This window comes from Mycobacterium sp. NTMscope_Eco_3, from assembly GCF_976985685.1.
The window spans coordinates 3,494,575-3,602,351 of the sequence record NZ_CDRJYZ010000001.1; the positions used below are offsets into that span (position 1 = coordinate 3,494,575).

The window sequence follows — 107,777 nt, forward strand, 5'->3', positions numbered from 1 at the left end:
CGAGTTCGGACAGCGCGGAGATCTGCTCTCTCAGCTGCGTGATCAGCTCGTCGGCGGCGGCGCGCGTGGCCAGCATCAGGCTGGTGTCCAGGACGTCCTGGCTGGTGAGTCCGCGGTGGATCCACGGCGCGACGGCGGGCTCGGCGCGTTGGCGCAGCAGCGTCACCAGGGGAATGACCGGGTTGCCGCCGTCCTCGGCGGTAACGGCGAGTGTCGCACAATCGTTGTGCGTGACCAGGTTCCACAGGTCCGCGGCGGCGCAGTCGGCGGGCGCCAGACCGGCGCCCGCGAGGGCGCTCAGCCACGCGGATTCCACGGCGACCATCGAGCCCAGCAGGGCCTCGTCGGTCATGTGCTCGCCGGCTCGATGGTCCCCGGGCCACAGCAGGTTGGTCATCGCGTGTCCGCCCGGTACTCCAGGAACACCGTCTCGGCCGGGCCCTGCAGGTGGATGTCGAAACGGTATGTGGCGCCGTCGTTTTCGGCGGCGCAGAGCAACGTGGCCAGGCGCTCGGCGGAGACGGCCGCGAGCAGCGGATCGGCGTCCGGGTCGGCGCCGGGTAGGTAGGCGCGGGTGAACAGCCGGTTCAGCAGCCCGCGCGCGAACACGGTGAGCGCGAAGAACGGCGGCCGCCCGTCGATCACCGAACCGGGGGTCAGGGTGGTGAACGCGTAACGTCCGGCGCCGTCGGTCGCGCACCGGCCCCAGCCGGTGAACGACACCGGTGCCCCATGGTCGCGGTGCAGCGAACCGGACTGCCGCGCAATGCGTCCCGCGCTGTCGGGCTGCCAGAGTTCGACCAACGCGTCGGGGACCACGGCGCCGCCGCCGTCGTACACCGTGCCGTGCAGCCGGATGGCCTGCGGATGGGCGTGGTCGACCAGCTCGCTGTCACCGGGGTACGGCAATCCCAGGTCGAGGAACGGACCGACCGTTTGCCCTGGCGTGCACGCTGTTTCAGTCATGCGCACCCGCGGTGGGGGTGGGCGCGCCGCCGGCCAGGACGATGTCCCACCGGTACCCGGTCGCGTACTCGGGCTCGGTGAGGTCGTGGTCGTAGCGGGCGATCAGTCGTTGCCGTGCGGCCGGATCGAGGATCGACTGGAAGATCGGATCCAGCTCGAACATGGGGTCGCCGGGAAAGTACATCTGGGTGACCAGGCGCTGGGTGAAAGCGGTTCCGAAGACGGAGAAGTGGATGTGCGCCGGGCGCCAGGCGTTGTGGTGGTTGCGCCACGGGTACGGGCCGGGCTTGATGGTCAGGAACCGATACGAGCCGTCCGGCCCGGTCAGGCAGCGGCCCGCGCCGGTGAAGTTCGGGTCGAGCGGGGCCGGGTGCTGGTCACGCTGGTGGCGGTAGCGCCCGCCGGCATTGGCTTGCCAGATCTCGACCAGCTGACCCGCCACCGGCAGGCCGCCGTCGTCGAGGACGCGTCCGCTCACCACGACGCGCTCCCCGAGCGGCTCCCCCGGATGCCCGGCCGTCAGGTCCGCGTCGAGCGGGTCGACGTCCTGAGGGCCGAAGCACGGCGCCCAAAGCTCCACCCCTTCGGGATCGACGGCGACCAGGGGTTGCTTCGGATGGCGCAGCGTCGTGCTGCGGTACGGCGGGTAGTCGAGCCGCGGCTGCCCGTGCGACCCCCCGGCGGCGCCCGGGTATTGCGCTGCGATGCGGGCGATCTCCGCCGTGATGTCGGCCTGAGAAGCGACACACCCGGCGTCCATGAGCCGTGACGCTACTCTCGATGGTCCCCTACAGGGTGCGGATCAACGCCGCGCGGCCCTTGGTCCGCAGGCGGTGCACGGCGGAGCCGCGGTATTGCTCGATGGTGGCGGCCATCTTGTTGCCCAACTCCTCGAGCTCCGCATCGGTGATCTTCACCTGCGGAGGAGCCGGGATCATGTCCCGTTCCTCTTCGTCCGCGTGCGCCTCCAGGACCGTCTTGAATGAATTCCACTCGTCCTCATAGCCCGGGGCGCTCTGCGGCGTCTTGAGCAGCACGGAGAGCTGGTCGACCACCTGGCGGTGTTCGGCGTGCGCGACGGCGATCAGCTTGGTGGCCGCGCGCAGCGCCGGGTAGTACAGGTCGTCCTCGATCCGGAAGTGGATGTCGAGCTCGATCAGCATGTCGTCGAAAAGGGCATGGCGCTCTTCGGAATTCAGCGGCGCCTCGCTGACCTTGCGGCCGAGACCCTTGAGCACGATGTGGTGTTCCTTGAGAACCTCGTAGGCGTTCAATTGGCTCCTCCTTTAGCGATTCCGACCGCGCCGCCGGGAGCGGGCTGCTGCTCGCCGCGGACTTCGACCACTCCGTCGACCAACCTGGCCTCGTAGCACGGCAGCGGCGCTGCCGCCGGACCGCGCACCACGTCGCCCGACTCGGCCGCGAACCATGAGCCGTGCCAGGGGCATACCAACCGGCCACGGTCCATCCAGCCGTCGGCCATCGGGGCGGCCAGGTGGGGACAGAATTCTCCGTACGCCGCGACTTCACCGGGCTTGGTCTGACAGACCACCAGGCCCACCCCGTCGACCTCGACGCGCACCGGCTTGCCGTTCAACGAGCTCGCGGGCAGGACCGGCGTCCAGGTGGAGGTGCGCAGCCGCGGACCAGACTGGTCGATGCCGATGCCGGAGTCGAAGACCAGCGCCCCGCCGAGGTAGCTGCCGGCGACGGTGATGCCGTAGCCCAGCGCGGTGAGCAGGATGCCTCGCCCGTGGCGCCCCTTGCGCCGGTCCCACCACGACTGCATGTACAGCGCGGTGGCGGCCACGTTCAACAGGCCGTGCACCGCGCCGACCCGGCGGTCCTCCTCGTGGGTGTGCTGCCAGTCGGTGACGCCGGTGACGGCCGAGCCCAGGCTCGCCAGGATGCCGACCCCGAGGGCGCGGGAGGCGAATCGCGAGGCGTCGACGACCTCGGAGGCGGGCTGGCCCGGCAGCACGCTGAGCGCGTCCAGCGCCACCGTCGTGCCGAGCGCGCCACTGGTCAGCGACGCCAGCGGCGGGTGCACCGGGTGCCCGAGCCACACTCCGTTGAGCGCGTTGGTGACGGTGTTGCGGGCGCCGCCCAGCCCGTTGTAGGCGAAGCTGAGCAGGTGTTCGAACCGATAGCTCGGTCGATCCATCCACTCCTGGCGCCCGATAACGGCCAGAACCTTCGATCCAACCCGCTGCAATCGACCCCCTCGTGGCCGACCCACCATGGCGCCCCGCCTTTCCTCAAATCAGTGAAAAACAACGGTTAATAACCGCAAAACCGAACGATTACCCGGAGTTTACTCCGCGCTCACATACGTCGAACGGCTGCCGTGACCCACCGTAGCCGGGGGTTTCCGGCTTGTAATTGTGTGCAACCTGTGAATCGGCCCCAAGGATTCTGGTGGCCACCCGCCGACCCGATCGCCCCGGCGATTGACCGGCGTCGAAGACTGCGGGATTCTACTGAGCGGAGAGTATTTCTTGAGAACAGAGGATCTTGATGAGGGACCACAGCGACGAATTGGTCGGGGTCTTCGACAACGTGCGCCGCGGGATGATCCCCGCGCACATCTACAACGACAAAGAACTGTTCGCGCTGGAGAAGGAACGGCTGTTCGGCCGGGCGTGGACGTTCGTGGGACACGAGTCCGAAATCCCGCACGACGGCGACTACGTGGTGCGCCGGGTCCTCGACGACTCGTTCATCATCACGCGCGATTCGGACGGCACCGTGCGGGCCCTGTTCAATATGTGCCTGCACCGCGGAATGCAGGTCTGTCGCGCGGAGATGGGAAACGCCTCCAACTTCCGCTGCCCCTACCACGGCTGGACCTACCGCAACAACGGCCGCCTCACCGGGCTGCCGTTCCACCGGGAGGCCTACGGTGGTGACGAGGGGTTCGCCAAGGACCAAGCCCTGTTGCCCGCACCGAATTTCGCGAGCTACAACGGCCTGCTGTTCATCAGCCTCGACGCGTTCGCCGAACCGCTGGAAGACTTCCTGGGCGACTTCAGGTTCTACCTGGACTACTACACCAAACAAAGCGCCGGCGGCGTCGAGGTGCGGGGGCCACAGCGCTGGCGGATCAAGGCGAACTGGAAGATCGGCGCGGAGAACTTCGCCGGCGACATGTACCACACCCCGCACACCCACGCGTCGATCGTCGACATCGGCCTGTTCCGCGAGCCGAAAGCCCAGAAGCGCAAGGACGGCGCCACCTATTGGGCGCACCGCGGCGGAGGAACCACCTACAAATTGCCGCCCGGCAGCTTCGAGGAGCGGATGCGCTACGTCGGCTACCCCACCGAGATGATCGACCGGATCAAAGACGTGTGGACACCGCAACAGCAGCGGGTCGTCGGCGAGGACGGGTTCATGATCTCGGCCGCGACCTGCTTTCCGAACCTCAGCTTCGTACACAACTGGCCCAAGGTGCGCGATCGCGATGACGAGGTGCTGCCGTTCATCTCCATCCGGTTATGGCAGCCCATCAGCGAGAACGAGACCGAAGTGTGTTCGTGGTTCGCCGTGGACTCCGCCGCTCCCCCGCAGTACAAACAGGATTCGTACAAGGCGTACCTGATGTGCTTCGGGTCGACGGGCATGTTCGAGCAGGACGATGTGGAGAACTGGGTCTCGCTGACCACCACCGCGGGTGGCTCGATGGCGCGGCGGCTGCTGCTGAACAGCCGGATGGGCCTGCTCGCCGACGACCGCCCCGTCGTCGAGGCGTTGCCGCCCAGCGCCTTTCACGGCCCCGGACGCGCGCAGGTCGGCTACAACGAACACAACCAGCGCGCGTGGGTGACCATGTGGGCCGACTACCTGCAGAAGGCCGGCGCATGAGAAAACCGTTGCCCTTCAACGACCCTCGGCACCTCGAGGCGCACCAGTTCCTGGTGGACGAGGCGTACCTGCTCGACGCCCAGCGGTATGAGGCGTGGCTGGACACGCTGACCGACGACGTCCGCTACACCATGCCGGTGCGGGTCACGACCGCGCGCGGCGCCGGGTTCGACACCAGCCCCGGCATGGCGCACTTCGACGAGGACAAGTACTCGCTGAGCCAGCGGGTCGCGCGGATGGGCACCGAGCACGTGTGGGCCGAGGACCCGCCGTCACGGCTGCGGCACTTCATCACCAACGTGCGCACTTTCGCGTGCGACGACCCCGACGACCTCGTCGTCGAATCGGCCGAGTTGTTGTTTCGCAGCCGCGGCGACGTCAACGACGGCGCCCTGCTGTCCTGCGGGCGCGAGGACGTGCTGCGCCGGTGTGGCGATCGCTGGAAGCTGGCGCGCCGCACCATCCTCGCCGACGAGTCGGTACTACGGATGCAGAACCTGGCGGTGTTCCTATGAGCGACGAACCCATCACGATCGCCAACGAGTTCACCGAGGTCGTGGTGCGCCGGGTCGACACCCGCAACGGGTCACGCCTGCAGATCAGCGCCCCCAGATCCGGGCAGTCGATCACCCTCGACGCGCTCGAGGTGGAGGCCTTGACCTGGCAGAATCCCCGTACGCTGGCTGCCATGGTCGGCAATTCCTACGCGCCGTTGCTACCCGACGACCCCGAGGAGCGCGATGACGGGCTGGCTTGAGGGCAAGCGCGCCCTGGTCGTCGGCGCCGGTTCGGGGATCGGCCGCGCCGTGGTGGACGCGTTCCGCGACGAGGGCGCGAAAGTCGCCGCGCTGGAACGTGATCGGGAAAAGTGCGCGGCGCTGCGCGCGCAGCTGCCCGACGTGCCGGTGGTCGAGGGCGACGCCACCACGTACGAGGCCAACGAACGGGCTGTCACCGCCGCGGTGGATGCCTTCGGCGGCCTGGACACGCTGGTCAACTGCGTCGGAATCTTCGACTTCTACAAGGGCATCGGCGACATCGAGCCCGACGACCTGCCCGGCGCGTTCGACGAAATGTTTCGCACCAACGTGCTGAGCCATGCGCAGTCGGTCAAGGCGGCGATCCCGGCGCTGCAACGGGCCGGCGGTTCGGGCGGGTCCTCGATCGTGCTGACCGAGTCCGCCTCGTCGTTCTATCCGGGGCGCGGCGGCGCGCTCTACGTCTCCTCGAAATTCGCGGTGCGCGGGTTGGTCTCGGCGCTGGCCCACGAGCTGGCGCCGCGGATCCGGGTCAACGGGGTGGCGCCCGGCGGCACACTGAACACCGACCTGCGCGGCCTCGCCAGCCTGGGGCTGGGCGACACCCGCCTGGACGACAGCCCCGGCCGGGCCCGCGAGGTGGCGGCGCGCACTCCCCTGCACGTCGCGCTCACCGGCGAAGACCACGCGTCCAGCTTTGTGTTCCTGGCGTCCGACCGTTCCCGCGGGATCACCGGCGAAACCGTGCGCCCCGACGGCGGATTCGGGCTGGGCGCGCCGCGATGACGGACCTGGACCAGCAGCGCGCCGCGATAGCGCAGGCCTGCCGCGTCGCGGCCGCCCGCGGCCTGGTCGACGGCATCCTCGGCCACCTGAGCCTGCGGGTCGACGACGACCGCCTGCTGGTGCGCTGCCGCAGCGACACCGACACCGGCGTGGCGTTCACCCGGCCCGGCGACATCCGGCTCGTCCGATTCGACGGGACCGCTGGCGCCCCAGGCGAACTCGACGGGTACCGGGTGCCCAACGAACTGCCCATCCACGTCGAAACGATGCTGGCCCATCCGGAGCACGCGGCCGTCGCGCACCTGCACCCGCCGGCGGTGGTCGCCGCCGACCTGGCTGGTATCACGATCCGGCCGATCTACGGCGCCTTCGACATTCCCGGCGCCTGGCTGGCGCGCGGGGGTGTCCCCGTCTACGAACGCGCCGTGCTGATCCGGGATTCGCGCCTGGGCAAGGAAATGGTGGCGGCCATGCGCGGTGCGCCCGTGGTGATCTGCCGCGGGCACGGCATCACCAGCGCCGCCGCCACGGTGCCGCAGGCGGTGCTGCAGGCGATCAGCGTCGACGCGCTGGCCCGGATGTCGTTGCGGGTGCGCGCGGCCGGCGGCACGCTGCGCGACATCGACGACGCGGACTGGGACGACCTGCCGGATCTGGGGCCCGCGTTCACCGCCGAGGCGGCCTGGCGCCACGAAGTGGCGCGGCTCGCGGATCACTAGCCGAGCTGCTCGCCAATCTCCTTGGCGGCGTTGACAAGTGCGGCGGCCACCGCGGGGTATCGGGAGGCGTCCAGCCGGTTTTGTGGTGCGGCGGCGTTGAGCGCGAGCCGCAGGCCGGGCGCCCGCGTCGGGATGGGCACGGCGACCGACGCGACGCCCTCCTCGCTTTCTTCCCGGTTGGTGGCGTAGCCGCGTTCGCGGATACCGGACAGCTCGGCTTCCAGCTCGGCACGGCTGCCGATGGAATGGGGGGTGATGCGCTCGAGCCGCTCGCGCGGCAGCAGCGCACGCAATTCCGGTGCCGACAACTGCGCCAGCATCACCTTGCCCGTCGAGGTGCAGTGCGCGGGCATGGCGCGGCCCAGCCGCGACGCCACCCGCACCGCAGCCGGCCCCTCGACGGCGGCGACGAAGCGGACGCTGGCGCCGTCCAGCATTCCGACGTGCACCGTTTCGCGCAGCTGTTCGCTGAGGCCGCGCATGATGGGTGCGGCGGATCGCGCGATGTCGATGCGTCCGAAGATCGCGAACGCCACCCCGGTCAACGACGGCCCGGGCAGGTACGCCTTGGACACCGGGTCCTGCCGGACGAACCCGCGGTAGGCCAGCATCGCCAGCAGGCGGTGCGCCGTCGATGACGCCACGCCGAGATAGCGGGTGGCCTCGCTCAACCGGATCTGGGGTTGTTCGCCCAACAGCAAGAGCAGCTTGAGCGCGTTGTCGACCGACTCGATCGGATACTGCGGCGCAAGCGAATCGGCGGGCGCCGCCGCGGCGGCGGCATCCCCCGCGGCGCGCTCACGCTTTTTCTGCATGGCATGACGGTACCCCCGGCGGGGTGGGGATTGCCGCACTCGCAGCGGTCGCAACGCCAAGCCCGGAGTCACGGCTGCCCGTCGGGCACACAGAAAGTCGGCCGATTGCCCCCGCCCATCAGCCCAGGGTCACCGAATCCCCCGCCGCCTGTCGGGAGACCCATCATTCAGCCCTGAGGGCGAGTTGCCCTGGTGTCCAACCAGATCCCGGCGGGAGCGCAGGGCAAGCCCACATCTTCCAGGGTCAGAATGCCGGCGGGGGCCGCGGCGACGTTGAGGGCCGCGTTGACCGCCGGCATCGCGGTCATGGTGTCCCATTCGTGGTTGCCCCAGTGCTCCGGTGGGATGAAGCGGATGCGGGTCCGCACCTCAGGCTCACCCTTGATCACGACCTGGTAGTGGTCGTCGTCAAACTCCCAGTCTCCGTTGAGTTTCTTCGTGAGATACCAGGCGACACGCGACTCGAAGACGGTCTTGCCCCTCACCTTGGCGTTCCAGCCACCACGGATTGCGGCGATGGTGTCCTTCTTCATGCAGAACCACCCGAGATCGGCTTCCTCCGAGGCAGTCTGGTGGTCGATGACGAACTCCATGTCATCGACCTCGAATCCCAGTGCAACCGCCATGCGCTGAACGGACTCGGCGAAAGTGGTGAACCCGAACTTCGCCAGACCGATCACTTCGGGTGTCGCCTCGGGGAGCCCGAAACCCAACGCTTGCCACGTTTCAGCCGACTCGTAGACCGAGACGTCTGCCGATTCGATGATCGATACCTTCTGGACGTCGCGGCAGACGGCGGTCATCGCCGTCACCATCGTGTTGATCCAGCCCGGATTGACACCGGTGATGTAGAGCGAACTGTCCCCGCGCTCGCATGCCGCGGCCAGCTTGTCCTTTGTTTCGCCCTGGATCCCGCCGATGTTGAGGAACAGGTTCGTGCTGATGACGTCGAGCCCGCTTTCGAGCAGGCGGACGGCGTGGTCGAGGTCGGCCATGAACGGTGTGTAGAGGACGGTGTCGGCGCCCAAGGCGATCAGGGCGTCGATGTCGGTGGTGGCAAGGACGCCGGTCTGGGGTCTGCCGCATAACGGTCCGGCGTCGATGCCCGCCTTGTCCTCCGAATACGCGTACACCCCAACCAGTTCGAGTCGAGGGTCGTCGAGAATCCCTCGCATGCTGAGCTTTCCGACCTTGCCGGTGGTCCACTGGATGACGCGCAGCTTGTTCATGGGTTCCTTCGGATAGCACGGACGCCCGTCGCCTGATCGGGCCTCCAAGTAGGGGTGTCCTCTCGGCAACGGAGCGGGCGCGTCGTCGGGGGCGACGATCGCCCGAGAATGCATTCACGCGCAGCGAGAATGTCATTCTCATTCGGGAGAGTAGGGCATCCACGGCTGGATTTCAAGGTTCGGCGCCATTGCTCTCGGCTTCGTGAGCGCCGCCGCTGACGCCGGCCCGCGATTGCAGGGTCTGCGCGCCCCAAGCGGATTGAAACGCACACCTTGTGCCGCGGATTGCGGGCCGGTCAGGCATCCTTGACGCATGAATGTGGAGCCCCTGCTGCACTCGATTCCGCCGCTCGCGGTCTACCTGGTGGTCGGCGGTGTGGTCGGGGTCGAGAGCCTGGGCATTCCGCTGCCCGGCGAGATCATCTTGGTGACCGCGGCGCTGATGTCGTCGCATCATGAGCTGGCCGTCAATCCGATCGGAGTCGGCGTCGCCGCCGTGATCGGCGCGGTGGTCGGAGATTCGATCGGGTACGCGATCGGGCGCCGGTTCGGCATGCCACTGTTCGCCCGGCTCGGCCGGCGGTTCCCGAAACATTTCGGCCCCGGACACGTCGCGTTTGCCGAGAGGCTGTTCAACCGGTGGGGCGTCCGGGCGGTCTTCCTGGGCCGGTTCATCGCGCTGTTGCGGATCTTGGCCGGGCCGCTGGCGGGCGCCCTGAAAATGCACTACCCGCGGTTCCTGGCGGCCAACGTCTCGGGCGCGATCTGCTGGGCGGGCGGCACGACCGCACTGGTGTACTTCGCCGGGATCGCGGCCGAACGCTGGCTGGAGCGGTTCTCGTGGATCGGGCTGGTGGTCGCCGTGGTGGCCGGGCTCACCGCGGCAATCCTGTTGCGCGAGCGCACATCACGGGCGATCGCGGAACTGGAGGCCGAGCATCACCACAAGGCCGGCGCCACGGAAACCACCACAGCGCCCGGCACGGTCTGACTAAACGGCCTCGCCGGTGTCCGCCACCAGAGGCGGCCGGTGTTCGTCGATCAGGGCGCGGGCCATCCTGCGGGCGCGTTTCGCCGCGTCGAGGTCCCCGACGGCGGCGAGGATGATGGCGCCCTTCATCAGGATGTGCCACGACGAGGCGAAGTCCTCGATGTCGGTCAACCCCGCCGCGATCGCGCGGCGGCGCACGATGTCGCGGACGTGGTCGATGTGGGTGATGCAGGCCCGTCCGGCGGGATGGTCCGGTCCGACTTCGAGCAGCACGTTGATGAACGAGCAGCCTTCGTATCCGTCGCGGAGCTGGAACCAGTCGTGCATGACGTCGAAGATCGCCAGCAACTGTTCCTCGGGGGTGGTGCCCCGCTGCCGCGACTGCTCCTCGATCAAACCGTGCGTCCAGAGCTCCTCGCGGCGCTCCAGCACGGCCAACACCAGGTCGGTCTTGGTGGCGAAATGGCGGTATAACGTCGCCTTGGCGACGCTGGCCCGCGCGATCACCTCGTCGGTGCCCACAGCGCGGACGCCGCGGCGGCTGAACAGCTCATACGCCGCGGTCAGCACGCGTTCACGCGCCGACGGCGCGGGCGTCCCGACATCGGAAGTGGTCATACGGGCCTTACCGTACTCTTAGCCCCGGACCCGTAGACAGACCTCCCTGTCTCGTTATACAAATGAGATTCGCATCCGCGAACAGTCGGTCTTCAGACAATAGGACGGGCATCCTCGCGGCGTCTCGGACGCCGGTCGATTAGGGGGTCCACCATGAACTCAGCTATTGCGGAACAATTGCCCACCACTCACCTCATGCTGAGCACCAAGCTGGTCTATGAGCTGGGCGATCCCCACAGCACGCTGCGCGCAACCGCCGATCGCAGCGGGCCTGCGGTGCTGATCTACGCGGGCGGTGAGATCGACGCGTGCAACGAGCACACCTGGCGTCATCTGGTCAGCGAGGCGGCCGGCGTCGTCACCGCGCCCGGCCCGTTCGTCGTCGACGTCACCGGGCTCGAGTTCATGGGCTGCTGCGCGTTCTCGGTGCTCGCCGAAGAGGCGAAACGTTGCCAGCAGCGCGGCATCGACCTGCGGCTGGTGAGCTGCGAGCCGATCGTGGCTCGGATCATCGACGCGTGCGGGCTCAGCGGCGTGCTGCCCATCTACCCCACCGTCGACTCCGCGTTGTCCGCGGCCGCACGCTGGTAACCACACGGCGCTGCTCGGCCGTAATCGGCTGAATGAGCGGCCATCCCACCGTCGGTGCCGAGGAGGAATTCCTCCTTGTCGACCCGCGAACCGGTGAGCCGTCCCCGCGCAACGCCGCCGTGGCGGCGGAGGCTGAGCGGCGCGGCGTCACGCTGCAGCTGGAACTGAGCAGCTGCCAGGTGGAAACCACCTCCGACGTGGCGGCGACCGCCGCCGAACTCGGTGAGCAGCTGCGCCGACTGCGGCGCACCGCGGCGCAGGCCGCGCAGGCCGTCGGCCTTCAACTGCTCGCCTGCGGGCTTCCGCCGGCCACCCCGCACGAGTTTCCGGTCACCGACACCCCGCGCTACCGCCGCATCGGCGACGAGTTCGGGATGGTCGCCCACGAGCAGGGCATCTGCGGATGCCACGTGCACGTGCAGGTGCCCGACCGTGCCGCGGCCATCCATGTCAGCAATTGGTTGCGGCCGTGGCTTCCGTCATTGCTTGCGCTGTCGGCCAATTCGCGCGTGTACCGCAGCGCCGACAGCGGTTACGCGAGCTGGCGCAGCGTGCTGTGGCGGCGCTGGCCCGCCGCCGGAGCGCCGCCGTTTTTCACCTCGCCCGACGAATACGACGACGCGGTGCGCATGCTGGTCGACACCGGGGTGATCCTCGACAAGGACATGATCTATTGGGACGTGCGCCCTTCGGCGGAGTTCCCGACGGTGGAGGTGCGCGTGGCCGACGTGCCCGCCACGGTCGATGAGACCGTGCTACTTGCAACCCTGATCAGGGCCGCCGTGATGACGGCGCTCGACTCGCCCGACGACGCCCGGCGGCTGCCGCCCGGCGCGCTGCGTGCGGCGTATTGGAAGGCCGCCCACGACGGATTGTCCGGGCACGCACTCGATCTGATCCACGGCCGCGGGGCGGTGCCGGCGCGTGAGCAGCTGGGAGTGCTGGTGCAACGGGTGCGCCCGGCGCTCGAGTCGCTGGGCGAATACGAGCACGTCGTCCACGAACTCGACCGCGTCGCGACACGGGGCAACGGGGCGATGCGGCAACTGCGGGCATGGCGCCGACGCGGCGAGGTGAGCGACGTCATCGCCGAGGCGGCCGCGGCCACGCTGAGTTGAATAACGTTGCCGCACAACCGCTCTCGTCAAGCCACCGCCAGCAGGCGATACAACCCGATCAGGCCCACGACCACGATGATGGCGCGCAGCGCGTTGCCCGAGAGCCGGCGCCCGTAGCGCGCCCCGAGCAGGCCACCGACCAGCGAGCCCGCCGCGATCAGCCCGGCGGCCGGCCAGCTGATCCGGTCGAATGCCACCGTCGTATAGGCAACCGCCGCAACCACATTCACCACCAGGGCCAGGAGGTTTTTGGCGGCGTTCATCCGCTGCACCGATTCCGGCAGCAACGCCCCCATCAGCCCGACCAGCAAAATGCCCTGGGCGGCGGTGAAATAGCCGCCGTAGACGCCGACGGCGAAGGTGCCCAACACGAGCGTCGCCATCCGCCCCGGCGGGACATGGTCGGGTGAACGCCCCGCCTCCGCGGCGCGCCGGGCGGTCCACGCCTGGATCCGCGGCCCGATCACCACCAGCGCCAGCGCCAGCACCAGCAGCACCGGCACGATCTCGGCGAACACCTTCTCGGGCAGATGCAACAGCAGATAGGCGCCCAGCGTCGCGCCGGCCAGCGAAGCCGGGAGCTGCCAACGCAACCGATCCCGTTGCCCGCGCAACTCGGCGCGATAGCCCCAAGTAGCCGATACGCTGCCGGCGACCAGGCCCGTCGCGTTCGACATGGTGGCCGTCACCGGCGGGAAGCCGAGCGCGACCAGCGTGGGGAAAGTGATCAGGGTGCCGGAGCCGACCAGCGCGTTGATCGCCCCGGCCGCCAGCCCGGCCAGGCATATGAGGATCATCTGAAATGGCGACACCGAAGAAAAACCTTAGCGTGCCGCCGATTTCGTCCCGACGGCGACCACTCGACCCGGTCAGGCGGGTGGAGCCTCGTCGCCGCGCTCGACCCCGGTGCGCAGCTTGACCGACGCCGAATACGCCAGCGTCCGAAAGTGCAGGACCGGATCGTCGGAGGGTTCGATGCCGTCGGTCACGCGCATCGGGTCGAACACCACGATGTCGTCGCCGTGCTCGCGCTCGGTGTCCGGACCGGTGATCTCCAGCGAGCCGACGGTGACGATCTGGGTGCTCTGCCAGGCCGACGACGGGTCCACCGTGGAGTCGGTGGGCCCGGCGATCTGCACCCGGAAATCGAACCGCACCGGCCCGCCCTCCAACCGCGTCGCCAGCTCGTCGGTGAGGAAGTCCGGATCCTTGCCCTGGGCGTCCGAGGCCGACAGGTACTCCTCGGACGCCGTCGGAACCAGGTGGTAGCGAACGAATCTGGCGCTGCCGTCGCCGGCGACCCAGCGAAACGCGTGCAGGCCGTGGTATTCGGTGGTGGCGTAGCTGGCGGGGATCCGGTTGGCCTCCCGCAGTATCGGCAACGCGCCGAGGAGGCCCGGATGGGTGAGCAGGTGTTTGGCCATGCGCAGCGGCGTCGTCAGGCCGGGCCGCATCGCCTTGAGCAGATCGATGAAGCCCTCCGGCGTGCTGGAGACGAAGAGCCGGGCGGTCTGCGTCGAGACGTCGGTGGTGGAGCCGTCGGGCAGGGTGAACTTCACCGCCATCCCACGCACGCCGGGCCGGCCGTCGCGCTGCTTGGGGTTGCCCGATCCGTTGGAGAAGCGGACCAGCGCCGGGACCGGTGAGCCATCGAGATGCCTTGCGCGCGAGAGCATCACCGCATCGTGGGCCGCGGTGAACGTGCCGCGATACAGGGTTCCCTTCGCGTGCAGCGCGCGGCAGCCGGGCCGAGCGCCGCCGGCACCCCGGATCGCCTCGATCGCTTGGTCAGGGGTTAATCCACCGCTCATGTACGAATCTTAGTGGCATTTGAATCGCAGTGGTATCAGGTGGGAAAGCCGAAGAGTTCGACGACACCGTGATCGCGACCGGCCGTGTAGCCGCCGTCGACGGCGATCGCCTGTCCGCTGACGAACGAGGCGTCGGGAGACAGCAGGAAGGCGGCCATGGCCGCGATCTCTTCGGGCTGCCCCAGCCGCTGCAGCGCGTGCTCCTTGGTGATCGAGGCGAGCGGGCCCTCCATCCCGGGAATGCTGAAAACGCTGTGCGCCATCGGTGTTTCGATGAAGCCGGGACAGATGACGTTCGCCCGGATGCCGCTCGGACCGTAGTCGAGGGCGATGTTCTTGGTGAGTAGCACGACGCCGCCCTTGGCCGCGTTGTAGGAGCTGCCGCCCGCGGTGCCTTCCAGGCCCTCGACGCTGGCGACGGTCACGATCGAGCCCCGCTCACCGTCGGCGCGGGGTTGCTCGATCATCCTGGCCAGGGCCGCCTTGGCGACGAGGAAGGTGCCGGTGAGGTTGATCCCGATCACCCGCTCCCATTCGGCGCGGTCCAGCAGGTGCACCGGGCCGCCCCCGGCGACGCCCGCGGCGTGGAAGAGGCCGTCGAGGCGGCCCGGCACGGCGGCCAGCGTCGCGGCGATCGCAGCTTCGTCGGTCACGTCGGCGGGCACGAACGTGAACCGCGGGCCCAGGTCGTCCGGCGGTGCGGCCAGGTCGGCGCCGACGACGGTGCCGCCCTCGGCCAATAACCGTCGCGCGGTGGCCAGCCCGATTCCGGAGGCGGCGCCGGTCACGACGAAGGTGCGGGAGCGGGCGCGTTCGGGGTTCACCATGTCGGATCTCCTCGGGTGGCGGGTCGGGCGGCCCCGTCATGGTGACACACCGGCCCGGGATCAGTTCGCGGATACCGGATTTGCGATAGCCGCGCTGGACCGACTCATAGCGAACCCATCTTGGACATCGGCCCTGGCGGCGGAGGACGATAGGACCGAGCTCGAATCCCGCGCCGCCCACAGAGTGAGGAACGACGATGTCATCGACTCCGCCGCAGTCGTCCCCCGCTGTCCCCGCCTCGACACCCCCGGCCGGTCGGCGGTTCGGGGCGCTGAGCGCGGCCGTGGCCGCGGTGGTCATCGTGGCCGGCACCCACGCGACGACCGGGGTAGCGCTGACTTCCGGCGACGCGATCGCCATCGCGCAGGGCGTCGCGGTCACCCCCGCACCCGGCTGGACGCTGGGAAACCGCGGCCCGAACTGGGTGGCGCTGAACAACGCCGACACCAGCGCGCAGATGCGGATCACCGTCAAGCAAGCCGGCGGCGCCGACGCCGCCGCGGTTCTGCAATCCGACATCGACCAGTACGTGCGCGGCGCGTCGGCCATCTTGACCGGTGTGAATCGCTTGACCGCGCCCGACGTCAAGCCGCTGCAGGGACCCAACTTTCAGCAGCAAGCGTCCGTCAACTACACGGCCAGCGTGGTGAACCCGCAGGGCACGATTCCGGTGATCGGCACGTTCACCGAGCTGCTCAACCCTTCGACCGGGCGCTCGGCATTCGTCGACTTCCGGCAAGGCAGCAGCGCCACCACCCAAGACGCGGGCGACGGCGGAATGATGATCGACTCCATGGAATGAGGCCCCGCCGTCCGGTGCGGCGCACCGATCCCGTATTACCGAGTGGGACAAACCGAACGCGGAGGGGTTCATGCCACAAGCGGACACGGCGGAGACGCTCGCCGGGATCGTCGAAGGACACGCGCAGCGGCGGCCCGAGGCGATCGCGATTCGCTTCGGTGAACGCCAGTGGTCCTGGGCCGACTGGAGCGCGCGGATCCGTCGCGCGGCGGGGGCGCTGCGCGCCGCTGGGATCGAGCGGGGCCAGTGCGTGGCGTTCCTGGACAAGAACCATCCCGCCTGCCTCGAGGTGCTGATCGCCGGCGCCTCGATCGGCGTGGTCACCACCGTCGTCAACTGGCGGGTGATCGGCGACGAGCTCGTCCACGTGCTGGCCGACAGCGGGGCCCGCGTGCTGCTGGTCGGCGCCGAGCTGCGGGCCGCCGCCGAGGCGGCCGCCGAGCGGGTACCCGGGCTGGAACGGATCATCGAGGTCGGCGACGAATACGAATCGTTGCTCGCCGCGGCGTCACCGGCCGAGCCCGACGCGGGCCTCGACCCGCACGAGACCGCGTTGGTGATCTACAGCTCGGGCACCACCGGAAGGCCGAAAGGCGTGCTGCTTAGCCAGCGCGCGCTGGTGAATCACGCGGCGAACCTGGCGCCGGCGTTTCCGTTCGCCGACGGGGACGCGAACCTGGTCGCCATGCCGTTGTTCCACGTGGGCGGGATCGGCTACGCCCTGTTCGGGATCCGTTCGGGGGCACCGACTTTCCTGACCCGCGAGCCCGACGCCGCGACGCTGATCGGTGCGGTGCGCGCCGGCGCCACCCACGCGTTCTTCGTCCCGCCGGTGATCGCCCGGTTCCTGCACGCGGGTGAGGCGGCGACCGCCGCCATCGCCGGCCTGCGTTACATCGTCTACGGGGCGGCGCCGATGCCGCTGCCGTTGCTGCATCGGGCGCTGTCGACATGGCCGGACACGAAATTCGTGCAGGTGTACGGGCAGACCGAGCTGTGCGGCGCGGTGACCGCCCTGTTGGACGCCGACCACCGCGATTCGACGCGGCCCGAATTGCAACTCTCGGCCGGAAAGGCGGTGCTGGGCTGTGAGATTCGCATCGTCGATCCCGAGACGGGCGCGTCGTTGCCGCCCGGGGAGCCCGGCGAGGTGTGGGTGCGCAGCAACCAGAACATGACCGGGTACCTCAACCGCCCGGAGGCGACGGCCGAGACGATCACCGCCGACGACTGGGTGCGCACCGGCGACGTCGGGCGCCTCGACGCCGACGACTACGTCTACATCGAAGACCGGTTGAAGGACATGATCATCACCGGCGGCGAGAACGTGTACGGCCCCGAGGTGGAAAGCGTGCTCATCGAGCATCCCGCCGTGGCCGACGCGGCGGTGATCGGGGTGCCCGACGATTTCTGGGGAGAATCGGTCAAGGCGATCGTGGTGGCCGACGGCGAGATCGATCCCGCCGACATCATCGAATTCTGTCGACAGCATCTGGCGGGCTTCAAATGCCCACGCACCGTGGATTTGGTGTCGGAGCTCCCCCGCAATGCGAGCGGGAAAATCCTGAAAACCCAGCTCCGGGAACCGTTTTGGCGAGACCGGTCCCGCGGAATATGAGCGTGGGCGGCTACAGACGTCCCTCGACGCGCAGTTCCGGATGCACCCAGTCGGGCGAGCGGCGTTCCTTGAACGAGCGGAAGCCCTCGATGGCCTCGGCGTCGGACAGGCTGGAGGTCATGCCAATGCGGTCATACAGGCCCAGGTAGCTGTCGATGCTGGATTTGATGACGCCGCGGGCGCGCGGCGCGGTCCGACAGCATTGCGCCAGTAGGTCTTTCGCCGTGTCCAGCAGGCCCTCGTGCGGCACCACCCGGGTGACCAGGCCCCAGTCGAGGGCTTCGACCGCGGTCAGCACCCGTCCGGTGAACATGAGGTCGCGGGTGCGCACCGGCCCGATGACGCGGGTGAGCATCTGGCTGTAGTAGGTGTCGGCGTAGCCGCGGAACAACTCGGGCACCCGGAAGGTCGCCCGATCGCTCACCACCGACAAGTCGCTGCATAGCGCGATCTGGAATCCGCCGCCCTGGCACAGGCCGTTGACGGCGGAGACGATGGGCTTGGCGGAGGTGCGCACCGCGTCGAACGGGGTCACGTCCATGCCCAGCGCGGAGCCGAAGGTGATCCAGTTGTCCTCGCCTCCGCCGCCGCCCATGTCCCCGCCGGGCGCGAAGACGTCGCCGGTTCCGGTGAGCACCAGCCCGGCCAGATCCGGGTCCTCGTTGAGACGTCCCACGGCATAACGGATTCCGAAGTACATCGCGGGGCTCAGGGCGTTGCGCGCGTCGGGACGGTCGATGGTGCACACCGCGATCGGCCCCTGACGCTCGAAGCGCAGATAGGGCGTGCCCAGCCAGTCTCCCTCGGGGGGACGGGGGGTGCTCGGCGGTGTCGAAGGATTCTGCGCCACGGGGCTCCTCTCGGGTCGACGCCGCTACTGTAGCTCTTACAGTATCCGCGGGGTCGCGCGCCACCCCGATGACGGGTTCAGGGCCGGCCGCGGCTCCCCGCCGGCGAGTGATTGCTCGCGTGCTGGCGTTCGAGCTCGCGCAGGCGGCGCGCTTCCCTGGTCAGCCAGGCCAGCCCCGCCCCGGCCGCCAGCAACGACACCACGGCCGCAACGATTCCCGCGTCAACCCGACCGTCAGCGAAGCACGCCAGACAGATTGCGAACGCCACAACTCCGGCCCCCACGAGAAGCAAACCCGGGGCTTTGGCGGGATTTTCAGGGCTTGGCCAACCCGTGGACGGCTGGACCGTTGATGATCGAGCGGATCTCGAGCCGTGTCTCCCATGATCCCTTCCTCTGTGGCTGTGTGGGCAGTCATCTACAGCAGTACCCGTTGCACGGGCGGGTAATAGTCGCGCAGCGGTTCGGATCGGGCGCGCTATTGGTTTATGGACGCGGGCTTTTCGCGAAGCCGTTCTCGTTATCGCATGATCTGCGCGAGCTTTCGCCATCGCCGATGCCGGTGGCGAAACATGAGCCGGATGAAGGCGCGGGTCAGCAGCCCATGCAGGCCGTCGTCGGTTTCGATCTCGTCGGTGTAGCGGCAGCTGTGCTCGTCGATGGGTTCGAACGTCAGGCGGTGGTTCCACGTGCGGACCGGTCCCCCGTGTTCGTTGGTGTAGATCTCGGTCGGGTCGAGGCGCTTGATGGTGAGGTGGTGGGTCCAGGCCGGGATCACTCCGAACCACCAGAACCGCGCCGATCCCTGGGTGCCGACCTCGATGCGCTCGGGGACATCGAGGCGGTAGATCCGCAGCACCGGGCTCAGCACATGGCGCATCAGCTCGGGCTTGCGCGCCAACGCGGACGCGGTCTCAGCCGGGATCGGCAGCTCAGTAGTTAGGGTTACCTTACTCACGCGGTTCATGGTGGCCCACTGGGCGTGATCCGGCAAGGGCAGCGGGGTCTCGGGGCGTCTGGACGCGACTTCATCTCGCCGAGCGGTTAACCCGACACGGCGCACGAAGTGCGCCGCCATTAGCCCCGGGAAACGCCGGATGAGGCCAGGGCGCTACAGCGCGAAAAGGCGAGGGAGATGGGGGTGGGTCAGCAGCCCAACTGGTCATTGACCTGTATCGATGTGTGGTCCCGGCTGGGATCGAACCAGCGACCTTCCGCGTGTGAAGCGGACGCTCTCCCACTGAGCCACGGGACCGGCGCCGAGATGGCGAACGACGTCGAAGACTAGCACGTGCAGACCCTGACACTACGGCCGCATCGGCATGCCAGGAGCGACGCGATAGCCTAGACACGGCTCGTACCAAGAAATTTGTATGTGCCCGCTCACGTGGACTATCGTCGTGCTTCGCACCGGGCGACGATCTCGTCCGAGGCGCGCGGATGTAGCGCAGTTGGTAGCGCATCACCTTGCCAAGGTGAGGGTCGCGGGTTCGAATCCCGTCATCCGCTCGAAGGTGCAAGTGGCGTGGACCCCAACGGTGGAGTGGCCGAGTGGTGAGGCAACGGCCTGCAAAGCCGTGCACACGGGTTCGATTCCCGTCTCCACCTCCAGATTTTGGTTCCCCGGCGCGATTAGCTCAGCGGGAGAGCGCTTCCCTGACACGGAAGAGGTCACTGGTTCAATCCCAGTATCGCGCACCAGAGTTTATGCAGGTAAACAGCACTTTTGTGATAGAGGCTGTTCAACTGCAACCAATACGCAACCAATGAGCAATGCCGCTGCTGTTCAGGGCACCGTTGTTTCGTGATGCCACCTGTCTGCTACGCGTGGCACCCTGGCATTTGCAAGGCGTGTGGCATGCTTTCGACTCAACAGGAACGACTTGGGAAGTTCAAGCCACCTGGCCTTCATGGAACGGGATCGCTCCGGTGACGAAGGGAGGGCAGTCCCGTGGCGACATACCGCGTGGATGTAGAGCCAGCCCTTCTTGATTGGGCCATCGAGCGATCCCGGATCGACCGGGACGAGTTGTACTCGAAAAGGGCGCTCCGCGACTTGCCTCTCTGGCAACGCCGCGAAAAGAAGCCTACTTACAACGAGTTACAGACGTTCGCGCGAGCAACCCATACACCGTTCGGGATGCTTTTCTTAAGTACGCCGCCAGTCGAGAAAGTACCAATCCCCGACTTCCGGACTATCGCCGACGCCGAAGTCACGACGCCAAGCCCCGACTTGCTGGAAACCATCTATATGTGCGAGCAGAGGCAAGAATGGTACAGGAAATACGCCGCGAGAAATGATTACGACCCGCTCGACTTTGTAGGCAGCGCCACAATCAACGACCCGATCGCGGTAACCGCCGATAAGATCCGCCGCAGACTGGGTTTTACAAGCGATGACCGGGCTCGCGATCGGACTTGGTCCGAAGCCCTTCGCCGCTTGATAGATAGCGCAGAAGATATCGGCATCCTCGTGATGATCAGCGGGATCGTAGGCAACAACACTCGTCGCGTCCTTGATCCAAATGAGTTCCGGGGCTTCGCTCTTTCCGACCCGCTAGCACCGTTGATTTTCATAAACGGCGCCGACACCAAAGCTGCACAGATATTTACCTTGATCCATGAAGTCGCCCACATCTGGCTCGGTCAAAGCGCCCTCACTGACGCTCGTCTCGATACACCCACTGCCGGCCGCGCTGCTAGCAATCAAGTTGAGCAATGGTGCAATCGCGTCGCTGCGGAGGTCCTCGTCCCTTTAGCAAGCTTCCGACCGGTGTGGCCGTATGACTCCGACGAGTTAGATCGCCTGGCTCGAATCCACAAGGTGAGCACCCTCGTCGTCTTGAGGCGTATATACGATGCGGGCCATCTCAAATGGGCGGACTTCCGGCAGCGATACGAAGCTGAACTCGGCCGCGTGATGGGCATCTTAGCTGGGAGGCAAGCAGAATCGGGCGGAGGAAATTACTACTACACGCAACCCTTGCGCATAAGCCAGCGGTTCGCGCACGCCGTCATCAGCGACGCCGTCGCAGGAAACACCCTCTATAACGACGCATACCGGCTCATCGGTACTCGCAAGCATCAAACGTTCGTTCAACTAGGCGAGCAAGTCGGAGCCATCTAGCATGTATGTCCTCGACACCGACGTGTTCATCGACGCCAAGAACCGGCACTATGGCTTTGACTTCGTCCCCGGATTTTGGGATTGGCTCGTCGACCAGCATGCCGCCGGGGTGCTGTGCAGCATTGCCGACGTCAAGAGCGAAATTGACAAAGGCAATGACGAACTCACCCGTTGGGCGAGAAACCACAGTAACCTCTTCATTCCACTGGACGCGGCCACGCAACCGAGCTTGCAGTTGCTATCGAACTGGGCCCAATCCGGCTCATTCACCCCTGGGGCGATCGCCGATTTTCTTAGCAAAGCGGACTATTCCCTCATCGCTTTCGCCCACGCACACTCCCACGTGGTCGTGACTCAGGAGGGCTCAGATCCCAACTCCAAGAAGAGGATCTTCATCCCCGACGGCTGCACCGCGCTAGGCGTAAGGTGCATGAATCCATTCCAGATGCTCCGCGCGGAGGGTGCGAGGTTCATCCAAGCGCCCTGATCGCATTGTCACGGACTAGGTGCCACGCCAAACTGGCTAGCCGGGATCACCTTCTCGCACAACCAGAGCAGCCCCGTCTAATCAACAACAGCGGACACCCCTCGGACGCATTGGCCGAAAAGCCTGGCGACGCAGATGGTTTCACCGAGGGCGCGCATCCGAACCGACCTCAGCCCAACTGATCAGCCGGTATCGGCTCGGGCAGAGTGTTCTGTTTCGTCGTCATGTCCCGGCACTCGCCGTAGATGCTGATCGATCCACCGGACTTCTGGACCGGCGAGTAGGGATCGAACACCGCCGTGACGCCTTGCTTGCTCACGGCCGAGGCATGGGTGTGGAAGTCCCCCGGGCCTCCCCAGCCGTGCTGTTTGAGCACCCCGATCATCTGCTGAATCTCGGCTCGGGATGCCTCCAGGGTGGGCGCGTGGTCGTACTTGAGTTCCACGCGGCCCCGAAAAGGCGCCACGGCTTGGTCATTACAGGAATCTCGGGTGAAGTTGGCGGATACGCCCTTGAGGCTCAGGGTTGTCGCGATTTCCCGCGCCGCATCGACCACCTGCGCCCGAGATTGTTCCGGAGTCATTGGATTAGGCACCCCTTCGCTCACATTCCTTACGGCGCTGCATGATTGAAGCGCGATCATCAGCACGCCCGCTGCGATGTAGACAACAACCGAACGGCACATGGCGGCGCCGATCCGCTCGAAGGTGATCGTCGAAACTTTCAATGGTAATGACCTCCGGTAGGGCGCCGAAGCGATTCTGGGTCGAATTCATCAGGCAGCCAGTAGGTGCCGCGATGCTGTGCGGTCATGCTGTCGTGGGCCAATGCGTCACCGTGGCCCGATGCTATGTCACCGATGCTGAACAACGATTCATTACCGGGGGTGAAGTAGGAACTGTGGTCCTTCAGCGGAGACGTGAGCCCGGGGGCCTCGGCCTTGAACCGCGTCGAACCGAACCCTTCGACGGCGGGGTCGGAACCGAGTCCGATGGTGACCCCCGTTCCCGGCAGATGCCCCTGGATGCCACCCAAGTGCGTGATCGGGTCCGTCGATGCGGCGCCCACGTAAACGTGTCCGCCTTCGGGCAGGTGGAAGTCGCCGGCGCTGTGCGCGAGGTCGGTTCCCGGGCAGCCGACGAGCACGATGTCGTTGGCATGCATTCCGGAGCCGGCTGCGGCGTCGGCCACGGTGGTCGACCCATAGGAATGGCCCATCACGGTCACGTGAGAGGGCGCGCCGCCATGAGTCACCGCGAGAGCGTTGACATCCCCGGCGAGTAGACCACCCCCATTTCTCGCGAGCGTCGTCTGCCCGATCTGGGGGTCGATCGCGCTGTCGGGGGCGTGGTAGCCCATCCACACCAACACCGAATTGGACTTGTTCGGGTCGGCCCGCTGGGTCTCGTTGTAGACGTTGAGCCCGTCGCGGTGCGTCAGGTAGCCGTCCCGGACGCTGCTGCCGGTCCCGGGCACCAGCACCGTGGTGTTGTCGGCGGTGTCGGGGTTGCCGATGGCAATGGCTTCCCTGCCCCGGCCCTCGAACGCTTCGGGGTCATACGTTTGCAAGAAGACGGGGTTCTTGCCGCCGTCGGAATCCGTACTGAGCCCGGCTTTGGTCTTCACGGCGTTGCTGTAGCGCGTGATGGCCGACGGGGCGAGGCCGTACTGCTCCGGGTGTTGGGTCACCTGGTCCACCGACACATGATGCTGTGCGGCGGCGTTCTCGACGCGGGCAATGTCGTCGTTCATCACCGCCTGGTTGACCGTGTCGCGAGAGATGGTGTCGATGCCGTTGAGGTTGCCCAGCTCGGGCGGATGCTGAGCGAGCAACTGGTCTTTTTGCTGCTGGCTCAGGGAATCCCACCACCGCTTGACGTCTTCGGGCTTGGTACTGGGCGGCGGGATGGCGAACTCTTCGGGGCCTGCCTGGGCGTCGGCCGGCGCAAGGGGTTTGGGGTCGTAGCCGTCGGCGCGCAGGGTGGTCAGTGAGTTCTGCAGCGTGCCCGAATAACCGTTTCGTATCCCCTGCAATTGGCCGAGGGCGCTTCGGGTGTCATCGGCCGCGTCGGCTCTGGCGTCGTTAATCAACGACTGCAGCGCACTTCGGGCATTCGCGTCCAGGTTCGGATCTTGCAGGTCGTGCGCGGCCGCCCCGATGATGTTGTCGAGCTGCTGCAGTTGGGCCTCCAACGCGGCGATGTCGCTGGCGCCCGCCTTCTGCGCCTCGGCCAGGGCGGCGGCGATGTTCTCCAGGTCGACCGCGATCTTGGGAAGTTGCAGCGATTGCGCGCCAAGCGATTTGACGGTGCGCTGCACCTCGGCTGAGCCGTTGATCGGGTGGTCGCCGTTCTGGTGATTCCAGGCGGCGTCGAAGCGGTCGCGGGCTGGCTGGAAGGCATGGTCGGCCTCCTGGGTGCATCGGCCCGCTTGGTGGAAGGCACCCGCCAGTTGAGAAATCTGAAATGGGCTGCCGGCCTGCAAACTCCGGTTGATCTCCCAAGGATCGCCGCCGGCCTGGGCGATCAAGTCGGCAACGTTTAGCCAGACCAGCTGCATCGCACCGCCCGCAAATCCGCTACTTGTTCTCTCCGAGAGCTATGACGCTACCTTCCGTTGGCGGTAGTTCAAGCCAGTCACGTCGACCGCGCGATCGACTGTTGTTCCCTTCGAAGAGGACTGGCCTGGCGGACGGTTGGGTTCGGCAAAAGTCAGCCGCCGGAATGGCTCGGCATGGGCATCGGGGGCATCGACGGCTTGCCCGGCCCCGGCGGCATTTTCATGTCTTTCATCATCGCGGCGCAGCAATCCATCTGCTGGGCCGCCGGCGGGTCGGCTTTCATCATTGAGGGACAGCAGCCCGGGCGTGAGAAGAGCAGATAGAGAACGGCGACGATGACGACGATGCCGACCGCGGTGCCGGTGATGGCCAGGATTGGGTAGAGCCAGCGAGTCCACGTCGGTCTGGTCGGAGTGCTAGCGGTGTCGGTCATGACGGCCTCCCTTCCATGCGATGGTCCGTATTATCCGCCAAACCGCAAGCCAGCTACGTCGGCAAACGGCCACCCGGCGCCAAGGCCTGGCGTTACGATCTGCGCACGGAGCTACAGATTCGAGGTGGCCATGCATCGCACCCGACGTTTCGTCACCACATTCATCGCGGCCATCGCGCCGATGATCGCCGTCGCCACATTCGCCGCGTCACCACCCGCCGCGGCCGACCCGATTTGCGGGACGGCGGGCACGCCGCCCTGCGCGGGGCCGAGTCCGTTGACGCCTGAACAGCAGTGCGCGTTCATCGCGTGGCGATCGATGATGCCGTGCAACTGGCTCGGGATGCAGGTGCCCGCCGGCACGCCGGGAAGTTGGGATAACCCGCCGGCGCCGCCGCCGGAGCCGTGATCCCCGCTTACCAACCCCAGTCGTCGTCATCCAGGACGTCCACGGTGAGACCGCTGTCGGCGGGAGCCGTGGTCCCGTAGGTAAAGGTGAGCAGGGTGCGGTCATCGCCCAGGGGTTCCGTCGCGACGACGGTGGCGTGCCCGACCTTCATGCGGATCCTGTCCCCGGGCTTCAGCTCGTCAACGCGTTTGAGGGGCACGCTCAACCCATCAGCACCGGTGCAACCGATAATCCCGCAGATACCGTGGTCATCATCGCCATCCTTTCACGGCTGGCAATGACCCCGGCGGCCACGAAAGCTTCACGGAGACAATAACCACGGGCGGCAATCAGACGCGTTGCACCGCAACGGAATACCGCCATCGCGCCGGAGCCGGGCGCCCGGACCTGATGAAGCTATTCAGTTCTCCACAAGATCGGGGATCGGCTCGGCGTCGGTCAGCCAGTGCCGTCCGACGCGGCGGGCCGCCTCCCACTTGGGGATGCTCACCGCATCGTCCTGGCCGAGGTCCTCAGGGGTCGGGCCGATGCGCTCGGCCAGCGAGGCCAGCGCCCCCAGATCGAAGTTGTACAGCTCGGCCGCCGCCAGTCCCAGCATCTGGCGGGTCTCCTCGACGGGGATGTCCCAGAAGGAGCGGCGCAGCCATTCGCGGGTGTGCGGCCAGGTCCCCTCCGGATGGGGAAAGTCGTTGCCCCACAGGAGGTTCGATACGCCGATCTCGTAGCGGCGCGCCAACTCCCGGCGCTCGGTGGTAGTGGCCCCGATGAAGCAGTTCCGGTCGAAGTAGGCCGACGGCGGCATCGTCAAGTCGCCCTCCATCAGATGGCTCATCTTCTTGGCCGAGTGCTCACGCAGATACCGCGTGTCCATCAGCCACAGCAGGTCGTTGGCCCAGAACGCCCCGCACTCGGTGACACCCCAGCGCAGCCCGGGGAAGCGCTCGAACACGCCCGACCACAGCGCGAACCACAACGGCCGGGCGCCCCACCAGCGCACCTCGGTCACATAGATGCCCAGGTGGCCCCCGTACTCCTCCTGCGGGGCGGGACCGGAGTGGGTGTGGATCGGCATCTGCAGGTCCTGGCAGGCGGCCCAGACCTTGTCGTAGCGACGATCGTGGTACGGCGGGTAGCCGACCCAGCGCGCCGGGATCAGGATCCCGCCGCGCAGTCCGGACTCCGCCGCGCGGGTGATCTCGGCTACCGCCGCGTCGACGTCCGCCAGTATCGGCACGACGGCCACCCCGGCGCGGCGTTCGGGGCTGTGGCTGCACAATTCGGCCAACCAGCGGTTGTGGGCCCGCGCCCCGGCCATGGCCCGCCCCGGGTCGAGGTCGCCCGACTGGCCCAGCCCGGCGCCGAACGGGGCCCCGGCCACCCCGGTGACGGCGTCGGCGTCGGGGAAGATGACCTCGCCGACCACCCCGTCGCCGTCGAGTTCCTTGTCGCGCAGGCCGACATCCCATCCCCCGGCGATGCCGTCGCCATGCTCGGAGAACCACTCCTGGGCGAACTCCTCGTCGATGAATCCGCCCGCCTGCGCAGCGGCGGTCTTCTCAGCCAGGTAGGCCTCGAAGTCCTCGCGGTACTCGGGGTCGACGTATTCGCGGTACCGCTCGGTCGGGAGTTCGGCGTGGGTGTCCGCGGAGATGATGATGTAGGGGTTCACGGATGGTCCTTCCTTACCAAGCACGGATGGGGTCGGGTTCGAAGACGGTGCTGCGCGCGTCGGCAGGTATGGCGGCCAGCGGCTCGGCGACCTCGGCCACGGTCGGGCCGATCCGGTCGACAAGCGGCGCCAGGGTTTCGAGGTCGAACCCGTACACGCCGGCCGCGTTGCCGCCAACCATGGCGGCCACCTCGTCGGTCGGGACGTCGCTGAAGGTGTGGCGCAACGCTTCCCGCGTGTAGGGGGCGGTCCCCTCGTAGTGGGGGTAGTCGCTTCCCCACATGATTCGGTCGACGCCGATGCCGTGCCGCTCGGCGCACTCGACGGGACGCATGAAGCTGGCGCCGACGTAACACTGGCGGGCCCAGTACTCGCTGGGCCGCAGCCGCAGCGAGCCGGCGGTGGGCCCGGCGAAGCGGGCGATCGCCGAATTCTCCCGCCCGTAGCGGGCCGCGGCCACGTCGAGCGAGTCGAGCGTCGCAGGGATCCACCCGGCGCCCTGCTCGGTGAAGACGACGACGAGGTCCGGGTGGCGGTCCAGCGCGCCACTGAAGATCAAGTGCCACAACGCCCGATGCGCCCACCAGTGCGTCTCGTACACCCACACCGCGAACGAGCTACCCCACCCGTCCGTCGGGCTCGGCCCGGCGCTGCCGCCGTGGTGGTTGACCACCAGGCCCGCCTCCGCGCACGCCGCCCACAGCGGCTCCCAGTGCTCGGCGTAGAGCGCGGGAAGGCCGGTGCCCGGGGCGATCCCGGGCAGCAGCACACCGCCGCGCAGCCCCAGCTTGGCGATCTGCGCGATCTCGGCGATGGCCTCGTCGAGATCCGGAAGCAGGATCTGGCCCACCCCGGCGCGCCGCTCGGGCGACAGGGAGCAGAAGTCGGCCAGCCAGCGATTGTGCGCCCGCAGGCCGGCCCAGCGCAGCTCGAGTTCCCGGGCGGTCTCCGGCGGAGGGGCGGCCAGGCTCGCCTGAGGAAAGAACGGCGGCACGGTGTTGGGGTAGATGACTTCCCCCGCAATGCCTTCGGTATCCAGATCGGCGTTGCGCCGATCGCTGTTCCAGTTGCGTTCGGCCTCGGGCTCGGTGAGATCCCCGAACGGGTTGACGTATGTCTTTGCCCAGCCGTCGAATTCGTCCCGGTACTGCGGGTCGAGGTACTCGCGGTAGGCGAGCAGATCGGCGCCGGCGTGGCAGTCGGCCGAAATGACGGTGTAGCGGTCCATGCGCTACGCCCGCGCCGGCTCGGGCCTGGGGACAGGAGACCCGGCTACGCCGTTAGAGGGATCGTCGTAGCGCTGGTGCACGTAGGGCAGCAGCCACTCCTGCGGCACCCGGGCCGCGATCCGGCCCACCTGGACGGTGCGCCGCCGACACCAGGTGATCGACCTGATCTGGCGAACGACGATGTCGGCCACCGGATCCAGCGGCGACTCCCCCAACTCGACGGTGCCGTCGATGGTCTCCAGCAGCTCGTAGTGCCGGTGGTACTCGCCGTAGACCAGGTGGGGGTCGGTGATGCCGCCGCCGTCGGGGGCGCGCAGGAACTTGAAGTAGAACTCGGTGTTCACCTGGTCGGGCGGCAACTCCGCCGGGCCGGTGATCTGTCCGTTCACCGTGATGAGCTGACAGCCCAGCCGGTCGACGGCGGCGGTGACGCGATCGCCGTCGCGCTCCACCTCGATGTGGGCCAATTTCTTTGGCTCACCGAACGTTTCGCGGCCGCCGGTGACCGACTGCTCGGTGGACTGGGGCATGAAGAGCGGATAGTCACCCTCGACGTCGCCGTGCCGGGCGGTCACCGAAAACACCGCCGACCCGAACGGCGCCATGCCCTCGATCCGGACCCGTTGCAGCTGGATGCGCACCAGCGGTTCGGCCGCCGGCTCCAGCGGCCGGGGCAGCACGGCCGCGACGATCTCCGGATCGGTGAGGTAGGTGACGGTGACCGCCTCGGTGGCGATCGGCGCCTTGGTGGCATCGATCTCGTGGTCGACCTGCGCCTCGGGCGGGCGAGGACCGTAGCGAACGACGTTGGTGCTCAACGGTTTCTCCTTCCGTTTTCTTCAGTCCTTGCCGGCGCTTCGGCCGAGGACGTCGACCAGGTAGTCGGGGGCTCCACGAGCGAGGATCGATGCCGCCTTGCTGCTCACCACCTGATCGGCCGGGGTGGGCGGGCCCATCATCCAGAAGCGGTCCGCGCGAATGCCGTCCACCACCTGGTCGGCGACCGTCTCGAGCGGGGTGAATTCGACGTGGGCGCCGGCGGATTCGAAGCGGGCCACGACCTTGTCCAGCGTCTGCTCGGGCGTGCGACGTTCCTGGGTGGCGGCGTAGCGCTGCGGGCGGTGCCGCCACGATTCCCAGATGCCGGTGTTCAAGAAGCCGCCGGGGAAAAGGACGTGCGCCCGAACCCGCGTCCCGGTCATCTCCAGGTGGGTGTAGAGGCTCTCGGTCAGGCAGAGCACCGCCGCCTTGGTCATCGGGTAGACCGCGGTGGCCGGTCCGCCCATGGCGCCCCGGGCGATCGGCGCGAACCCGCCGTTGCCCGAGCAGGTGTTGACCACGTGCCCTTCGCCCTGCTCGAGCAGGATGGGCACGAAGGCCTTGATGCCGTGGATGACGCCGAGCACGTTGACGTCGATCCCCCAGCGCCAGTCGGCCAGGTCGTGCTCCCACATGTACCCCTCGGAGACCCCGCCGGTGCCCGCGTTGTTGCACACCACGTGCACCGCGCCGAAGCGGGTCAGCGCCTCCTTGGCCAGCGACTCGACCGAGGAATAGTCGGTGACGTCGGTGAGAACCCCGGCCGCCTCGACGCCCTCGTCCGCGAGCGCCCGCGTCGCCTCCTCGAGGGGTTCGGCGAGGACGTCGGCCAGCACCACCTTCATGCCCTCGTGGCCGAATCGGCGGCCCATGGCCCGGCCGATGCCCCCGGCCCCGCCGGTCACGACCGCCACCTTGCCCCGCAGGTCTTCCATTGTGGCCATGGTCACATGGTCGCTTATATCACCGCAAGCAGTCGCAATATGCGACCATTGCGCCCATGGCCCCGCGCCCTTCCCCCCAGACCGAACGGGTCGTGAACCTGTTCGAGCAGCTGGCGGGCGACGGGAGCCGGGGAATGACATTGGCCGAGGTGTCGCGCCACTTGAGCGTGCACAAGGCCAGCTGCCACTCGATGCTGTCGGAGCTGCTCCGGGCCGGCTGGTTGCTGCGCGACCCGGTGCGCAAGACCTATCACCTCGGTCCGGCGCTGGTGCGTCTCGGCCGCGAGGCCGCGGGGCGCTACCCGGCCCTGGTGTTGGCCCGTTCCGCGATGGCCGAGCTGTCGGCCGCGACGGGCGCGCACTGCGTGGCCTTCTCGGTGAGCGAGGACTACTCGACCGTCGTCGATCAGGTCCGAAGCCGTCACGGCGGCGGTCACCCGATGCCCATCGGCACCCAGTTCCCCCACCGCCCGCCGTATGGGGCGTCGACTGTCGCGTGGGCCGGTCCCGAGGTTCGGGAACGCTGGCTGGCCGCCCTGCCCGACGACGTGCGCGACCGCTACCGCGAGGCCATCACCACCGCCCGGGCGCGTGGCTACGCCGTCGGCCTGCACCTCCTACCCGATCTGCGCCTGCAGGAACTGGCGCTGATCGTGCGCAGCGCCGAGGTGCGCTCCACCCGGCTGAGCCGGCTGGCACAGGAATTGACCGACGAGTTGATCCACCAGGAGGAGTGGTTCCCGATCGATCTCGACCCGGACCGCACCTACGAGGTGAGCCACATCGACTCCCCGATCCTGGGACCCGGGTCGCGCATCGCGTTGATGCTCAGCCTGGTCCCCAGCGCCGAGCCGATGAGCGGCGCGGCGGTCACCGGCCTGGGGGCGCAGCTCTCGTCGGCGACCCGCCGGCTGAGCGCCGCGTTGAGCGACGAATCCGCTTAGCGCCGCTGCGGAGCCAGCCGCTTGAGGGCCAGGCCCCCTTCGAAGGGTCGGTAGCCGAAAGCGGCCGGGGCGCGATATCCCGTGTCCTCGAGGGGGGTCTGCACCTCGGCGACGGTGGGCCCGATCTTGCTGGCGACCGGCACCAGGGCATCGAGGTCGAAGCGGTACAGGCGAGCGGCGTTGCCGCCCAGTATCTTTCGGCAAACGTCCTGCGGCCTGTCGTGCAGGGCCCAACGAATGGCCAACGTCGAGTGGGGCGCAAAGCCTTCCTCGTGGGGATAGTCACTGCCCCACATGATGTGATCGGGGCCCATGAAGTCGATCATCGCGCCGTCGTACGGCATCAGCTCGGTGGCCAAATAGCAGTTCCGCTGGACGTATTCGCTCGGCGTCAGGGTGAGCTCGTCGACCGACGATCCGCCGAACATCCCGTACGTGCGGTTGCCGGCGTCCGACTTCATGGTGGGCACCATGGCGTCGAGGACGGCGAGCTGCCCGGGCACCCAGAGCGTGCCCTGTTCGGTCGGCACGAATCGCAGCGTCGGGTGGCGCTCGAACACTCCGGCCAGAATCAGGTGACCGAGCGTCCGCTGGGCCCACAGCGCCATCTCGGTGATCAACACCGCGTTGGAGGCCGGTTGGTCCATCGGCATCTCCGGGCTGCCGGCGCCCGCGTGCTGCACCACCGTGAGGTCGAGTTCCGCGCACAGCGCCCAGAGCGGTTCATAGCGGGTGTGGAAAAGCGGGGCCACCTGCGAATCGCCGGGCGAGACCGGCGGAATGAGCACGCCGCCAAAGCATTCCTGCTCCGCACCCCAGCGGATCTCCTCCAGCGCCAAATCGACATCGTTGGGGAAGATTTGGATCAGCCCGCGGCGCCGGGCGGGCGCCAGCGAACAGAAATCGACCTGCCACCGGTTGTGGGCCTGCACGCCGGCCCAACGCTTCTCGAAGTCCTCGCGCGTGCGAGGCAGGCTGATGGTGATGTTCGGGGTCGTCGGGAAGAACGGCGGAACGGTGTTGGGCAGCAGCACCTCGGCGGCCACGCCGTCGGCGTCCATCTCGGCGATCCGAAGCTCGTGGTCCCAGTTCCGGTTGGCGGTCGCGACGATCAGATCGTCGAACGGGCTGGCGTAGGCCTTGGCCCACGCATCGAACTCCGCGTGCAGACTGGCCGGCAGATACGGTTTGTAGTCGTAAAGATCCGCCCCGGCGTGAGTGTCCGTCGAAATGACGACGTAGCGATCCAGCGTGTCCCAGCTTGTAGCCATCGCACCTCCAAAGGTACGTCGAGTATAGGAGAAACGGGTCGGCTCGCGAAGGGCCAACGAAAGTCCGGGCCGTGACCGGAGCAAGATGTCACCCGTGAGTTGGACGAGGTACGACGGCAGGGCGCTCGCGGACATCAGCCTGCACGGCGAAGCGCTGCACGCTGAGCTGGAAGACTATATCCGCGTTGACAATCCGCATCTGACGGACGTTCGACTCGAGCGGGCCACTGCGAGCGAGCCGTCCGACGCCGAACCTCAGAAGCGCTGGTATGACGTCACCTACCTGGCCGAAGACCCGGAGGGCAACCCGTAGCCGCGCGACGCAGCGGTCCATTTTCCCGCGCGGACGCCGACCTCGGCGCTAAATTCCTGTCCTGAGCGTTGCGAAGGAGCCGGCCGGTGCGGTCAATCATTGCCGTCGTCGTCGCGATCGGTTGCGCGCTCGTCGCGGCGCCGACGGCCGCGGCCGACGATGACTTCGTCGCCCTGGCGGTCTCCGTCGGGAGCGGACGCGCCGCCGGCTGGGGCACCGGGGGCAGTCAGGACCAGGCCAACCAGATCGCATTGGCCCACTGCACCGCCGAGGCCGGCGACGTGTGCGAAGTCGTGGCCGGCACGCGCAACGGCTGCGCATCGGTGGCGTTCGACCGTTCCGGCCGGTTCCAGGGCGGATCCGGCCCGGACACAACGGCATCCAATGCGGACGCCCTGGCCAAGCTGGGCGCGCCCAACGGACGGATCAAAGCCTCCCATTGCTCGTCATGAAAACCGTGGCGACGCCTACGCGCGATCGCGCGGTGGACACCGCGATTTCGGCTATCGTTCACTTAAGTCGTCCTTGACTTGTCGCCGATTGGCCCGCGCGTAGAGGGGAGGCCATGGCTCATCTGAAGGCCGGTGCTGCGAAGTGGGCGGCCGCCTGCGCGATCGTCCTGTCCACGGGCGCGCTGGCCTGCGCGGCACCGGCGGCGGCGGACGATGATGCCGATGATGCGTTCCTCGCCGGCCTCGACAAGGGCGGGATCACGATGTTCGACGACGACGATGCGATCGCAACGGCCCATGCGGTGTGCACCAGCATCGAAACGAACCCGAACGTATCCATGCTGGCGATCAAACTGACGAAGCAAACGCCCATGTCGGCGAAGCAATCCGGCTACTTCATCGGTCTTTCGGTGGCCAGCTACTGCCCGGAACACAGAGACGACGTCGATCCTTCGATGACGTGGTTGATACCACCACCGCTGATGTGAGAGCGGGTCACGCGCTCAGCCCTGCGCCGCGGTCAGCCAGAACACCGCGCGTTCAATGCCGGGCACGATCTCGGTAACGTCGATCTCCCCTTGGGCGAATCGCGTGAGAAACCCGAACACGACGCCGGGCAGGATGAGCTCGAGGTCTTTGGCGAACCCCGGATCCGCTTGGGCCAGAATGGCTTTGGCGACCGGGACGACGGCGTCGACACCGCGCTGGATGAGGCGTTTCCCCCCGGGCCCCGATCGCGCCTGGAAGTAGGAGCGCAGCATCAACGGGTGCTGTTCCCACGGCTCGAAGATGGTCCTCATCACGTGCATCAGGTCCACATAGATCGAATCGCCGGGCAGATCGTCGATCAGCGAAGGCAATCCCGCGTAGCGGTTGGCGTCCATCCAGCCTTCCAGCGCGGCGACGATGAGTTCGTCGCGCGTCGGATACCGCTTGTAGATGGTCGCCAACGAAACGCGGGCCCGTCGCGCCACCTCGCGGAGCTGAACGGCCTCATAACCCTCGGTGTCGAGCATCTCGACCACGATGTCCAGGATCGGATCGACGCGCGGCCCCGACGCGCTGTCCACGGTCTCCACTCGGGGCCCTGTCGCCTTCACAGTAACCATGTTACTGTGCGCACGGGAGTAACGGCGTTACTCCGGCCTGATCTGGGCCGATGACCAAGGAAAGAGGAAACGCGCCGTGGGTTCGTTAGATGGCAAAGTCGCCTTCATCACCGGGGTGGCGCGCGGCCAGGGCCGCAGCCACGCGGTACGGCTCGCCCGCGAGGGCGCCAACATCATCGGGATCGACATCTGCGCCGACATCCCCGCCAACGGATATCCGATGGCCTCCCGCGAGGAACTGGACCAGACCGTCGCCCTCGTCGAAGAGGGCGGCGGAAAGATGCTGGGCACGGTGGCCGATGTGCGCGACTTCGAGCAGGTCAAGACCGCGATGGATAGCGGCGTCGAGCACTTCGGCCGCCTCGACATCGTGTTGGCCAACGCCGGGATCGCGCCATTGGCGTTCCGCGAGTTGAGCATTGAGGAGGAGCTGGCGCAGTGGCGCGCGGTCGTCGGCGTCAACCTCGACGGGGCCTATCACACCGCGTGGGCGGCCGTTCCGCATCTGTTGACCGGTAATCGCGGCGGGGTGATCATCTTCACCAGCTCGACCGCCGGCATCAAGGGCTTCGGCGGACTGCAAGGCGGCGGCCTGGGCTACGCGGCGTCCAAACACGGCATCGTCGGGTTGATGCGCACCATGGCCAATGCGCTTGCGCCGCTGAATATTCGGGTGAACACCGTGCACCCGACCGCCGTCAACACGATGATGGCGACCAACGACGACATGACCGATTTCCTGGAGAAGAATCCCGGCGCCGGCCCCCACCTGCAGAACCCGATGCCCGTCGGCATGCTGGAACCCGAGGACATCAGCGCCGCCATCGCCTACCTGGTCTCCGATGACGCCAAGTACGTGACCGGCGTGACCTTCCCCGTCGACGCCGGCTTCTGCAACAAGGTCTGATACCCATGGCAACGAACAATCCACCGGGCCGCGTCGCGGGCAAACGGGTCCTGATCACCGGGGCGGCGCGCGGCATGGGACGCTCGCACGCGGTGCGGCTGGCCGAAGAGGGCGCCGACTGCATCCTCGTCGACATCTGCTCCACCCCAGAGGGTTTGGAATACCCGCTGGCCACCGAGGACGATCTGAACGAGACCGCGAAACTGGTCGAGAAACACGGCCGACGGGCGCTCACCGCGGTCGTCGACGTGCGTGACGAGGCCGCGTTGAAGGCGGCGGTCGACGCGGCCGTCGACGAACTCGGCGGGCTCGACGGCGCCGTCGCCAACGCCGGCGTGCTGACCGTCGGCACCTGGGACACCACCACCGCCGAGCAGTGGCGGCTGGTCGTCGACGTCAACCTCATCGGCGCCTGGAACACCTGCGCGGCGGCGCTCCCCCACCTCGTCGAACGGGGCGGCGGAAGCCTGGTCAACATCAGCTCCTCGGCCGGCATCAAGGGGACCCCGCTGCACGTGCCCTACACGGCGTCCAAGCACGGCATCGTGGGGATGACGCTCGCACTCGCCAACGAGCTTGCCGCCCAGAACATTCGGGTCAACACCGTGCACCCCACCGGGGTGGCCACCGGGATGGCGCCCCCGACGATGCACACGCTGATCGCCGAGCAGCGGCCCGACCTGGTGCCCATCTTTCTCAACGCGTTGCCCGCGACGCTGATCGAGGCGACCGATGTGAGCAACGCGGTGCTCTACCTCCTCTCCGATGAATCCCGTTATGTCACAGGACTCGAGCTGAAAGTGGACGCCGGTGTCACCATCAGGTAGTGCTTTGACGGACGACGGTGCGCGACACGAGCGAGGGGTGCGCACCTTCGCCGAGGTGATGACGTTCAACCCGCCCGACGGTCAGGGCCCTTTCACGGCAGGGCTGGTCGACTTCGTGTTCGGCGAGGTGTGGTCGCGGCCGGGGCTCAGCCGCCGCGATCGACGGTTCGTGACGCTGGCCTGCGTCGCGGCCGCGGACGCGCAGGCCCCGCTCGAGCAGCACGTCTATGCGGCTTTGAACAGCGGCGACCTCACGATCACCGAAATGCGGGAAACGGTCCTGCATTTCGCCGTCTACGCGGGCTGGCCGAAGGCGTCGCGGTTCAACATCGCCGTGGATCAGCAGTGGGCGAAGATCGCCGAGGCGCGCGGAGAGACGCCTCCCCCGCCGGAGCCGTTGCTGCCGCTGGTCACCGCCAGTGATCCCGAGCAGCGGCTGCAGGGCGGCGAAGAATCGTTCAAGGAGATCAACTGCCTGCCGTTCGCGCCGATGCGCGACAACCCCTACTCGGGCGCGGGCATCCTGAACTTCGTCTTCGGCGAGATGTGGCTGCGACCCGGCTTGGGCATGAAGGAACGCCGCCTCATCACGGTTGCCTGCGTCGCCTTCCAGGACGCCGAAATCCCGATCATGTCGCACGTGTACGCGGCGCTGAAGAGCGGCGACGTCTCGTTCGGGGAGATGGACGAACTGGCGCTGCAATTCGCGGCGTACTACGGCTGCGCCAAGGCGGATTACCTCAACCAGGTGATCGCGCAACAGAAGCAGCGGGTGGCGGCCGAAAACCAGGCCGATCCCGCGCCCGTCGGCTGACACGACAACGGAGGACACTGCCATGACGGCAACCGCGTCGTCGCCGACGCTCTCGGGTGCGTTACTCATTGGCGGAGAACGCATTACCGCGGCATCCGGTGGAACCTACCGCCACGTCTACCCGGGCACCGGCCTGCCCAACGCGTCCATACCCATGGCCGGCCACAGCGAGGTCGACAGAGCCGTCGACAGCGCATGGGACGCGCACCGGGAATGGATGTCCTACCCCGTCGATCGCCGCCGCGATCTGTTGTTCGCGCTGGCCGATGCGGTGCGCGACCACTTCGCCGAGCTGAGCGAGCTCAACGTGCACGACTACGGCGTCCCGATCGCGGTTGCCGGCAACTCCGTACTGACGGAGCGGTTCCTGCGCTACTACGCCGGATACGTCGACAAGTCGCATGGCGCAAGCACTCCCGTCGCCGGTGCGTTCGACGTCAACATCGTCGGACGCGAACCCTACGGCGTCGTCGGCGTCCTCACCCCGTGGAACGGGCCGCTGGTGGTCGTCGGCGCGGCCGTGGCGCCCGCGCTGGCGGCGGGAAACGCCGTCATCCTCAAACCGTCGGAAGTTGCGTCGTTGGCGCCCTTGCGTTTTGGCGAACTCTGCCTCGAGGCGGGCCTGCCGCCGGGATTGGTGAACGTGCTGCCGGCCGGTCCGGACGGCGGCGACGCGCTGGTTCGTCACCCGAGGGTCGGCAAGATCCACTTCACCGGTGGCCAGGCGACCGCGCAGAAAGTACTGCAGGCCGCATCGCACAACCTCACACCCGTGACGGCCGAATTGGGCGGCAAATCGGCGTATCTCGTGTTCGCCGACGCCGACCTCGACATGGCCGCCGTCATCGCGGCCCACCAGGGGCCCATCACCCAGGCCGGCCAAAGTTGCGCCTGCGCCTCCCGGATCCTCGTCGAAGCGTCGGTGTACCCCACGTTCGTGGAGAAACTCGTGGCGACCGTGCAGGCCGCGAAGGTCGGGGATCCGCTGCAGCCCGACGTCATGCTCGGGCCCGTCATCAGCGAGGCGGCCGCCGAGCGCATCCTCGGCGTCATCGACCAAGCGGTCAGTGAGAAGGCCGGTGACCTGATCACCGGCGGTCGCCGCCTGGGCGGTGACCTCGCGTCCGGCTATTTCATCGAGCCGACGATCTTCACCAACGTGGACAACCGCTCGGCGCTGGCGCAGACCGAGACATTCGGGCCGGTGGCGTCGGTGATGCCGTTCCACGACGAGGACGAGGCGGTCAGGATCGCCAACGATTCCCGCTACGGCCTCAACGCCTTCGTGGCCACCTCCAACCTGGAACGCGCACACCGGGTTGCGCGCCGGCTGGAAGCGGGGTCGGTGTGGGTGAACAGGCACAGCGACATCGCGCCCCAAGGCCCCTACGGCGGATACAAGCAAAGCGGGTTCGGCCGCACCGGCGGCGTCGAAGGCCTCTACGACTTTTTGCAGGTGAAGAACATCCGCATCGGCATGGGCTGACGGACGAAGCTGCGAAAGACCGTGTACATCAGGTATTTCCGCTAGAGGCGTACAGTCGCGTTCATGAATTTGGTCGAGTGGCTGCGGACCCCCCGCTACTTGCGGACACGCTTCATGATGGAAACGCGGCCCCTGAACAGCCTCGAGATGGAGATCGTGTTCCTCGAGGTCTCCGCCCGCGACGCGCTGGTGCGCCTGCCCGTGGCGTTCATGCTCCTGCCGAAGACCGTCCGCCCGTGGCGCGATCGCCCGGCCAACCCGGAGCAGGACAACTAGGGCGTTGGCGCCCACGCGATTACGTGGGGCCCGGCCTGATGGCCACGGGCGCCGACCGGAGCCCCCGCCCTTCCTGCGCCGATAATGGCTTGGGAGTTGCCGCCGCATCGGGCATGCTGACGGTATGCATGTGATCAACGGGGTCCGTGACCCGGCGGCAGGCTTTCCCCTCGACACCGTGGCGGACGACGCCGGCGAGCGCCGGCAGGCCAACCGTGCGGTTGCCGTCAGCGCCATCGGGCTGGCGCTGACCGGGCTGGTGGAATTGGTCATCGCGCTGCTGTCCGGTTCGGTGGCACTGCTCGGCGACGCGCTGCACAACCTGTCCGACGTGTCCACCAGCGCCCTGGTGTTCGTGGGCTTCCGCGCCTCGCGCAAGGTGCCCACCGAGCGGTACTCCTATGGCTACGAACGCGCCGAAGACCTCGCCGGCATCGGGGTGGCCCTGGTGATCTGGGGCAGCGCCGTGGTCGCCGGTTTCGAGAGCATCACCAAGTTGCTGCGCCACGGCGGCACCGGTTACGTGGGCTGGGGCATCGCCGCGGCCGCCGTCGGCGTCGTCGGCAATCAGCTGGTGGCCCGCTACAAACTGGTGGTGGGCAAGCGAATTCGGTCGGCGACCATGGTCGCCGACGCCAAGCATTCCTGGCTGGACGCGTTGTCGTCGGCCGGGGCGGTGCTGGGGCTGATCGGGGTGGCACTCGGCTGGGGCTGGGCCGACGCGGTCGCCGGAATCGTCGTCACCGGATTCATCTGCCACGTCGGCTGGGAGGTCACCGCCGACATCGCGCATCGCCTGCTCGACGGCGTCGACCCCGACATCATCACCACCGCCGAGGCCCTCGCCGCCTCGGTACCCGGCGTGACGCACGCGCACGCCCGCGCCCGGTGGACCGGGCGGACCCTGCGCGTGGAGGTGGAAGGGTTCCTGAACGCCGACACGTCGCTGGCCGCATCCGATCAGATCGGTCGCAGCGTCGCCGCCGCCCTGGCGCCACGGATCCCGGAGATGCAGAGCTTCACCTGGACGGCGCGCGCGGCCTGATCCGGCCTGAAGTCACCGGCGGCGGAACCGCTCCCGCAGCTGTGGGTCGTTCTCCCACCACAGCCCCGACGGTGCGGCGCCGTCGCTCACGGCGCCGTCGGCCTCGTCCAACTCGGCATCGACCGCCACCGCGTGCGCCGTCTCGTCGCGGGACAGCGCACGCATCAGCAGCAGCACGAACGGCCAGCCGACCAGATCCCCGACGATCCACAGCACGCCGGCGCCGATCGTCTGGTCCAGGCGCGGATCCGGCCCCCAGGAACGTTGCAGCCCCGCGTAATACGCCGCGCCGATCAGCGGCCCCTGCCAGATGACCAATCCCAGGACGCCGTCACCGAGCGCCTCGGCGACGGTGATCAGCAACGAGATCGACTGCGGGTACCTGCGGGGTACGGGATCTTCCTGCAGCCGGGCATAGAAGTAGCCAAAGCCGAACACTATCAACAGGATTCGCGTTGGCGCGCCGATCCATTCGGTCCGCAGCGCCGCGGTATACCAGGGCGTCAGATACAGCAGCCAGGGCGCGGCGAGCATCGCCACCGATGTGGTCGCCGGATGCGCCACCCAGCGGGCCAACCGGGACGCCAGCAGCCGGTCGATGCGATCACGCCCGGCCGGCCCGACGGCGTCGCGCAGGACGGTGACCGGCTTGGCCTGGGCGAAGAAGAAGGGCACGACGTAGAGCAGCAGCAGGACCTGCAGCGCGCGCACCCAGAACAGGATGTAGGCGTAGGCGCCGATCGCGCTGATCGCGGCCAGCAGCCACACCAGCGCGCCCACGGCGAAGCACGCGGCGTGCGCGGCACCGAGGGGGTGTTCGGCGTTGCGCGTGCGCCGGTAGCACCAGGCGTATCCGGCCCCGAGCGCCGCGATGACGGCCGCGGAGACGAGGTCGAGATGCCAGGTCTGAACCGCCGCGTCCCATGTCAGCGGTCCAGGATCGACGCGCACGGGCACCAGCCTAGGGCGGCCCCGCCCGGCTCAGTTGCCGCTTGCGCCTTCGGGCTTCGGGCCGCGGTCCTCGCCGGTGATGTACTTCGGGCAGTAGTGGGCGGCCGAGAGGAAGGTGAACTTGGCCGCGCTGGCGCCCTGGAAGGCCGGGTTCTGGTTGCGCAGGTCCGTCACGATCTTCGCGTCCGACTGCCCGTCGTCGAGCAGCTCACACACCGACTTGCCGATGGTGATCGCATTGCCGGCGTCCTGGTAGGTGATGCCGGCGTCGCGCAGGTCCTTGAGGAAATCCTGATCGTTGTCGACGTCCGCGCGGGCCGGGGCGGCCAGGCCGATCACGGCGGCGGCACTGCAAAGCCCAAGAAAAAGCCCGAGGAGAAATCGCATAACGCCTAGATTCTTTCAAACCCGGCGGCAATTGGCATCTCGGCGCCGCTACGGGGTGTTCGTGGTTGAGGTGATCGTGTTGGGGCAGTACGAGTGGGCCGCGATGGCCGCGAACTGGTTGGCCTTGTCCTCGTTCAGCGCGGAGTTCTTGGACAGCAACGTCTTGACCACGTCGGGCATCTGCGTGCCCTGGCCGACCGTGTCGCACACCCATTTGCCCGCCCCGACGGCCTTGTCCGGGTCGGAGAAGGTGATGCCGGCCGCGTGCAGCGATGCGATGAACGCGTCGTCGGTGCCATCGGCGTGCGCCGCTGCGGCCAGACCGATCGTGACGGCGAGGCCGGACAGGGCGAGCAGGAGCTTCATGGCTCACGAATTCTCCCAGAGGCGTCGCCGTCGCGCATCAACTTTCTGGCGTCAACCCTTGGTTGACAGCCGTAGGCGCGTCAACCTACCGTTGACGATATGTCCGAACCGATCCGCATCGCCTATCCGATCCGCCTCGACGAGCTGATCACCGCGATCAAGACCACACACCCCGACGTGCTGGATCAACTGGCCGACGCCGTGCTGGCCGCCGAACACCTGGGCGAGGTCGCCGACCACCTGATCGGCCACTTCGTGGACCAGGCTCGCCGCTCGGGAGCGTCCTGGACCGACATCGGCAAGAGCATGGGCGTCACCAAACAGGCCGCCCAGAAGCGATTCGTGCCGCGGGCCGAGCCCGCCACCCTGGTTCCCGAGCAGGGCTTCTCGCGTTTCACCCCGCGGGCGCGCAGCGCGGTCGTGGCGGCCCAGAACGCCGCGCACGAAGCGGGCCACGGCGAGATCACCCCCGACCATCTGCTGATCGGGGTGCTCGCCGACGCGGCCGCCCTGGCAACGGTGCTGCTGCGCCTGCAGGACGTCGACACCGAGGCGCTACGCGACGCCGCGGCCGCGTCGATCGCCGCGCTGCGCGTGGAAGACCAACCGCCCGAACTCATCCCGTTCAGCGGGCCGGCGCGCAAGGCGCTCGAATTGACCGTGCGCGAGGCGCTTCGGCTCGGCCACAACTACGTCGGCACCGAGCACCAGCTGCTGGCGCTGCTCGAGCTGGAGGCCGGCTCTTCCTCGCAGGGACCGCTGCACCGATGCGGCGTCGACAAGGACCGGGTCGAGGCGGATCTGATCGCGGCGCTGGAATCGCTCGCCGGCGGGAAAACCGTTGCCCCGGACGCCGACGGCGACGGCTGACGGGCGGGGGCCGACCCCTCCCTTCGGCGCTGCCGCGTGTGCGATCATGCGAGGGTCCCCAACGGTGCCAAGGAGGCAAGACATGGCGAAGATGCGCCGCTGGCTGGTATCGGTGTCCGCCTTGTTGGTTGCCGCGGCGAGCGTCACCGCCGTCGTGTCGGTCCCCCGCGCGTGGGCCGGTGACGCGCCGATCGGCCACATCGGGGACACGCTGCGCGTGGACACCGGCACGTTCGTCGCGGACGTGACGGTGAGCGGCGTCGCGCCCTGCGACCCACCGCCCGGATTCGGCTACACGCGCGAAGGCACCTACAAGGGCTTCCCCGGCAGCACCGCCGAGCGCGCCGACGTGACCATTCGCGCGATCCGAGTGCCCAATCCGTACGTCATGGCGACCATCTTCAGTTTCAACGGGGTGACCCCCAACGCCGACGCCTACAAGCCGCGCGCCTCGGATGCGCCCGACGCGCTGGACAACGTAATCGTCAACGCGCCGAACGGAGCGATCGTGCGCGGCGGCGTGTATTGGGACGCCTACCGCGACCCCGTCTCCACCGTCGTCCTGCTGGACAAGAAGACGGGCTATCACCTCGCCCAGTGGAATCTTTGATCCGAACCGTCCAGGTCTCCGCGGCAGGCTCTGCCGACGCCGTAGAGCTGGCGAGCGTTGCGGCACAAACCTTTCCGCTGGCATGCCCGCCCGGGGCGGCCCAGGAGAATATCGCGGCGTTCGTGGACGCGAACCTGTCGGCCGAGCGCTTCGCGGACTACCTCGCCGATCCGCACCGCGCGGTCCTCGCCGCGGCGCGCGACGGCCGAATCATCGGCTACGCCATGCTGATTCGCGACTCCGGCGCCGACGCCGCCGAGTTGTCCAAGATCTACGTGCTGCCCGAATATCACGGCGGCGGGGTGTCGACGGCGCTGATGGAGCGCGCGCTGGCCACCGCCGGCGAGTGGGGCGCGCGCCGCGTGTGGCTGGGGGTCAATCGGGCAAACCAACGCGCGCAACGCTTTTACGCCAAGAGCGGCTTCCGGATCAGCGGCACCAGGACCTTTCAACTCGGCGCCGACCTCGAGCACGACTATGTCATGGTTCGCGAGCTGGGTTAGCCGCCGCAGTCAACGCCAAAAGCCGGGAAGTGGCCCGTAGGTACTTCTTTCGGTATCCACCGGCCAGCATCTCCTCGCTGAAGATGGTGTCCAGCTTGGTGCCCGAAGCCACCACGGGAATGCCGGCGTCATAGAGCCGGTCGGTCAGCGACACCAGCCGCAGCGCGACGTTCTGGTCGTCGATCCCGTGCACGCCGGTCAGAAACACCGCGCGCACGCCCTCGATCAACGTCAGGTACCGCGACGGGTGCATGGTGGCCAGGTGAGCGCACAGCGCGTCGAAGTCGTCGAGCGTCGCCCCGTCGACCTGCACCGCGCGCGCCGCCACCTGTTCGTCGGACAGCGGCTGTGGGGCCGGCGGCAGGCCGCGGTGCCGGTAGTCGGGCCCCTCGATCCGCACGGTGGTAAAAATGCTTGCCAGCGTGTTGATCTCGCGCAGGAAATCCTGCGCCGCGAAACGGCCCTCGCCCAGCTGCTCGGGCAAGGTGTTTGAGGTGGCGGCCACCGACACCCCGCGCTCGACCAGCGACGAGAGCAGGCGCGCGATCAGCGTGGTGTTGCCCGGGTCGTCGAGCTCGAACTCGTCGATGCACACCGCCGTGTAGGTGGCCAGCAGGTCGACGCATTCGACGAAGCCGAACACCCCGGCGAGCTGGGTGAGCTCGCCGAAGGTCGCGAACGCCTTGGGGGGCGGGCCATCCGGCGCGCCACCGGGCGCCCCACCCGGTCCCTGCCCGGGCAGCGCGTAGTAGGCCGACGCCAACAGGTGCGTCTTGCCCACCCCGAACCCGCCGTCCAGGTACAGCCCGACGCCGGGCAGAACCTCCCGTCGTCCCAACAGTTTTCGCCGGCCCGCGCGGCGCTGCGTGGCCTGCCGGCAGAAGTCCTGACACGCCAGGACCGCGGCGGCCTGCGTCGGCTCGGCCGGATCGGGCTGGTACGTCGCAAAGCTCACGTCGGCGAACGTCGGGGGCGGCCTCAATTGGGCGATCAGCCGCTCCGGCGACACGGTCGGATGCCGGTCCACCAGGCGCGCGACGCCGGACGAAGCGCCCGCGGAGGTGGACCCGTGCATGCAGGAACTGTAGCGGCGTGCTGCAATCAGACACATGCCCGAGACGCCGCTGTCGCTGCTGGGCTCGATGCGCGAACTCGACGACGGCGAACTCCCCCGGCTTTACGGCTATCCCGAGCGCAACGCGACCTGGGTGCGGGCGAACTTCATCACCAGCGTCGACGGCGGAGCCACATCCGGCGGCAGCAGCGGGGCCATGGGCGGGCCGGGCGACCGGTTCGTCTTCAACCTGCTGCGTGAGCTCGCCGACGTCATCGTGGTGGGCGCGGGCACCGTGCGGATCGAGGGTTATTCCGGGGCGCAGCTGAGCGCCGCCCAGCGTCAGCGCCGGCAGGGCCGTGGGCAAAGCGAAGTCCCGCCGCTGGCGATCGTGACCAAATCCGGCCACCTCAACCGGGACATGGCCGTGTTCACCCGTACCGAGGTGCCGCCCCTGGTGCTCACCTGCACCGCGGCGGCCGCCCAGACGCGGCGGCTGCTCAGCGGCCTGTGCGAGGTCCTCGACTGCTCCGGCGGCGACCCCGAGAAGGTCGACGAGGCCACCCTGCTGGCGACCCTCGGCGCGCGCGGGCTGCGCCGCATTCTCACCGAGGGCGGGCCGATGCTGCTGGGCACGCTGATCGAGCGCGACATGCTCGACGAGCTGTGCTTGACGATCGCGCCCTACCTCGTCGGAGGTCAGGCGCGACGCATCGCGGCCGGCCCGGGCCAGCTGCTCACCGGGATGCGTTGTGCCCACGTCCTGACCGACGACGCCGGCTACCTTTACACCCGCTACGTCAAGGCCTAGCTACTGTGGTCGGCATGAGTCGGCCGTACACGTGCGCCACGATCCTGGTTGCGGTGACCGCGCTGCTGGCCGGCTGCGTCCCGGGCCTGGCCGCCAACCCGCGCTTCGCCACCAATTCCGGTGCGCGGCCGCAGGGAGCGGCCACGTCGAAGCCGGCGCCCACCGGCCCGCCCCCGATCGCCGCACCCAAAAACGACCTGGCGTGGCACGACTGCACCTCGCGGGTGTTCGCCGACGCGGCCGTTCCGCCCGCGGCGGGTGTGCAGCTGGACTGCGCGAACTACGACTCCGACCTGGACCCGGTCAACGGCGGGGGCGGCAGCCTGAGCATCGGCGTGGTGCGCGCCCGCTCCGACAAGACGCCCCACGATGCCGGGCCGCTGGTTCTGACCACCGGCTCGGATCTGCCGTCGTCGGCGCAATTGCCGATCTGGCTGTCCCGGGCCGGCGCCGACGTGCTGGCCGCCCACCCGATCGTCGCCGTCGACCGTCGCGGCATCGGCATGTCGAGCCCCATCGACTGCCGGGACAAGTTCGACCGCCAGGAGATGCGGGACCAGTCGCAGTTCCAGACCGGCGACGACCCGGTGGCCAACCTGTCCGAGGTCGCCAACACCGCGACCACCAACTGCACCGACGCGATCGCGCCGGGCGCCTCCGCGTACGACGACGCGCACGCAGCCTCCGACATCGAGCGGTTGCGCAGCACGTGGGACGTGCCTGCCCTGGCGCTGATCGGCGTCGGCAACGGCGCACAGGTGGCGCTGGCCTACGCCGGATCGCGGCCGGACAAGGTCGCCCGCCTGATCCTCGACTCGCCGGTTGCGTTGGGCACCAACGCCGAAGCCGCCGCCGAGCAACAGGTCAAGGGGCGGCAGGCCGCGCTCGACGCCTTCGCCGCCCAGTGCATCGCCGTGAACTGCGCGCTGGGTCCGGACCCCAAGGGCGCGGTCAGCGCTCTGCTGGCCGACGCCCGCGCCGGCAAGGGCCCCGGCGGTGCGTCGGTGGCGCAGGTCGCCAACGCCATCACCGTCGCGCTGGGCTTTCCCTCCGGCGGGCGCGTCAACGCCACCACCAACCTGGCCAACGCGCTGGCGGCCGCGCGCTCCGGCGACACCAACGGGCTGAACAACCTGATCAACCACGCCAACACCGTGCAGGACTCCGACGGTCAGTTCGTCAACGTCTGCAGTGACGCCGTCAACCGCCCGACCCCGGACCGGGTGCGCGAACTGTTCGTCGCCTGGGGCAAGCTCTATCCCCAATTCGGCACCGTCGCCGCGCTCAACATGGTCAAGTGCGTGCATTGGCCCACCGGTTCCCCGCCGCCCTCACCGAAGAGCCTGAAGGTCGACGTGCTGCTGCTCGGCGTGCAGAACGACCCGATCGTGGGAACCGACGGGGTCGCGGCGACCGCGGCCAGCATCATCAACGCCAACTCGGCCAGCAAGCGGGTGATGTGGCAGGGCATCGGGCACGGCGCCAGCATCTATTCCGGCTGCGCGGTTCCCCCGCTGATGGGCTACCTCAGCAGCGGCAAATTGCCCAACACCGACACCTACTGCCCGGCCTGATGCTGCCTTCAGCGGCGCCGGCGCGCCGGTGTACGGTGCGCTGGTGACGGCAGCTGAATCGACCCGAACCGGCTCGCGTGAGCGGCTCCTGGCCGCCTTTCGTCCCCGCACCGGCGCGCCGAGCGTGGCGAACATATTGCGGTCCGCGCTGTGGCCGATCGCGATCTTCTCGGTGCTGCACCGCAGCATCGTCATCACCACCAACGGCAACATCACCGACGACTTCAAACCCGTCTACCGGGCGGTGCTGAACTTCCGGCGCGGCTGGGACATCTACAACGAGCACTTCGACTACGTCGATCCGCACTACCTGTACCCGCCCGGCGGCACGCTGTTGATGGCACCGTTCGGATACCTGCCCGAGTATCCGTCGCGCTACCTGTTCATCCTGATCAACACCCTGGCGATCCTGGCCGCCTGGTACCTGCTGCTGCGGATGTTCAACTACACGCTGTCCTCGGTCGCCGCGCCCGCGTTGCTGCTGGCCATGTTCTGCACCGAGACGGTGACCAACACGCTGGTGTTCACCAACATCAACGGCTGCGTCCTGCTCGCCGAGATGCTGTTTTTGCGCTGGCTGCTCGACGGGCGGGTCAGCCGGCAGTGGTGGGCCGGCGTGGCGATCGGCCTGACGCTGACGCTCAAACCGGTGCTCTTGCCGTTGCTGTTGCTGCCCGTGCTGAACCGCCAGTGGCGGACGCTGGTGCCCGCCTTGGTGATTCCCGTCGTCGTCAACGCGGCCGCGTGGCCGTTGGTCAGTGATCCGATGGACTTCGTCACCCGCACGGTGCCCTACTTCCTGGGCACCCGCGACTATTTCAACAGCTCGATCGAGGGCAACGGCGTGTACTTCGGCCTGCCCACCTGGCTGATCGTGTTCCTGCGAATCCTGTTCACGCTGCTCGCGATTGGGGCCCTGTGGCTGCTGTATCGCCACTACCGCACCCGGGACCCGCGGTTCTGGTTGACCAACTCGGCGGGTGTGCTGCTGCTGTGGTCGTTCCTGGTGTCGTCGCTGGCCCAGGGCTACTACTCGATGATGCTGTTCCCGTTCCTGATGACGGTCGTGCTGCCCAACTCGCTGATCCGCAACTGGCCTGCGTGGCTGGGGATCTACGGCTTCATGACCCTTGACCGCTGGCTGCTGTTCAACTGGATGCGGTGGGGCCGGGCGCTGGAGTACCTCAAGATCACCTACGGCTGGTCGCTGCTGTTGATCGTCACGTTCACCGTGCTGTACTTCCGGTATCTGGACGCCAAGGCGGAGAACCGGCTCGACGACGGGATCGATCCGGCGTGGCTGATGACCGAGCGGCAGCGCGCTACCGTGGATGCATGACCTCCCCCGACGTATCGCGTCCGAAGCTGCAGCTGACCGACGACGAGTGGCGCCAGAAGCTCACCCCGGAAGAGTTCCACGTGCTGCGTCAAGCCGGCACGGAGCGTCCCTTCACCGGTGAATACACCGACACCAAGACCGAGGGCGTGTACCAGTGCCGCGCCTGCGGGGCCGAATTGTTCCGCAGCACAGAGAAATTCGAGTCGCATTGCGGCTGGCCGTCGTTCTTCGACCCGGCGAAATCCGATGCGGTGATCCTGCGGCCCGACCATTCCCTGGGGACGACGCGCACCGAGGTGCTGTGCGCGAACTGCCACAGCCACCTGGGCCACGTGTTCGCCGGTGAGGGCTACCCGACGCCGACGGATCAGCGGTACTGCATCAACTCGGTCTGCCTGCGGCTGGTGCCGGCCGAGTAGCTCGTCGCGGTTCCCTCCTCGCCAGGTGCCGCGACACTTAAACGGTTGCGAAGACGCGCCGCACAGCCTCGCAGCCCTTTAAGTTTCGTCGGATCCCACCGACGCGTCGTTACGTCTTTGAGGTTGTGGACGACGTATTCGTGGGCAGCGAGGCAGTGCGACTCGGCCTCGTGAGCGCCTACCAGCTGCGAACGGACTTCCGCGCGATCTATCCGGACATCTATCTGTCGAACGCGGTGACACCGTCGCTGAGGACGCGTTCGACTGGGACGTTTCTATGGTCGCGGCGGCGCGGCGTGCTGGCCGGACTCGCCGCGGCAGCGCTGCACGGGTCGCGGTGGATCGACGACGATGAGCCCATCGAGTTGATCTGGCGCAACCCGCATCCGCCGTGCGGTGTGATCACCCGAAATCAGCGCATCCAGCCCGACGAAGTCACCCGGGTCAGCGGTTTGCCGGTGACCACTCTTGCCAGGACCGCGTTCGACCTTGCCCGGCTGCGTCCCATCGGCGAGGCGCTGGCGCGGATCGACGCGTTGATGCGTGCCACGCCGTTCTCGCTCGAGGAGGTGCTGCTGCTGGCCAAGCGATACCGCGGTGCGCGCGGCTTGCGTCGGCTGAGGTTAGCCTTGCCGCTGGTCGACCCGGGCGCGGCGTCGCCCAAGGAGACGTGGTTGCGCCTACTTCTGATCGACGCCGGCCTGCCCGTCCCGACCACGCAGATACCGGTGCAGGACAACTGGCGACTGATCGCGTTGCTCGACATGGGCTGGGAGGAGTACAAGGTGGCCGCCGAGTACGACGGCGACACCATCGCACGAACCGCAAGCAGTACGCACGTGATCAGAGTCGGCTACGAAAGCTAGAAGAATTGGGGTGGATTGTCATCCGGGTGATCGCCGACGACAAGCCGGGCGACGTTGTGGGCCGCGTGCGCCGTGCACTCATCCGCCGCGGATACCGCGACACTTAACCAGTTGCGCCGACACGCCGAAAAATATCGCAGCGGTACAAGTTTCGCGGTATGGACGGGGGCGTGGCGCGGGGCGGGGGCTTCGCGGTACGGGCGGGGGCGTGGCGCCCGAGGCACTCAATCGACCCGCGTGGCGTGCACTTCCCAGAACGGCGCGTACACCCGGCTGCCGTCGAGCCAGGGCTCCATGGCGCGGAATCGTTCCAGGAGCTTCTCCGCCTCCTGCGCCATGTCGGGATTGCGCGCGGCCATCAGTTCGATGGACTCGACGCTGATGTTGACCTGGTAGGTGGTCGGGCCAAGGTAGGTGATCTCCCAGCCGGCGTCCGGCAGCACATCGCGAAAGTCGTTCTCCGACAAAGACCGCAGCATCTTGAAGCCGTTGACGTTGTGTTCGCCGAACTCGAACATGTACAGCCGTGCGCCCGGCCTGGTCGCGCGCCGCAGTGCCTCCACGTAGGACCGTCGCAGCTCGGGCTCGGTGCTGAAGGTGTGGTAGAACGCGCAGTCGACCACCGTGTCGAAGTGGCCATCGAACCCGTCCAGCTTGGTGGCGTCGGCCAACTCGAAATTCACTGATACGCCGGCCTTTTCGGCGTTCTCCCGGGCGCGCTCGATGGCGCCGGCCGAGCCGTCGATGCCGGTCGCCGAATAGCCCTTCGAGGCGTAGTAGATGGCGTGGTGGCCGGGACCGGTGCCCGGGTCGAGCACCTCACCCTTGATCGCGCCCACCGCCACGAGCTGCTGGACCACCGGTTGGGGGCCGCCGATGTCCCACGGAGTGGCGGTGGGCAGGCCGTGCGACGTCCGGTCGTCGCGGTACATCTGCTCGAAACGGGCGGGGTCGGTCGGATCGAACGGCGCTGTCATGGCAGGGCTTTCACCAACTGCTCGACGGGCACCCGAGGGCCGGTGAAAAACGGCGTCTCCTCGCGGGTGTGCCGGCGGGCGTCGGTGGCGCGCAGCTCACGCATCAAGTCGACGATGCGGTGCAGTTCGGGAGCCTCGAAGGCCAGGATCCACTCGTAGTCGCCGAGCGCGAACGCCGGGACCGTGTTGGCGCGGACGTCCTTGTATTCGCGGGCGGCCATGCCGTGCTCGGCGAGCATGCGGCGGCGTTCCTCGTCGGGCAGCAGATACCACTCATAGGACCGCACAAAGGGATACACGCAGATGTAGTTGCCGGGCTCCTCGCCGGCCAGGAACGCCGGGATGTGGCTCTTGTTGAACTCGGCCGGCCGGTGCAGGGCGACGCTGCTCCACACGGGCGAGCTGGCCCGTCCCAGCGCGGTGGTGCGGCGGAAATCGGCGTACGTGGCCTGCAGCGCCTCGACGCGTTCGGCGTGCGTCCAGATCATGAAGTCCGCGTCGGCCCGCATGCCCGCCACGTCGTAGAGGCCGCGCACCACGACCCCGCGCTCCTCCTGTTGCTTGAGGAACGTCGACGCCTCGTCAATCACGTCGTCGCGCTGCTCACCCAGTTCACCCGGCTCGACGGAGAAGACCGAGAACATCAGGTAGCGAATTTGGGAGTTGAGGGAGTCGTAGTCGAGCTTGGCCATGAAACCTATCGTGCCACCTGTCCATCTCGGCCTTCGATGGCCTTGATCACACGCTCGGCCGCGCGGCCGGCCGCACCGACGCAGGCCGGCACGCCGATGCCGTCGAGGTAGCTGCCTGCCGCCGCCAGCGTCGGCGGCAGGCCCGCGCGCACCTCGGCGACTAGGTCGGCATGACCCGGCCCGTACTGCGGCATGGCGTCGATCCAGCGCTGCACCCGGACGTCGACGGGGTCGACGGTCAGCCCGAAGACGGTGGCCAGGTCGCCCAGCGCCCAGGCCAGCAGCTCGTCGTCGGCGGCGCTGGCCGCGACGTGGTCGCCGAACCGCCCGAACGACAGCCGCAGCAGCTGCACGTCGGCGCGGGCGCCCCATTTTCTGGACGACAGCGTGATGGCCTTCGCCCGCAACCGCTCACCGGTGGCCGCCAGCACGCCCGAACACTCGGGGAAGGCGGTGGCACCCGGCACCGCCAGCGCCAGCACCACCGACGATGCGTTGGCGATGCGCCCGGCGGCGGCGACGCTGCGCGGGGCGATGTCGGCGAGCAGGCGGCACGCCTCGTGCGCGGGCACGGCGAGGATGACCGCATCGGCAGCCCAGCGGGCGCCCGTGTCGTCGAACACCGCCCAGCCCGTGCCGGCGCGCTCGAGGCGCGACACCGCGGCGCGCACCCAGCGCGGCCGGGCACGCGCGGCGAGCTCCTCGACCAGCACCCGGTACCCGCCGTCGAGCGCCCCGAACACCGGCCCGCCGGTGGCCGGCGGCACGGCCTGCGCGACGGCCTCGGTCAGGCTGGCGGCGCCGCGGTCCAGGGCCGCGGCCACGGTGGGGGCGGCCGCGCGCAGGCCGATGGTGGCCGCCGAGCCCGCGTAGACCCCGCTCAGCAGCGGATCCACCGACCGCGAAACCACCTGCTCGCCGAACCGGTCGCCCACCAGGTCGGCCACCGCGGGATCGTCGCCGGCGTGCCACTCCAGCGGGCGGGAGGGTTCGGCGTCGATGCGGGCGACGGTCGTCTCGTCGACCAATCCCGCCACCGACGCCGACGACGACGGGATGCCCACGACCGTGCCCGTCGGCAACGGACGCAGCTGCTGCCCGCTGTAGATCAGCGGGCGGACGCCGGTCGAAACAAGTTGGTGCCCGGTCAAATTCAGTTCGCCCAGCAGCGCCGGCAGCTCCGGTCGTCGCAGCACGAACGCCTCGGCGCCCAGGTCCATCGGCACCCCGCCGACCCGCTCGGTGCGCAGGATCCCGCCGAGCCTCTCCCCCGGGTCGAACAGCGTGATCGCCGCGTCGGCGCCGAGGGCCATGCGCAGCCGGTAGGCCGCCGTCAGCCCCGAGATCCCGCCCCCCACAACGCAATACGAGCCCCGGCCGATTGTCCGGCTCCTCCTCTGGCCGTCCCGGCCCGCATCGTCGCCGGACGACGTCATAGCGAATGGACCAGCGACACCAGGTCGGTCAACAGTGCGGGGTCGGTCTCGGGCAGCACGCCGTGGCCGAGGTTGAACACGTGACCGGCGGCGCCGGCGTCGATCGCGCGCCTACCGTCATCGACGACGGTGCGCGCCGCGCGTTCGACCACCGGCCAGCCCGCCAGCAGGACCACCGGATCGAGGTTGCCCTGCAACGCCGTGCCGGGTTCCACCCGGGCCGCCGCGTCGGCGAGCGAGGTTCGCCAATCCACGCCCACCACGGACGCGCCGACCGCCGACATCGCGCCCAGCAGTTCGGCCGTGCCGACGCCGAAATGCGTCATCGGCACGCCGTAACCGGCCAGGGCGGCGAAGATCCGGGCGCTGTGCGGCTGCACATAGGTGCGGTAGTTCGCCAGCGACAGCGTCCCGGCCCACGAGTCGAACACCTGGATCGCGTCCACCCCGGCGTCCAGTTGCACCCGCAGGAAACCGACGGTGATGTCGGTCAGCTTCTCCATCAACGCATGCCAGCTGTCGGGCTCGGCCAGCATCATCGCCTTGGTGCGCGCATGGTGACGGCTGGGCCCACCCTCGATCAGGTAGGACGCCAGGGTGAACGGCGCGCCCGCGAAACCGATCAGCGGAACGTCGCCCAGCGCGGACACCAGCAACGACACCGCATCCGAAATCGGCTGAACCCGTTGCCGCTCAAGGGGTTTGATCGCGGCCACGTCGGCGGCGGTGCGCACCGGCGACTCGATCACCGGCCCGACCCCGGCGACGATGTCCAGGTCGATGCCGGCGCCGAGCAGCGGGACCACGATGTCGGAGAACAAGATCGCCGCGTCGACGTCGTGGCGGCGCACCGGCTGCAGGGTGATCTCGCAGACTAGCTCGGCGTCGAAACACGCCGACAGCATGTCGTGCTGGGCCCGCAGCGCCCGGTATTCGGGCAGCGACCGGCCGGCCTGCCGCATGAACCACACCGGGACCCGGCGGGGTTTGCGGCCGCCCGCGGCGGCCAGATACGGCGACTCGGGAAGGTCGCGACGGGTGTGCAACGGCCTGTTCATCGGCCTCAATGCTGCCATGACCACAAAACGCCGAACGCCGCTGCGTACTATCGCGACCGCGACCGTTTGAACGTCAGGAGCCCGGATGCCAGTCAGCCAGCCCCCAGTGAACTACGACGAGTTCCCCAGCCTGCGCTGCGAGCTCGGCGAGAACGGCGTGCTGACGCTGGTGCTCGACTCCCCGGGGCTCAATTCGGTCGGGCCGCAGATGCACCGCGACCTCGCCGACATCTGGCCGGTGATCGATCGCGACCCGGCCGTGCGCGTCGTCCTGGTCCGCGGCGAGGGCAAGGCCTTTTCCTCCGGCGGCAGCTTCGACCTGATCGCCGAGACCATCGGCGAGTACGAGGGCCGGATCCGCATCATGCGCGAAGCCCGCGACCTGGTGCACAACATGATCAACTGCGACACCCCCGTGGTGTCGGCGATCCGGGGACCGGCGGTGGGTGCGGGCCTGGTCGTGGCGCTGCTGGCCGACATCTCGGTGGCGGGCCGGACCGCGAAGCTCATCGACGGGCACACCAAGCTCGGCGTGGCGGCCGGCGACCACGCCGCGATCTGCTGGCCGCTGCTGGTCGGCATGGCCAAGGCCAAGTACTACCTGCTGACCTGCGAAACCCTGCTCGGCGAGGAGGCCGAGCGGATCGGCCTGGTCTCCACCTGCGTCGACGACGACGACGTCCTGTCCACCGCCACCCGGATCGCCGAGAACCTGGCGCAGGGCGCGCAGAACGCCATCCAGTGGACCAAGCGCAGCCTCAACCACTGGTACCGCATGATGGGACCCACCTTCGAAACCTCGGTCGGCCTGGAATTTCTCAGCTTCAGCGGCCCCGACGTGCAAGAAGGCCTGGCCGCCCACCGCGAGAAGCGCCCCGCCCGGTTCACCGGCGGATCTGCCTCCTGAGCAGGACATATACGTTTGGTGGAGGGCTGGTAACGGCTTGATCGCGGCGGGTTTGAAACCCGGCGCGCCTGTCGCGGCGTGTCGGGCGATAGGTCTACCGTCGATCCCTGTGACCCGTGCCGTGACAACGCAGAACGGTCGGGATGAACAGGAGCGACGGCAAGTGACCTCATCCGAACCGGCCCCCTTCCGCGAGGCGGTGGCGGCCATGAACGCCGTCGTCGTGCGGCCGGAGATCGAGCTGGGTCCGATCCGGCCGCCCCAACGCCTGGCACCCCACAGCTACGCGCTGGGCGCCGAGGTCAAACATCCCGACCGCGAGATCATCCCCGAACGGTCCGACGGCGACGCCTTCGGACGGCTCATCCTGCTGTACGACCCCGAAGGGGCCGACGCGTGGGACGGCACCATCCGCATGGTCGCCTACATCCAGGCCGACCTGGACCCCAGCGAGGCCGTCGACCCGCTGCTGCCCGAAGTAGCGTGGAGCTGGCTGGTCGAGGCACTGGAGTCACGGATGGAACACGTCGTCGCGCTGGGCGGCACCGTCACCGCCACCACCTCGGTGCGTTACGGCGACATCTCGGGGCCGCCGCGCGCCCACCAGCTCGAGCTGCGGGCGTCCTGGACCGCGACGTCACCCGCCGTCGGCGCGCACGTCGAGTCGTTCTGCGAGGTGCTGGAACACGCCGCGGGCCTGCCGCCCGCCGGAGTCACCGACCTGAGCTCGCGGTCACGCGCCTAGCATGGGCGAGCCGTCGCCCGACGGGCCGGGCAGCGACGCGCCCGGCAGCACCGAACCCGCGCCCACCCCGCTGCCGCATCCGGCCGAAGGCGTCCCACCCATCTCGGTCAGCGTGTACGAGATCGAGGCCGCGGCACAGCGGCTGGCCGGCGGGCGGGGGCCGTTCGCGGTGGACGCCGAACGGGCATCGGGTTTCCGCTACTCCAACCGGGCCTACCTGATCCAGATCCGCCGGGCCGGCTCCGGCACCGTGCTGATCGACCCGGTGAGCCACGGCCGCGACCCGCTCGAGGCCCTGCGGCCGGTGGCCGAGGTGCTGGGCACCGACGAATGGATCCTGCACTCCGCCGATCAGGACCTGCCCTGTTTGGCGGAGGTGGGCATGCGACCGCCGACGCTGTATGACACCGAGCTCGCCGGGCGGCTGGCCGGGTTCGAACGCGTGAACCTGGCCACCATGGTCGAGCGGCTGCTGGGTTTCGGGCTGGCCAAGGGCCACGGCGCGGCCGACTGGTCCAAGCGGCCCCTGCCCGCCGACTGGCTCAACTACGCCGCCCTGGACGTGGAACTGCTCATCGAGCTGCGCGCGGCGATCGCGGACGTCCTCGCCGGGCAAGGCAAAAGCGATTGGGCCGCACAGGAATTCGACTACCTGCGGGACGTGGGCTCGAAAGAGCCGGGCGCCGCCGCGCGACGGGACCGGTGGCGACGAACGTCGGGGATCCATCGGGTGCGGGATCAGCGCGGGCTGGCCGCGGTGCGTGAACTGTGGCTGACGCGCGACCGGATCGCGCAGCGCCGCGACATCGCCCCGCGCCGCATCCTTCCCGACTCGGCCATCATCGATGCCGCGCTGGCCAACCCGACGACGGTCGAGGAACTGGTCGCGCTGCCCGTGTTCGGCGGGCGCAATCAACGCCGCAGCGCCGCGACGTGGCTGGCGGCGCTGGACGCCGCGCGCGAGAACAAGAATCCGCCCGCGGACGCCGAACCGCCGAACGGCCCGCCGCCGCCGGCGCGGTGGAGCCGGCGCAAACCGGAGGCTGCCGCGCGGCTGGAGGCCGCGCGGGCGGGGCTGTCGGAGGTGTCGGAGCGGGTGCACGTCCCCACCGAGAACCTGGTCTCACCGGACCTGGTGCGACGGCTGTGCTGGGACTGGGAGGCCGCGCCGGATCCCTTCGAGGCCGTCGAGGCGTTTCTGCGGGCCGGGCAGGCCCGGCCGTGGCAGCGGGAGTTGGTGGATCCGGTGCTGGCCCGGGCGCTGCAGCCGCCGGAGGACGCCGACTAGTCGAGGTGCTCGCGGATTTCGGCCTCGGCGTCGCTGCTGGCCAGCGCGGCGACCCAACCGGTGATGCGGCGTGCCACGTCCTGATCCGTCAGCGCCAGGTCGGCGAGTAGCTCGCCCCGCGAAGCGTGCTCGTAGAACCGCTGCGGCAAGCCGACATCGCGGCACGGCACGTCGATCTCGGCGCGGCGCAGGGCGGCCGACACCGCCGAACCCACACCGCCGTTGACGCCGTTGTCCTCGCAGGTGACGACCAGTTTGTGCCGCCCCGCCAGGTCGACGAGCGTGTCCGACACCGGCAGCACCCAGCGCGGATCGACGACCGTGACGCCGATCCCCTGGTTGTGCAGCCGCTTGGCCACGGCCAGCGCCATCCGCGCGAACGCGCCGACACCCACCAGCAGCACGTCGTGGTTGCACCCACTGGCCGGAACCGCGAGCACGTCGACACCCGAGAGCCCCGACCCGACGCGTTCGATCGCCGGGATGTCCTCGCCCACATCACCTTTGGGGAAGCGCAGCGCCGTCGGCCCGTCGTCGACCTCGAGCGCCTCGCCGAGCTCCTCGCGCAACCGGGTGGCGTCGCGGGGCGCGGCCGCCCGCATGCCCGGCACGATGCCCAGCATCGACAGGTCCCACATCCCGTTGTGGCTGGCGCCGTCCGAGCCGGTGATCCCGGCCCGGTCGAGCACCATGGTGACGGGCAGCCGGTGCAGCGCCACGTCCATCATGATCTGGTCGAAGGCCCGGTTGAGGAAGGTCGAATAGATGGCCACCACCGGGTGCATCCCGCCCATTGCCAGGCCGGCCGCCGACGTCATCGCGTGCTGCTCGGCGATGCCGACGTCGAACAGGCGGTCCGGGAACTGCTGCCCGAACGGCGTCAGCCCGGTGGGTCCGGGCATGGCCGCGGTGATGGCCACGATGTCGCGGCGCTTGCGGGCGTAGCCGATCAGCGCGTCGGAGAAGGTCGCCGTCCACCCGGGGCCCGCGATGCTGGTCGCCTGGCCGGTCAGGGGATCGATCACCCCGCAGGAATGCATCTGCTCGGCTTCGTCGTCCTCGGCGGGCGCATAGCCCATCCCCTTGCGGGTCACCACGTGCACGATCACCGGGCGCCCGAAACCACGGGCGTGGCGCAGCGCGGCCTCCACCGCGCGCTCGTCGTGGCCGTCGACGGGGCCCACGTACTTCAGGCCCAGGTCGGTGAACAGCAGCTGCGGCGACAACGAGTCCTTGATGCCGGCCTTGACGCTGTGCATGACGCGGTAGGCGAGCCTGCCGACCAGCGGCAGCGCCCGCAGCGCGTCGCGGCCCCGTTCCAGGGCCTGCTCGTAGACCGGTTGCAGCCGCAGCGTGGCGAGATGGTCGGCCACACCGCCGATCGTCGGGGCGTAGCTGCGGCCGTTGTCGTTGACCACGATGATCACCGGGCGCCCGGACGCGGCGATGTTGTTCAGCGCCTCCCAGCACATGCCGCCGGTGAGCGCCCCGTCTCCGACCACCGCGACCACGTGCCGATTGCGGTGCCCGCTCAGCTCGAAGGCCTTGGCCAGGCCGTCGGCGTAGGACAGCGCGGCGCTGGCGTGGCTGGACTCCACCCAGTCGTGTTCGCTCTCGGCGCGCGACGGATACCCGGACAGCCCGCCCTTTTTGCGCAGGGTCTCGAACTCGTGGGAACGCCCCGTCAGCATCTTGTGGACGTAGGCCTGATGGCCGGTGTCGAAGATGATCGGATCGTGGGGCGAGTCGAACACCCGGTGCAGCGCGAGCGTCAGTTCGACCACGCCCAGATTGGGCCCGAGGTGTCCCCCGGTGGCAGCGACCTTGTGAATCAGGAACTCGCGAATCTCGGCGGCCAATTCGCGGAGCTGATGCGTAGAAAGGTGCTGCAGATCAGCGGGCCCGCGGATCTGTTCCAGCATCCCGTCAGTCTACGCAGCCGACGACGCAGGTTTGGTAGCGTCAATGCGCGGTGAGCCGGGAAGCCTGGTCGGCACGTCTTCTTCCGACCCAGGAGTACGCCATGACCGCACCACACAATCCCAGCGGACGTATCGTCGCAGTGTGCGCGCGGAGCAGATCGCCGAGGACTTCCCCGTCGTCAGCATTGACGCGGACGCGCTGGACGCCGCCCGGATGCTGGCCGAGCACCGGCTGCCCGGGCTGTTGGTCACCGACGGCTCGGGGCGCCCCTACGCGGTGCTGCCCGCCTCCCAGGTCGTCCGCTTCATCGTGCCCCGTTATGTGCAGGACGATCCGTCGCTGGCCGGCGTGCTCAACGAATCGACCGCCGATCGCTGCGCGGAAAAGTTGAGCGGCAAGACGGTGCGCGACGTGCTGCCCGACCATCTGGTCGACGTGCCCCCCGCCAACGCCGACGACACCATCATCGAAGTGGCCGCGCTCATGGCGCGGCTGCGCAGCCCGCTCGTCGCGGTGGTCAAAGAGGGCCGGCTGGTCGGGGTGATCACGGCGTCGCGGGTGCTCGCCGCCGCGCTGAAACCCTGATGCCACAGGCACATCGATGAGCTTCATCGCGATCCTGGTCTTCGTGGTCGCCTATGCCCTGATCGCCAGCGATCGCGTCAACAAGACGTTCGTGGCCCTGGCCGGCGCCGCGATCGTGGTCACCCTGCCGATCATTCACTCCGACGACATCTTCTACTCGCGCGGAACCGGAATCGATTGGGACGTCATCTTTTTGCTGCTGGGCATGATGATCATCGTCAGCGTGCTGCGGCAGACCGGCGTGTTCGAGTACGTGGCGATCTGGTCGGCCAAACGCGCCCGTGGTTCCCCGCTGCGCGTCATGATCCTGTTGGTCCTCGTGACCGCGATCGCGTCGGCCCTGCTCGACAACGTCACCACCGTGCTGCTCGTCGCCCCGGTCACGCTGCTGGTGTGCGAACGTCTGGCGATCAATGCGGCACCCTTCCTGATGGCCGAGGTGTTCGCCTCGAACGTCGGGGGCGCGGCGACCCTGGTGGGTGACCCGCCCAACATCATCATCGCCAGCAAGGCCGGCCTGACGTTCAACGACTTCCTGATCCATCTGGCGCCGATCGTGGTCATCGTCATCGCCGTCCTGATTGCGTTGTTGCCGCGCCTATTTCCCGGGGAATTCGACGTGGATCCCGAGCGGGTCGCCGATGTGATGTCGCTGGAGGAAAAGGAGGCCATCCGCGACCCCCGGTTGCTCATCACGTGCGGCGTCGTTTTGCTGGCGGTGTTCACCGCGTTCATCGCCCACTCGCCGCTGCACATGGAGCCCTCGGTGGTGGCGTTGTTGGGCGCCGGGATCCTGGTCGTGGCGTCCCGGCTCAAGCCGTCCGACTACCTGTCCAGCGTGGAGTGGGACACGCTGCTGTTCTTCGCCGGCCTGTTCATCATGGTCGGCGTCCGACTACCTGTCCAGCGTGGAGTGGGACACGCTGCTGTTCTTGCCTGTTCATCATGGTGAAGACGGGTGTCGTCAAACAGCTTGCCCACGTGGCGATCACGGCCACCGGCGGGAACACGTTGACCGCGACGATGATCATCCTGGTCGCGTCGGTCGTCATCAGCGGGGTCGTCGACAACGTTCCGTACGCGGCGACGATGGCGCCGGTGGTGGCCGACCTGGTGCCCGCCCTGAGCGATCACGCCAACCCCGGCGTCTTGTGGTGGTCGCTGGCGCTGGGTACGGACTTCGGCGGCAACCTGACCGCCATCGGCGCCAGCGCCAACATCGTCCTACTCGGAATCGCCCGCCGCGCCGACAATCCCATTTCCTTTTGGGAATTCACCCGCAAGGGCGCGGTCGTCACCGCGGTCTCCGTCGCGATGTCCGCGCTGTACCTGTGGCTGCGGTATTTCGTGATGGGCTGACGGCCTTAGTGTTTGGCGCGGAAGCGGACGAACAACGGCCAGGCAAGCGCCAGGTTGTACACGACGCCGCCGACAAGGTAGGGCCACCAGGCGCCATAGTCGCTGGCGACCCAGAACGCCTTGGCGGCCCAATAGGCCGGCAGCACCCCGAAGGCGAGGTTCCAGTTGGAGTCGATGAACCATGGCAGGCAGGGCAGCCCGGCAATCAGCATGCCCAGCGCGCGAACCATGGCCAAACCCTGGATCTTGTTGTTCGCCATGGCCAGTATCAGCAACAGGGTCACGACCGCCGACAGTCCCGCCAGTATTCCGATCGGGATCAGCGACGGCACCAGGCCCGGCATGAGTATCCCGCTGAGCGACATGGTCGCCACGACGTAGGTGGTGGTCACCACCATGACCGTGGCTGCGCGATAGGCAAAGAAGGCCGACAGCGGCACCGGCGTCACCCGTAGCGCGGTCAGCGTGCCGGCGTCGAGCTCGTCCAGAACCAGGAACGCGGCGATCGCGGCGGTGATGATGATGCTGGTCAGCAGCAGGAACGCGGTGAGGACCAGCGGGTAGTAGGGAACCAGATCGAACCCGTAGCGGTCGGCCAACATCTCGGTGATGCGCGGCGTGAGAAGCGCAACGCCGGTGGTCCATATGACTGGGGCGACCACGATCATCCACAGCAGTGGATCGCGGTAGGTTCCGCGAATGTCGTTGCGGCCGAACGCGACCAACGCCCGCGTGCTGACGAGGCCTGACATCGCCATCAGACCGCACCCGACCTTTCGATGACGTAGCGATCGAACATCGCGTTGGCCGCCCTGCCCAACCCCGCCAGGCACGCGACCGGATACAGGGCCGCGTACACGACTTGCCACGGCGCCAGACTCACCTGACCGAACGCGGCCCCCAACAGCAACAGGGGGCCCTGCGTGGGGATGAGGTAGAGCACCGGATTCGGCCAGAGGCCGGAGTAGTACACGACCGGCGGCACCAGCATGATCGCCAGTGGGACGGTCGCCGCCAGGAACCAGTCGGTCACGGAGGAAAACGGCAGCGAGGTCACGAAACCCACCAGCAGCATCAACAGCGTCCCGAGCACAACGCCGAGCACCAGCGGCGCGGGATGATAGTCGAACCCATGCACAATGCTTGCCACAGTCATCGCCACGAACAGTGAAATACCGAGCAGCACAGTCAGTTTGGCGGCCAGGTATTCGGAGAACCGCAGCGGCGTGGAAACGATCGCGCCGATCGTGCGTTCCTGCTTCTCGAAGAACACCGTGCCCCCGATGAAGAAGAACCCGATGATCGCAATGTCACCCACCAGCACATACGGCTCCGCGACCGGGCGCAGGCCCGGCGGCATCGGCAACAGCACGGCCAGCCAGATCAGACCCGAGAAGACACCCGCATGCAGGAACTTCTGCCGCACTTGCAGCGTCAGCTCGAGTCGCAGCGCGCTCGCCAACCTGGTCATCCCAGCCGCCTTCCGGTCGTCTCGACGAACACATCGTCGAGGCTGGCCTCCCTGCTGTGGATGGTCTCGACGTGGTGGTCGCGCAGCGCCGCATGAAACGCCGGATCGTCGGCCAGGCCGTCCATTCCGAACTCTGCGGTCACCAGACGCCCGTCGTCGCCCCGGTACTCCACGCGCACCAGCCGCCGGCTGCGGGCGATTTTGAGCTCGGCGGGCGTGTCCATCGCGACGATCGCCCCGTCGACGACAAAGGCCACGCGGTCGCACAGCTCGTCGGCGGTCGCCATGTCATGGGTGGTGAGAAAAACCGTGCGGCCGCGTGCCTTCAGGTCCAGGATCATGTTCTTGACCTTGCGGGCGTTCACCGGGTCCAGCCCGGAAGTGGGCTCATCGAGGAAGAGCAGTTCGGGGTCGTTGATCAGCGACCTGGCGAACGTCAGCCGCATCTGCATTCCCTTGGAGTACTTGCCGACTCGTGTGTGGGCGTCGTCGGCCAGGTCCACCGCGTCCAGCAGTTGCATTGGATCCAGCGTCGCGCCCGCGTACAACGATCCGAAGAATTGCAGATTCTCCAGCCCGGTCAGCTTCTGGTAGTGGTTGGGCAGTTCGAACGAGACACCGATGCGCTCGTAGTAATCGGAACCCCAGGCCAGTGGGTCCCTGCCCCAGATCGCGGCCTCCCCGCCGTGGCCGCGGAGCAGGCCGATGAGAAGTTTCTGCGTCGTCGACTTCCCGGCGCCGCTGGGGCCCAGAAAACCGAAGATCTCACCGCGGCTGACGGTGAAGTCCATGCCCCGCACGGCGGGTTCTGGCGCCTTTGGGTAGGTGAACGTAAGGCCACTGACGCGGATCACGTCGGCCGTGGTGCCTGGCAATGTGGTTGTCGCCCCGAGGTTTTGCATGACGCGCTTGTCCCCTTCCGGGTCAGCGCGGTGCGTCGGCCGGCTGCCGGCACCGCGTGCATACGGATACCTTGTTCCGACCAGACTTCCCGGAGCGCCGCAGCACACTATACTGAACTTTCAGAAATTACAGAATACCCAACGCACGAGAGGGGCGCACGTGGCCGAACGTGCTGATCAACGCGATGCGGCCGAACAGCTCGCACTCGTCCTCGTCGATCACGGGCTGCAACGCATGACCGCCCGGGTGCTGGCCACGTTGCTGTTCACCGAGCGCGCCAGCATGACGATGGGCGAGTTGGCCGAGCGGCTACAGGCCAGCTCGGGCGCGATCTCGGGTGCACTCAAGATGCTCACCTCCGTGGGTCTGGCCGAGCGGGCGCCCGCCCCCGGCAGCAGACGGGATCACTACCGGCTGCGCGACGACGCGTGGGCGACCCTTTTCACCAACCAGAACGTCGTGATATCGGCGATGCAGGCCGCCGCTGAGGCCGGGATTGCGGCGACAGGCTCGGATAGCGTTGCCGGGCAACGGCTCACGCGGATGCGCGACTTCTACGCGTTCATGCTCGACGAGATCCCGGCGATGCTCGAGCGCTGGCAGCAGCGCGGCTAGCGCGTCAGCAGCGCGACGCATTCGGTGTGATGGGTCAACGGGAAGGCGTCGAACACCTTGATCTTCTCGACGGCATAGCCGTGGCCGAGGTAGATCCCGATATCGCGCGCGAAAGATGCTGCCTCGCAACCGATGTGCACGATGCGCGGGACACCGGCCGCGGCCAGCAGATCGATGATCTCGCGCCCGGCGCCCGCCCGCGGCGGATCCAGGACCGCCACATCTGCTTTTGAGGCGCTCCCCCGTTGCGCCGCCAGCGCGCGCCGCACCGAGTCGGTGACGACCTGCACCTGGGTGAGATCGGCCAGCGCGGCCCGGGCGGCCCGCGTCGACGCGCGCGAGGTGTCCACGCTGAGCACCCGACCCGAGGGCCCCACGGCCTCGCCCAGGACGGCGGCGAAAACGCCTGCGCCACCGTATAGATCCCAGGCGCTCATGCCGGTACCGGCGGCCGCCCAGTCGGCGACCAGACCGCTGTAGGTCGCCGCGGCGTCGCGGTGCGCCTGCCAAAAGGCGGTCACCGGCACGTGCCAGGTGCGCCCCGCCACCCGCTGCACCGCCTCGTAGCGGCCCTGCGTCACCTTGGTCGCGGTGCGTCTGCCCTGCCGCAGGGTGCGCACCACATGGCGCGCCCCGTCGTCGTCGACGGCCACGTGCAGCTGGGCGCCCGCCGGCCACTCGGTCTCGGTGATCCCGTCGAGCATGCCGCCTGGCAGCTGCGCACAGCGCAGGTCGGTCACCAAATCGTCGCTGTGATAACGGTGAAAGCCCGGCCGACGGTCGGCCCCCACATCGAGGCGGACGCGGGTGCGCCACCCCGTGGGTCCCGACGGCAGCGGCTCGGCCTCGCCGCTCCAGCGATGGCCGCCGAGGCGCTCCAGCTGGTTGGCCACGACTTCGGCCTTGAGCGCGCGCGCCACCTCGGGGACGGCGAACGCCAGGTCGCAGCAGCCGGCACCGTCGACCCCGGCGATCGGGCACAGCGACGCCGTACGGCCCTCGGCCGGCTCGAGGACCTCGATAACCTCTGCGTGCCAATACGATCCACGATCCGCCGTCACCCGGGCGCGCAGCCGCTCACCGGGCAGCGCGTACCGGACGAACACCACCCGGCCTTCGTGATGCGCCACGCAGCTGCCGCCGTTGGCCGGGGCACCCGTGGTCAACGTCAGCTCCCCCACCGGGGGCGGCACGCCGCGCGGTGCGCGGGTCGATTCGCGGGTCAATCGAAAATACCCCGACGAGCGTCGCCCGGCGCCACATGCGGCTGCAACGTCTTGCGCCGTTCCGACGAACTCAGTTGCCACGGAACCGAAGTCACCATGACGCCGGGCATGAACAGCAGCCGGCCCTTGAGCCGCAGCGCGCTCTGGTTGTGCAGCACCTGCTCCCACCAGTGCCCCACCACATACTCCGGGATGAACACCGTGACCACGGTGCGCGGCGACTCCTCCCTGGCCCGCTTGACGTATTCCAGTACGGGACGGGTGATTTCGCGATAGGGCGATGCGATGACCTTGAGCGGAACGCTGATATCGCTTTCCTCCCACTTGTGCACCAGCTCGCGGGTTTCGGCGTCGTCGACGCTGACCGTCACGGCCTCGAGAACGTCGGGCCGGGTGGCCCGCGCGTAGGCCAGCGCACGCATCGTCGGCAGGTGCAACTTCGACACCAGCACCACGGCGTGATTGCGGCTGGGCAACACCACGTCCTCCCCGCCTTCGGCCTGCTTGGCCAGTTCGCGGTTCACGGTGTTGTAGTGCCGGTGAATCATCTTCATCATTCCGAACAGCAGGCTCATCGCGAACAGGGCGATCCAGGCCCCGGCGACGAACTTGGTGACCAGGACCACCAGCAAAACCGCACCGGTGGAAAGCAATCCGACGGTATTGACCACCCGTGAGCGCATCATCCTGCGCCGCGCCCCCGGATCGGTCTCGGTGCGCAGCAACCGGGTCCAGTGCCGCACCATGCCGACCTGGCTCAGCGTGAACGAAATGAACACGCCGACGATGTAGAGCTGAATCAGCGCCGTGACCTCGCCGCGGAACGCCACGATCGCCAGCACCGCCACCCCGGACAGGAACAGGATCCCGTTGGAGAACGCCAACCGGTCTCCGCGGGTGTGCAATTGGCGCGGAAGGTAGCTGTGCTGCGCCAGGATCGAACCCAGCACCGGAAACCCGTTGAACGCGGTGTTGGCCGCCAGCACCAGGATGAGGGCGGTCACCGTGGCGATCAGCAGGAACCCGAGATGAAAGCCGCCGAACACCGCTTGCGCCAGTTGGGTGACCAGGGTCTTTTGGTAGTAGCCCTTCGGGGTCCCACTCAGTTGCGTCGCGGGATCCTCGACGAGCTGAACCCCGATCTTCTGAGCCAGCACGATGATGCCCATCAGCAGGGTCACCGCGATGACGCCCAACATCAGCAGGGTCGTGGCCGCGTTGCGCGACTTGGGTTTCTGAAACGCCGGCACCCCGTTGCTGATCGCCTCGACACCCGTGAGCGCCGCGCACCCCGAGGAAAACGACCGCGCCACCAAGAACGCCAACGCGAAACCGACGACCTGGCCGTGTTCGGCGTGCATCTGGAAACCGGCGGACTCCGCCCGCAACGGATCACCCAGCACGAAGATCCGGAACAGGCCCCAGCCGATCATGACGAGGACACCGATGATGAACGCGTAGGTCGGGATGGCGAACGCCACCCCGGATTCGCGCACCCCACGCAGGTTCAGCGCCATCACCAGCAAAATGGAGGCCACGCAGAAGAACACCTTGTGTTCGGCCACGATCGGGATGGCCGAGCCGATGTTCGCCATCGCCGATGCCGTCGAAACGGCCACGGTCAGAACGTAATCCACCATCAGGGCGCTGGCCACGACGAGGCCCGCGGTCTCGCCGAGGTTGGTGGTGACCACCTCGTAGTCGCCGCCACCGGACGGGTAGGCGTGGACGTTCTGCCGGTAGCTGGCGACCACCACCAACATGACCGCGGCCACCGCGAGCCCGATCCACGGCGTCAGCGCGTATGCCGACACCCCCGCCACCGAGAGCATGAGGAAGACCTCCTCGGGCGCATACGCCACCGAGGACAGCGCGTCGGAGGCGAACACCGGCAAGGCGATCCGCTTGGGCAGCAGCGTGTGGCTGAGCCGGTCGCTGCGAAACGGCCGGCCGATAAGCAACCGACGAGTGGCGGTTGAAAGTTTGGACACGAGAGCCAAGAGTAAGCCCAGACGGGTTTGACGGTAGCGTTCGTGGACGAGAATGTTCGCCGACCGAAACGGCTTGCCCACGTGCGTTGCCGACGAAGGGCGCAGGACGCGGCCGAGAGGACCACAAGTGCGAGTAGTAGTGATGGGTTGCGGCCGGGTCGGCTCTTCGGTCGCCGACGGGTTGTCCCGCATCGGTCACGACGTGGCGGTCATCGACCGCGACAGCACGGCCTTCAACCGGCTCAGCCCCGAATACGCCGGCGAGCGGGTGCTGGGGCAGGGATTCGACCGAGATGTACTGCTGAGGGCGGGTATCGAAGAGGCGGACGCGTTCGCCGCGGTGTCCTCCGGGGACAACTCCAACATCATCTCCGCGCGGCTGGCGCGCGAGACGTTCGGCGTCAAGCGGGTCGTGGCCCGTATCTATGACGCCAAGCGCGCGGAGGTCTACGAGCGCCTGGGCATTCCCACCATCGCGACCGTGCCCTGGACCACCGACCGCCTGCTCAATGCGCTGCTGCGGGAGACCGAGACGGCCAAGTGGCGCGATCCGACCGGCACGGTCGCCGTCTCCGAGGTGGTCCTGCACGAGGACTGGATCGGCCATCGGGTCACCGATCTCGAGCAGGCCACCGGCGCCCGGGTCGCCTTCCTGATCCGCTTCGGCGCCGGCGTGCTGCCCGAGCCGAAATCGGTGATCCAGGCCGGCGACCAGGTCTATGTCGCGGCGATATCCGGCCGCGCCGCCGAGGCGGTGGCCATCGCCGCGCTACCGCCGAGCGAGGACCTGTGATGATTTCGAGCGACTGGCTTTGAGGAGACGGCGCATATGAAGGTAGCGGTTGCCGGCGCCGGCGCGGTCGGCCGCTCGGTCACACGGGAACTCATCGGCAACGGCCACGATGTGACGCTGATCGAGCGGAACCCCGACCACGTCGACGTCGACGCCATTCCGGCCGCGCACTGGCGCCTGGGCGACGCGTGCGAGTTAAGCCTGCTGGAATCGGTGCGCATGCAGGAGTTCGACGTGGTGGTGGCCGCCACCGGCGATGACAAGGCCAACGTCGTGCTAAGCCTGTTGGCCAAAACCGAATTCGCGGTGCCCCGGGTGGTGGCCCGGGTCAACGACCCGCGCAACGAGTGGCTGTTCACCGACGCCTGGGGCGTCGACGTCGCGGTGTCGACGCCGCGCATGCTGGCGTCGCTCATCGAGGAGGCCGTCGCCGTCGGCGATCTGGTGCGGCTGATGGAATTCCGCAAGGGGCAGGCCAACCTCGTCGAGATCACCCTGCCCGATGACACGCCGTGGGGCGGCAAGCCGGTGCGCAAACTGCAGCTGCCGCGCGACACCTCGCTGGTGACGATCCTGCGCGGCCCGCGGGTGATCGTGCCCGAGGAGGACGAGCCGCTGGAAGGCGGCGATGAGCTGCTGTTCGTCGCCGTCGCCGAGGCCGAAGAGGACCTGCAGAAGCTGCTGTTGGGCTAATCGCCCACGGTGCGGGGTTCCAGCTCGACCCCGGCGCTCTCTGCGATGGCCCGCTGCGCCGACTTGATCGCGGCGTAGGTCGCCAGCGCGGCCAGCACGGTCAGCGGCCAGCCCATCCCGATCCGCGCGGCCGCCAGCCACCCGGTCCGGTCGGCGTCGTAGAGCAGCCCCTGGACCACGAAGCGGGCGGCGAACACCAGCACCCAGCCCAGCGAGGCGACGTCGAACGCCAGGACGGCCCGGGGAACGCTGCGCCAGCCGTCCCCGCGCCCGGCGGCCCAGCTCCACACGTACCCCACCAGCGGCCGGCGGATCAGCACCGACGCCGCGACCACCACCGCCCACACCAACGACATCCAGATGCCCAGCAGGAAATAACCCTTGGACTCCCCCAGCACGTAGGCGATCAGCGCGCACAGCGCCACGCCGAAGAACCCGGAGAACGCCGGTTGCGGGGAATCCCGCCGAATCAGCCGCCAGAGCAAGACCAGCGCGGCGACCCCCAGGGCGGCCGCGATGGCCGGGACCAGGCCCGACACGCTCGAGACGATGACGAAGACGATGACGGGAAGAGACGAGTAGATGACGCCGCTGACCCCACCCGCCTGCGCCAGCAGGCGCTCGGGGTTGATGCGGCTAGTGGTTTGTTCCGATGAGCCCGGTTCCCGGGGGGACGGGGTTGCCCCGCCCAAGCCTTCTGGGACGGTCACCGCTGAATTTCGTAGTGCGGGTTGTAGATCGCTTTGGTTCCGTTCTCGAGCTTGCCGAGTCGGCCCCGCACCCGCAGGGTGCGGCCCGAGTCGATGCCGGGGATGCGGCGCTGGCCCAGCCACACGAGCGTGACGGTGTCGCTGCCGTCGAACAATTCGGCGCGCACCCCGCCGGCGCAGGCCCTGCCGTTGCATTCCACGCTGCGCAGCGTGCCGACCATCGTGACCTCCTGGCCACGCTCGCAATCGATAGCCCGTTGCGCGCCGGTGCTGGCGACTTCGTCGGACAGTTCCTCAGAGTCGCGTTGCTCCGGATCCTCCGTCAGCCGACGGGTCAGCCGGCGCAGATACCCTTGGGCCCCCATGGCCACTCCTGACGATAAAAGCTTCGATGCTTCCTCTATGCCAACGGACACCGTAGACCTCTTGGTTCCCCAGCGCCAACCGACTCAAACGTGATGTTGGACCGCAGGTAAACGCCGTGCACTATCGAGGGGTGGTGGTCGATCTGGGCGGTGTCACGACGGTGTTATTGCCGGGAACCGGCTCCGACGACGACTACGTTCACCGGGCGTTTTCCCGCCCGCTAGCCCAGGTCGGCGCGGTGCTGGTGGCCCCGCCGCCGCGCCCCGACCGGCTGATCGACGGCTACCTGGCGGCGCTGGACGCCGCGGCGCGCGAAGGACCGATCGCCGTCGGCGGCGTGTCGATCGGCGCGGCCGTGGCGGCGGCCTGGGCGCTGGCCCATCCGGACCGGGCGGTCGCGGTGCTGGCCGCGCTGCCGGCGTGGGCGGGGGCGCCCGGCGAGGCGCCGGCCGCCCTCACGGCGCGGTATTCGGCCTCCCAGTTGCGAGCCGACGGCCTGGCGGCGACGACGACCCGGATGCGGGCCTCCAGCCCGCCGTGGCTGGCCGACGAGCTGGCCCGCTCGTGGGGCGCGCAGTGGCCGCACCTGCCGGACGCCATGGAGGAAGCCGCCGCCTACGTCGCGCCGAGTTGCGACGAGCTGGCCGGACTGGCCGCGCCGCTGGCGGTGGCGGCCGCGGTCGACGATCCGATTCACCCGTTGCAGGCCGGTGTCGACTGGGTCGCCGCGGCGCCGCGCGCGGCGCTGCGCACGGTGACGCTGGATCAGATCGGGTCGGATCCCGCCGCCCTGGGCGCGGCCTGCCTTCAGGCGCTGGACGAGCTGGGCTAGCCGCTCGCCTTCGCGTCAGCCGCCGGTGGTGGTGCGCAGCTGTTGCATGGCCGAGCCGTCGGCGCTGCGGCGCGCGGCCGGCTCGTCGGCAGGGGTCTGTTGCTCCTCGCCTTGCTGTGCGGCAGCCTGTTGCGCCGCGGCGGCTTCGCGCAGCTGTTGCGCCATCGGCTCGGGCAGCTGCACGGCCAGCGGCGTGCGCACCGGAAGCGGTGTGTCGCCGCGGCGAACCACGGTGTCCGCCAACGCCGCTCGCGCCTCCTGTTCGAGCGCCTCCATCGTCTCGTGGGCGCCGTTGATGACGCAGCGGATCATCCAGCGGTATCCGTCGACCCCGATGAAGCGCACCACGCCGGTGGCGGTTCCGACCACCTCGCGCCCCCACGGCCCGTCCTTGATGCTGACCTGGGCCGAGTCATTGCGCAGCGACTCGGCGAGCTCGCCGGCGACTTCACGCCACAGCCCGCCCGTCTTGGGCGCCGCGTAGGCGGCGATGGTGAAACGACCGTTGGGCGTGACGACCCAGACCGCGCTCGGGACACCGGTTTCGGTCAGCTCGACCTGCAGCTGCCCGGCCTCGGGCATGGGGATCAGCACCGAGCCCAGGTCGAGCCGGGCCAGCTCGGCGACGGCGGGGTCGTCGAAGTCCTCGATGTCGAACGGGCCCTCGAGTTCCTCGGCGGCGGGCTCGTCGGCGCCCGGCGTCACGGCCCCGTCCGCCTGCGCGGCCGGGGCGCTGTCGTCCTTGCGCGAGCGTTTACCGAATGCAGCCATCAGCGCCGCTCCTCCTCATCGCTTCGCCGTGCCCGTCGCCGGCCCATCACAAACTCGCATGTCCGCCGGAGGAACCGTGACCACCGTCGCCACGGGACGTCTCGGCCAGCCCGGCCTCGTCGAACGACGACACCTCGACCAGCTCCACCAACTCGACCCGCTGCACCAACAGTTGGGCGATGCGGTCGCCGCGATGGACCACGATCGGCTCGGCCGGATCGAGGTTGATCAACGCGACCTTGATCTCGCCGCGGTAGCCGGCGTCGATGGTACCGGGACTGTTGACGATCGAAAGCCCAACGCGCGCAGCCAATCCCGACCGAGGATGCACCAGGCCGACCATTCCGAACGGGATGGCGACCGCGACACCCGTGCGCACCAGGGCGCGCCGCCCGGGCTCGAGTTTGACGTCTTCGGCGCTGTAGAGATCGATCCCCGCGTCGCCCTCGTGGGCGCGGGCGGGCAGCGGAAGCTCCGGGTCAAGGCGGACGATGGCCAGACTGGTCGACACGGGGCCACAGACTACCCTTGACTGCGTGTCCGATACGCGCGTCGCGCCGCACAACGTGCGGTATCGCGAACGATTGTGGGTTCCGTGGTGGTGGTGGCCACCGGCCTTCGCGCTGGCCGGCATCATCGCGTTCGAGTTCAACATGGGCGTCACCCGCCAGTCCTCCTGGTGGCCGTACGCCACGCTGTTCGCGGTCGCGGCCGGGGCGCTGTTATGGCTGGGCCGCATCGAGATCCGGGTCACCGCCAACCCGTCCGTGCCGGGGGAAGTGGAACTGTGGGCGGGCCATGCGCACCTGCCGGTCACCGCGATCGCCCGCTCCGCACAGGTAGCCCCCTCGGCCAAATCCGCCGCGTTGGGGCGCCAACTCGACCCGGCGGCCTACGTCCTGCACAGGGCGTGGGTGGCACCGATGATCCTGGTCGTCCTCGACGACCCGGACGACCCGACTCCGTACTGGCTGGTGAGTTGCCGTCACCCGGAGCGGGTGCTGTCGGCCCTGACAAGGTAGGCGCAGCTATCAGGCTGCGCAGTCGGTACAGATCATCACGCCGTTTTTCTCGCTGGCGAGCCGACTGCGGTGTTGCACCAGAAAGCAACTCGAGCAGGTGAACTCGTCAGCCTGCTTCGGAACGACACGGACCGAAAGCTCTTCACCGGACAGGTCGGCGCCGGGCAGTTCGAAATTCTCAGCGGATTCAGATTCGTCGACATCGACGACGGCCGAAGCCGCCTCGTTCCGACGCGCTTTGAGCTCCTCCAGCGAGTCCTCCGAAACGTCGTCCGTCTCGGTACGCCGTGGAGCGTCATAATCGGTAGGCATATCTATTCCCCTGCCCTATTGCCTCTGCTCGTCTCTGCATGCCCTCGAAAATCTCAAGCATCGCTTTGTACCAGCGTCGAACGCATCCACCAAATGATTCGTGCCCGTATCGCGGCCCATTAAGGTGTGATTTGCGTCACACACCTATTTTCACCCTTGCGCTCGCTTCTGAACAGTGGGTTTAGAGTGCAGCTGTGGTCACACAAATCACCGAGGGTACAGCCTTTGACAAGCATGGTCGGCCCTTCCGGCGCCGCAACCCCAAGCCCGCGATCGTCGTGGTGATTTTCCTCGCAGTGGCCACCGGCGTGATCTGGACCGTGGCGCTGACGCGGCCCGCCAAGGTGCACGAGGCGGTGGTGTGCAACCTCCCGCCGAAGTCGACCGGGTCGGCGTCGGCCCAGCTCGGCGAGCAGGTGTCGCGCAGCGCCATGATGGACGTCGCGCCCGCCAAACTCGCCGACACCAAGGTCCGCGTCCTCAACGCCAGCGGCCGGGGCGGGCAGGCCGGCGACGTCGCCGGGGCGATGAAAGACCTCGGCTTCGCGCAGCCGACCGCCGCCAACGACCCGCTCTACGCGGGCACCCGGCTCGACTGCCAAGGCCAAATCCGTTTCGGCACCGCCGGACAGGCCACCGCCGCGGCGGTGTGGCTGGTCGCGCCGTGCACCGAACTGTTCAACGACAGCCGCGCCGACGACTCCGTCGACCTCGCCTTGGGAACCGACTTCAGCGCGTTGGCCCACAACGACGACATCGACGCCGTGCTCGCCACCCTGCGGCCCGGCGCCAGCGAGCCGTCAGATCCCACGCTGCTGGCCAAGATTCACGCCAGCAGCTGCTGAGGCGGTCAATCCAAAATCGGATCCAGGCCGTTGAACCGCTCCAGCACGGCCAGCAGCTCGTCGGCGATCCCGGGAGCGGCCGCCAGCACCAGTCCCGCCCCGGTGGCGTCGTGCGCCGGCAGCACCACGCGGGCCCCCGCCTCGGCGGCGATCAGCGCGCCCGCGGCGCGGTCCCACACCTTCAGGCCGTGCTCGTAGTAGGCGTCCAGCCGGCCCGAGGCCACCATGCACAGATCCAGCGCCGCCGAGCCGATGCGACGGACATCGCGGACCACCGGCAGCATGCGCGCCAACAGCGCCGCCTGCGCCGCGCGGCGCTGCCGCGAATAGCCGAAACCGGTGCCCAGCAACGCCATCGACACGTCCTCGACCGCCGAGCACTGCAATGGCTGGGTCCCCTGGCCGTCGGTGACGTGCGCACCGAGGCCGATCGCCGCCGAGTACACCCGGTCGCCGACGACGTCGGCGACCGCCCCGGCCACCGACTCGCCGTTGACCTGCGCGCCGACCGACACCGCGTAGGCGGGAACGCCGTAAACGAAGTTCACCGTGCCGTCGATGGGATCGAGCACCCAGGTCACCGATCCGGCCGGCGCGCCCGCCGGGTCGGTCGGCCCGCCGCCCTCCTCGCCGAGAATGGGGTCCCCAGGCCGTAATTCGGCCAACCGGTCGCGTAACAGCCGCTCGGTCTCGGTGTCGACCACCGTCACCGGATCGGTCGGGGTGCTCTTGGCCCGCACCGCGCCGCTGTCCGGGGCCGTCACGCCGGCCGGCTCGGCGCCGAACACCTCGGCGCGCCGACGCCGCACGAACGCGGCGGCCTCCACGGCCAGGGTTTCGGCCACGGAACGCAGCCGCACGAGCTCGTCATCGGATTGGATCACCGCTCTATCGCATCACAGTCGCCACGGCCGCGCAGACGCCGCAGGCCCCAGCGTCGCGGCGTTAAGGTGAGCGGACAGCCCAGTCACGCCGAGGAGATTCGATGACCACCACCGACTCGACCACGGACACGCCCGGCGCCGCAGCGGCCGACGGCACGCATGAACGCCGCGGCTTCGGCATCGACGTCGGTGGCAGCGGCATCAAAGGCGGCATCGTCGACATGGACACCGGGTTGTTGATCGGCGAGCGGGTCAAACTGCTGACCCCGCAACCCGCCACGCCGGCGGCGGTCGCCAAGACCATCGCCGCGGTCGTCAACGAATTCGGATGGACCGGGCCCCTCGGCGTGACCTATCCCGGGGTCGTCACGCACGGCGTCGCGCAGACCGCGGCCAACGTGGACAAGTCCTGGATCGGCGCCAACGCCCGCGACATCATCAGCGCCGAGCTGGACGGCCAGGACGTCACGGTGCTCAACGACGCCGACGCGGCCGGGCTGGCCGAGGAGCACTACGGGGCGGGCAGAAACCAGACGGGCCTGGTGATTCTGCTGACCTTCGGCACCGGCATCGGCTCGGCGGTCATCCACAACGGCACGCTGATCCCCAACACCGAGTTCGGGCACCTCGAGGTCGGCGGCAAGGAAGCCGAGAAACGAGCCGCGTCCTCGGTGAAGGAAAAGAAGGGCTGGTCCTACGAAAAATGGACCAAACACGTGACCGAGGTGCTGGTGAGCATCGAGAACGCGATGTGGCCGGACCTGTTCATCGCCGGGGGCGGCATCAGCCGCAAGGCCGACAAGTGGCTGCCACTGCTCGAGAACCGCACCCCGGTGGTGCCCGCGGCCCTGCTCAACACCGCCGGGATCGTCGGCGCGGCGATGGCCGCCACCTCGGACGTGACCCACTGAATTTCGCCCAGCAGAGCTGTAGTACCGCGCACTGTCGTTACAATGGTGCTCGGCGAACGCCCAACCGATAGCGTGCGACTACTCACGCTGATACCAACGCCGACATCGACATAGCAGACACTTTCGGTTAACCATGCCCAATACCCACCGAAGGTGAGCCCAAACGAAGGGGTGTAAGTGGCAGCGACCAAGGCAAGCCCGGCAACCGATGGGCCGGTGAAACGCACCGCCACGAAGTCTCCGCCGTCCCCCGCCAAGCGTCCGGCGGCCAAGGCCGCCAACGGCTCCGCGCCCGCCAAACGGGCCGCCAAGACAGCCTCTCGGTCCACCAAATCCGAAACCGCCGAGCCCGCCAAAAAGACCCGCGCCAAGGGAGCCGAGCCCAAGGGGCGCGGCACCAAAGCGGCCAAGGGCGGGCCGGCGGATCCCGACGCCCTCGATTCCGACGGCGCCGTCGAGGATCTCGACAACGAACCCGACCTCGAGGGTGAGCCCGGTGAGGAGCTCGACATCGACAGCGACCTATCCCTCGACGACCTCGAGGAGGACGTGGCGCCCGAAGCCGAAGTCGAATCCGCCGACTCCGATGAGAGCGACGACGAGGAGGCGCCCGCCCCCGTGGCGGCCGCCGAACCCGCCGCCGACGAGGACGACGAGATCGCCGAGCCCACCGAAAAGGACAAGGCCTCCGGCGATTTCGTCTGGGACGAGGACGAATCCGAGGCGCTGCGCCAGGCCCGTAAGGACGCCGAGCTCACCGCCTCCGCCGACTCGGTTCGCGCGTACCTCAAGCAGATCGGTAAGGTCGCGCTGCTCAACGCCGAGGAAGAGGTCGAGCTGGCCAAGCGCATCGAGGCCGGCCTGTATGCCACGCAGCTGATGACCGAGATGACCGAGCGCGGTGACAAACTGCCCGCCGCCCAGCGCCGCGACATGCAGTGGATCTGCCGCGACGGCGACCGCGCCAAAAACCATCTGCTCGAGGCCAACCTGCGGCTGGTGGTGTCGCTGGCCAAGCGTTACACGGGCCGCGGCATGGCGTTCCTCGACCTCATCCAGGAAGGCAACCTGGGTCTGATCCGCGCGGTCGAGAAGTTCGACTACACCAAGGGCTACAAGTTCTCCACGTACGCCACGTGGTGGATCCGTCAGGCCATCACCCGGGCCATGGCCGACCAGGCCCGCACCATCCGCATCCCGGTGCACATGGTCGAGGTGATCAACAAGCTGGGCCGCATCCAGCGAGAGCTGCTGCAGGATCTGGGCCGCGAGCCCACGCCCGAAGAGCTCGCCAAGGAAATGGACATCACGCCCGAAAAGGTGCTCGAGATCCAGCAATACGCGCGCGAGCCGATCTCGCTGGACCAGACCATCGGCGACGAGGGCGACAGCCAGCTGGGCGATTTCATCGAGGACAGCGAGGCCGTGGTGGCCGTCGACGCCGTGTCGTTCACGCTGCTGCAAGACCAGTTGCAGTCGGTGCTCGAGACGCTCTCCGAGCGCGAGGCCGGCGTGGTACGCCTGCGCTTCGGGCTCACCGACGGCCAGCCCCGCACCCTGGACGAGATCGGGCAGGTGTACGGGGTGACCCGCGAGCGCATCCGCCAGATCGAGTCCAAGACCATGTCGAAGCTGCGCCACCCCAGCCGCTCGCAGGTGTTGCGCGACTACCTCGACTAGCCGGGTCGGCCGTTCGCGAGAACGGTTGGTGCACAAGCTGTTCGCGGCGCGCTGAACGCGTGCCGGCCAAAGACCCGCTGCGGCGGTGAAATTCGGCTGCGCCGACGGCGCCGCCGTCGTAGCGTGAGGCGCATGTCGTCACGCCGCAAAGTGGTCCTCTCCGAATCCGCCTTCGAATCGGTGGTCGGTTACTCGCGCGCGGTGCGGGTCGGCCCGCACGTGTCGGTGGCCGGAACCACCGGCGACGGGCCCGCCGGAGACATCGCCGCCCAGGCGCGAGATGCCTTGCGCCGCATCGAAATTGCGCTGCAGCAAGCGGGCGCGGCGCTCAGCGACGTGGTGCGCACGCGCATCTACGTCACCGACATCTCGCGCTGGCGGGAGGTGGGGGCCGTACACGAGCAGGTGTTCGGCGCGATACGCCCCGCCGCCACCATGGTCGAGGTCTCGGCGCTGATCGCGCCCGAGTTGCTGGTGGAAATCGAGGCCGACGCCTACGTCGACCCGGCGGCGACCGGAGGGAAGGTGCCGTCGGCCCCGGGAGGATAAGGGGTGACCCGGGTCACCGCGACCACCGGCAAGGAGCCGTACAGGTGCGGGAACAACATCGACTCCGGATCGGTTGCCACTCCGGGCTCCCAGCGCACCGGCGCGTCGAGCCGGGCCGGATCGATGTGCAACAGCACCAGGTCGCGACGTCCCCGGTAGAGCCGGTTGGCGGGCAGGTGGACCTGACCGGGCGTCGACAGATGGATGAAGGCGGCCCCGCCGGCGGGGCCGATGGCGCCGTCACGGCGGGCCTGCGCCCACTGCTCGGTCCCGCACAGATGCACCAACAGGTCAGGAGCGAGGGTCACGACGTCACCCTAGAGAACCGTCGAAACCAAACTGACCAGGCCGTGAGAAACGACACACCCGATAACGATCGGGGAACAAGGCGAAAACGCCATACGTCTGAGAAAGTGAATGTACGAGAACGGAGAAGCCATGAATGCAACTCTGACGAGTCCCGAACTGACACGGGCCGACCGCTGCGACCGCTGCGGTGCCGCGGCTCGTGTACGCGCCAAGCTGCCTTCCGGCCTCGAGCTTCTCTTCTGCCAGCACCACGCCAACGAGCATGAGGCCAAGCTGACCGAGCTGGACGCCGTGCTGGAGGTCAGCGGAAGCTAGTCGCGCCCGAACTCGCCCGTCGCCAATGTGGGCAGCGCGCGCGATCTTCGGTAATGCTGGACGGGTATGAGCGATCAGGTCGCAAAACCATCGCGCCACCACATCTGGCGAATCACCCTGAGGGCTCTTTCCAAGAGTTGGGACGACTCGATCTTTTCCGAGTCGGCTCAGGCGGGTTTTTGGTCGGCGTTGTCCCTGCCGCCGCTGCTGCTTGGGATGCTGGGCACCATGGCCTACGTGGCGCCGCTGTTCGGGCCGGACATGCTGCCCAACATCCTGCGGCAGCTGATTTCGACCGCGCACAGCGTGTTCTCCCCCAGCGTGGTCAACGAGATCATCGAGCCGACCGTCCACGACATCGCCAACAACGCCCGCGGTGAGGTGGTGTCGTTGGGTTTCATCATCTCGCTGTGGGCGGGGTCATCGGCCATCTCGGCGTTCGTCGACTCCGTCGTCGAGGCGCACGACCAGACGCCGTTGCGCCATCCGGTGCGGCAGCGCTTCTTCGCGCTGTTCCTCTACGTCGTGATGCTGGTGGTCGTGGTGGCGACGGCGCCGCTGGTGGTGGTGGGCCCGCGCAAGGTGGAAGAACACATCCCGCTCGGCCTGTCCAACGTGCTGCGCTACGGCTACTACCCGGCGCTGATCATCGGCCTGACGCTCGGGGTGATGATCCTCTACCGGGTCGCGCTGCCGGAACCGCTGCCGTCACACCGGCTGATCCTCGGCGCGATGCTGGCGACCACGGTGTTCGTCACCGCCACCCTGGGCCTGCGGTTCTACCTGAGATGGATCACCAGCACCGGCTACACCTACGGCGCGCTGTCCACCCCGATCGCTTTCCTGCTGTTCGCCTTCTTCGGCGGCTTCGCGATCATGCTCGGCGCCGAGCTCAATGCCGCCGTCCAGGAAGAGTTCCCCGCGCCCACCACGCACGCCCACCGGGTGCGCACCTGGTTGTTCTCCCGTTCGCCCGCCCTGAAGCGGACGGTGGAGACGCTGGCCAGCCCGATCGCGAATCCCGCAACGCAACAACGCGATACCGCGCCGGCGAAGCCGCCCGGGTGATCAGCCCTTCTTGAGCCGGTCGTAAATCTGCTTGCACTCCGGGCAGACCGGCGAGCCCGGCTTGGCCGCCTTGGTGACGGGGAACACCTCGCCGCACAACGCCACGACGTGGTTGCCCATCACCGCGCTCTCGGCGATCTTGTCCTTCTTGACGTAGTGAAAATACTTGGGTGTGTCGCTGTCGGTCCCGTCGTCGACGCGTTCGTCGGTATCGGTGCGCTCGATCGTCTGGGTCTGCATACCTGACATTCTTGCACTGCCCGGCGCGCCGCGAGCTGCCCCGAAACCGGCCAAGCCGGAATCCGCCAGGTGTGGGACAGTGGAGAAATGAAGCACGGCTCCGAATCGGGGTTCGACGGCAGCTTCGATGACTTCGACGGCAACAAGGGCCGCCCAGTGCTCATCACCGCCGCCGAGCCCTCCTATGAGGAGCAACACCGCGCGCGGGTGCGTAAATACCTGACCCTGATGGCTTTCCGGATTCCGGCGCTCATCCTCGCCGCGCTCGCCTACGGCGCCTGGCACAACGGTTTGATCTCGCTGGCGATCGTGGCGGTGTCCATCCCCCTGCCGTGGATGGCCGTGCTGATCGCCAACGACCGGCCGCCGCGCCGCCCCGACGAGCCTCGCCGGTTCGACAATGCCCGCCGGCGCACCCCCCTGTTCCCCCGCGCCGAACGCCCCGCGCTCGAGGCTCCGCTACACCCCCAACCGGGGTGGCCCCCCGACCCGCGGCGCGGAACCGACCGCGGCTAGCGGTCGTTGCGTGTCAGGTGCGTCGTCGCGCACTTCTCAGGACATTCTCAGGTCTGCGGCACATTTGTGCACGTCAAGACGTGTGAGATGGGGAACCGCTGGGAACTCTGAAACCTGATCGGTCGTTGAACTCGATGACAGTACAAGCCGAACGGGAGGTCGCTATGGCGAACGCCAGCACGAGCAGATTTGACGGCGATCTGGATGCTCAGAGTCCCGCGGCGGATCTAGTGCGTGTGTATCTGAACGGAATCGGTAAGACGGCGTTGCTGAATGCGGCGGGGGAAGTCGAACTCGCGAAGCGCATCGAAGCCGGGCTCTATGCCGAGCACCTGCTCGAAACGCGTAAGCGCCTCGGGGAGAACCGTAAACGCGATCTAGAGGCCGTGGTGCGCGATGGTAAGGCGGCGCGCCGTCATCTGCTGGAAGCGAACCTGCGCCTGGTGGTGTCGCTGGCCAAGCGGTACACGGGCCGCGGCATGCCGCTGCTGGACCTGATCCAGGAGGGCAACCTCGGATTGATCCGCGCGATGGAAAAGTTCGACTACACAAAGGGATTCAAGTTCTCGACCTACGCCACCTGGTGGATCCGTCAGGCCATCACCCGCGGCATGGCCGACCAGAGCCGCACCATCCGGCTGCCCGTCCACCTGGTGGAGCAGGTCAACAAGCTGGCGCGCATCAAGCGCGAGATGCACCAGAACCTGGGCCGCGAGGCCACCGATGAGGAACTGGCCGCCGAATCCGGCATCCCGGTCGACAAGATCAACGACCTGCTCGAGCACAGCCGCGACCCGGTGAGCCTGGACATGCCGGTCGGCTCCGAGGAAGAAGCCCCGCTGGGCGACTTCATCGAGGACGCCGAGGCGATGTCGGCCGAGAACGCGGTGATCGCCGAGTTGCTGCACACCGACATCCGCAGCGTGCTGGCCACGCTCGACGAGCGCGAGCACCAGGTGATCCGGTTGCGGTTCGGCCTCGACGACGGCCAGCCGCGCACGTTGGACCAGATCGGCAAGCTGTTCGGGCTGTCCCGCGAGCGGGTCCGCCAAATCGAGCGGGACGTAATGTCCAAACTCCGCAACGGGGAGCGCGCCGACAGGCTACGGTCATACGCGAGCTGACAACTCACTCAAGCTAGGTAGCAGCCGGTATGCCCGCCGCGTCAGCGGCGGGCATACTGCTTGCCTGGGAGGCGTTACACCCATTCACGCAGCTGGCCAAGTAGACTCAGCGTCGATGGAAGGTGCTGAATGAACGACCTGGTTGACACCACCGAGATGTACCTGCGGACCATCTACGACCTCGAAGAAGAGGGCGTGACGCCGCTACGTGCCCGAATCGCCGAACGCCTCGATCAGAGCGGGCCGACTGTCAGCCAAACCGTGTCCCGCATGGAGCGCGACGGGTTGCTCCACGTGGCCGGTGACCGCCACCTCGAGCTCACCGACAAGGGCCGGGCGCTGGCCGTGGCCGTCATGCGCAAGCACCGCCTCGCCGAGCGATTGCTGGTCGACGTCATCGGGGTGCCCTGGGAAGAAGTGCACGCCGAGGCGTGCCGCTGGGAGCACGTGATGAGCGAGGAGGTCGAGCGGCGATTGGTCAAGGTGCTCAACCACCCGACCACGTCGCCCTTCGGCAACCCGATCCCCGGGCTTCTGGACCTGGGTGTGGGCCCCGAGTCCGGCGCCGAGGAGTCCATCCTCGTCCGGCTGACCGAGTTGCCCCCCGGCTCCCCGGTGGCCGTCGTGGTCCGGCAGCTCACCGAACACGTCCAGGGCGACACCGGCCTGATCACCCGCCTCAAGGACGCCGGCGTGGTCCCCAACGCGCGCGTGACCGTCGAGACCGGCCCCGCCGGCGTGACCATCGTCATCCCGGGCCACGAAAACGTCACCCTGCCGCACGAGATGGCCCACGCGGTCAAGGTCGAAAAGGTCTGACCCGCCCCGTCGCCTCCCGGCTAACCCGCCCTGCGGCCGAACGGCCGCCGCGGCGGTAGCCGCACCCCGAACTGCTTGGCCAGCCGATACCCGGTCAGCGCGAGATCCCGGATGTCCTCGGGCCGCAGACCCGACTGCAACGCGGTGTCCAGCATGCCCGCCATCCGATGCCCGGGCTCACAACGCAGCGCCTCCTGCAGCGACACCCCCGCCAGTGGACCGTCGCCGCGCGCGTACGCGCTGAACGCGAGCAGGACCAGCGCCTCGACCCGCCACGGCACCGGCAGGGTGCGCGAAAGCACCGCCCACAGCGACTCGACGTCGTCGGCGCCCTCGCCGACGGCCAGCGCGTACAGGATGTCGCGGACCTGCGGATCGCTCAGCGCGCAGCCCAGCGCCGCCAGTTCGGCGTCGGACAGCGATTCACCCGAGGCGACCCGGGCGGCGGCCGCCATCGCGCTCTCCACGTCGCCGCGGGTGCAGCGGACCGGGTGCGCGCGATGCGCGGCGCGGCGCCGGGCGGCCTGCCGGCCGACCGCGCCGGCCAACGCGGCGCTGCGCTGCGGATCGTCGGGCGCGATGACCGCCTGCAGGTCGGCGCGCCGCGGGTAGAGCCGCCTGCCCTCCAACACCGCCGCGGCCGCCAGCGGCGACGCCGACGGGTCCTCGACGAGGCCGCTCGATCCGCAGCCCTCGACACAATGCCAGCGCCCGCCCAGGGCGACCCGGTCGACCACGTGGGTGGCCCACAGCTCAATGCCGTGCTGCGACAAGGACTCTGCGAGCGCCTCACACAGCTGCCGGTACTCCTCGTTGCAGCTGGGGCAGTGCGCGCCGTCCGCGTCGACGATCACCGCGATGACGGCCTCGGGCCGGGCCGCGGCGGCGACCTCCGCGAGGTGACCGACCCGGTCGACCAACTCCTCGGAGAGGTCGACCCGCATCACCGACCCGAGCTGTCGATCGTCCAAAGACACTAGAACCAATGAATTTTCGGGAATGAAGCCGAGAACGGCGGGCAGCGCGGCGATGAGTGCGCCGGGGCGGGAAAGCTCGAAGTCGGGTCGGGGATGCGTGGTCATGAGCACCAACGCTGACGGCCGCCACCGTCAGCCGGTGCTCGCGCGCCCCGGCGCGGCGACGGAGCTGTGGATGAACCCGGCACTGTGAGTTGTGCTGCTCTACTGTTTAGCCCATGGGCTCGGCGCAAGAGTACGACATGGTGGTCATCGGTTCGGGGCCCGGCGGGCAGAAGGCCGCCATCGCCTCCGCCAAGCTGGGCAAGTCGGTCGCCGTCGTCGAACGCGGCCAGATGATCGGCGGCGTGTGCGTCCAGACCGGCACCATCCCGTCAAAGACGTTGCGCGAGGCGGTGCTTTACCTCACCGGGATGAGCCAACGCGAACTCTACGGCGCGAGCTACCGGGTGAAAGAGAAGATCACCCCGGCCGATCTGTTGGCCCGCACCCAGCACGTGATCGGCAAGGAAGTGGACGTGGTGCGCAATCAGCTGATGCGCAACCGCATCGACCTGCTGATCGGTCACGGGCGATTCGTCGACCCGCACACCATCGAGGTCGAAGACCCGTCACGGCGCGAAAAGGTAACCATCAGTGGCAAATACATCGTCATCGCCACCGGCACCAGGCCCGCGCGGCCGTCCGGCGTCGAGTTCGACGAAGAGCGCGTGCTCGACTCCGACGGGATCCTCGACCTCAAGACGTTGCCCACCTCGATGGTGGTCGTCGGCGCCGGCGTGATCGGCATCGAGTACGCCTCGATGTTCGCCGCGCTGGGCACCAAGGTCACCGTGGTGGAAAAGCGCGACGACATGCTGGACTTCTGCGACCCCGAGGTGGTCGAGGCGCTGAAGTTCCACCTGCGCGACCTGGCGGTGACGTTCCGGTTCGGTGAGGAGGTGACCGCGGTCGACGTCGGCTCGGCGGGCACCGTCACCACCTTGGCCAGCGGCAAGCAGATTCCCGCTGAGACGGTCATGTACTCGGCCGGCCGGCAGGGACAGACCGACCATCTCGACCTGCACAACGCCGAGCTCGAGGCCGACAACCGCGGCCGGATCTTCGTGGACGACTATTTTCAGACGAAGGTGCCGCACATCTACGCCGTCGGGGACGTGATCGGTTTCCCCGCGCTGGCCGCGACCTCGATGGAGCAGGGGCGGCTCGCCGCCTACCACGCGTTCGGGGAAGCGTGCGACGGCATCACCGAGCTGCAGCCGATCGGCATCTATTCGATCCCCGAGGTCTCCTACGTCGGCGCCACCGAGGTGGAGCTGACCAAGGACGCCATCCCCTACGAGGTCGGGGTGGCCCGGTACCGGGAGCTGGCACGCGGCCAGATCGCCGGGGACTCCTACGGCATGCTCAAGCTGCTGGTGTCCACCGAGGACCTCAAGCTGCTCGGCGTGCACATCTTCGGCACCAGCGCCACCGAGATGGTGCACATCGGCCAAGCGGTGATGGGGTGCGGGGGCACGGTGGACTACCTGGTGGACGCCGTGTTCAACTACCCCACGTTTTCCGAGGCCTACAAGGTGGCCGCGCTCGACGTGATGAACAAGGTGCGCGCGCTCAACCAGTTCCGGCGCTAGCTAGCAGGCGTCCTGCAGGTCGCTGGGGATCGGGTCGCCCGGGCCACCGGCTTCGGCGCGGGCCAGCAGCTCGGCGGTCTGGCCGTCGAACGGCGCCGAGTACGAGATGTCCGCGGCGCACCCACCGCGCTCGAGACCGCCGATCAGGCCGGTGACCGTGGTGCCGCTGACCCAGGGCGCGCCGCTGGTGCCGTCCACCAGACCTTCGCACGCCAGCGCGGGGAATCCGCTGTCGCTGACCGAGGTGCTGCCCTGACATCCGATGGGCGCCCCGCCCACGCCGACCGGATACCCCAGCACGGTCACGCGACTGCCCGGCGGCGGCGTCACGCCCAGCGTCAGCGCCAAACCGGCGCGGGACTCGACGTCGGCGCCGGTGTCGTTGCTGACCCGCGCGATCGCGTAGTCGGCGTGCGGATCCTTGCTGGCGACCCAGCGGGGATCGAGGTAGACCGCGTCGGCCTTCCACACGTCGGTGGGAGCGGGCGCGGCGTCGCCGGCGAAACCGGGAACGAAGGTGATCAGCGACGCTCCGGCCAGGCAATGCGCCGCGGTCATGATCAGGTCCCCGCCCTTCGAATGCACCACCGAACCGGTGCAAACGTGGAGCGGGCCGCCGTCGATGAAGATCGCCCCGATGCGCCGGTCCGGCTCGACCGGGCCCGCAACCGCCTTCTGCTCGGGCTGGCTGAGCCGCTGCACCGGGCCACCGGTTCGCGGCGCCGACACCGGGGCGCCCGACACCTGCTCGATGGGCCGGTGACACGACGTCAGCGACGTCGCCACCCCCACCACCGAGCAGAGCACCAGGATCGGTATGCGCATCGCCTTCATCATGCCCGACGGTGTGGCGGCGAGCCGACTTCCGCGCACTGCGCTGCGCGAAGGCGTTTGCTGACGCACCGGCCGGGCCCCCCGATATGTTCTCACCGGATTACGGCTGAGAATTATCGCGTTCCAGGGTGCGGACGGGGAACCGAGTTCGCTGTTCGATGTGGGTGCCGCCTGATTCGGGGGACAATTGGTAGGGCACCCTGGAGAGACGCCCGAGAGGAGGCGATCGAAGATGGATCACCATCAAGACCCAGGTGATCAGTACCAGCCGGGGCAGCCAGGCATGTACGAACTGGAGCTGCCGGCGCCGCAGTTGTCGACGTCCGACGGCCGCGGCCCCGTACTCGTGCACGCCCTGGAGGGCTTTTCCGACGCCGGTCACGCCATCCGGCTGGCGGCCTCGCACCTCAAGGCGGTGCTGGATACCGAGCTGGTCGCGTCCTTCGCGATCGACGAATTGCTGGACTACCGCTCACGGCGGCCGCTGATGACCTTCAAGACCGATCACTTCACCAACTATGACGATCCGGAGCTGAGCCTCTACGCGTTGCGCGACACCGTCGGCACCCCGTTTCTGTTGCTGGCGGGCATGGAGCCGGATCTCAAGTGGGAGCGCTTCATCACCGCGGTGCGCCTGCTGGCCGAGCGCCTCGGCGTGCGCCAGACCATCGGCCTGGGCACCGTCCCGATGGCGGTTCCGCACACCCGTCCGACCACCATGACCGCGCACTCCAACAACCCGGAGTTGATCGCCAATTTCCAGCCGTGGATCGCGGAGATCCAGGTCCCCGGCAGCGCGTCCAACCTGCTGGAATACCGGATGGGCCAGCATGGCCACGAAGTGGTCGGCTTCACCGTGCACGTCCCGCACTACCTCACGCAGACCGATTACCCGGCCGCCGCGCAGGCCTTGCTCGAGCAGGTCGCCAAGACCGCGTCCCTCGAGCTGCCGCTGACCGCGTTAACCGAAGCGGCGGAGGTGATTCGGGCCAAGATCGACGAGCAGGTCGAAGCGAGCGCAGAGGTCGCTCAGGTGGTGGCCGCGCTGGAGCGCCAGTACGATGCCTTCATCGACGCTCAGGAGAACAGGTCGTTACTATCACGCGACGAGGATCTGCCGAGCGGCGACGAGCTAGGCGCAGAATTCGAGCGATTTCTGGCCCAGCACGCGGAGAAGAAGTTCGACGACGACGACCAGGCCTGACCCCGGGCCCAAACCCCCAGCCACACCGCCCTTAGCCCGGCCCGACAGCAAGGTTGGCCCTATGACCGAGCGGAAGCGCAAGAACACGCTCCGCCCGGTGCGTGAAGTGACCGCACCCAGACTCGAGTTCCGCACCATCCACGGTTACCGCCGCGCATACCGCATCGCGGGCTCCGGGCCGGCGATCCTGCTGATCCACGGCATCGGCGACAACTCCACCACGTGGAATGCCGTGCAGGCCAAGCTCGCCCAGCGCTTCACGGTCATCGCCCCGGACCTGCTGGGCCACGGCCGATCCGACAAGCCGCGCGCGGACTACTCGATCGCCGCATACGCCAACGGGATGCGCGACCTGCTCAGCGTGCTCGACATCGAGCGCGTGACCATCGTCGGTCATTCGCTGGGCGGCGGTGTGGCCATGCAATTCGCCTACCAGTTCCCGCATTTGGTGGAGCGGCTGATCCTGGTGGGTGCCGGCGGCGTGACCAAGGACGTCAACTTCGTCTTGCGGTGGGCGTCGCTGCCGATGGGCAGCGAAGCCATCGCCCTGCTGCGATTGCCCCTGGTGCTGCCGGCGGTTCAGGTCGTGGGCCGCGTCCTGGGCGCCGCGTTCGGCAGCACCGGGCTGGGCCGCGACCTGCCCAACGTGCTGCGGATCCTCGATGACCTGCCGGAACCGACGGCGTCGGCGGCATTCAGCCGGACCCTGCGGGCGGTGGTGGACTGGCGCGGTCAGATCGTCACCATGCTCGACCGATGTTATTTGACCGAAGCCATCCCGGTGCAGATCGTCTGGGGCACCAAGGATGTGGTGGTTCCGGTGCGGCACGCGTGGATGGCCCACGCGGCGATGCCCGGTTCGCGGCTCGAAATCTTCGAGGGCTCCGGCCACTTTCCCTTTCACGACGATCCGGCCCGCTTCATCGATGTCGTCGAGCGCTTCATGGACTCCACCGCCCCCGCCGAATACGACCAGGCCGCCCTGCGCGGGTTGCTGCGCACCGGCGGCGGCGAGCAGGCCGTCACCGGCCCGGCCCGCGCCCGCGTCGCCGTCCTGAACGCCATGGGGTCCGACGAACGCAGCGCCACCTGATTCCACCGTGATCGAGACCGCCGGGTTCGGGGCCGTACAGTCGGGCCATGGGTATCGACGTCACGGTGTTGCGGGTGTTCACCGATGCGGACGGCAATTTCGGCAATCCGCTGGGCGTGGTGGATGCCGGCCAGGTGCGGGTCGCGGACCGGCAGCGGTTGGCCACCCAATTGGGCTACAGCGAAACGGTTTTCGTTGACCTTCCGGCCGCGGGCTCGGCAACCGCGCACGCCACGATCTACACGCCCCGGACGGAGCTCCCGTTCGCCGGGCATCCGACGGTCGGCGCCTCGTGGTGGCTGCGGGAACACGGTTCACCGATCAACACGCTGCAGATACCGGCGGGCATCGTGCAGGTGGGCTACGACGAACTCCACACCCGCATCAGCGCCCGCGCGGAGTGGGCACCCGAGTTCGCGCTGCACGAATTCGGTTCGGCCGACGATGTTCTCGCCGCCGACCCGACGGACTTTCCCGACGACACGGCGCACTACCTGTGGGCCTGGACCGACCGGGCCACCGGGTCGCTGCGGGTGCGCATGTTCGCCGCCAACCTCGGCGTGCCCGAAGACGAGGCCACCGGTTCGGCCGCGATGCGGATCACCGACTACCTGAGCCGAAACCTGCGGATCACCCAGGGCAACGGCTCCGTCATCGAAACCACCTGGAGCGCCGAAGGGTGGGTCGCGGTGGCCGGACGGGTGGTCAATGACGGTGTGCGACAGGTGGGCTGACGATGGGCCGCGGGTGGTGAACGCTCAGCGCTGCCGGCGCAACACCGCGGCGAGGTGGTCCTGCAGCGGCTGGCCGACCGCGCCCATTTGCACCGAGTAGGACAGCTCGTCGCCGTCGATGCGGAAGGAACGGCCAAGTCCCGTCACCTCTTTGGCGGTGGGCGTCAGGCCGACGGCCGTGGTGGCCATCTGCATTTCGATGACGTCGCCGGTGACCGAATAGGTGCCGACCTCGATCTCGGTGATGCCACTGGGATGGGCCAGCACCAGTTCGACGCGGCCCGGTTGCGGCACGCGAAGATATCCCGTCTCGGCGTGTAACGGCTTGCCGTCGGCCACCGCCTTGGTTTTCTGGGCGTAGGCCAGAAATGGTTTGCCCACATGGGCGAACGTGACCTCTTCGAGGTAGTCGAACGGCGGGATCGTCGGGTATTTGCCCGCACCCTGGCCGACCCAGGTGCCCAGGAGCGGGGCCAGGGCCGCGAGGTCGGGATGCAACTCAGGGGGCATGCACCGAGCCTAGCGGGCCGCCCAGCGAGCGCCCGGCGAGATCCGTCAGCCCGGAGTGGCCACTCCGCGGTGCTCACGAAGCGCCTGGATCTCGCGCTCGAAGTCGTCCGCGGATTCGAAAGAGCGATACACGGAGGCGAACCGCAAGTACGCCACCTCGTCGAGATCACGCAACGGCCCCAGGATGGCCAGGCCGACCTCGTGGCTGGGGACCTCCGGGGAAGCCACGGCGCGCACGGTGTCTTCGACCTGCTGGGCCAGCAGATTCAGCGCGTCGTCATCCACCTGACGGCCCTGGCAGGCCCGTCGGACTCCGCTGATGACCTTTTCCCTGCTGAAGGGCTCGGTGACGCCGCTGCGCTTGACCACCGCCAGGACCGCGGTTTCCACGGTGGTGAAACGTTTTCCGCACTCGGGGCACGACCGGCGGCGCCGGATCGCCTGCCCCTCGTCGGTTTCGCGCGAGTCGATCACCCGGGAATCCGGGTGGCGGCAGAAGGGACAGTGCATGACCGCTCCTTCACCGTGCCGACAACGGGGTACCGCAGAACTTTGAGCGTACCTGTGCGCTGACCTGCGCGGCTAACGGAGCCGCCGTCCGCGGGGCCGCGCCACGCGCGCCGGCCGCGTGCCGGGCCGGACCCGTTGTCGCACAACGGCCGTCAGCCGATCGGAGCGATCAGCGTTTGGCCCGCAACCAGCGTCGGCGAGTTCAGGTCGTTGAGCTCACGGATGCGGTCGGCCACCTGGGCGGCCGGCGCGTCGGGCGCCACGCGGTGAGCGACATCCTGCAGCGACTCCCCCGCGTCGACCCGCACGACGGCGAGCCGGTTCGGTACGGGCGCGGCCGAATTCGTCGAGTCACCGTTGAGTACCTGCCCGACATTCGCGACGAGACCCAGCCACAAGGTGATCGCCCCGGCGGCCAATGCCAGACCGACCGTCGTCAGCCACGTGACGGAGCGCCTGCGGTGCGGGGCGACCGACATCGCGACCCCGGTGCCGTAGTAACGCGTCGGCGCGCCCGCCGGCCGTGCCGGCGCGGGACGCCGCGAGCGGGCCAGCCCGTCCCTGCCGTACCGAACGCCCTGCACCGGTCCGTTGATCGGGCGCCGAAGACTGCTGGTACGCGGCGCAAGCGTGTGGATGATTGTCATCTGCGTTCCTCCGGTCAACTAGCTCTCGCTCGTGTGTTCGACTCTAATCGCTCGTGTGTTCGAAACCCGAACATTTGAGCGAAGCGTGTCGCACGAGCAAAACGCTAGATCACGCCACCGACAACTCCGTCGGCCTCTACCACTGTCACGAGGCACAAATACCCGATCTCGGCAAGAGTTACACATTTGTGATTCGGCCGATGGCGGCGTCTTTCCGGCCACGGCGCGCCGGGGCGACACGCAAGTCGAACACATGTTTGATTCTTGTCGGCGGTGCCGTTACATTCAGTGTCATGGGCGACAGCAACGACACTTCCCCGAACGACACCGGCCCGGCCGGAGCGGGCGGCCGGCTGCACTCCGTGGATTCCGCGCTGACCGAACGGCAGCGGACCATTTTGAATGTCATTCGCGCCTCGGTGACCAGCCGCGGCTATCCCCCGAGCATCCGGGAGATCGGCGACGCCGTCGGGCTGACGTCGACGTCCTCGGTGGCCCACCAGCTGCGCACGCTGGAACGCAAGGGGTATTTGCGCCGCGACCCCAACCGCCCACGGGCGGTCGATGTCCGCGGCGCCGACGACGACGTGGCGGCGCCCGCCACCGAGGTGGCCGGGTCGGATGCGTTGCCAGAACCGACGTTCGTCCCGGTTCTGGGCCGTATCGCCGCCGGTGGACCGATCCTCGCCGAAGAGGCCGTCGAAGACGTGTTCCCGCTGCCGCGTGAGCTGGTCGGCGAGGGCACGCTGTTCCTGCTCAAGGTGGTGGGTGACTCGATGGTGGAGGCCGCGATCTGTGACGGCGACTGGGTGGTGGTGCGCCAGCAGAACGTCGCCGACAACGGCGACATCGTCGCGGCGTTGCTGGACGGCGAGGCGACCGTCAAGACGTTCAAACGCGCCGGCGGTCAGGTGTGGCTGATGCCGCACAACCCGGCGTTCGACCCCATCCCGGGCAACGACGCGTCCGTGCTGGGCAAGGTCGTCACGGTGATCCGCAAGGTCTAGCGACCGGCGGCTAGTCGGCCCTGGTGAAGCCGTTGGCCAAGGCGACCTCTTCGCTGGACAACCAGATCTCGGGGAGCGTGTCCTGGTACAGGTCGCTGCCCGGCGTGTAATACAGGCCGTAACGAGCGCTCGCCTTGATCGGGTAGCCGTCGGGCGCCTGGTACGGGTCGTCGAGCGGCAGATGGATGGTCGGACGCCCATCCGGGCCCGCCAGCCCGTTGTCCGCGCCGTCTTCCTCGTCCGCGGCGGCGTGCCGCCCGCCGGATCGCTGCGCCGCGCCGGCGGCGAAGGCCGCGGCCTCGGCGGCCCCGGACACGTCGGGCTCCGCCGTGACACCCTCTTCGGGTTCGACTTCCGCATCCAGCACGGCGACGTCGGGATACTCATCCTCGGGGCCGGCGGTTTCCAGGGCACCGGTCACGGCCTCGGCGTCCGGCGGGGTGTGCGGAACGGCGACGTCGGGATACTCGTCCTTTGCGTACTCGTCCTCGACGTAGCCGGCGTCCGCGTAGTCGGCGTCGACGTAGGCGGCGTCATCCGCGGTCTCGGACTCGGCGACCTCGGGAACGGCGTCGGTGTAGTCGGTGTAATCGGCTTCGGCGTCGGGATAGTCGGCCTCCGACAGCATCTCCTCCGACACGACGGGGATGGAGTCGGTGTCGATCGCGTCGGGGTCCTCCTCCTCGAGCCCGTATTCGCTCTCCGTCGGAACCTGACGCTGCCAGCTGACCCGCGCGGTGGCCGCGGCCTCCGTCGGCCGCTCGGGTTCGTGCGACCCGCCGAGCGCGAAATGCTCGCTCGCGAGGTCGGGTTCCTCCGGCCCCCAGGGCGCGTCGGCCGCGTCATAGCCGTGATCGGGCGCGTAGCCGGCGGCATCCTCGCTCCCGGAGCGACGCCGGCGCCATGCGAACAGCACCCACACCAACACCACCAGCAGCACCAGGACCGGTATCGCGGCCAGCCACCACCACGAATGCCCGCCGAATTTGTTGGCGTGGGACGGCATGGCCGCATTGCTCGGCTGGTTCTGACCCGACACCTGCAGTCCGCTCAACAACGGCGCCAGGTTGGACGGATCCGTGCTGAACGTGTTCTTCGCCCGGTTCCACGAAATCTTGCCGCCGGTGAACTGCTGGGAGATCACGTCGCCGTCCACGGCCTGGTCGCCGACCGGCGCCCCCAGTTTGCCGGCCGGACCGCGAAGTTTGTCCCAGGCGGCCTTCATCGCCCCGCGCACGACGAACGCGCCGTGCTCGGCGGTCCGGAAGATCACCGGCTTGTCGGTGGCCGAGAAGGTGCAGATCCGGCTGGAAGGACCGATTCCGCCGTCGGTTTCGTTGGTGACGGGGAAGCCGAGGTCGCTGCCGACAGGCCCGCCGAGCGACTCGTATTTGGACAGTATGTCGGTCTCGAGGGCGTTCGCACCGGTAGCCGGGGTGAAGAACACCTTGCCGCCGGCGAAGTTCTGGACGATGCCGTCACCGCCGATGGGGGTCTGCCCGCCCTGCTTGGCGCCCAGCGGTCCGTTGGGCCCCCCGGCCGCCCGCCAGGCCATGTTGATGGCCGCGGTGGGATCGATCGCGACCTGCAGGCCCTTCAACTGGTCGGCCAGCCCCGGCGGTTCGGTGGTGAACTCCTTGGTCTGCCGGTTCCACGAAAGCTGTCCGCCGCTGAACTTCTGCGAGGACACCTCGCCGTTGTAGGTCTCGTCGCCGACCGGCACACCGAGCACGCCGCCCGAACTGCCGAGCTTGTCCCAGGCGGAGTTGATGGCGCCGCGCACCACGTACGGGCCGTGCTCGGGCGTCCAGAAAATGACCGGCTTGTCGGTGGCCGAGAAGGTGATCACCCGGCTGTCGGGGCCGGCCAGGCCCGGCACTTCGTTGATGGCCGGGAAACCCAGATCGCTGCCGGCCGGCCCGCCCAGCATCTCGTATTTCTCCAGGATGGGCCCGTAGGCGAATTTGGCGCCGGTGGCCGGGGTGAAGAACATCTTGCCGCCGTCGAAGTTCAGGGCGAACCCGTCTCCGGCGGGGTAGACATCGCCCTTGCGGGGGCCGAGCGGGGACGTGTCGCCGCCGGCCTTTTCCCACGCGGCCATCATCGCCGCTTCGGCGTCGCCTATCGGGCTCGCGGTGGCGGCGGGCGCCAGCAATACGGCGGCCAGTGCTGTGGTCGTCAAGCTGACCAGCGCGCTTCCGATCAGCTTGCGCATGTGACCTCTGTGCACCTTCACCAAGCCTTCCAGCCTCCGGATACGGCTCTATCTGCGGCTATGCCCTTACCTGCATAACCGGCGAGCGGGCCGTTCTTCCGCGGGGAATGGACCCGCGCACGATCCGCCTTATCGCCGGGCTCGCACAACTTTGCTCCTGCCAACAAGAAATGCGAAGTCAAATCACGAATTTTACAAAAAGGGATACCACACCGATGTCGAAATGATGCCGGGCCACGGCCAAACCGCGACAAACCATGCCACCACCCCAGCGCCGTTGCGAATAGCGCACCGAAAGCCGATCGCGACCGTGGTCGTCGTGCACGACTTCCAAACTGCGGACTCGCACAGCGGAATTGCGCGCACCGAGGTTGCTGCTGGCGCACGAAGCGACCTCGGCGGCGCAGATAAAGGCAATGCCGTTACCGGCGACGGTGTTCGCCGCCCGGATGACGGTCCACCAAACGAAAGGCTATACCCCGAGGCCGCGGCCGATTATTTCCTTCATGATTTCGGTCGTGCCGCCGTAGATGGTTTGCACCCGCGCATCCAGATAGGCACGGGCGACCGGGTATTCGCGCATGTAACCGTAGCCGCCGTGCAATTGCAGACAGCGGTCGATCAGGTGCACCTGCTTTTCGGTGGAGTACCACTTGGCCATTGCCGCCTGTTCGGCCGTCAGCTTGTGGTCCAGGTGCAGGCGGACGAATTCGTCGACCATCATGCGCACCACGGTCGCCTCGGTCGCCAGCTCGGCGAGCACGAAGCGGCTGTTCTGGAAGCTGCCGATCGGCTTGCCAAAAGCCTTGCGCTCCTTGGTGTATTGCAGCGTCTGCTCGAGCACCTGCTCCATCGCCGCGGCCGCCATGATGGCGATCGAGATCCGTTCCTGAGGCAGGTTCTGCATGAGGTAGATGAACCCCATGCCCTCTTGGCCCAGGAGGTTTTCGGCCGGCACGTGCACGTCGGTGAATGACAGCTCGGCCGTGTCCTGCGCGTCCAGCCCGATCTTGTCCAGGTGCCGGCCGCGCTCGAAGCCTTCCATCCCGCGTTCGACGGCGAGCAGGGAAAAGCCCTGCGCGCCCTTGTCCGGATCGGTCTGCGCGACGACGATCACCAGGTCGGAGTTGATTCCGTTGGTGATGAACGTCTTTGAACCGTTGAGCACATAGTGGTCGCCCTGCTTGACCGCGCGGGTCTTGATGCCCTGCAGGTCACTGCCGGTGCCCGGCTCGGTCATCGCGATCGCCGTAATCAGTTCTCCGGTACAGAATTTCGGCAACCAGCGCTGCTTCTGCTCCTCGGTGGCCAGGGCCAACAGGTACGGCGCCACGATGTCGTTGTGCAGGCCGAAACCGATGCCGCTGTAGCGGCCCGCCGTGGTCTCCTCGGTGATGATCGTGTTGTACCGGAAGTCCGGGTTGCCGCCGCCGCCGTACTCCTCGGGCACCGCCATGCCGAGGAAGCCCTGCTTGCCGGCCTCGAGCCACACACCGCGGTCGACGATCTTGGCCTTCTCCCACTCGTCGTGGTACGGCGCGACGTGGCGCTCGAGGAAGCCCCGGTAGGACTCACGGAACAGGTCGTGCTCTGACTCGAAAAGAGTGCGCTGGTATTTGATGGCGCTGCTCATGGAAAGACCTCCGGCGACTGGGATTTCTGCAGCCCAACATATACCAACCGGACGGTTGGTCGGCAGCTGGCGGGTCGGCGGCGGCGCTGCGGCGGCGGTGGGCTGCGGGAATCGGCGGCTAGGTGTGATGTCCAGGGAGGTTGGTCAGTCGGGTGACCGGTGGCTGGCCTCCGATGGCGGAGTGGGGTCGGTGGTGATTGTAGAAGTGCAGCCAGCCGGCTAGAGCGGTGTCGCGCTGTTGGGTTGATTCGTAGAGTCGAGCGTAGGCCCAGCCGTCGGCCAGAGTGCGGTGGAATCGCTCGATCTTGCCGTTGGTCTGCGGTCGGTATGGACGGGTTCGCTTCGGGGTAATGCACAGCTCGGCGCAGGCATCACGCCATGCGTAGGACTTGTAGGCCGAGCCGTTGTCTGAGAGGACTCGTTCGACGGTGACGCCGTGGTCGGTGAACCACGCCACGGCGCGCTGCAGCACGCCGATCGCTGTGACCGCCTTCTCGTCCGCGCAGATTTCGGCGTAGGCCATCCGGGAATGATCGTCAATGACGGTGTGCACGAACGCCGTTCCGATCCGGGGGCGATAGTCCTTGCCGCGCTGGCCAGTGCGCCGGGCGGTCTGTCGGGCGTTGTGCTTGCTGATTTGTCGGCTCACGAACTTGTGCCCGCCGCCGTCGGGGATGTTGCCGAACTTGGTGACGTCGACATGGACCAGCGCTCCGGGCGAGGCGTGCTCGTAACGACGCAATGGCTCGCCGGTGACGCGGTCGATGTAGGACAGCCGGTTGATACGGCAGCGGGTCAACACCGCATGCACGGTCGAGGCCGGCACACCGAGCCGGCCAGCGATCTGTACTGGACCAAGCCGGTGACGCCACCGTAACCGCACGATCCGCCGCACCATGCGTGGCCCGGTCCTGGTCGGGCTGACACGGGGCCGCGAGCTGCGATCGGCCATCCCGGCCACCCGTTCGGTTCGAAATCGGTCGGCCCATTTCTTGGCGGTTCGTGGGGCGACCATGAACATCTTGGCTGCCGCGGCGTAGGTCCAGCCCTGCTCGACGACGAGGCGAGCAAGCCTCAAACGAGCGCGTGGCGTCAAAGCAGCGTTAGCGTGGGACACGAAGGCCTCCTGGTTGATGAAGCGGTTTCTAGACAGCTCCACTTCATAACCGGAGGCCTTCACCTGTCACACAGGCTCACCGATACCAAACGGGACAATGTCCCTGGACATCACAGCTAGGCCGGGCCGCTCAGTGGGCGGCGAATTCGCGCAGCCGGCCGGCCAAGGCGACCGGAACCCGGGCCTTGATCCGGGTGCCCTCGGCGTTGTGCTCCTCCTGCTGAACGCGCCCGTCGGCGTGCAGGCGGGCCACCAGGTCCCCGCGGTGATACGGGATCACCACGTCCACGGCGGTGTCGGCGGGAACGGCCAGCTCGGCGATCCGCCGGCGCAGGGCGTCGATGCCCTCGCCGGTGCGCGCGGACACGAAGACCGCGCCCGGCAGCGCGTGGCGGAGCTTGGCCAACGCCACATCGCTTGCGGCGTCGACCTTGTTCACCACCAGCAGCTCGGGCGGCGGCGCGCCGTCATGGTCGGCGATAACGTCGGAGACCACCTGCCGCACCGCGTTGATCTGCGCCAGCGGGTGGGCGTCGGAGCCGTCGACGACGTGCACCAGCAGGTCGGCGTCGACGACCTCCTCCAGCGTGGAGCGGAAGGCCTCGACGAGCTGGGTGGGCAGGTGCCGGACGAATCCGACGGTGTCGGTGATCGTGTAAGCGCCGGCCGCCTTGGAATCGGGGTCGAACTCGGCGCGGCGGGTGGTGGGCTCCAGGGTGGCGAACAACGCGTCCTGCACCAGCACGCCCGCCCCGGTCAGCGCGTTGAGCAGGCTGGACTTGCCCGCGTTGGTGTAGCCGACGATGGCGATCGACGGCACGTCGCTGTGTAGCCGCCGACTGCGCTGGGTGTCGCGGACCTGCTTCATGTCCTTGATCTCGCGGCGCAGCTTCGACATCCGCTCGCGGATGCGCCGCCGGTCGGTCTCGATCTTGGTCTCACCGGGGCCGCGCAGGCCCACGCCTCCCCCGCTGCCGCCGGCGCGGCCACCGGCCTGCCGCGACATCGACTCACCCCAACCGCGCAGCCGCGGCAGCATGTATTCCATCTGGGCCAGCGACACCTGAGCCTTGCCCTCCCGGCTGGTGGCGTGCTGGGCGAAGATGTCCAGGATCAGCGCGGTGCGGTCGATGACCTTGACCTTCACCGCCTTCTCCAGCGCCGTCAGCTGCGCCGGCGACAGCTCACCGTCGCAGATGACGGTGTCGGCGCCCGTCGCCAGCACCACTTCGCGCAGTTCGGCGGCCTTACCCGAACCGATGTAGGTCGACGGGTCGGGCTTGTCGCGGCGCTGGATGAGCCCTTCGAGCACCTGGGAGCCGGCGGTTTCGGCCAGCGCCGCCAGTTCGGCCATGCTGGCCTGGCTGTCGGCGGCGGTGCCGTCGGTCCACACGCCCACCAGGACGACCCGCTCGAGCCGAAGCTGGCGGTACTCGACCTCGGTGACGTCGGCGAGTTCGGTCGACAGGCCGGCGACGCGGCGCAGCGCCGACCGATCCTCGAGGGCGAGTTCGCCCGTACTGGGCTCCGTGACCGTGGGAGCGTGATCGCGAAATTCGGGATGTGTCATAGGCAATAAGAGATGATGCACGCAAAGTCGGTGTCGCGCATCTGAATTAACGCTACTGTTCGCGCCACCATTCCTCGCTGATTTCTCCTTGGGCCACCAGTACCGACGGCCCCCGCAGGTAGCTGGTGGCGTCGGTGATGGTGACGACGACCTCGCCGCCCGGCACCCGAACGGTCAGCGTGCCGGTGTCCGCGCCGGCGCCGGCCAGCGCGGCGACCGCGGCCGCGACCGTTCCGGTGCCACACGAGCGTGTTTCGCCCACTCCCCGCTCGTGGACGCGCATGTGCACCGCCCCGTCGGCCGGTGCGGTGAGGATCTCGACGTTCACCCCCTCGGGGAATTGGGCGGGATCGAAACTCACCGGCGCGGCCACGTCCAGCGCCGCCAACGCGTCGACGGTCAGGTCGGGGTCGACGCAGGCCAAATGCGGATTGCCCACGTCGATCGCCACGCCGGAAAACCGGCGGCCGCCCACCGTCGCTTCAAAGGCCTGTCCCCCGCTGCCCAGCGTGTTGGCCTTGCCCATGTCGACGCTGATGTCGGCGGTCGCCGCGTCGACGCGATGCACGGTGACCAGGCGTGGACCGGCCAGCGACCCGACCACGAAATCGTCGCGGCCCTCCAGGCCGCTGGCGCGCAGGTAGTGGGCGAAGACCCGCACGCCGTTGCCGCACATCTGGGCGATGGACCCGTCCGCGTTGCGGTAGTCCATGTACCAGTCGTCGGCGGCCACCCCGTCGGGCAACCGGTCGAGCACGCCGGCCGCGGCGGCGGCGCCGGCCGTGGTGACCCGCAGCACCCCGTCGGCGCCCAGCCCGCGTCGCCGGTCGCAGAGCGCGGCCACCCGCGACCCGGTCAGGCACAGCTCGGCCTGCGGGTCGGGCAGCACCACAAAGTCGTTCTGGGTGCCGTGGCCCTTTGCGAATTTCACCTGTTCAGGATACGTGCCGCCACGCGTGCACCGCGCCGTCGACGAGCCGGGCGCGATCGGCGGCGTCCAGCCACTGCACGCGGTGGTCGCGGCGAAACCAGGACCGCTGCCGTCGCACGTAGCGTCGGGTGCCCACGAACGTCTGCTCCCGGGCCTCGCGGAGTCGATCCGGACCGCCGCCGGCATCGAGCGCCGCGATCACCTGCGCGTAGCCCAGGGCCCGCGAGGCGGTGACCCCGTCGCGCAGGCCGCGCTCGAGCAGCGCGGTCACCTCGCCGACCAGGCCGTGGTCGAACATCGCGTCGGTCCGCTTGGCCAGCCGGTCATCGAGAATCGTTGTGTCACAATCCAACCCGATGATGACCGTGTCCCACCGGGGTGCGCCGATCCGCGGCGCGGAGGCGGCGAACGGCTGTCCGGTCAGCTCCACCACTTCCAGGGCCCGCACCGTGCGCCGGGCGTCGGTGGGCAGGATCGATGCGGCCGCGGCGGGGTCGCGACGGGCCAGCTCGGCGTGCAGCTCACCGACCCCGACCTCGGCCAGCCGCCGCTCCCAGCGGGCCCGCACCGCGGGATCGGTGGCGGGAAACGACCAGTCGTCGAGCAGCGACTGGATGTAGAGCATCGAGCCGCCGACGATGATGGGCACCGCGCCGCCGGCCGCGATCGCTTCGATGTCCGCGGCGGCGGCGCGCTGATAGCGGGCGACGGTCGCGGTCTCGGTGACGTCGAGGACGTCGAGCTGATGGTGCGGAATGCCGCGGCGCGCCTCGACGGGCAGCTTGGCGGTGCCGATGTCCATGCCGCGATAGAGCTGCATCGCGTCGGCGTTCACGATCTCCGCGCCCAGCCGCTCGGCGATGTCGAGGGCCAGCTGCGACTTGCCGCTTCCGGTGGGGCCGATGATCGCCAGTGGTCGCACGGCCACCGTCACAGCTGCCAGGCGCCGGCGAAGTAGCCCACCCCGTAGGGCGCCCCCCGATAGAGCTCCTTGGCCGATCGCGGCCCCGGCTCGGACAGGCCGGCCAGCACCTGAAAGGCGACCCGCCCCAGGATCTGGTGCGGCAGGCGGATCAGCTCCGTGATGTCGCCGCCGGCCAGCGCGTCGTCCAGGGCGTCTTGCGCGGCGGCGTTGTCCGGGTCGTGTCCGCCGGGGGCGGCCGGGGTGAGGGTGTTGGCGCCGTCGGCGACGACCAGCACCCCGATCGGCTCGGGCAGCCGCTCGATCTCGGCCCGCAGTTCGCGGCCGCGGCTCAGCGCGGTATCGACGTCGTGGTCGTCGCGGTAGACGCGCACCTGGGCGCTGGCCTGCGGCTGCGCCTGGCCGCGCACCCAGCCACCCAGCAACGCGCACACCGGGAGCGCCACCGGCTCGGGCTCATCGCCGTTCTGCGGGGACAGCCGGACGCGCACGTCCACCCCGAAACCCGCGAACGTGCCCGCGGCGTCGGGACCGAATTCCTCGTTGGCGGGGCCCGTCCCGATGATCACCCAGCGTTCGGGCAGCATGGCGGCAGCGGCGATCGTCGCCGCGACCAGGTCGGCCATCTCGGCGGCGGCCGCCCCGGCGAGTTCGGGAACAAGCACCGGCGCCGACGGAACGATGGCAATGGCGCTCAGCACGCCACCAAACTAACGTGACCGAGCCGGCGGGCCAGAGTCAGTGGCGATCGCAAGCGCGGCGGAGCCGGGCGCAGCGGGTCGCCACCGTCAGGCCAGTGGCGATCGCCAGTCAGCAGCGTGAGCCGTCAGCGACAACCAGACACTCACCGTAGGGGCCGAGGCCATCCTCAGCGGATGCGTCCCGCGTTCGGACTTTTCGCGGCGCGCCCCCGCCGGGTTCGGTCCCGCCGACGGCGGCGGCCTCGCCGCGGGCCAACGCGATCGTCGCGATGATCACCACCGACACGGCGGCGATCAGCACGAACGCCTCGGGCCCGCTGGCGTTCAGCGTCTCACCCAACACGAGCACCCCGAGCAACCCCGCGACGACGGGCTTTGCCACCGTCATCGTCGGCAGCGACGCGGTCAGCGAGCCGGCGCGGAAAGCCGATTGCTGGAAGATCATCCCGGCCAGCGCCACCAACAGCCAGGGCACGAACTCCGGCGACGTCAGAACGCGCACGACGCCGCGCTCGGACATCTCGACGATGCCCTTGGTCAGCACCGCGAACAGCGCCAACGAGGAGCCGGCCACGACGGCGAGCAGCACGGGCGCGAACGGGCTACCGGACCAGATTCGTGCCGCCACCACGCAGGCCACCAGCAGCGGGACCATGATCAGGGCCACGATGACCCAGGTCTGCAGCGGGGCGCGCTGGTGACCGGACGCCGGGTCGCCGACGATGATGACCACCGCCAGCGCCGCGGCCAGGATCATCGCCCACATCCACTCCCGTGGCTTGACGCGATGGTGGGCGAGCCGCGCGTAGATGGGCAGCGCGAACAGCAGCGCGGTCACCTGCAGGGCGGTCACCAGGACCACCGAGCCCCATGCCAGGGCGGCGGCCTGCAGGCTGTAATTCGTGACCGCGGCCATGCCGCCGATCCACCATCGCGTGTCGCGCAGCGACATGCGGAACAGTTCGAGGTGCCCAACCTGCTTGTCGGTGATTTCGTGTGCGGAGCGCTGACGGATCACGTCGCCGATCGCCGATGCCAGCGCCGCGCACAGGGCAATCAACGCAGCGACATCAACTTTCGACATATTTCCCGACCCCCCAAGCGCACGACCGTCCGACCCAGCTTTCCCCGGGGCGCAAGCAAATACACGCACATTTCGCGTTCAGTTCAGATACAAATCTATGACGTTTCACACGTCCGGCCCGCGCCGCGGGCGACCTTTCGATTATTACTTCACCAATCTATGTGACCGCTTGGATAACTCTAAGAGAACGTCACAGGTAGTGCCGCGCGGGGCCGCCGCCCGGAATACCAAGGTGGCGGCGCGTGGCGGCGCAAGCTGCTTGAATACTGTTAGGCACCTGCTGGGAAAACCCGGATGGGTCGTCCGCAGATGCAGAAGACGGTGCCGCTACGCGCGGCAGGCGCGCGGCACACCAACCGCGCGGAAGGTTGCGAAAGGGTAGTGACGAGGGCATGACGGCTGACCAGCCTCGCGACGATTCAGCCCGGCCGGTGCCGCGTCCGGGGCCGCGCCCCGGTCCCCGGCCGGTGAGCTCGGGGTCGCGCCCGGCCGCTCACCCGGTGGTGGTGCCGCCCCCGCGCAGCGATCCGCACCAGTTCGGGCGCGTGGACGACGACGGCACGGTGTGGTTGATCAGCGCGGCCGGAGAGCGGGTCGTCGGCTCCTGGCAGGCCGGTGACCGCGAGGCCGCGTTCGCCCACTTCGGTCGGCGGTTCGACGACCTCGCCACCGAGGTCACGCTGATGGAGGAGCGGCTGGCCTCGGGGACCGGGGACGCGCGCAAGATCAAGGCGCACGCGTCCGAGCTGGCCGAGACGCTGCCGACGGCCGCGGTGCTGGGCGATATCGATGCCCTGGCCGCCCGGTTGACCGGCATCGCCGAACACGCCGAGGCGACCGTCGCCGCGGAACGCTCCCGACGCGAGGAGCATCGGGCCGCCCAGACCGCCCGCAAGGAGGCGCTGGCCGCCGAGGCCGAGGAGTTGTCCGCCACCTCGACGCAGTGGAAGGCCGCCGGCGATCGGCTGCGCGCGATCCTCGACGAGTGGAAGACGATCAGCGGCCTGGACCGCAAGGTGGACGACGCGTTGTGGAAGCGCTATTCCGCGGCCCGGGAGGCCTTCAACCGGCGGCGGGGAGCCCATTTCGCCGAGTTGGACCGGGAGCGTTCGGGAATTCGCCAGGCCAAGGAGCGGCTGTGCGAGCGTGCCGAGGAGCTGTCCGATTCGACCGACTGGACGGCGACCAGTGCGGAGTTCCGCAAGTTGCTCACCGAATGGAAAGCGGCCGGACGGGCGACCCGGGAGGTCGACGACGCCCTGTGGCGGCGCTTCAAGGCCGCCCAGGACGTGTTTTTCACCGCCCGCAACGCGGTGACCGCGGAAAAGGACGCGGAGTTCCGCGCCAACGCGGCGGCCAAGGAGGCGCTGCTGGCGGAGGCCGAGAAGCTGGACACCAGCAACCACGACGCCGCCCGGGCGGCGCTGCGCTCGATCGCCGAGAAGTGGGATGCGATCGGCAAGGTCCCGCGGGAGCGCTCCGCCGAGCTGGAGCGGCGGCTGCGCGCGGTCGAGAAGAAGGTGCGCGACGCCGGCGAGGCGGATTGGTCGGATCCCCAGGCGCAGGCCCGGGCCGAGCAATTCCAGGCCCGCGCCGAGCAATACGAGCAACAGGCGCAGAAGGCCGCGGCGGCGGGACGGACCAAAGAAGCCGAAGAGGCCAAGGCCAACGCCGAACAGTGGCGGCAGTGGGCGCAGGCGGCCGTCGAGGCCCTGAGCCGCAAGTCCTAACGGCCGCCGCCGGATCCCGTACTGCTTTCGGGATCGTCGGGCCGGCCCGTGGCGCCTGGGCGGTCGCGGTCATCCAGCAGCGAGGTCGACTGCTGCTGCGCGGCGAGGCGGCGGCGCTGCTCCTCGGCGGCGAGCTGCACGATGGTCCGCGACCACACCACGCGGGCCCAGTGGTAGATGAGCAGCAGCACGGTGATCCAGGCGACGATCAGGCCCCACCCCGGCCCCGGGTGCCCCGCGGCCACGGTCTGACGCGACCAGATCGCCAGCATGCCCGCCGCACCCGCGATCGCCGAGCCCGCCAGCGCAACCCAGGCCAGCGCCCAGCGCCGGGTCACCAGCGCCAGCATCGAAAAGCCCACGCCGAACACCAGCGCCAGCCACGCGAACACCCGCGACGGCAGCGCGACCGCGGCCGCCCCGGCGCCGTGGCTGCCGAACAGCACGTCCCAGCCGCGCACGTCGCCGGTGTGCGGCAGGATGAACGATCCCAGCAGCACGAACACCAGGATCGACACGAAGAAACCCCGTGGGCCGGGATCGAACCCGCGCGCCACCCGCCGTTCGGCGGCCTCGATCTCGGTCCGCAGCGCGCCGAGCTGTGGGTCTTCTTCTTTCATCGTGCACATCCCAGGGGTTCGGCCGGGCCGGCGGGCGGCCCGACGGCGGGCATGCCGAGACCGATGCCGCGCGGGCGCCGCCCGGTGGCGTGCGCGTCACCCGCCCGGGTGCGGCGATGGGTCAGGATGCCCGCATCGGCGATGAGGTGGTGGGGCGCGGCCCCGGTGATCACGGTGGTGACGATGTCGCCGGGCCGCGGCCGGGTGTCGACGGCTTGGTCGCCGGATTGGTCGACGGCTTGGTCGACGGCAAAGTGCACGAGCCGGCCGTCGCGGGCCCGCCCGCTCATCCGCGCGGTCGCGGTGTCCTTGCGCCCCTCGCCGGTGGCAACGAGCAGCTCGACCGTCTGCCCGACCAGGGCCTGGTTGCCCTGCAGCGAGATCTCCTCCTGCAGCGCGACCAGCCGCTCATAGCGTTCCTGCACAACGGCTTTCGGTATCTGCCCGTCGAGGTCGGCGGCGGGGGTGCCGGGTCGCTTGGAGTACTGGAAGGTGAACGCGGCCGAGAACCGGGCCGCGCGCACGACGTCCAGCGTGGCCGCGAAGTCCTCCTCGGTCTCACCGGGAAATCCGACGATCAGATCGGTGGTGATGGCGGCGTGCGGCATGGCCGCCCGGACGCGGTCGATGATGCCGAGGTAGCGCTCTGCGCGGTAGGAACGGCGCATCGCGCGCAGCACCCGGTCGGATCCGGATTGCAGCGGCATGTGCAGGGCGGGGCACACATTCGGCGTCTGCGCCATGGCCTCGATGACGTCGTCGGTGAATTCGGCCGGGTGCGGCGAGGTGAACCGCACCCGCTCCAGGCCGTCGATGTCGCCGCAGGCCCGCAGCAGGCGGGCGAAGGCGCCGCGGTCGCGGGGCAGCGCGGGATCGGCGAAGGACACCCCGTAGGCGTTGACGTTCTGGCCCAGCAGCGTGACCTCGAGCACGCCGTCGTCCACCAGCGAGGCGACCTCGGCCAGGATGTCGTCGGGGCTGCGGTCGACCTCTTTGCCCCGCAGCGACGGCACGATGCAGAACGTGCAGCTGTTGTTGCATCCGACCGAGATGGAAACCCAAGCGGCGTAAGCGGATTCGCGTGCGCTGGGCAGCGACGACGGGAACTCCTGCAGCGCCTCGGCGATTTCGACCTGGGCGACCTTGTTGTGCCGGGCCCGCTCCAGCAGGGTGGGTAGCGATCCGATGTTGTGGGTGCCGAAGATGACGTCGACCCACGGCGCCTTGCGCAGCAACGCGTCCCGGTCCTTTTGCGCCAGGCAGCCCCCGACCGCGATCTGCATCTCGGGATCTTCGCGCTTGCGCGGTGCCAGGTGGCTGAGGTTGCCGTACAACTTGTTGTCGGCGTTTTCGCGGACCGCGCAGGTGTTGAAAACCACCACGTCGGCGTCGGCGCCCTCGGCCGCCCGCTGATATCCGGCCGCTTCCAGTAGGCCCGCCAACCGCTCGGAATCGTGGACGTTCATCTGGCAGCCGTAGGTGCGGACCTGGTAGGTGCGCACCGTTGCGGCGTCTCGCGCCACGGCCTCTCGCACCATCGAAGTCACGGGGCTATGGTACGGCGAGCGGTCGGCACGCGAGAAACCGCACGTCACCGGGCTAGACGCGGCGGCGCTCCCGCTCGGCGGCCAGCTCGGCGAACACCACCTCGCACGCGAGGTTCTGGCTGTAGCCACGGCGCGCCAGCATCCCCACCAGCCGGCGCGTCACCCGCGCGTCATCGTCGGCCAGCGTCTCGCGACGCAGCTTGGCCCGGACCAGCTGCTCGGCCCGGTCCCGCTCGGCGCCGGCGTCGATGCCGGCCAGCACGGTGGTGATCACGTCGTTGTCGACGCCCTTGGTGTGCAACTCGGCGGCCAAGGCGCGCTTGCTTTTTCCGGCGTGCGCGCGACGGGACCGCACCCACTGCTGGGCGAAGTCGGTGTCATCGATCAGGCCGACGGAGGCCAACCGGTCGAGCACCCGCTCGCTGACGTCGTCGGGATAGCCGCGCTTGGCCAGCCGGCCGTGCAGCTCGGCCCGGGTGCGCGCTCTCGCGGTGAGCAGGCGCAGGCACAACACCCGCGCCTGCTCTTCGCGGGAGGGCTCAGAAGTCGACGGGTGCGGGGAGGACATCACCGGAGGGGTCATCGGTCATGACCGCGCCAATGCCAAGCTTTTCCTTGATCTTCTTCTCGATCTCGTTGGCCACGTCGTCGTTCTCCATCAAGAAGGTACGAGCGTTCTCCTTGCCCTGGCCGAGCTGCTCGCCCTCATAGGTGAACCAGGAGCCGGACTTACGGATGAAGCCGTGCTCCACACCCATATCGATCAGCGAGCCTTCCCGGCTGATCCCCTGGCCGTAGAGGATGTCGAACTCGGCCTGCTTGAAGGGCGGTGCCACCTTGTTCTTGACGATCTTGACCCGGGTGCGGTTACCGACCGCGTTGGTGCCGTCCTTGAGCGTCTCGATCCGGCGCACGTCCATGCGCACCGACGCGTAGAACTTCAACGCCTTTCCACCCGTGGTGGTTTCGGGGCTGCCGAACATCACCCCGATCTTCTCGCGGAGCTGGTTGATGAAGATCGCGGTGGTGCCCGAATTGTTCAGCGCGCCAGTCATTTTCCGCAGCGCCTGGCTCATCAGCCGGGCCTGCAGACCGACGTGGCTGTCCCCCATCTCGCCTTCGAGCTCGGCGCGCGGCACCAGCGCGGCCACCGAGTCGATGACCAGGATGTCCAGAGCGCCGGAGCGGATCAGCATGTCGGCGATCTCGAGGGCCTGCTCCCCCGTATCCGGCTGGCTAACCAGCAGGGAATCGGTGTCCACGCCGAGTTTCTTGGCGTACTCCGGGTCCAGGGCGTGCTCGGCGTCGATGAAGGCCGCGACGCCGCCGGCGGCCTGGGCGTTGGCAACGGCGTGCAGGGCGACGGTGGTCTTACCCGAGGATTCCGGGCCGTAGATCTCCACGACCCGCCCGCGGGGCAGGCCGCCGATGCCCAGGGCCACGTCCAGTGCGATGGATCCGGTCGGGATGGTCGAGATCGGCTGACGCGTCTCGTCGCCGAGACGCATCACCGAGCCTTTGCCGTAGCTCTTTTCGATCTGGGCCATCGCCAGTTCGAGAGCCTTTTCGCGATCGGGGGCTTGCGCCATGGTGCCTCTCCTATAGTCGGTGTTCGTCTGACCGGTATCGGTCGGTTGGCGGTGACACTAGAGAAGGCCACCGACAAGTTGACTGGCGAACGCTCACCACACTAGCCGAACAGGTGTTCGATTCAAGCCTGACACGCCGGTCGTGTGGCAACATCGGCTACCGAAAGGCGTCGACGGGGGCTTCCGGGCGGACTTCCTCAAGAGGCGGGCGCGACGCGATGGACATCTCCACCGAGCTGGCCGAAACGGCTTCCTACGGAGGCTTTTTCGCCCTGGCCGTCGGGGGCGACGCGGCGGGATGGCATCCGGTCAAGCAGTCCTATGCCGACGGCTGCGCCGACCTGGTCGACGCCACCGTCCGGCGCTACGGCTCCACCGACTCGCGGATCGGCGCCTCACTGGTTCATCTCGGCCACGCCACCCGGCTGTGGTCGCCGGTGCTCGCGTGCGCGATCGGCCACGGCGTCCTGCCCGACCTCGACGACCTGCAACGCGCCGACGACGGCGCACAGCTGCGACTGCCCAAACCCCTCGGGGAGCCCATCACCTCGCCCGCACCGGACGCGCTGTATCGCGTCGTGGTGAGCGAGCACATGCGCCCGCTCGCCGCCGGCCTGCGGGTCAAGCTGGCGCCCGCCCTGCTCGCGGGCAACATCGCCTCCGCGCTGGTGGGGGCCGCGCGGGCGCTGCTCTCGGCGCGGCCCGACCTGCGCGGCGCGATCGCCGAGACGACCCGCTCCCTGTTGGACACCGGCGTGCTGGCCGGATCCGGTGTCCTCACCGGCCCGCAGCTGGGCTTCCGGCGCCGCAGCTGCTGCCTGTTCTATCGCCTGCCCGGGGGCTCCCTGTGCGGGGACTGCGCGCTTCAGCGGACGCCACGGTAGGACCGGGCGTCGTTTGGTGCCGCCGCGCCGGGGTATGCGGCCAGCCATGGCCTCACCCGCAGCGCAATCCCTGCGCGCCCTCGCGCTGATCTGCTCGTTGAAGAAGAGCCCCGCGCCGTCCAGCAGCGAGCTGCTCGCCGATCAGTTGCTCGATGCGCTGCGCGGCGCGGGCGTCGAGGGCGAGAAGGTGCGGTGCGTGGACCTGGCGCTGCTGCCCGGTGTCGAGGCGGACATGGGGCCGGGCGACGAGTGGCCGGCGCTGCTGACCAAGGTCAAGGCGGCGGACATCGTCATCGTGTCGACGCCCACCTGGGTCGGGCACATGTCCAGCGTCGCGCAGCGCGTCCTGGAGCGCCTCGATGCCGAGCTGTCCGACACCGACGACGCGGGACGACCGGCGATGGTGGGCAAGGTGGCGCTGGCGGCGGTCGTCGGCAACGAGGACGGCGCGCACAAGATCGTGGCCGACCTCTTTCAGGCGCTCAACGACATCGGGTTCTCGATCGCCGCGCAAGGCTGCACCTACTGGAACGGCGAGGCCATGCAGGGCACGGACTACACCGACCTCGACAACGTCCCCGAGGCGGTCGCGTCCGCCACCGGCAACGCGACCCGCAACGCCATCCACCTGGCCGCCGTGCTGCGCCAAAACCCTTATCCGGCATACGAATAACGCGCGCGGATCACCACTGCTCGTGGGGCACGTCGAAGTCGACGCACAACGCCCGCCAGACGTCGCGGGGCTCGATCCCCTCCTCGATGGCCTGGGCGGCCGTCCGCCCGTCGAAACCCGTCAGCACGTGATCGACCAAGACCGATGACCCGTAGGTGGTACCGAAGCGCAGCACCACCCGCTCGTGAAACTCCGTTAGCCGCACGCCAGTGAACATACCCAGCGGGCATGGATCGGACAC

General features: G+C 68.4%; 121 protein-coding genes, 4 tRNA genes and 2 pseudogenes (1 of these 127 running past the window's edge). 61 read left to right on the forward strand and 66 right to left on the reverse strand.

Annotated features, from left to right (window positions below; all coding sequences use genetic code 11):
• The 5 genes in view from AC0KTM_RS15800 to AC0KTM_RS15820 are tightly spaced (at most 28 nt apart) and all read right to left on the reverse strand, a layout consistent with a single transcriptional unit that may run on beyond the window.
• A protein-coding gene (locus tag AC0KTM_RS15800; protein WP_238956334.1) for a lyase family protein crosses the window boundary here: on the reverse strand, positions 1–397 show its 5' end (the start). The gene continues 830 nt to the left of window position 1, outside the view; the window shows 397 of its 1,227 coding nt (coding positions 1–397); the start codon lies at positions 395–397; its stop codon lies beyond the left edge, outside the window.
• A complete protein-coding gene (pcaG, locus tag AC0KTM_RS15805) occupies positions 394–966 on the reverse strand; it encodes a protocatechuate 3,4-dioxygenase subunit alpha (protein ID WP_238956335.1) in 573 nt (190 codons plus the stop codon). The genes AC0KTM_RS15800 and pcaG overlap by 4 nt, the downstream gene beginning before the upstream one ends.
• Positions 959–1,726 carry a protocatechuate 3,4-dioxygenase subunit beta gene (gene pcaH / locus AC0KTM_RS15810; protein WP_225329482.1) on the reverse strand — a complete coding sequence of 256 codons (768 nt, stop codon included), beginning with the start codon at positions 1,724–1,726 and terminating at the stop codon, positions 959–961. Before pcaH ends, pcaG begins: the two co-directional genes overlap by 8 nt.
• A gap of 28 nt (positions 1,727–1,754) precedes the next feature.
• Complete coding sequence (locus AC0KTM_RS15815; RefSeq protein WP_472416086.1) at positions 1,755–2,240, reverse strand: hemerythrin domain-containing protein; 486 nt, start codon at positions 2,238–2,240, stop codon at positions 1,755–1,757.
• Positions 2,237–3,208: a Rieske (2Fe-2S) protein gene (locus AC0KTM_RS15820; protein WP_225329480.1), complete on the reverse strand. Its 972-nt coding sequence runs from the start codon at positions 3,206–3,208 to the stop codon at positions 2,237–2,239. Before AC0KTM_RS15820 ends, AC0KTM_RS15815 begins: the two co-directional genes overlap by 4 nt.
• 275 nt (positions 3,209–3,483) lie before the next feature.
• On the opposite strand from AC0KTM_RS15820, the gene AC0KTM_RS15825 reads away from it, so the two are divergent.
• From AC0KTM_RS15825 to phtC, 5 genes are read left to right on the forward strand one after another with little or no spacing between them, the layout of a single operon-like run.
• Positions 3,484–4,830: an aromatic ring-hydroxylating dioxygenase subunit alpha gene (locus AC0KTM_RS15825; protein WP_472416088.1), complete on the forward strand. Its 1,347-nt coding sequence runs from the start codon at positions 3,484–3,486 to the stop codon at positions 4,828–4,830.
• The gene (locus AC0KTM_RS15830; RefSeq protein WP_225329478.1) at positions 4,827–5,345 is read left to right on the forward strand and encodes a 3-phenylpropionate/cinnamic acid dioxygenase subunit beta; all 519 of its coding nucleotides are present in this window, start codon (positions 4,827–4,829) and stop codon (positions 5,343–5,345) included. Before AC0KTM_RS15825 ends, AC0KTM_RS15830 begins: the two co-directional genes overlap by 4 nt.
• Positions 5,342–5,587 (forward strand): dihydrodiol dehydrogenase, encoded by a 246-nt coding sequence (locus tag AC0KTM_RS15835; RefSeq protein WP_225329477.1) that lies wholly within the window; start codon positions 5,342–5,344, stop codon positions 5,585–5,587. Before AC0KTM_RS15830 ends, AC0KTM_RS15835 begins: the two co-directional genes overlap by 4 nt.
• Positions 5,571–6,374, forward strand: coding sequence for a 3-(cis-5,6-dihydroxycyclohexa-1,3-dien-1-yl)propanoate dehydrogenase (gene hcaB, locus AC0KTM_RS15840; RefSeq protein ID WP_225329476.1), 804 nt, complete (start codon positions 5,571–5,573; stop codon positions 6,372–6,374). Before AC0KTM_RS15835 ends, hcaB begins: the two co-directional genes overlap by 17 nt.
• Positions 6,371–7,093: a 3,4-dihydroxyphthalate decarboxylase gene (gene phtC / locus AC0KTM_RS15845; protein WP_225329475.1), complete on the forward strand. Its 723-nt coding sequence runs from the start codon at positions 6,371–6,373 to the stop codon at positions 7,091–7,093. Before hcaB ends, phtC begins: the two co-directional genes overlap by 4 nt.
• Here the strand turns inward: phtC and AC0KTM_RS15850 are convergent.
• Together AC0KTM_RS15850 and AC0KTM_RS15855 are read right to left on the reverse strand one after the other, a co-directional pair.
• Positions 7,090–7,908: an IclR family transcriptional regulator gene (locus AC0KTM_RS15850; protein WP_472416091.1), complete on the reverse strand. Its 819-nt coding sequence runs from the start codon at positions 7,906–7,908 to the stop codon at positions 7,090–7,092. The two genes, phtC and AC0KTM_RS15850, sit on opposite strands and share 4 nt — an antisense overlap.
• A gap of 167 nt (positions 7,909–8,075) precedes the next feature.
• A complete protein-coding gene (locus AC0KTM_RS15855; protein WP_472416093.1) occupies positions 8,076–9,137 on the reverse strand; it encodes an NAD(P)H-dependent amine dehydrogenase family protein in 1,062 nt (353 codons plus the stop codon).
• Positions 9,138–9,450: 313 nt separating this feature from the next.
• Here AC0KTM_RS15855 and AC0KTM_RS15860 point away from each other — a divergent pair, with 313 nt between their 5' ends.
• Complete coding sequence (locus tag AC0KTM_RS15860) at positions 9,451–10,128, forward strand: DedA family protein (protein ID WP_472416095.1); 678 nt, start codon at positions 9,451–9,453, stop codon at positions 10,126–10,128.
• Here AC0KTM_RS15860 and AC0KTM_RS15865 read toward each other — a convergent pair whose 3' ends face one another.
• Positions 10,129–10,746, reverse strand: coding sequence for a TetR/AcrR family transcriptional regulator (locus tag AC0KTM_RS15865; RefSeq protein ID WP_472416096.1), 618 nt, complete (start codon positions 10,744–10,746; stop codon positions 10,129–10,131).
• 153 nt (positions 10,747–10,899) lie between these two features.
• On the opposite strand from AC0KTM_RS15865, the gene AC0KTM_RS15870 reads away from it, so the two are divergent.
• Positions 10,900–11,337, forward strand: coding sequence for an anti-sigma factor antagonist (locus tag AC0KTM_RS15870; RefSeq protein ID WP_238956345.1), 438 nt, complete (start codon positions 10,900–10,902; stop codon positions 11,335–11,337).
• Between the two features lie 32 nt (positions 11,338–11,369).
• Positions 11,370–12,455, forward strand: coding sequence for a glutamate--cysteine ligase (locus AC0KTM_RS15875; RefSeq protein WP_225329469.1), 1,086 nt, complete (start codon positions 11,370–11,372; stop codon positions 12,453–12,455).
• 26 nt (positions 12,456–12,481) lie between these two features.
• On the opposite strand, the gene AC0KTM_RS15880 is transcribed toward AC0KTM_RS15875, so the two are convergent.
• The 3 genes from AC0KTM_RS15880 to AC0KTM_RS15890 form a co-directional block, all read right to left on the reverse strand.
• Positions 12,482–13,252 (reverse strand): sulfite exporter TauE/SafE family protein, encoded by a 771-nt coding sequence (locus tag AC0KTM_RS15880; protein ID WP_472417490.1) that lies wholly within the window; start codon positions 13,250–13,252, stop codon positions 12,482–12,484.
• A gap of 72 nt (positions 13,253–13,324) precedes the next feature.
• Positions 13,325–14,266, reverse strand: coding sequence for a catalase family peroxidase (locus AC0KTM_RS15885; RefSeq protein ID WP_225329467.1), 942 nt, complete (start codon positions 14,264–14,266; stop codon positions 13,325–13,327).
• Between the two features lie 35 nt (positions 14,267–14,301).
• A complete protein-coding gene (locus AC0KTM_RS15890) occupies positions 14,302–15,093 on the reverse strand; it encodes an SDR family NAD(P)-dependent oxidoreductase (protein ID WP_238956349.1) in 792 nt (263 codons plus the stop codon).
• Positions 15,094–15,290: 197 nt separating this feature from the next.
• Here AC0KTM_RS15890 and AC0KTM_RS15895 point away from each other — a divergent pair, with 197 nt between their 5' ends.
• Positions 15,291–15,896, forward strand: coding sequence for a hypothetical protein (locus AC0KTM_RS15895; RefSeq protein WP_472416099.1), 606 nt, complete (start codon positions 15,291–15,293; stop codon positions 15,894–15,896).
• A 70-nt stretch (positions 15,897–15,966) separates the two neighbouring features.
• Positions 15,967–17,514 carry a long-chain-fatty-acid--CoA ligase gene (locus AC0KTM_RS15900; protein WP_472416101.1) on the forward strand — a complete coding sequence of 516 codons (1,548 nt, stop codon included), beginning with the start codon at positions 15,967–15,969 and terminating at the stop codon, positions 17,512–17,514.
• A 10-nt stretch (positions 17,515–17,524) separates the two neighbouring features.
• Here AC0KTM_RS15900 and AC0KTM_RS15905 read toward each other — a convergent pair whose 3' ends face one another.
• The 4 genes from AC0KTM_RS15905 to AC0KTM_RS15920 all read right to left on the reverse strand — a co-directional run bounded on the left by AC0KTM_RS15905 (position 17,525) and on the right by AC0KTM_RS15920 (position 19,619).
• Entirely contained in the window at positions 17,525–18,364 is an 840-nt protein-coding gene (locus AC0KTM_RS15905; protein ID WP_472416103.1) for an enoyl-CoA hydratase/isomerase family protein, read from the reverse strand.
• A gap of 77 nt (positions 18,365–18,441) precedes the next feature.
• Complete coding sequence (locus tag AC0KTM_RS15910) at positions 18,442–18,633, reverse strand: LapA family protein (protein ID WP_225329462.1); 192 nt, start codon at positions 18,631–18,633, stop codon at positions 18,442–18,444.
• A gap of 251 nt (positions 18,634–18,884) precedes the next feature.
• Positions 18,885–19,331 (reverse strand): SRPBCC family protein, encoded by a 447-nt coding sequence (locus tag AC0KTM_RS15915; RefSeq protein ID WP_225329461.1) that lies wholly within the window; start codon positions 19,329–19,331, stop codon positions 18,885–18,887.
• A gap of 216 nt (positions 19,332–19,547) precedes the next feature.
• Positions 19,548–19,619 (reverse strand) — tRNA-Val (locus tag AC0KTM_RS15920).
• Positions 19,620–19,800: 181 nt separating this feature from the next.
• On the opposite strand from AC0KTM_RS15920, the gene AC0KTM_RS15925 reads away from it, so the two are divergent.
• The 5 genes from AC0KTM_RS15925 to AC0KTM_RS15945 all read left to right on the forward strand — a co-directional run bounded on the left by AC0KTM_RS15925 (position 19,801) and on the right by AC0KTM_RS15945 (position 21,978).
• Positions 19,801–19,873 (forward strand) — tRNA-Gly (locus tag AC0KTM_RS15925).
• Between the two features lie 28 nt (positions 19,874–19,901).
• Positions 19,902–19,975 (forward strand) — tRNA-Cys (locus tag AC0KTM_RS15930).
• Positions 19,976–19,990: 15 nt separating this feature from the next.
• Positions 19,991–20,065 (forward strand) — tRNA-Val (locus AC0KTM_RS15935).
• A 250-nt stretch (positions 20,066–20,315) separates the two neighbouring features.
• Entirely contained in the window at positions 20,316–21,491 is a 1,176-nt protein-coding gene (locus AC0KTM_RS15940) for an ImmA/IrrE family metallo-endopeptidase (RefSeq protein ID WP_238956354.1), read from the forward strand.
• Position 21,492: 1 nt separating this feature from the next.
• On the forward strand, positions 21,493–21,978 hold the full coding sequence (locus tag AC0KTM_RS15945) for a DUF4411 family protein (RefSeq protein ID WP_238956355.1): 486 nt from the start codon (positions 21,493–21,495) through the stop codon (positions 21,976–21,978).
• Between the two features lie 169 nt (positions 21,979–22,147).
• Here AC0KTM_RS15945 and AC0KTM_RS15950 read toward each other — a convergent pair whose 3' ends face one another.
• The 3 genes from AC0KTM_RS15950 to AC0KTM_RS15960 form a co-directional block, all read right to left on the reverse strand.
• The gene (locus tag AC0KTM_RS15950; RefSeq protein WP_472416105.1) at positions 22,148–22,705 is read right to left on the reverse strand and encodes a hypothetical protein; all 558 of its coding nucleotides are present in this window, start codon (positions 22,703–22,705) and stop codon (positions 22,148–22,150) included.
• A complete protein-coding gene (locus AC0KTM_RS15955; RefSeq protein ID WP_472416107.1) occupies positions 22,702–24,537 on the reverse strand; it encodes a putative alpha/beta hydrolase in 1,836 nt (611 codons plus the stop codon). Before AC0KTM_RS15955 ends, AC0KTM_RS15950 begins: the two co-directional genes overlap by 4 nt.
• Before the next feature lie 152 nt (positions 24,538–24,689).
• Positions 24,690–24,971 carry a hypothetical protein gene (locus AC0KTM_RS15960; RefSeq protein ID WP_238956358.1) on the reverse strand — a complete coding sequence of 94 codons (282 nt, stop codon included), beginning with the start codon at positions 24,969–24,971 and terminating at the stop codon, positions 24,690–24,692.
• A gap of 124 nt (positions 24,972–25,095) precedes the next feature.
• Between AC0KTM_RS15960 and AC0KTM_RS15965 the strand changes: the two genes are divergently transcribed.
• On the forward strand, positions 25,096–25,380 hold the full coding sequence (locus AC0KTM_RS15965; RefSeq protein ID WP_196771124.1) for a hypothetical protein: 285 nt from the start codon (positions 25,096–25,098) through the stop codon (positions 25,378–25,380).
• Positions 25,381–25,387: 7 nt separating this feature from the next.
• Here the strand turns inward: AC0KTM_RS15965 and AC0KTM_RS15970 are convergent, their stop codons facing one another.
• The 5 genes from AC0KTM_RS15970 to AC0KTM_RS15990 all read right to left on the reverse strand — a co-directional run bounded on the left by AC0KTM_RS15970 (position 25,388) and on the right by AC0KTM_RS15990 (position 30,032).
• Entirely contained in the window at positions 25,388–25,579 is a 192-nt protein-coding gene (locus AC0KTM_RS15970; protein WP_472416108.1) for a hypothetical protein, read from the reverse strand.
• 201 nt (positions 25,580–25,780) lie between these two features.
• Positions 25,781–27,049 (reverse strand): amidohydrolase family protein, encoded by a 1,269-nt coding sequence (locus tag AC0KTM_RS15975; RefSeq protein ID WP_225329838.1) that lies wholly within the window; start codon positions 27,047–27,049, stop codon positions 25,781–25,783.
• A 13-nt stretch (positions 27,050–27,062) separates the two neighbouring features.
• On the reverse strand, positions 27,063–28,277 hold the full coding sequence (locus AC0KTM_RS15980; protein WP_238956362.1) for an amidohydrolase family protein: 1,215 nt from the start codon (positions 28,275–28,277) through the stop codon (positions 27,063–27,065).
• A gap of 3 nt (positions 28,278–28,280) precedes the next feature.
• On the reverse strand, positions 28,281–29,096 hold the full coding sequence (locus AC0KTM_RS15985) for an acetoacetate decarboxylase family protein (RefSeq protein ID WP_238956363.1): 816 nt from the start codon (positions 29,094–29,096) through the stop codon (positions 28,281–28,283).
• A gap of 21 nt (positions 29,097–29,117) precedes the next feature.
• The gene (locus tag AC0KTM_RS15990) at positions 29,118–30,032 is read right to left on the reverse strand and encodes an SDR family oxidoreductase (RefSeq protein ID WP_238957328.1); all 915 of its coding nucleotides are present in this window, start codon (positions 30,030–30,032) and stop codon (positions 29,118–29,120) included.
• Positions 30,033–30,097: 65 nt separating this feature from the next.
• Between AC0KTM_RS15990 and AC0KTM_RS15995 the strand changes: the two genes are divergently transcribed.
• Positions 30,098–30,985, forward strand: coding sequence for an IclR family transcriptional regulator (locus tag AC0KTM_RS15995; protein WP_225329841.1), 888 nt, complete (start codon positions 30,098–30,100; stop codon positions 30,983–30,985).
• Here the strand turns inward: AC0KTM_RS15995 and AC0KTM_RS16000 are convergent.
• Positions 30,982–32,256 (reverse strand): amidohydrolase family protein, encoded by a 1,275-nt coding sequence (locus AC0KTM_RS16000; RefSeq protein ID WP_238956364.1) that lies wholly within the window; start codon positions 32,254–32,256, stop codon positions 30,982–30,984. The two genes, AC0KTM_RS15995 and AC0KTM_RS16000, sit on opposite strands and share 4 nt — an antisense overlap.
• Positions 32,257–32,350: 94 nt before the next feature.
• On the opposite strand from AC0KTM_RS16000, the gene AC0KTM_RS16005 reads away from it, so the two are divergent.
• The 3 genes from AC0KTM_RS16005 to AC0KTM_RS16015 all read left to right on the forward strand — a co-directional run bounded on the left by AC0KTM_RS16005 (position 32,351) and on the right by AC0KTM_RS16015 (position 33,509).
• Positions 32,351–32,569 carry a hypothetical protein gene (locus tag AC0KTM_RS16005; protein WP_225329843.1) on the forward strand — a complete coding sequence of 73 codons (219 nt, stop codon included), beginning with the start codon at positions 32,351–32,353 and terminating at the stop codon, positions 32,567–32,569.
• An 86-nt stretch (positions 32,570–32,655) separates the two neighbouring features.
• Positions 32,656–33,021, forward strand: a complete 366-nt coding sequence (locus AC0KTM_RS16010) for a DUF4189 domain-containing protein (protein ID WP_238956365.1) — start codon at positions 32,656–32,658, stop codon at positions 33,019–33,021.
• Between the two features lie 113 nt (positions 33,022–33,134).
• Positions 33,135–33,509 carry a DUF732 domain-containing protein gene (locus tag AC0KTM_RS16015; RefSeq protein ID WP_238956366.1) on the forward strand — a complete coding sequence of 125 codons (375 nt, stop codon included), beginning with the start codon at positions 33,135–33,137 and terminating at the stop codon, positions 33,507–33,509.
• A gap of 15 nt (positions 33,510–33,524) precedes the next feature.
• Here AC0KTM_RS16015 and AC0KTM_RS16020 read toward each other — a convergent pair whose 3' ends face one another.
• Entirely contained in the window at positions 33,525–34,091 is a 567-nt protein-coding gene (locus AC0KTM_RS16020; RefSeq protein ID WP_238957329.1) for a TetR/AcrR family transcriptional regulator, read from the reverse strand.
• A 115-nt stretch (positions 34,092–34,206) separates the two neighbouring features.
• Between AC0KTM_RS16020 and AC0KTM_RS16025 the strand changes: the two genes are divergently transcribed.
• The 6 genes from AC0KTM_RS16025 (at position 34,207) to AC0KTM_RS16050 (ending at position 39,485) form a co-directional block, all read left to right on the forward strand.
• Positions 34,207–35,037 carry a mycofactocin-coupled SDR family oxidoreductase gene (locus AC0KTM_RS16025; protein ID WP_238956367.1) on the forward strand — a complete coding sequence of 277 codons (831 nt, stop codon included), beginning with the start codon at positions 34,207–34,209 and terminating at the stop codon, positions 35,035–35,037.
• A gap of 5 nt (positions 35,038–35,042) precedes the next feature.
• Positions 35,043–35,864 (forward strand): mycofactocin-coupled SDR family oxidoreductase, encoded by an 822-nt coding sequence (locus AC0KTM_RS16030; protein WP_238956368.1) that lies wholly within the window; start codon positions 35,043–35,045, stop codon positions 35,862–35,864.
• A gap of 58 nt (positions 35,865–35,922) precedes the next feature.
• Positions 35,923–36,678 carry a carboxymuconolactone decarboxylase family protein gene (locus AC0KTM_RS16035; protein ID WP_225329867.1) on the forward strand — a complete coding sequence of 252 codons (756 nt, stop codon included), beginning with the start codon at positions 35,923–35,925 and terminating at the stop codon, positions 36,676–36,678.
• 22 nt (positions 36,679–36,700) lie between these two features.
• Complete coding sequence (locus AC0KTM_RS16040; RefSeq protein ID WP_238956369.1) at positions 36,701–38,164, forward strand: aldehyde dehydrogenase family protein; 1,464 nt, start codon at positions 36,701–36,703, stop codon at positions 38,162–38,164.
• Positions 38,165–38,227: 63 nt separating this feature from the next.
• On the forward strand, positions 38,228–38,440 hold the full coding sequence (locus AC0KTM_RS16045) for a hypothetical protein (RefSeq protein WP_225329849.1): 213 nt from the start codon (positions 38,228–38,230) through the stop codon (positions 38,438–38,440).
• Between the two features lie 124 nt (positions 38,441–38,564).
• Entirely contained in the window at positions 38,565–39,485 is a 921-nt protein-coding gene (locus AC0KTM_RS16050) for a cation diffusion facilitator family transporter (protein ID WP_225329850.1), read from the forward strand.
• A 12-nt stretch (positions 39,486–39,497) separates the two neighbouring features.
• Here AC0KTM_RS16050 and AC0KTM_RS16055 read toward each other — a convergent pair whose 3' ends face one another.
• The 3 genes from AC0KTM_RS16055 to AC0KTM_RS16065 are packed head-to-tail and all read right to left on the reverse strand — an operon-like array spanning position 39,498 to position 41,189.
• The gene (locus AC0KTM_RS16055) at positions 39,498–40,436 is read right to left on the reverse strand and encodes a cytochrome c oxidase assembly protein (protein WP_225329851.1); all 939 of its coding nucleotides are present in this window, start codon (positions 40,434–40,436) and stop codon (positions 39,498–39,500) included.
• Between the two features lie 30 nt (positions 40,437–40,466).
• Positions 40,467–40,823, reverse strand: a complete 357-nt coding sequence (locus tag AC0KTM_RS16060) for a DUF732 domain-containing protein (protein ID WP_225329852.1) — start codon at positions 40,821–40,823, stop codon at positions 40,467–40,469.
• A gap of 48 nt (positions 40,824–40,871) precedes the next feature.
• Complete coding sequence (locus AC0KTM_RS16065) at positions 40,872–41,189, reverse strand: DUF732 domain-containing protein (RefSeq protein ID WP_225329853.1); 318 nt, start codon at positions 41,187–41,189, stop codon at positions 40,872–40,874.
• Between the two features lie 99 nt (positions 41,190–41,288).
• On the opposite strand from AC0KTM_RS16065, the gene AC0KTM_RS16070 reads away from it, so the two are divergent.
• The 3 genes from AC0KTM_RS16070 (at position 41,289) to AC0KTM_RS16080 (ending at position 43,172) form a co-directional block, all read left to right on the forward strand.
• Positions 41,289–42,059, forward strand: a complete 771-nt coding sequence (locus tag AC0KTM_RS16070) for a Clp protease N-terminal domain-containing protein (protein ID WP_472416111.1) — start codon at positions 41,289–41,291, stop codon at positions 42,057–42,059.
• 91 nt (positions 42,060–42,150) lie between these two features.
• Entirely contained in the window at positions 42,151–42,669 is a 519-nt protein-coding gene (locus tag AC0KTM_RS16075) for a hypothetical protein (RefSeq protein WP_225329868.1), read from the forward strand.
• On the forward strand, positions 42,657–43,172 hold the full coding sequence (locus AC0KTM_RS16080) for a GNAT family N-acetyltransferase (RefSeq protein WP_238956371.1): 516 nt from the start codon (positions 42,657–42,659) through the stop codon (positions 43,170–43,172). Before AC0KTM_RS16075 ends, AC0KTM_RS16080 begins: the two co-directional genes overlap by 13 nt.
• On the opposite strand, the gene zapE is transcribed toward AC0KTM_RS16080, so the two are convergent.
• A complete protein-coding gene (gene zapE / locus AC0KTM_RS16085) occupies positions 43,150–44,283 on the reverse strand; it encodes an AFG1/ZapE family ATPase (protein ID WP_472416113.1) in 1,134 nt (377 codons plus the stop codon). The two genes, AC0KTM_RS16080 and zapE, sit on opposite strands and share 23 nt — an antisense overlap.
• On the opposite strand from zapE, the gene AC0KTM_RS16090 reads away from it, so the two are divergent.
• The 5 genes and pseudogenes from AC0KTM_RS16090 to AC0KTM_RS16110 all read left to right on the forward strand — a co-directional run bounded on the left by AC0KTM_RS16090 (position 44,282) and on the right by AC0KTM_RS16110 (position 49,342).
• Positions 44,282–45,037, forward strand: coding sequence for a pyrimidine reductase family protein (locus tag AC0KTM_RS16090; RefSeq protein WP_472416115.1), 756 nt, complete (start codon positions 44,282–44,284; stop codon positions 45,035–45,037). The genes zapE and AC0KTM_RS16090 overlap by 2 nt on opposite strands.
• Positions 45,038–45,051: 14 nt before the next feature.
• Positions 45,052–46,611 (forward strand): alpha/beta hydrolase, encoded by a 1,560-nt coding sequence (locus AC0KTM_RS16095; RefSeq protein WP_472416117.1) that lies wholly within the window; start codon positions 45,052–45,054, stop codon positions 46,609–46,611.
• Positions 46,612–46,639: 28 nt separating this feature from the next.
• Positions 46,640–47,950 carry an arabinofuranan 3-O-arabinosyltransferase gene (gene aftC / locus AC0KTM_RS16100; RefSeq protein ID WP_472416119.1) on the forward strand — a complete coding sequence of 437 codons (1,311 nt, stop codon included), beginning with the start codon at positions 46,640–46,642 and terminating at the stop codon, positions 47,948–47,950.
• Entirely contained in the window at positions 47,947–48,369 is a 423-nt protein-coding gene (gene msrB, locus AC0KTM_RS16105) for a peptide-methionine (R)-S-oxide reductase MsrB (protein WP_225329860.1), read from the forward strand. Before aftC ends, msrB begins: the two co-directional genes overlap by 4 nt.
• Positions 48,370–48,494: 125 nt before the next feature.
• Positions 48,495–49,342 (forward strand): annotated as a pseudogene (locus tag AC0KTM_RS16110) (endonuclease domain-containing protein).
• A gap of 117 nt (positions 49,343–49,459) precedes the next feature.
• Here AC0KTM_RS16110 and AC0KTM_RS16115 read toward each other — a convergent pair.
• From AC0KTM_RS16115 to hemE, 4 genes are read right to left on the reverse strand one after another with little or no spacing between them, the layout of a single operon-like run.
• Complete coding sequence (locus tag AC0KTM_RS16115) at positions 49,460–50,212, reverse strand: class I SAM-dependent methyltransferase (protein ID WP_225329862.1); 753 nt, start codon at positions 50,210–50,212, stop codon at positions 49,460–49,462.
• On the reverse strand, positions 50,209–50,904 hold the full coding sequence (gene hemQ / locus AC0KTM_RS16120) for a hydrogen peroxide-dependent heme synthase (protein WP_225329863.1): 696 nt from the start codon (positions 50,902–50,904) through the stop codon (positions 50,209–50,211). The genes AC0KTM_RS16115 and hemQ overlap by 4 nt, the downstream gene beginning before the upstream one ends.
• A 5-nt stretch (positions 50,905–50,909) precedes the next feature.
• Positions 50,910–52,286: a protoporphyrinogen oxidase gene (locus AC0KTM_RS16125; RefSeq protein ID WP_238957330.1), complete on the reverse strand. Its 1,377-nt coding sequence runs from the start codon at positions 52,284–52,286 to the stop codon at positions 50,910–50,912.
• A 50-nt stretch (positions 52,287–52,336) separates the two neighbouring features.
• Entirely contained in the window at positions 52,337–53,386 is a 1,050-nt protein-coding gene (gene hemE, locus AC0KTM_RS16130) for a uroporphyrinogen decarboxylase (RefSeq protein WP_238957331.1), read from the reverse strand.
• 97 nt (positions 53,387–53,483) lie between these two features.
• Between hemE and AC0KTM_RS16135 the strand changes: the two genes are divergently transcribed.
• The 3 genes from AC0KTM_RS16135 (at position 53,484) to AC0KTM_RS16145 (ending at position 56,338) form a co-directional block, all read left to right on the forward strand.
• On the forward strand, positions 53,484–54,305 hold the full coding sequence (locus tag AC0KTM_RS16135) for an enoyl-CoA hydratase/isomerase family protein (protein WP_225327702.1): 822 nt from the start codon (positions 53,484–53,486) through the stop codon (positions 54,303–54,305).
• 208 nt (positions 54,306–54,513) lie between these two features.
• The gene (locus AC0KTM_RS16140; protein ID WP_255641709.1) at positions 54,514–55,050 is read left to right on the forward strand and encodes a DUF3000 domain-containing protein; all 537 of its coding nucleotides are present in this window, start codon (positions 54,514–54,516) and stop codon (positions 55,048–55,050) included.
• Between the two features lies 1 nt (position 55,051).
• On the forward strand, positions 55,052–56,338 hold the full coding sequence (locus tag AC0KTM_RS16145; protein ID WP_238956376.1) for a ribonuclease D: 1,287 nt from the start codon (positions 55,052–55,054) through the stop codon (positions 56,336–56,338).
• Here the strand turns inward: AC0KTM_RS16145 and dxs are convergent.
• Positions 56,335–58,260 carry a 1-deoxy-D-xylulose-5-phosphate synthase gene (gene dxs, locus AC0KTM_RS16150; RefSeq protein WP_225327699.1) on the reverse strand — a complete coding sequence of 642 codons (1,926 nt, stop codon included), beginning with the start codon at positions 58,258–58,260 and terminating at the stop codon, positions 56,335–56,337. The genes AC0KTM_RS16145 and dxs overlap by 4 nt on opposite strands.
• A gap of 142 nt (positions 58,261–58,402) precedes the next feature.
• On the opposite strand from dxs, the gene AC0KTM_RS16155 reads away from it, so the two are divergent.
• Together AC0KTM_RS16155 and AC0KTM_RS16160 are read left to right on the forward strand one after the other, a co-directional pair.
• Entirely contained in the window at positions 58,403–58,846 is a 444-nt protein-coding gene (locus tag AC0KTM_RS16155; protein WP_238956377.1) for a CBS domain-containing protein, read from the forward strand.
• A gap of 16 nt (positions 58,847–58,862) precedes the next feature.
• Positions 58,863–60,205 (forward strand): annotated as a pseudogene (locus AC0KTM_RS16160) (ArsB/NhaD family transporter).
• A gap of 5 nt (positions 60,206–60,210) precedes the next feature.
• On the opposite strand, the gene AC0KTM_RS16165 reads toward AC0KTM_RS16160, so the two are convergent.
• The 3 genes from AC0KTM_RS16165 to AC0KTM_RS16175 are packed head-to-tail and all read right to left on the reverse strand — an operon-like array spanning position 60,211 to position 62,578.
• Positions 60,211–60,963 (reverse strand): ABC transporter permease, encoded by a 753-nt coding sequence (locus tag AC0KTM_RS16165; RefSeq protein WP_425326322.1) that lies wholly within the window; start codon positions 60,961–60,963, stop codon positions 60,211–60,213.
• Positions 60,963–61,676 carry an ABC transporter permease gene (locus AC0KTM_RS16170; protein ID WP_238956379.1) on the reverse strand — a complete coding sequence of 238 codons (714 nt, stop codon included), beginning with the start codon at positions 61,674–61,676 and terminating at the stop codon, positions 60,963–60,965. Before AC0KTM_RS16170 ends, AC0KTM_RS16165 begins: the two co-directional genes overlap by 1 nt.
• Positions 61,673–62,578 (reverse strand): ABC transporter ATP-binding protein, encoded by a 906-nt coding sequence (locus AC0KTM_RS16175; RefSeq protein ID WP_225327695.1) that lies wholly within the window; start codon positions 62,576–62,578, stop codon positions 61,673–61,675. The genes AC0KTM_RS16170 and AC0KTM_RS16175 overlap by 4 nt, the downstream gene beginning before the upstream one ends.
• 160 nt (positions 62,579–62,738) lie before the next feature.
• On the opposite strand from AC0KTM_RS16175, the gene AC0KTM_RS16180 reads away from it, so the two are divergent.
• The gene (locus tag AC0KTM_RS16180) at positions 62,739–63,194 is read left to right on the forward strand and encodes a GbsR/MarR family transcriptional regulator (protein WP_308011545.1); all 456 of its coding nucleotides are present in this window, start codon (positions 62,739–62,741) and stop codon (positions 63,192–63,194) included.
• On the opposite strand, the gene AC0KTM_RS16185 is transcribed toward AC0KTM_RS16180, so the two are convergent.
• Positions 63,191–64,387 carry a class I SAM-dependent RNA methyltransferase gene (locus tag AC0KTM_RS16185; protein WP_472417492.1) on the reverse strand — a complete coding sequence of 399 codons (1,197 nt, stop codon included), beginning with the start codon at positions 64,385–64,387 and terminating at the stop codon, positions 63,191–63,193. The two genes, AC0KTM_RS16180 and AC0KTM_RS16185, sit on opposite strands and share 4 nt — an antisense overlap.
• Before the next feature lie 29 nt (positions 64,388–64,416).
• Entirely contained in the window at positions 64,417–66,411 is a 1,995-nt protein-coding gene (locus tag AC0KTM_RS16190; RefSeq protein WP_472416121.1) for an APC family permease, read from the reverse strand.
• A gap of 127 nt (positions 66,412–66,538) precedes the next feature.
• Between AC0KTM_RS16190 and AC0KTM_RS16195 the strand changes: the two genes are divergently transcribed.
• Together AC0KTM_RS16195 and AC0KTM_RS16200 are read left to right on the forward strand one after the other, a co-directional pair.
• Positions 66,539–67,204 carry a potassium channel family protein gene (locus tag AC0KTM_RS16195; protein ID WP_008258523.1) on the forward strand — a complete coding sequence of 222 codons (666 nt, stop codon included), beginning with the start codon at positions 66,539–66,541 and terminating at the stop codon, positions 67,202–67,204.
• Positions 67,205–67,240: 36 nt separating this feature from the next.
• Complete coding sequence (locus AC0KTM_RS16200; protein WP_225327693.1) at positions 67,241–67,897, forward strand: potassium channel family protein; 657 nt, start codon at positions 67,241–67,243, stop codon at positions 67,895–67,897.
• On the opposite strand, the gene AC0KTM_RS16205 is transcribed toward AC0KTM_RS16200, so the two are convergent.
• Both AC0KTM_RS16205 and AC0KTM_RS16210 read right to left on the reverse strand, forming a co-directional pair.
• Positions 67,894–68,589: a DUF3159 domain-containing protein gene (locus AC0KTM_RS16205; protein ID WP_238957334.1), complete on the reverse strand. Its 696-nt coding sequence runs from the start codon at positions 68,587–68,589 to the stop codon at positions 67,894–67,896. The genes AC0KTM_RS16200 and AC0KTM_RS16205 overlap by 4 nt on opposite strands.
• Positions 68,590–68,603: 14 nt before the next feature.
• On the reverse strand, positions 68,604–68,972 hold the full coding sequence (locus AC0KTM_RS16210) for an OB-fold nucleic acid binding domain-containing protein (protein ID WP_003875251.1): 369 nt from the start codon (positions 68,970–68,972) through the stop codon (positions 68,604–68,606).
• A 131-nt stretch (positions 68,973–69,103) separates the two neighbouring features.
• Here AC0KTM_RS16210 and AC0KTM_RS16215 point away from each other — a divergent pair, with 131 nt between their 5' ends.
• Positions 69,104–69,805 carry an alpha/beta hydrolase gene (locus AC0KTM_RS16215; protein WP_225327692.1) on the forward strand — a complete coding sequence of 234 codons (702 nt, stop codon included), beginning with the start codon at positions 69,104–69,106 and terminating at the stop codon, positions 69,803–69,805.
• 15 nt (positions 69,806–69,820) lie between these two features.
• On the opposite strand, the gene AC0KTM_RS16220 is transcribed toward AC0KTM_RS16215, so the two are convergent.
• Both AC0KTM_RS16220 and dut read right to left on the reverse strand, forming a co-directional pair.
• A complete protein-coding gene (locus AC0KTM_RS16220; RefSeq protein ID WP_225327691.1) occupies positions 69,821–70,576 on the reverse strand; it encodes a DUF3710 domain-containing protein in 756 nt (251 codons plus the stop codon).
• Positions 70,577–70,622: 46 nt separating this feature from the next.
• Positions 70,623–71,087 (reverse strand): dUTP diphosphatase, encoded by a 465-nt coding sequence (gene dut / locus AC0KTM_RS16225; RefSeq protein ID WP_008258542.1) that lies wholly within the window; start codon positions 71,085–71,087, stop codon positions 70,623–70,625.
• Positions 71,088–71,112: 25 nt separating this feature from the next.
• Here dut and AC0KTM_RS16230 point away from each other — a divergent pair, with 25 nt between their 5' ends.
• The gene (locus AC0KTM_RS16230) at positions 71,113–71,598 is read left to right on the forward strand and encodes a DUF3093 domain-containing protein (protein ID WP_238956381.1); all 486 of its coding nucleotides are present in this window, start codon (positions 71,113–71,115) and stop codon (positions 71,596–71,598) included.
• A gap of 9 nt (positions 71,599–71,607) precedes the next feature.
• On the opposite strand, the gene AC0KTM_RS16235 is transcribed toward AC0KTM_RS16230, so the two are convergent.
• Positions 71,608–71,910 carry a DUF4193 domain-containing protein gene (locus AC0KTM_RS16235; RefSeq protein WP_008258544.1) on the reverse strand — a complete coding sequence of 101 codons (303 nt, stop codon included), beginning with the start codon at positions 71,908–71,910 and terminating at the stop codon, positions 71,608–71,610.
• 194 nt (positions 71,911–72,104) lie between these two features.
• Here AC0KTM_RS16235 and cei point away from each other — a divergent pair, with 194 nt between their 5' ends.
• Positions 72,105–72,755, forward strand: a complete 651-nt coding sequence (cei, locus tag AC0KTM_RS16240) for an envelope integrity protein Cei (RefSeq protein ID WP_225327689.1) — start codon at positions 72,105–72,107, stop codon at positions 72,753–72,755.
• Positions 72,756–72,760: 5 nt separating this feature from the next.
• Here the strand turns inward: cei and AC0KTM_RS16245 are convergent, their stop codons facing one another.
• Entirely contained in the window at positions 72,761–73,639 is an 879-nt protein-coding gene (locus tag AC0KTM_RS16245; protein WP_238956382.1) for an inositol monophosphatase family protein, read from the reverse strand.
• A gap of 101 nt (positions 73,640–73,740) precedes the next feature.
• Between AC0KTM_RS16245 and ppgK the strand changes: the two genes are divergently transcribed.
• The 3 genes from ppgK to AC0KTM_RS16260 all read left to right on the forward strand — a co-directional run bounded on the left by ppgK (position 73,741) and on the right by AC0KTM_RS16260 (position 76,779).
• A complete protein-coding gene (ppgK, locus tag AC0KTM_RS16250) occupies positions 73,741–74,550 on the forward strand; it encodes a polyphosphate--glucose phosphotransferase (protein WP_225327687.1) in 810 nt (269 codons plus the stop codon).
• Positions 74,551–74,727: 177 nt separating this feature from the next.
• On the forward strand, positions 74,728–76,230 hold the full coding sequence (locus AC0KTM_RS16255) for an RNA polymerase sigma factor (protein WP_225327686.1): 1,503 nt from the start codon (positions 74,728–74,730) through the stop codon (positions 76,228–76,230).
• Between the two features lie 132 nt (positions 76,231–76,362).
• Positions 76,363–76,779 carry a RidA family protein gene (locus AC0KTM_RS16260; RefSeq protein WP_238956383.1) on the forward strand — a complete coding sequence of 139 codons (417 nt, stop codon included), beginning with the start codon at positions 76,363–76,365 and terminating at the stop codon, positions 76,777–76,779.
• On the opposite strand, the gene AC0KTM_RS16265 is transcribed toward AC0KTM_RS16260, so the two are convergent.
• Positions 76,725–77,087 (reverse strand): DUF952 domain-containing protein, encoded by a 363-nt coding sequence (locus AC0KTM_RS16265; protein ID WP_472416123.1) that lies wholly within the window; start codon positions 77,085–77,087, stop codon positions 76,725–76,727. The genes AC0KTM_RS16260 and AC0KTM_RS16265 overlap by 55 nt on opposite strands.
• Positions 77,088–77,217: 130 nt before the next feature.
• Between AC0KTM_RS16265 and AC0KTM_RS16270 the strand changes: the two genes are divergently transcribed.
• Both AC0KTM_RS16270 and AC0KTM_RS16275 read left to right on the forward strand, forming a co-directional pair.
• Entirely contained in the window at positions 77,218–77,403 is a 186-nt protein-coding gene (locus tag AC0KTM_RS16270) for a DUF7455 domain-containing protein (protein WP_008258551.1), read from the forward strand.
• A 66-nt stretch (positions 77,404–77,469) separates the two neighbouring features.
• Positions 77,470–78,471, forward strand: coding sequence for a YihY/virulence factor BrkB family protein (locus AC0KTM_RS16275; protein WP_225327683.1), 1,002 nt, complete (start codon positions 77,470–77,472; stop codon positions 78,469–78,471).
• Here the strand turns inward: AC0KTM_RS16275 and AC0KTM_RS16280 are convergent, their stop codons facing one another.
• Positions 78,472–78,711 carry a DUF3039 domain-containing protein gene (locus AC0KTM_RS16280; RefSeq protein WP_225327682.1) on the reverse strand — a complete coding sequence of 80 codons (240 nt, stop codon included), beginning with the start codon at positions 78,709–78,711 and terminating at the stop codon, positions 78,472–78,474.
• 69 nt (positions 78,712–78,780) lie between these two features.
• Between AC0KTM_RS16280 and AC0KTM_RS16285 the strand changes: the two genes are divergently transcribed.
• The 3 genes from AC0KTM_RS16285 (at position 78,781) to AC0KTM_RS16295 (ending at position 81,170) form a co-directional block, all read left to right on the forward strand.
• Positions 78,781–79,227, forward strand: a complete 447-nt coding sequence (locus tag AC0KTM_RS16285; RefSeq protein ID WP_472416125.1) for a DUF3099 domain-containing protein — start codon at positions 78,781–78,783, stop codon at positions 79,225–79,227.
• A 134-nt stretch (positions 79,228–79,361) separates the two neighbouring features.
• Positions 79,362–80,351 (forward strand): sigma-70 family RNA polymerase sigma factor SigB, encoded by a 990-nt coding sequence (gene sigB, locus AC0KTM_RS16290; protein ID WP_050782802.1) that lies wholly within the window; start codon positions 79,362–79,364, stop codon positions 80,349–80,351.
• Between the two features lie 129 nt (positions 80,352–80,480).
• The gene (locus tag AC0KTM_RS16295; RefSeq protein ID WP_225327679.1) at positions 80,481–81,170 is read left to right on the forward strand and encodes a metal-dependent transcriptional regulator; all 690 of its coding nucleotides are present in this window, start codon (positions 80,481–80,483) and stop codon (positions 81,168–81,170) included.
• 20 nt (positions 81,171–81,190) lie between these two features.
• On the opposite strand, the gene AC0KTM_RS16300 is transcribed toward AC0KTM_RS16295, so the two are convergent.
• Positions 81,191–82,252 (reverse strand): DUF4192 domain-containing protein, encoded by a 1,062-nt coding sequence (locus AC0KTM_RS16300; protein WP_472416127.1) that lies wholly within the window; start codon positions 82,250–82,252, stop codon positions 81,191–81,193.
• A gap of 113 nt (positions 82,253–82,365) precedes the next feature.
• Here AC0KTM_RS16300 and sthA point away from each other — a divergent pair, with 113 nt between their 5' ends.
• Positions 82,366–83,781: a Si-specific NAD(P)(+) transhydrogenase gene (gene sthA / locus AC0KTM_RS16305; protein ID WP_472416129.1), complete on the forward strand. Its 1,416-nt coding sequence runs from the start codon at positions 82,366–82,368 to the stop codon at positions 83,779–83,781.
• On the opposite strand, the gene AC0KTM_RS16310 is transcribed toward sthA, so the two are convergent.
• Positions 83,782–84,618, reverse strand: coding sequence for a trypsin-like serine peptidase (locus AC0KTM_RS16310; RefSeq protein WP_238957335.1), 837 nt, complete (start codon positions 84,616–84,618; stop codon positions 83,782–83,784).
• Between the two features lie 229 nt (positions 84,619–84,847).
• On the opposite strand from AC0KTM_RS16310, the gene AC0KTM_RS16315 reads away from it, so the two are divergent.
• From AC0KTM_RS16315 to AC0KTM_RS16325, 3 genes are all read left to right on the forward strand, one after another.
• Positions 84,848–85,819, forward strand: a complete 972-nt coding sequence (locus tag AC0KTM_RS16315) for a proteasome assembly chaperone family protein (protein ID WP_225327675.1) — start codon at positions 84,848–84,850, stop codon at positions 85,817–85,819.
• Between the two features lie 61 nt (positions 85,820–85,880).
• Entirely contained in the window at positions 85,881–86,912 is a 1,032-nt protein-coding gene (locus tag AC0KTM_RS16320) for an alpha/beta fold hydrolase (RefSeq protein WP_225327674.1), read from the forward strand.
• Positions 86,913–86,959: 47 nt separating this feature from the next.
• Positions 86,960–87,646, forward strand: a complete 687-nt coding sequence (locus tag AC0KTM_RS16325) for a PhzF family phenazine biosynthesis protein (RefSeq protein WP_472416131.1) — start codon at positions 86,960–86,962, stop codon at positions 87,644–87,646.
• Positions 87,647–87,670: 24 nt separating this feature from the next.
• On the opposite strand, the gene AC0KTM_RS16330 is transcribed toward AC0KTM_RS16325, so the two are convergent.
• The 3 genes from AC0KTM_RS16330 to AC0KTM_RS16340 form a co-directional block, all read right to left on the reverse strand.
• Complete coding sequence (locus AC0KTM_RS16330; protein ID WP_238956389.1) at positions 87,671–88,156, reverse strand: peroxynitrite isomerase; 486 nt, start codon at positions 88,154–88,156, stop codon at positions 87,671–87,673.
• 45 nt (positions 88,157–88,201) lie between these two features.
• A complete protein-coding gene (gene nrdR / locus AC0KTM_RS16335) occupies positions 88,202–88,666 on the reverse strand; it encodes a transcriptional regulator NrdR (RefSeq protein ID WP_008258565.1) in 465 nt (154 codons plus the stop codon).
• 152 nt (positions 88,667–88,818) lie between these two features.
• Positions 88,819–89,313 (reverse strand): LysM peptidoglycan-binding domain-containing protein, encoded by a 495-nt coding sequence (locus tag AC0KTM_RS16340; protein WP_238956390.1) that lies wholly within the window; start codon positions 89,311–89,313, stop codon positions 88,819–88,821.
• 293 nt (positions 89,314–89,606) lie between these two features.
• Between AC0KTM_RS16340 and lexA the strand changes: the two genes are divergently transcribed.
• Positions 89,607–90,320: a transcriptional repressor LexA gene (gene lexA / locus AC0KTM_RS16345; RefSeq protein ID WP_225327670.1), complete on the forward strand. Its 714-nt coding sequence runs from the start codon at positions 89,607–89,609 to the stop codon at positions 90,318–90,320.
• 10 nt (positions 90,321–90,330) lie between these two features.
• On the opposite strand, the gene AC0KTM_RS16350 is transcribed toward lexA, so the two are convergent.
• The 9 genes from AC0KTM_RS16350 to AC0KTM_RS16390 all read right to left on the reverse strand — a co-directional run bounded on the left by AC0KTM_RS16350 (position 90,331) and on the right by AC0KTM_RS16390 (position 100,493).
• On the reverse strand, positions 90,331–92,535 hold the full coding sequence (locus tag AC0KTM_RS16350; RefSeq protein WP_238956391.1) for an LGFP repeat-containing protein: 2,205 nt from the start codon (positions 92,533–92,535) through the stop codon (positions 90,331–90,333).
• A 178-nt stretch (positions 92,536–92,713) separates the two neighbouring features.
• Positions 92,714–92,860 carry a hypothetical protein gene (locus AC0KTM_RS16355; RefSeq protein WP_225327668.1) on the reverse strand — a complete coding sequence of 49 codons (147 nt, stop codon included), beginning with the start codon at positions 92,858–92,860 and terminating at the stop codon, positions 92,714–92,716.
• A gap of 147 nt (positions 92,861–93,007) precedes the next feature.
• The gene (locus AC0KTM_RS16360; protein ID WP_225327667.1) at positions 93,008–94,168 is read right to left on the reverse strand and encodes an acyl-CoA dehydrogenase family protein; all 1,161 of its coding nucleotides are present in this window, start codon (positions 94,166–94,168) and stop codon (positions 93,008–93,010) included.
• Between the two features lie 118 nt (positions 94,169–94,286).
• Positions 94,287–95,285 carry an IS481 family transposase gene (locus AC0KTM_RS16365; protein WP_238956392.1) on the reverse strand — a complete coding sequence of 333 codons (999 nt, stop codon included), beginning with the start codon at positions 95,283–95,285 and terminating at the stop codon, positions 94,287–94,289.
• A 130-nt stretch (positions 95,286–95,415) separates the two neighbouring features.
• Positions 95,416–96,855, reverse strand: coding sequence for a GTPase HflX (gene hflX / locus AC0KTM_RS16370; RefSeq protein ID WP_225327666.1), 1,440 nt, complete (start codon positions 96,853–96,855; stop codon positions 95,416–95,418).
• A gap of 52 nt (positions 96,856–96,907) precedes the next feature.
• A complete protein-coding gene (gene dapF, locus AC0KTM_RS16375; RefSeq protein ID WP_238956393.1) occupies positions 96,908–97,786 on the reverse strand; it encodes a diaminopimelate epimerase in 879 nt (292 codons plus the stop codon).
• A gap of 4 nt (positions 97,787–97,790) precedes the next feature.
• A complete protein-coding gene (gene miaA / locus AC0KTM_RS16380) occupies positions 97,791–98,708 on the reverse strand; it encodes a tRNA (adenosine(37)-N6)-dimethylallyltransferase MiaA (RefSeq protein ID WP_238957336.1) in 918 nt (305 codons plus the stop codon).
• An 8-nt stretch (positions 98,709–98,716) separates the two neighbouring features.
• Entirely contained in the window at positions 98,717–99,409 is a 693-nt protein-coding gene (locus AC0KTM_RS16385; RefSeq protein ID WP_225327664.1) for a class III extradiol ring-cleavage dioxygenase family protein, read from the reverse strand.
• A 109-nt stretch (positions 99,410–99,518) separates the two neighbouring features.
• Entirely contained in the window at positions 99,519–100,493 is a 975-nt protein-coding gene (locus AC0KTM_RS16390; RefSeq protein WP_225327663.1) for a DMT family transporter, read from the reverse strand.
• A 392-nt stretch (positions 100,494–100,885) separates the two neighbouring features.
• Between AC0KTM_RS16390 and AC0KTM_RS16395 the strand changes: the two genes are divergently transcribed.
• Positions 100,886–102,223, forward strand: a complete 1,338-nt coding sequence (locus tag AC0KTM_RS16395) for a DUF349 domain-containing protein (RefSeq protein WP_225327662.1) — start codon at positions 100,886–100,888, stop codon at positions 102,221–102,223.
• On the opposite strand, the gene AC0KTM_RS16400 is transcribed toward AC0KTM_RS16395, so the two are convergent.
• The 4 genes from AC0KTM_RS16400 to recA form a co-directional block, all read right to left on the reverse strand.
• A complete protein-coding gene (locus AC0KTM_RS16400) occupies positions 102,220–102,852 on the reverse strand; it encodes an Rv2732c family membrane protein (RefSeq protein ID WP_225327661.1) in 633 nt (210 codons plus the stop codon). The two genes, AC0KTM_RS16395 and AC0KTM_RS16400, sit on opposite strands and share 4 nt — an antisense overlap.
• Positions 102,840–104,381, reverse strand: a complete 1,542-nt coding sequence (gene miaB / locus AC0KTM_RS16405; RefSeq protein ID WP_225327707.1) for a tRNA (N6-isopentenyl adenosine(37)-C2)-methylthiotransferase MiaB — start codon at positions 104,379–104,381, stop codon at positions 102,840–102,842. The genes AC0KTM_RS16400 and miaB overlap by 13 nt, the downstream gene beginning before the upstream one ends.
• Positions 104,382–104,442: 61 nt before the next feature.
• Positions 104,443–104,958 carry a recombination regulator RecX gene (recX, locus tag AC0KTM_RS16410; RefSeq protein WP_225327706.1) on the reverse strand — a complete coding sequence of 172 codons (516 nt, stop codon included), beginning with the start codon at positions 104,956–104,958 and terminating at the stop codon, positions 104,443–104,445.
• Entirely contained in the window at positions 104,930–105,979 is a 1,050-nt protein-coding gene (recA, locus tag AC0KTM_RS16415) for a recombinase RecA (protein WP_225327660.1), read from the reverse strand. Before recA ends, recX begins: the two co-directional genes overlap by 29 nt.
• 218 nt (positions 105,980–106,197) lie before the next feature.
• On the opposite strand from recA, the gene AC0KTM_RS16420 reads away from it, so the two are divergent.
• Together AC0KTM_RS16420 and AC0KTM_RS16425 are read left to right on the forward strand one after the other, a co-directional pair.
• On the forward strand, positions 106,198–106,863 hold the full coding sequence (locus AC0KTM_RS16420; RefSeq protein WP_238956394.1) for a (2Fe-2S)-binding protein: 666 nt from the start codon (positions 106,198–106,200) through the stop codon (positions 106,861–106,863).
• A 34-nt stretch (positions 106,864–106,897) separates the two neighbouring features.
• The gene (locus AC0KTM_RS16425) at positions 106,898–107,536 is read left to right on the forward strand and encodes a flavodoxin family protein (RefSeq protein WP_472416133.1); all 639 of its coding nucleotides are present in this window, start codon (positions 106,898–106,900) and stop codon (positions 107,534–107,536) included.
• Between the two features lie 10 nt (positions 107,537–107,546).
• Here the strand turns inward: AC0KTM_RS16425 and AC0KTM_RS16430 are convergent, their stop codons facing one another.
• Positions 107,547–107,741, reverse strand: a complete 195-nt coding sequence (locus AC0KTM_RS16430) for a DUF3046 domain-containing protein (protein ID WP_425326323.1) — start codon at positions 107,739–107,741, stop codon at positions 107,547–107,549.
• Positions 107,742–107,777 lie beyond the last annotated feature (36 nt).

Bases quoted from the DNA above. Each gene is read 5' to 3' on its own strand.
- AC0KTM_RS16360 (WP_225327667.1), bottom strand. From the start codon at position 94,168: ATGAGCAGCGCCATCAAATACCAGCGCACTCTTTTCGAGTCAGAGCAC.
- msrB (WP_225329860.1), top strand. From the start codon at position 47,947: ATGACCTCCCCCGACGTATCGCGTCCGAAGCTGCAGCTGACCGACGAC.
- AC0KTM_RS15850 (WP_472416091.1), bottom strand. From the start codon at position 7,908: ATGCAGAAAAAGCGTGAGCGCGCCGCGGGGGATGCCGCCGCCGCGGCG.
- AC0KTM_RS16065 (WP_225329853.1), bottom strand. From the start codon at position 41,189: ATGAAGCTCCTGCTCGCCCTGTCCGGCCTCGCCGTCACGATCGGTCTG.
- AC0KTM_RS16390 (WP_225327663.1), bottom strand. From the start codon at position 100,493: ATGTCGAAAGTTGATGTCGCTGCGTTGATTGCCCTGTGCGCGGCGCTG.
- AC0KTM_RS16425 (WP_472416133.1), top strand. From the start codon at position 106,898: ATGCGGCCAGCCATGGCCTCACCCGCAGCGCAATCCCTGCGCGCCCTC.
- AC0KTM_RS15990 (WP_238957328.1), bottom strand. From the start codon at position 30,032: ATGGAAGACCTGCGGGGCAAGGTGGCGGTCGTGACCGGCGGGGCCGGG.
- AC0KTM_RS16260 (WP_238956383.1), top strand. From the start codon at position 76,363: ATGTCGTCACGCCGCAAAGTGGTCCTCTCCGAATCCGCCTTCGAATCG.
- sigB (WP_050782802.1), top strand. From the start codon at position 79,362: ATGACAGTACAAGCCGAACGGGAGGTCGCTATGGCGAACGCCAGCACG.
- AC0KTM_RS16070 (WP_472416111.1), top strand. From the start codon at position 41,289: ATGTCCGAACCGATCCGCATCGCCTATCCGATCCGCCTCGACGAGCTG.
- AC0KTM_RS16075 (WP_225329868.1), top strand. From the start codon at position 42,151: ATGCGCCGCTGGCTGGTATCGGTGTCCGCCTTGTTGGTTGCCGCGGCG.
- AC0KTM_RS16395 (WP_225327662.1), top strand. From the start codon at position 100,886: ATGACGGCTGACCAGCCTCGCGACGATTCAGCCCGGCCGGTGCCGCGT.
- AC0KTM_RS15875 (WP_225329469.1), top strand. From the start codon at position 11,370: ATGAGCGGCCATCCCACCGTCGGTGCCGAGGAGGAATTCCTCCTTGTC.
- AC0KTM_RS15890 (WP_238956349.1), bottom strand. From the start codon at position 15,093: ATGGTGAACCCCGAACGCGCCCGCTCCCGCACCTTCGTCGTGACCGGC.
- AC0KTM_RS15995 (WP_225329841.1), top strand. From the start codon at position 30,098: ATGGCCCCGCGCCCTTCCCCCCAGACCGAACGGGTCGTGAACCTGTTC.
- AC0KTM_RS16050 (WP_225329850.1), top strand. From the start codon at position 38,565: ATGCATGTGATCAACGGGGTCCGTGACCCGGCGGCAGGCTTTCCCCTC.
- AC0KTM_RS16060 (WP_225329852.1), bottom strand. From the start codon at position 40,823: ATGCGATTTCTCCTCGGGCTTTTTCTTGGGCTTTGCAGTGCCGCCGCC.
- AC0KTM_RS16045 (WP_225329849.1), top strand. From the start codon at position 38,228: ATGAATTTGGTCGAGTGGCTGCGGACCCCCCGCTACTTGCGGACACGC.
- AC0KTM_RS16310 (WP_238957335.1), bottom strand. From the start codon at position 84,618: ATGATGAAGGCGATGCGCATACCGATCCTGGTGCTCTGCTCGGTGGTG.
- AC0KTM_RS16420 (WP_238956394.1), top strand. From the start codon at position 106,198: ATGGACATCTCCACCGAGCTGGCCGAAACGGCTTCCTACGGAGGCTTT.
- nrdR (WP_008258565.1), bottom strand. From the start codon at position 88,666: ATGCACTGTCCCTTCTGCCGCCACCCGGATTCCCGGGTGATCGACTCG.
- AC0KTM_RS16210 (WP_003875251.1), bottom strand. From the start codon at position 68,972: ATGGGGGCCCAAGGGTATCTGCGCCGGCTGACCCGTCGGCTGACGGAG.
- ppgK (WP_225327687.1), top strand. From the start codon at position 73,741: ATGACCACCACCGACTCGACCACGGACACGCCCGGCGCCGCAGCGGCC.
- pcaG (WP_238956335.1), bottom strand. From the start codon at position 966: ATGACTGAAACAGCGTGCACGCCAGGGCAAACGGTCGGTCCGTTCCTC.
- AC0KTM_RS16330 (WP_238956389.1), bottom strand. From the start codon at position 88,156: ATGCCCCCTGAGTTGCATCCCGACCTCGCGGCCCTGGCCCCGCTCCTG.
- miaB (WP_225327707.1), bottom strand. From the start codon at position 104,381: ATGGTGCGAGAGGCCGTGGCGCGAGACGCCGCAACGGTGCGCACCTAC.
- zapE (WP_472416113.1), bottom strand. From the start codon at position 44,283: ATGTGTCTGATTGCAGCACGCCGCTACAGTTCCTGCATGCACGGGTCC.
- AC0KTM_RS16220 (WP_225327691.1), bottom strand. From the start codon at position 70,576: ATGGCTGCATTCGGTAAACGCTCGCGCAAGGACGACAGCGCCCCGGCC.
- hemQ (WP_225329863.1), bottom strand. From the start codon at position 50,904: ATGGCCAAGCTCGACTACGACTCCCTCAACTCCCAAATTCGCTACCTG.
- AC0KTM_RS15895 (WP_472416099.1), top strand. From the start codon at position 15,291: ATGTCATCGACTCCGCCGCAGTCGTCCCCCGCTGTCCCCGCCTCGACA.
- AC0KTM_RS16035 (WP_225329867.1), top strand. From the start codon at position 35,923: ATGACGTTCAACCCGCCCGACGGTCAGGGCCCTTTCACGGCAGGGCTG.
- AC0KTM_RS16270 (WP_008258551.1), top strand. From the start codon at position 77,218: ATGAATGCAACTCTGACGAGTCCCGAACTGACACGGGCCGACCGCTGC.
- lexA (WP_225327670.1), top strand. From the start codon at position 89,607: ATGGGCGACAGCAACGACACTTCCCCGAACGACACCGGCCCGGCCGGA.
- AC0KTM_RS15885 (WP_225329467.1), bottom strand. From the start codon at position 14,266: ATGAGCGGTGGATTAACCCCTGACCAAGCGATCGAGGCGATCCGGGGT.
- AC0KTM_RS15865 (WP_472416096.1), bottom strand. From the start codon at position 10,746: ATGACCACTTCCGATGTCGGGACGCCCGCGCCGTCGGCGCGTGAACGC.
- AC0KTM_RS16145 (WP_238956376.1), top strand. From the start codon at position 55,052: ATGGGCGAGCCGTCGCCCGACGGGCCGGGCAGCGACGCGCCCGGCAGC.
- AC0KTM_RS15825 (WP_472416088.1), top strand. From the start codon at position 3,484: ATGAGGGACCACAGCGACGAATTGGTCGGGGTCTTCGACAACGTGCGC.
- AC0KTM_RS15860 (WP_472416095.1), top strand. From the start codon at position 9,451: ATGAATGTGGAGCCCCTGCTGCACTCGATTCCGCCGCTCGCGGTCTAC.
- AC0KTM_RS16340 (WP_238956390.1), bottom strand. From the start codon at position 89,313: ATGACAATCATCCACACGCTTGCGCCGCGTACCAGCAGTCTTCGGCGC.
- AC0KTM_RS16140 (WP_255641709.1), top strand. From the start codon at position 54,514: ATGAACGCCGTCGTCGTGCGGCCGGAGATCGAGCTGGGTCCGATCCGG.
- AC0KTM_RS16300 (WP_472416127.1), bottom strand. From the start codon at position 82,252: ATGACCACGCATCCCCGACCCGACTTCGAGCTTTCCCGCCCCGGCGCA.
- AC0KTM_RS16275 (WP_225327683.1), top strand. From the start codon at position 77,470: ATGAGCGATCAGGTCGCAAAACCATCGCGCCACCACATCTGGCGAATC.
- AC0KTM_RS15870 (WP_238956345.1), top strand. From the start codon at position 10,900: ATGAACTCAGCTATTGCGGAACAATTGCCCACCACTCACCTCATGCTG.
- AC0KTM_RS15830 (WP_225329478.1), top strand. From the start codon at position 4,827: ATGAGAAAACCGTTGCCCTTCAACGACCCTCGGCACCTCGAGGCGCAC.
- AC0KTM_RS15945 (WP_238956355.1), top strand. From the start codon at position 21,493: ATGTATGTCCTCGACACCGACGTGTTCATCGACGCCAAGAACCGGCAC.
- AC0KTM_RS16235 (WP_008258544.1), bottom strand. From the start codon at position 71,910: ATGCCTACCGATTATGACGCTCCACGGCGTACCGAGACGGACGACGTT.
- AC0KTM_RS16320 (WP_225327674.1), top strand. From the start codon at position 85,881: ATGACCGAGCGGAAGCGCAAGAACACGCTCCGCCCGGTGCGTGAAGTG.
- AC0KTM_RS16135 (WP_225327702.1), top strand. From the start codon at position 53,484: ATGCCAGTCAGCCAGCCCCCAGTGAACTACGACGAGTTCCCCAGCCTG.
- hflX (WP_225327666.1), bottom strand. From the start codon at position 96,855: ATGACACATCCCGAATTTCGCGATCACGCTCCCACGGTCACGGAGCCC.
- AC0KTM_RS16015 (WP_238956366.1), top strand. From the start codon at position 33,135: ATGGCTCATCTGAAGGCCGGTGCTGCGAAGTGGGCGGCCGCCTGCGCG.
- AC0KTM_RS15960 (WP_238956358.1), bottom strand. From the start codon at position 24,971: ATGACCGACACCGCTAGCACTCCGACCAGACCGACGTGGACTCGCTGG.
- AC0KTM_RS15955 (WP_472416107.1), bottom strand. From the start codon at position 24,537: ATGCAGCTGGTCTGGCTAAACGTTGCCGACTTGATCGCCCAGGCCGGC.
- AC0KTM_RS16000 (WP_238956364.1), bottom strand. From the start codon at position 32,256: ATGGCTACAAGCTGGGACACGCTGGATCGCTACGTCGTCATTTCGACG.
- AC0KTM_RS16350 (WP_238956391.1), bottom strand. From the start codon at position 92,535: ATGCGCAAGCTGATCGGAAGCGCGCTGGTCAGCTTGACGACCACAGCA.
- sthA (WP_472416129.1), top strand. From the start codon at position 82,366: ATGGGCTCGGCGCAAGAGTACGACATGGTGGTCATCGGTTCGGGGCCC.
- AC0KTM_RS16165 (WP_425326322.1), bottom strand. From the start codon at position 60,963: ATGGCGATGTCAGGCCTCGTCAGCACGCGGGCGTTGGTCGCGTTCGGC.
- hcaB (WP_225329476.1), top strand. From the start codon at position 5,571: ATGACGGGCTGGCTTGAGGGCAAGCGCGCCCTGGTCGTCGGCGCCGGT.
- phtC (WP_225329475.1), top strand. From the start codon at position 6,371: ATGACGGACCTGGACCAGCAGCGCGCCGCGATAGCGCAGGCCTGCCGC.
- AC0KTM_RS16175 (WP_225327695.1), bottom strand. From the start codon at position 62,578: ATGCAAAACCTCGGGGCGACAACCACATTGCCAGGCACCACGGCCGAC.
- AC0KTM_RS16030 (WP_238956368.1), top strand. From the start codon at position 35,043: ATGGCAACGAACAATCCACCGGGCCGCGTCGCGGGCAAACGGGTCCTG.
- AC0KTM_RS16095 (WP_472416117.1), top strand. From the start codon at position 45,052: ATGAGTCGGCCGTACACGTGCGCCACGATCCTGGTTGCGGTGACCGCG.
- AC0KTM_RS16170 (WP_238956379.1), bottom strand. From the start codon at position 61,676: ATGACCAGGTTGGCGAGCGCGCTGCGACTCGAGCTGACGCTGCAAGTG.
- AC0KTM_RS16090 (WP_472416115.1), top strand. From the start codon at position 44,282: ATGCCCGAGACGCCGCTGTCGCTGCTGGGCTCGATGCGCGAACTCGAC.
- AC0KTM_RS16115 (WP_225329862.1), bottom strand. From the start codon at position 50,212: ATGACAGCGCCGTTCGATCCGACCGACCCCGCCCGTTTCGAGCAGATG.
- AC0KTM_RS16280 (WP_225327682.1), bottom strand. From the start codon at position 78,711: ATGCAGACCCAGACGATCGAGCGCACCGATACCGACGAACGCGTCGAC.
- dxs (WP_225327699.1), bottom strand. From the start codon at position 58,260: ATGCTGGAACAGATCCGCGGGCCCGCTGATCTGCAGCACCTTTCTACG.
- AC0KTM_RS15880 (WP_472417490.1), bottom strand. From the start codon at position 13,252: ATGATCCTCATATGCCTGGCCGGGCTGGCGGCCGGGGCGATCAACGCG.
- AC0KTM_RS15835 (WP_225329477.1), top strand. From the start codon at position 5,342: ATGAGCGACGAACCCATCACGATCGCCAACGAGTTCACCGAGGTCGTG.
- pcaH (WP_225329482.1), bottom strand. From the start codon at position 1,726: ATGGACGCCGGGTGTGTCGCTTCTCAGGCCGACATCACGGCGGAGATC.
- AC0KTM_RS16325 (WP_472416131.1), top strand. From the start codon at position 86,960: ATGGGTATCGACGTCACGGTGTTGCGGGTGTTCACCGATGCGGACGGC.
- AC0KTM_RS15820 (WP_225329480.1), bottom strand. From the start codon at position 3,208: ATGGTGGGTCGGCCACGAGGGGGTCGATTGCAGCGGGTTGGATCGAAG.
- AC0KTM_RS16200 (WP_225327693.1), top strand. From the start codon at position 67,241: ATGAAGGTAGCGGTTGCCGGCGCCGGCGCGGTCGGCCGCTCGGTCACA.
- recA (WP_225327660.1), bottom strand. From the start codon at position 105,979: ATGGCGCAAGCCCCCGATCGCGAAAAGGCTCTCGAACTGGCGATGGCC.
- AC0KTM_RS16315 (WP_225327675.1), top strand. From the start codon at position 84,848: ATGGATCACCATCAAGACCCAGGTGATCAGTACCAGCCGGGGCAGCCA.
- AC0KTM_RS15855 (WP_472416093.1), bottom strand. From the start codon at position 9,137: ATGAACAAGCTGCGCGTCATCCAGTGGACCACCGGCAAGGTCGGAAAG.
- AC0KTM_RS16040 (WP_238956369.1), top strand. From the start codon at position 36,701: ATGACGGCAACCGCGTCGTCGCCGACGCTCTCGGGTGCGTTACTCATT.
- AC0KTM_RS16400 (WP_225327661.1), bottom strand. From the start codon at position 102,852: ATGTGCACGATGAAAGAAGAAGACCCACAGCTCGGCGCGCTGCGGACC.
- recX (WP_225327706.1), bottom strand. From the start codon at position 104,958: ATGTCCTCCCCGCACCCGTCGACTTCTGAGCCCTCCCGCGAAGAGCAG.
- AC0KTM_RS15980 (WP_238956362.1), bottom strand. From the start codon at position 28,277: ATGGACCGCTACACCGTCATTTCGGCCGACTGCCACGCCGGCGCCGAT.
- AC0KTM_RS15900 (WP_472416101.1), top strand. From the start codon at position 15,967: ATGCCACAAGCGGACACGGCGGAGACGCTCGCCGGGATCGTCGAAGGA.
- AC0KTM_RS15915 (WP_225329461.1), bottom strand. From the start codon at position 19,331: ATGAACCGCGTGAGTAAGGTAACCCTAACTACTGAGCTGCCGATCCCG.
- AC0KTM_RS16295 (WP_225327679.1), top strand. From the start codon at position 80,481: ATGAACGACCTGGTTGACACCACCGAGATGTACCTGCGGACCATCTAC.